This is a genomic window from Streptomyces sp. LHD-70, assembly GCF_031157275.1.
Lineage (GTDB): Bacteria > Actinomycetota > Actinomycetes > Streptomycetales > Streptomycetaceae > Streptomyces.
On record NZ_JAVIFW010000001.1, the window covers coordinates 57,672 to 173,014 of the forward strand.

At 70.8% G+C, this 115,343-nt stretch carries 91 protein-coding genes, 4 tRNA genes and 1 pseudogene (1 of these 96 only partly in view); 70 read left to right on the plus strand and 26 right to left on the minus strand.

Annotated features, from left to right (window positions below; translation table 11 throughout):
• Together RCO28_RS00245 and RCO28_RS00250 are read left to right on the plus strand one after the other, a co-directional pair.
• Positions 1-787, plus strand: the 3' end of a protein-coding gene (locus RCO28_RS00245; protein ID WP_308938834.1) for an alpha/beta hydrolase. Its footprint begins 845 nt before the window's first position; 787 of the gene's 1,632 nt are visible here — the last part of the coding sequence; its start codon lies beyond the left edge, outside the window; its stop codon occupies positions 785-787.
• A 99-nt stretch (positions 788-886) separates the two neighbouring features.
• Positions 887-1,399, plus strand: coding sequence for a hypothetical protein (locus RCO28_RS00250; protein WP_308938835.1), 513 nt, complete (start codon positions 887-889; stop codon positions 1,397-1,399).
• A gap of 21 nt (positions 1,400-1,420) precedes the next feature.
• Here the strand turns inward: RCO28_RS00250 and RCO28_RS00255 are convergent, their stop codons facing one another.
• A complete protein-coding gene (locus tag RCO28_RS00255) occupies positions 1,421-2,299 on the minus strand; it encodes a LysR family transcriptional regulator (RefSeq protein ID WP_308938836.1) in 879 nt (292 codons plus the stop codon).
• A 90-nt stretch (positions 2,300-2,389) separates the two neighbouring features.
• On the opposite strand from RCO28_RS00255, the gene RCO28_RS00260 reads away from it, so the two are divergent.
• The gene (locus tag RCO28_RS00260; protein WP_308938837.1) at positions 2,390-3,589 is read left to right on the plus strand and encodes an MFS transporter; all 1,200 of its coding nucleotides are present in this window, start codon (positions 2,390-2,392) and stop codon (positions 3,587-3,589) included.
• Between the two features lie 91 nt (positions 3,590-3,680).
• Here the strand turns inward: RCO28_RS00260 and RCO28_RS00265 are convergent, their stop codons facing one another.
• Positions 3,681-4,697 (minus strand): aspartate-semialdehyde dehydrogenase, encoded by a 1,017-nt coding sequence (locus tag RCO28_RS00265; RefSeq protein WP_308938838.1) that lies wholly within the window; start codon positions 4,695-4,697, stop codon positions 3,681-3,683.
• Positions 4,698-4,891: 194 nt separating this feature from the next.
• On the opposite strand from RCO28_RS00265, the gene RCO28_RS00270 reads away from it, so the two are divergent.
• Positions 4,892-5,425, plus strand: a complete 534-nt coding sequence (locus RCO28_RS00270; protein WP_308938839.1) for a sigma-70 family RNA polymerase sigma factor — start codon at positions 4,892-4,894, stop codon at positions 5,423-5,425.
• A 1-nt stretch (position 5,426) separates the two neighbouring features.
• A complete protein-coding gene (locus RCO28_RS00275; RefSeq protein ID WP_308938840.1) occupies positions 5,427-6,113 on the plus strand; it encodes a hypothetical protein in 687 nt (228 codons plus the stop codon).
• Between the two features lie 98 nt (positions 6,114-6,211).
• Here the strand turns inward: RCO28_RS00275 and RCO28_RS00280 are convergent, their stop codons facing one another.
• Positions 6,212-9,439, minus strand: a complete 3,228-nt coding sequence (locus tag RCO28_RS00280; protein WP_308938841.1) for a S8 family serine peptidase — start codon at positions 9,437-9,439, stop codon at positions 6,212-6,214.
• A gap of 186 nt (positions 9,440-9,625) precedes the next feature.
• Between RCO28_RS00280 and RCO28_RS00285 the strand changes: the two genes are divergently transcribed.
• The 3 genes from RCO28_RS00285 to RCO28_RS00295 all read left to right on the plus strand — a co-directional run bounded on the left by RCO28_RS00285 (position 9,626) and on the right by RCO28_RS00295 (position 13,359).
• Positions 9,626-10,078: an NUDIX hydrolase gene (locus RCO28_RS00285; protein ID WP_308938842.1), complete on the plus strand. Its 453-nt coding sequence runs from the start codon at positions 9,626-9,628 to the stop codon at positions 10,076-10,078.
• A gap of 270 nt (positions 10,079-10,348) precedes the next feature.
• Positions 10,349-12,103: a TIGR03767 family metallophosphoesterase gene (locus RCO28_RS00290; RefSeq protein ID WP_308938843.1), complete on the plus strand. Its 1,755-nt coding sequence runs from the start codon at positions 10,349-10,351 to the stop codon at positions 12,101-12,103.
• A gap of 101 nt (positions 12,104-12,204) precedes the next feature.
• The gene (locus RCO28_RS00295) at positions 12,205-13,359 is read left to right on the plus strand and encodes a serine hydrolase domain-containing protein (protein ID WP_308938844.1); all 1,155 of its coding nucleotides are present in this window, start codon (positions 12,205-12,207) and stop codon (positions 13,357-13,359) included.
• Between the two features lie 141 nt (positions 13,360-13,500).
• Here RCO28_RS00295 and RCO28_RS00300 read toward each other — a convergent pair whose 3' ends face one another.
• Together RCO28_RS00300 and pepN are read right to left on the minus strand one after the other, a co-directional pair.
• The gene (locus RCO28_RS00300; protein ID WP_308938845.1) at positions 13,501-14,436 is read right to left on the minus strand and encodes a hypothetical protein; all 936 of its coding nucleotides are present in this window, start codon (positions 14,434-14,436) and stop codon (positions 13,501-13,503) included.
• Positions 14,437-14,657: 221 nt separating this feature from the next.
• Positions 14,658-17,228: an aminopeptidase N gene (pepN, locus tag RCO28_RS00305; protein WP_308938846.1), complete on the minus strand. Its 2,571-nt coding sequence runs from the start codon at positions 17,226-17,228 to the stop codon at positions 14,658-14,660.
• Positions 17,229-17,390: 162 nt separating this feature from the next.
• On the opposite strand from pepN, the gene RCO28_RS00310 reads away from it, so the two are divergent.
• Positions 17,391-18,044 carry a DsbA family protein gene (locus tag RCO28_RS00310; RefSeq protein WP_308938847.1) on the plus strand — a complete coding sequence of 218 codons (654 nt, stop codon included), beginning with the start codon at positions 17,391-17,393 and terminating at the stop codon, positions 18,042-18,044.
• A 124-nt stretch (positions 18,045-18,168) separates the two neighbouring features.
• On the opposite strand, the gene RCO28_RS00315 is transcribed toward RCO28_RS00310, so the two are convergent.
• The 3 genes and pseudogenes from RCO28_RS00315 to RCO28_RS00325 form a co-directional block, all read right to left on the minus strand.
• Positions 18,169-18,810, minus strand: a complete 642-nt coding sequence (locus RCO28_RS00315) for a superoxide dismutase (protein ID WP_308938848.1) — start codon at positions 18,808-18,810, stop codon at positions 18,169-18,171.
• Positions 18,811-19,356: 546 nt separating this feature from the next.
• Positions 19,357-20,775 (minus strand): annotated as a pseudogene (locus RCO28_RS00320) (amino acid permease); the annotation flags it as partial.
• A gap of 120 nt (positions 20,776-20,895) precedes the next feature.
• Positions 20,896-22,317 carry an amino acid permease gene (locus RCO28_RS00325; protein ID WP_374991090.1) on the minus strand — a complete coding sequence of 474 codons (1,422 nt, stop codon included), beginning with the start codon at positions 22,315-22,317 and terminating at the stop codon, positions 20,896-20,898.
• 263 nt (positions 22,318-22,580) lie between these two features.
• On the opposite strand from RCO28_RS00325, the gene RCO28_RS00330 reads away from it, so the two are divergent.
• Positions 22,581-23,165, plus strand: a complete 585-nt coding sequence (locus RCO28_RS00330) for a biotin transporter BioY (protein ID WP_308938849.1) — start codon at positions 22,581-22,583, stop codon at positions 23,163-23,165.
• Between the two features lie 116 nt (positions 23,166-23,281).
• Here the strand turns inward: RCO28_RS00330 and RCO28_RS00335 are convergent, their stop codons facing one another.
• Together RCO28_RS00335 and RCO28_RS00340 are read right to left on the minus strand one after the other, a co-directional pair.
• Positions 23,282-24,631 (minus strand): FAD-binding oxidoreductase, encoded by a 1,350-nt coding sequence (locus RCO28_RS00335; RefSeq protein WP_308938850.1) that lies wholly within the window; start codon positions 24,629-24,631, stop codon positions 23,282-23,284.
• Positions 24,632-24,778: 147 nt separating this feature from the next.
• Positions 24,779-26,239 (minus strand): amino acid permease, encoded by a 1,461-nt coding sequence (locus tag RCO28_RS00340; protein WP_308938851.1) that lies wholly within the window; start codon positions 26,237-26,239, stop codon positions 24,779-24,781.
• Between the two features lie 163 nt (positions 26,240-26,402).
• Here RCO28_RS00340 and RCO28_RS00345 point away from each other — a divergent pair, with 163 nt between their 5' ends.
• Positions 26,403-26,891: a ribose-5-phosphate isomerase gene (locus tag RCO28_RS00345; RefSeq protein WP_308938852.1), complete on the plus strand. Its 489-nt coding sequence runs from the start codon at positions 26,403-26,405 to the stop codon at positions 26,889-26,891.
• Positions 26,892-27,068: 177 nt separating this feature from the next.
• Complete coding sequence (locus RCO28_RS00350) at positions 27,069-27,890, plus strand: DNA-formamidopyrimidine glycosylase family protein (protein WP_308938853.1); 822 nt, start codon at positions 27,069-27,071, stop codon at positions 27,888-27,890.
• A 62-nt stretch (positions 27,891-27,952) separates the two neighbouring features.
• On the opposite strand, the gene RCO28_RS00355 is transcribed toward RCO28_RS00350, so the two are convergent.
• Positions 27,953-29,185 (minus strand): GNAT family N-acetyltransferase, encoded by a 1,233-nt coding sequence (locus RCO28_RS00355; protein WP_308938854.1) that lies wholly within the window; start codon positions 29,183-29,185, stop codon positions 27,953-27,955.
• Between the two features lie 141 nt (positions 29,186-29,326).
• On the opposite strand from RCO28_RS00355, the gene RCO28_RS00360 reads away from it, so the two are divergent.
• Positions 29,327-30,502: a PP2C family protein-serine/threonine phosphatase gene (locus RCO28_RS00360; protein ID WP_308938855.1), complete on the plus strand. Its 1,176-nt coding sequence runs from the start codon at positions 29,327-29,329 to the stop codon at positions 30,500-30,502.
• Positions 30,503-30,547: 45 nt separating this feature from the next.
• Here the strand turns inward: RCO28_RS00360 and RCO28_RS00365 are convergent, their stop codons facing one another.
• Positions 30,548-31,732 carry a cation:proton antiporter gene (locus RCO28_RS00365; protein WP_308938856.1) on the minus strand — a complete coding sequence of 395 codons (1,185 nt, stop codon included), beginning with the start codon at positions 31,730-31,732 and terminating at the stop codon, positions 30,548-30,550.
• A gap of 237 nt (positions 31,733-31,969) precedes the next feature.
• On the opposite strand from RCO28_RS00365, the gene RCO28_RS00370 reads away from it, so the two are divergent.
• The 3 genes from RCO28_RS00370 to RCO28_RS00380 all read left to right on the plus strand — a co-directional run bounded on the left by RCO28_RS00370 (position 31,970) and on the right by RCO28_RS00380 (position 35,340).
• The gene (locus RCO28_RS00370) at positions 31,970-32,554 is read left to right on the plus strand and encodes an HD domain-containing protein (protein WP_308938857.1); all 585 of its coding nucleotides are present in this window, start codon (positions 31,970-31,972) and stop codon (positions 32,552-32,554) included.
• A 64-nt stretch (positions 32,555-32,618) separates the two neighbouring features.
• On the plus strand, positions 32,619-33,779 hold the full coding sequence (locus RCO28_RS00375; protein ID WP_308938858.1) for a type VII secretion integral membrane protein EccD: 1,161 nt from the start codon (positions 32,619-32,621) through the stop codon (positions 33,777-33,779).
• 22 nt (positions 33,780-33,801) lie between these two features.
• Complete coding sequence (locus tag RCO28_RS00380) at positions 33,802-35,340, plus strand: hypothetical protein (RefSeq protein ID WP_308938859.1); 1,539 nt, start codon at positions 33,802-33,804, stop codon at positions 35,338-35,340.
• 58 nt (positions 35,341-35,398) lie between these two features.
• Here RCO28_RS00380 and RCO28_RS00385 read toward each other — a convergent pair whose 3' ends face one another.
• Positions 35,399-36,580, minus strand: coding sequence for an acyltransferase family protein (locus tag RCO28_RS00385; RefSeq protein ID WP_308938860.1), 1,182 nt, complete (start codon positions 36,578-36,580; stop codon positions 35,399-35,401).
• 821 nt (positions 36,581-37,401) lie between these two features.
• Here RCO28_RS00385 and RCO28_RS00390 point away from each other — a divergent pair.
• Positions 37,402-37,596 (plus strand): hypothetical protein, encoded by a 195-nt coding sequence (locus RCO28_RS00390; protein WP_308938861.1) that lies wholly within the window; start codon positions 37,402-37,404, stop codon positions 37,594-37,596.
• A 225-nt stretch (positions 37,597-37,821) separates the two neighbouring features.
• On the opposite strand, the gene RCO28_RS00395 is transcribed toward RCO28_RS00390, so the two are convergent.
• Positions 37,822-37,892: transfer RNA gene (locus RCO28_RS00395), tRNA-Gly, on the minus strand.
• 205 nt (positions 37,893-38,097) lie between these two features.
• Between RCO28_RS00395 and RCO28_RS00400 the strand changes: the two genes are divergently transcribed.
• The 5 genes from RCO28_RS00400 to clpX all read left to right on the plus strand — a co-directional run bounded on the left by RCO28_RS00400 (position 38,098) and on the right by clpX (position 43,016).
• A tRNA-Pro gene (locus RCO28_RS00400) sits at positions 38,098-38,174 on the plus strand.
• Positions 38,175-38,432: 258 nt separating this feature from the next.
• Positions 38,433-39,833, plus strand: a complete 1,401-nt coding sequence (gene tig / locus RCO28_RS00405; protein ID WP_308938862.1) for a trigger factor — start codon at positions 38,433-38,435, stop codon at positions 39,831-39,833.
• 392 nt (positions 39,834-40,225) lie between these two features.
• Positions 40,226-40,831: an ATP-dependent Clp protease proteolytic subunit gene (locus RCO28_RS00410; RefSeq protein WP_282515113.1), complete on the plus strand. Its 606-nt coding sequence runs from the start codon at positions 40,226-40,228 to the stop codon at positions 40,829-40,831.
• A 49-nt stretch (positions 40,832-40,880) separates the two neighbouring features.
• A complete protein-coding gene (locus RCO28_RS00415; RefSeq protein ID WP_308938863.1) occupies positions 40,881-41,573 on the plus strand; it encodes an ATP-dependent Clp protease proteolytic subunit in 693 nt (230 codons plus the stop codon).
• Positions 41,574-41,732: 159 nt separating this feature from the next.
• A complete protein-coding gene (gene clpX, locus RCO28_RS00420; RefSeq protein WP_308938864.1) occupies positions 41,733-43,016 on the plus strand; it encodes an ATP-dependent Clp protease ATP-binding subunit ClpX in 1,284 nt (427 codons plus the stop codon).
• Positions 43,017-43,093: 77 nt separating this feature from the next.
• Here clpX and RCO28_RS00425 read toward each other — a convergent pair whose 3' ends face one another.
• The gene (locus tag RCO28_RS00425) at positions 43,094-44,038 is read right to left on the minus strand and encodes a hypothetical protein (protein ID WP_308938865.1); all 945 of its coding nucleotides are present in this window, start codon (positions 44,036-44,038) and stop codon (positions 43,094-43,096) included.
• 135 nt (positions 44,039-44,173) lie between these two features.
• Here RCO28_RS00425 and RCO28_RS00430 point away from each other — a divergent pair, with 135 nt between their 5' ends.
• Entirely contained in the window at positions 44,174-46,828 is a 2,655-nt protein-coding gene (locus tag RCO28_RS00430) for a valine--tRNA ligase (RefSeq protein WP_308938866.1), read from the plus strand.
• A gap of 15 nt (positions 46,829-46,843) precedes the next feature.
• Here the strand turns inward: RCO28_RS00430 and RCO28_RS00435 are convergent, their stop codons facing one another.
• Complete coding sequence (locus RCO28_RS00435) at positions 46,844-47,530, minus strand: hypothetical protein (RefSeq protein WP_308938867.1); 687 nt, start codon at positions 47,528-47,530, stop codon at positions 46,844-46,846.
• Positions 47,531-47,704: 174 nt separating this feature from the next.
• Here RCO28_RS00435 and RCO28_RS00440 point away from each other — a divergent pair, with 174 nt between their 5' ends.
• Complete coding sequence (locus tag RCO28_RS00440) at positions 47,705-48,868, plus strand: histidine kinase (RefSeq protein ID WP_308938868.1); 1,164 nt, start codon at positions 47,705-47,707, stop codon at positions 48,866-48,868.
• A gap of 11 nt (positions 48,869-48,879) precedes the next feature.
• Here the strand turns inward: RCO28_RS00440 and RCO28_RS00445 are convergent, their stop codons facing one another.
• Positions 48,880-49,887 (minus strand): rod shape-determining protein, encoded by a 1,008-nt coding sequence (locus tag RCO28_RS00445; protein WP_308938869.1) that lies wholly within the window; start codon positions 49,885-49,887, stop codon positions 48,880-48,882.
• A 101-nt stretch (positions 49,888-49,988) separates the two neighbouring features.
• On the opposite strand from RCO28_RS00445, the gene RCO28_RS00450 reads away from it, so the two are divergent.
• The 19 genes from RCO28_RS00450 to obgE all read left to right on the plus strand — a co-directional run bounded on the left by RCO28_RS00450 (position 49,989) and on the right by obgE (position 73,617).
• A complete protein-coding gene (locus RCO28_RS00450) occupies positions 49,989-51,539 on the plus strand; it encodes a bifunctional folylpolyglutamate synthase/dihydrofolate synthase (RefSeq protein ID WP_374991064.1) in 1,551 nt (516 codons plus the stop codon).
• 3 nt (positions 51,540-51,542) lie between these two features.
• Entirely contained in the window at positions 51,543-51,896 is a 354-nt protein-coding gene (locus RCO28_RS00455; protein ID WP_308938870.1) for a DUF4233 domain-containing protein, read from the plus strand.
• A gap of 203 nt (positions 51,897-52,099) precedes the next feature.
• Positions 52,100-52,513 (plus strand): nucleoside-diphosphate kinase, encoded by a 414-nt coding sequence (gene ndk / locus RCO28_RS00460; protein WP_308938871.1) that lies wholly within the window; start codon positions 52,100-52,102, stop codon positions 52,511-52,513.
• A gap of 314 nt (positions 52,514-52,827) precedes the next feature.
• Positions 52,828-53,847 carry a rod shape-determining protein gene (locus RCO28_RS00465; RefSeq protein WP_282539654.1) on the plus strand — a complete coding sequence of 340 codons (1,020 nt, stop codon included), beginning with the start codon at positions 52,828-52,830 and terminating at the stop codon, positions 53,845-53,847.
• Positions 53,848-54,017: 170 nt separating this feature from the next.
• Positions 54,018-55,067, plus strand: a complete 1,050-nt coding sequence (mreC, locus tag RCO28_RS00470; RefSeq protein WP_308938872.1) for a rod shape-determining protein MreC — start codon at positions 54,018-54,020, stop codon at positions 55,065-55,067.
• Between the two features lie 5 nt (positions 55,068-55,072).
• Positions 55,073-55,747: a rod shape-determining protein MreD gene (mreD, locus tag RCO28_RS00475; RefSeq protein ID WP_308938873.1), complete on the plus strand. Its 675-nt coding sequence runs from the start codon at positions 55,073-55,075 to the stop codon at positions 55,745-55,747.
• Between the two features lie 91 nt (positions 55,748-55,838).
• A complete protein-coding gene (gene mrdA / locus RCO28_RS00480) occupies positions 55,839-58,016 on the plus strand; it encodes a penicillin-binding protein 2 (RefSeq protein ID WP_308938874.1) in 2,178 nt (725 codons plus the stop codon).
• The gene (rodA, locus tag RCO28_RS00485; RefSeq protein ID WP_308938875.1) at positions 58,016-59,206 is read left to right on the plus strand and encodes a rod shape-determining protein RodA; all 1,191 of its coding nucleotides are present in this window, start codon (positions 58,016-58,018) and stop codon (positions 59,204-59,206) included. Before mrdA ends, rodA begins: the two co-directional genes overlap by 1 nt.
• Positions 59,207-59,256: 50 nt before the next feature.
• Positions 59,257-60,813, plus strand: a complete 1,557-nt coding sequence (locus RCO28_RS00490; protein ID WP_308938876.1) for a CYTH and CHAD domain-containing protein — start codon at positions 59,257-59,259, stop codon at positions 60,811-60,813.
• A gap of 70 nt (positions 60,814-60,883) precedes the next feature.
• Positions 60,884-62,806 (plus strand): TIGR03960 family B12-binding radical SAM protein, encoded by a 1,923-nt coding sequence (locus RCO28_RS00495; RefSeq protein ID WP_308938877.1) that lies wholly within the window; start codon positions 60,884-60,886, stop codon positions 62,804-62,806.
• Between the two features lie 332 nt (positions 62,807-63,138).
• Positions 63,139-63,363 (plus strand): hypothetical protein, encoded by a 225-nt coding sequence (locus tag RCO28_RS00500; RefSeq protein WP_308938878.1) that lies wholly within the window; start codon positions 63,139-63,141, stop codon positions 63,361-63,363.
• Entirely contained in the window at positions 63,336-64,502 is a 1,167-nt protein-coding gene (locus RCO28_RS00505) for a hypothetical protein (RefSeq protein WP_308938879.1), read from the plus strand. Before RCO28_RS00500 ends, RCO28_RS00505 begins: the two co-directional genes overlap by 28 nt.
• Positions 64,503-64,550: 48 nt before the next feature.
• Positions 64,551-65,342 (plus strand): TIGR03936 family radical SAM-associated protein, encoded by a 792-nt coding sequence (locus tag RCO28_RS00510; protein WP_308938880.1) that lies wholly within the window; start codon positions 64,551-64,553, stop codon positions 65,340-65,342.
• A gap of 239 nt (positions 65,343-65,581) precedes the next feature.
• On the plus strand, positions 65,582-69,550 hold the full coding sequence (locus RCO28_RS00515) for an Rne/Rng family ribonuclease (RefSeq protein WP_308938881.1): 3,969 nt from the start codon (positions 65,582-65,584) through the stop codon (positions 69,548-69,550).
• A gap of 268 nt (positions 69,551-69,818) precedes the next feature.
• A complete protein-coding gene (locus tag RCO28_RS00520; RefSeq protein WP_308938882.1) occupies positions 69,819-71,042 on the plus strand; it encodes a phospholipase D-like domain-containing protein in 1,224 nt (407 codons plus the stop codon).
• Positions 71,036-71,188, plus strand: coding sequence for a hypothetical protein (locus tag RCO28_RS00525; protein ID WP_308938883.1), 153 nt, complete (start codon positions 71,036-71,038; stop codon positions 71,186-71,188). The genes RCO28_RS00520 and RCO28_RS00525 overlap by 7 nt, the downstream gene beginning before the upstream one ends.
• Before the next feature lie 212 nt (positions 71,189-71,400).
• Positions 71,401-71,721: a 50S ribosomal protein L21 gene (gene rplU, locus RCO28_RS00530; RefSeq protein WP_161693665.1), complete on the plus strand. Its 321-nt coding sequence runs from the start codon at positions 71,401-71,403 to the stop codon at positions 71,719-71,721.
• Between the two features lie 14 nt (positions 71,722-71,735).
• Complete coding sequence (gene rpmA / locus RCO28_RS00535; RefSeq protein ID WP_282515039.1) at positions 71,736-71,990, plus strand: 50S ribosomal protein L27; 255 nt, start codon at positions 71,736-71,738, stop codon at positions 71,988-71,990.
• Between the two features lie 187 nt (positions 71,991-72,177).
• On the plus strand, positions 72,178-73,617 hold the full coding sequence (obgE, locus tag RCO28_RS00540; RefSeq protein WP_308938884.1) for a GTPase ObgE: 1,440 nt from the start codon (positions 72,178-72,180) through the stop codon (positions 73,615-73,617).
• A gap of 106 nt (positions 73,618-73,723) precedes the next feature.
• Here the strand turns inward: obgE and RCO28_RS00545 are convergent, their stop codons facing one another.
• Positions 73,724-75,796, minus strand: a complete 2,073-nt coding sequence (locus RCO28_RS00545) for a hypothetical protein (protein ID WP_308938885.1) — start codon at positions 75,794-75,796, stop codon at positions 73,724-73,726.
• 373 nt (positions 75,797-76,169) lie between these two features.
• On the opposite strand from RCO28_RS00545, the gene proB reads away from it, so the two are divergent.
• From proB to RCO28_RS00570, 5 genes are all read left to right on the plus strand, one after another.
• Positions 76,170-77,276: a glutamate 5-kinase gene (gene proB, locus RCO28_RS00550; RefSeq protein ID WP_308938886.1), complete on the plus strand. Its 1,107-nt coding sequence runs from the start codon at positions 76,170-76,172 to the stop codon at positions 77,274-77,276.
• 286 nt (positions 77,277-77,562) lie between these two features.
• Positions 77,563-78,051 carry a hypothetical protein gene (locus RCO28_RS00555; RefSeq protein WP_308938887.1) on the plus strand — a complete coding sequence of 163 codons (489 nt, stop codon included), beginning with the start codon at positions 77,563-77,565 and terminating at the stop codon, positions 78,049-78,051.
• Between the two features lie 105 nt (positions 78,052-78,156).
• Positions 78,157-79,440 (plus strand): glutamate-5-semialdehyde dehydrogenase, encoded by a 1,284-nt coding sequence (locus RCO28_RS00560; protein WP_308938888.1) that lies wholly within the window; start codon positions 78,157-78,159, stop codon positions 79,438-79,440.
• 79 nt (positions 79,441-79,519) lie between these two features.
• Complete coding sequence (locus RCO28_RS00565; RefSeq protein ID WP_374991065.1) at positions 79,520-80,230, plus strand: hypothetical protein; 711 nt, start codon at positions 79,520-79,522, stop codon at positions 80,228-80,230.
• A gap of 115 nt (positions 80,231-80,345) precedes the next feature.
• The gene (locus RCO28_RS00570) at positions 80,346-81,443 is read left to right on the plus strand and encodes a hypothetical protein (RefSeq protein WP_308938890.1); all 1,098 of its coding nucleotides are present in this window, start codon (positions 80,346-80,348) and stop codon (positions 81,441-81,443) included.
• 101 nt (positions 81,444-81,544) lie between these two features.
• Here the strand turns inward: RCO28_RS00570 and RCO28_RS00575 are convergent, their stop codons facing one another.
• Positions 81,545-82,660, minus strand: a complete 1,116-nt coding sequence (locus RCO28_RS00575) for a M48 family metallopeptidase (RefSeq protein WP_308938891.1) — start codon at positions 82,658-82,660, stop codon at positions 81,545-81,547.
• Positions 82,661-82,805: 145 nt separating this feature from the next.
• On the opposite strand from RCO28_RS00575, the gene RCO28_RS00580 reads away from it, so the two are divergent.
• The 7 genes from RCO28_RS00580 to RCO28_RS00610 all read left to right on the plus strand — a co-directional run bounded on the left by RCO28_RS00580 (position 82,806) and on the right by RCO28_RS00610 (position 87,275).
• The gene (locus RCO28_RS00580) at positions 82,806-83,003 is read left to right on the plus strand and encodes a hypothetical protein (RefSeq protein WP_308938892.1); all 198 of its coding nucleotides are present in this window, start codon (positions 82,806-82,808) and stop codon (positions 83,001-83,003) included.
• 214 nt (positions 83,004-83,217) lie between these two features.
• Positions 83,218-83,382: a hypothetical protein gene (locus RCO28_RS00585; protein ID WP_308938893.1), complete on the plus strand. Its 165-nt coding sequence runs from the start codon at positions 83,218-83,220 to the stop codon at positions 83,380-83,382.
• A gap of 54 nt (positions 83,383-83,436) precedes the next feature.
• Complete coding sequence (nadD, locus tag RCO28_RS00590; RefSeq protein WP_308938894.1) at positions 83,437-84,063, plus strand: nicotinate-nucleotide adenylyltransferase; 627 nt, start codon at positions 83,437-83,439, stop codon at positions 84,061-84,063.
• A gap of 16 nt (positions 84,064-84,079) precedes the next feature.
• Positions 84,080-85,858 carry an LCP family protein gene (locus RCO28_RS00595; RefSeq protein ID WP_308938895.1) on the plus strand — a complete coding sequence of 593 codons (1,779 nt, stop codon included), beginning with the start codon at positions 84,080-84,082 and terminating at the stop codon, positions 85,856-85,858.
• Positions 85,859-85,999: 141 nt separating this feature from the next.
• Entirely contained in the window at positions 86,000-86,440 is a 441-nt protein-coding gene (gene rsfS, locus RCO28_RS00600) for a ribosome silencing factor (protein WP_308938896.1), read from the plus strand.
• Positions 86,437-87,108, plus strand: a complete 672-nt coding sequence (locus tag RCO28_RS00605; RefSeq protein WP_308938897.1) for a histidine phosphatase family protein — start codon at positions 86,437-86,439, stop codon at positions 87,106-87,108. The genes rsfS and RCO28_RS00605 overlap by 4 nt, the downstream gene beginning before the upstream one ends.
• 94 nt (positions 87,109-87,202) lie before the next feature.
• Positions 87,203-87,275: transfer RNA gene (locus RCO28_RS00610), tRNA-Ala, on the plus strand.
• A gap of 23 nt (positions 87,276-87,298) precedes the next feature.
• On the opposite strand, the gene RCO28_RS00615 is transcribed toward RCO28_RS00610, so the two are convergent.
• Positions 87,299-88,207 (minus strand): helix-turn-helix transcriptional regulator, encoded by a 909-nt coding sequence (locus RCO28_RS00615; protein WP_308939645.1) that lies wholly within the window; start codon positions 88,205-88,207, stop codon positions 87,299-87,301.
• A 94-nt stretch (positions 88,208-88,301) separates the two neighbouring features.
• Between RCO28_RS00615 and RCO28_RS00620 the strand changes: the two genes are divergently transcribed.
• From RCO28_RS00620 to RCO28_RS00630, 3 genes are all read left to right on the plus strand, one after another.
• Positions 88,302-89,744: an MFS transporter gene (locus tag RCO28_RS00620; protein ID WP_374991066.1), complete on the plus strand. Its 1,443-nt coding sequence runs from the start codon at positions 88,302-88,304 to the stop codon at positions 89,742-89,744.
• Positions 89,745-89,832: 88 nt separating this feature from the next.
• On the plus strand, positions 89,833-90,066 hold the full coding sequence (locus RCO28_RS00625; RefSeq protein WP_308938898.1) for a hypothetical protein: 234 nt from the start codon (positions 89,833-89,835) through the stop codon (positions 90,064-90,066).
• 3 nt (positions 90,067-90,069) lie between these two features.
• The gene (locus RCO28_RS00630; protein ID WP_282536901.1) at positions 90,070-90,303 is read left to right on the plus strand and encodes a hypothetical protein; all 234 of its coding nucleotides are present in this window, start codon (positions 90,070-90,072) and stop codon (positions 90,301-90,303) included.
• Here the strand turns inward: RCO28_RS00630 and RCO28_RS00635 are convergent.
• Positions 90,282-91,574: a glycosyltransferase 87 family protein gene (locus RCO28_RS00635; protein ID WP_308939647.1), complete on the minus strand. Its 1,293-nt coding sequence runs from the start codon at positions 91,572-91,574 to the stop codon at positions 90,282-90,284. The two genes, RCO28_RS00630 and RCO28_RS00635, sit on opposite strands and share 22 nt — an antisense overlap.
• 217 nt (positions 91,575-91,791) lie before the next feature.
• Here RCO28_RS00635 and RCO28_RS00640 point away from each other — a divergent pair.
• Positions 91,792-91,864, plus strand: a tRNA-Ala gene (locus tag RCO28_RS00640).
• Positions 91,865-91,929: 65 nt separating this feature from the next.
• Here RCO28_RS00640 and RCO28_RS00645 read toward each other — a convergent pair.
• Both RCO28_RS00645 and RCO28_RS00650 read right to left on the minus strand, forming a co-directional pair.
• The gene (locus RCO28_RS00645; protein ID WP_308938899.1) at positions 91,930-93,507 is read right to left on the minus strand and encodes an NADH-ubiquinone oxidoreductase-F iron-sulfur binding region domain-containing protein; all 1,578 of its coding nucleotides are present in this window, start codon (positions 93,505-93,507) and stop codon (positions 91,930-91,932) included.
• 43 nt (positions 93,508-93,550) lie between these two features.
• Positions 93,551-94,804 (minus strand): hypothetical protein, encoded by a 1,254-nt coding sequence (locus RCO28_RS00650; protein ID WP_308938900.1) that lies wholly within the window; start codon positions 94,802-94,804, stop codon positions 93,551-93,553.
• 484 nt (positions 94,805-95,288) lie between these two features.
• On the opposite strand from RCO28_RS00650, the gene leuS reads away from it, so the two are divergent.
• The 7 genes from leuS (at position 95,289) to RCO28_RS00685 (ending at position 106,132) form a co-directional block, all read left to right on the plus strand.
• Positions 95,289-98,168: a leucine--tRNA ligase gene (gene leuS, locus RCO28_RS00655; RefSeq protein WP_308938901.1), complete on the plus strand. Its 2,880-nt coding sequence runs from the start codon at positions 95,289-95,291 to the stop codon at positions 98,166-98,168.
• Positions 98,169-98,310: 142 nt separating this feature from the next.
• On the plus strand, positions 98,311-99,153 hold the full coding sequence (locus RCO28_RS00660) for a hypothetical protein (protein WP_308938902.1): 843 nt from the start codon (positions 98,311-98,313) through the stop codon (positions 99,151-99,153).
• Between the two features lie 285 nt (positions 99,154-99,438).
• Positions 99,439-100,284, plus strand: coding sequence for a DegV family protein (locus RCO28_RS00665; protein ID WP_308938903.1), 846 nt, complete (start codon positions 99,439-99,441; stop codon positions 100,282-100,284).
• A gap of 780 nt (positions 100,285-101,064) precedes the next feature.
• A complete protein-coding gene (locus tag RCO28_RS39280; protein ID WP_374991067.1) occupies positions 101,065-101,844 on the plus strand; it encodes a helix-hairpin-helix domain-containing protein in 780 nt (259 codons plus the stop codon).
• Positions 101,841-104,588: a ComEC/Rec2 family competence protein gene (locus tag RCO28_RS00675; protein ID WP_308938905.1), complete on the plus strand. Its 2,748-nt coding sequence runs from the start codon at positions 101,841-101,843 to the stop codon at positions 104,586-104,588. Before RCO28_RS39280 ends, RCO28_RS00675 begins: the two co-directional genes overlap by 4 nt.
• Positions 104,589-104,911: 323 nt before the next feature.
• A complete protein-coding gene (locus RCO28_RS00680; RefSeq protein WP_308938906.1) occupies positions 104,912-105,817 on the plus strand; it encodes a YceI family protein in 906 nt (301 codons plus the stop codon).
• A gap of 69 nt (positions 105,818-105,886) precedes the next feature.
• A complete protein-coding gene (locus RCO28_RS00685; protein ID WP_308938907.1) occupies positions 105,887-106,132 on the plus strand; it encodes a hypothetical protein in 246 nt (81 codons plus the stop codon).
• 347 nt (positions 106,133-106,479) lie between these two features.
• Here the strand turns inward: RCO28_RS00685 and RCO28_RS00690 are convergent, their stop codons facing one another.
• Together RCO28_RS00690 and RCO28_RS00695 are read right to left on the minus strand one after the other, a co-directional pair.
• On the minus strand, positions 106,480-107,622 hold the full coding sequence (locus tag RCO28_RS00690; RefSeq protein ID WP_308938908.1) for a serine hydrolase domain-containing protein: 1,143 nt from the start codon (positions 107,620-107,622) through the stop codon (positions 106,480-106,482).
• Positions 107,623-107,685: 63 nt separating this feature from the next.
• Positions 107,686-108,357, minus strand: coding sequence for a DUF4097 family beta strand repeat-containing protein (locus tag RCO28_RS00695; RefSeq protein ID WP_308938909.1), 672 nt, complete (start codon positions 108,355-108,357; stop codon positions 107,686-107,688).
• Positions 108,358-108,585: 228 nt separating this feature from the next.
• Here RCO28_RS00695 and RCO28_RS00700 point away from each other — a divergent pair, with 228 nt between their 5' ends.
• Both RCO28_RS00700 and holA read left to right on the plus strand, forming a co-directional pair.
• Complete coding sequence (locus tag RCO28_RS00700; protein WP_308938910.1) at positions 108,586-109,320, plus strand: helix-turn-helix domain-containing protein; 735 nt, start codon at positions 108,586-108,588, stop codon at positions 109,318-109,320.
• An 81-nt stretch (positions 109,321-109,401) separates the two neighbouring features.
• Positions 109,402-110,385, plus strand: a complete 984-nt coding sequence (holA, locus tag RCO28_RS00705; RefSeq protein WP_308938911.1) for a DNA polymerase III subunit delta — start codon at positions 109,402-109,404, stop codon at positions 110,383-110,385.
• A 236-nt stretch (positions 110,386-110,621) separates the two neighbouring features.
• Here holA and rpsT read toward each other — a convergent pair whose 3' ends face one another.
• Entirely contained in the window at positions 110,622-110,888 is a 267-nt protein-coding gene (rpsT, locus tag RCO28_RS00710; RefSeq protein WP_308938912.1) for a 30S ribosomal protein S20, read from the minus strand.
• Positions 110,889-111,161: 273 nt separating this feature from the next.
• Here rpsT and lepA point away from each other — a divergent pair, with 273 nt between their 5' ends.
• Entirely contained in the window at positions 111,162-113,027 is a 1,866-nt protein-coding gene (gene lepA / locus RCO28_RS00715; RefSeq protein ID WP_308938913.1) for a translation elongation factor 4, read from the plus strand.
• A 289-nt stretch (positions 113,028-113,316) separates the two neighbouring features.
• Complete coding sequence (locus RCO28_RS00720; RefSeq protein WP_308938914.1) at positions 113,317-115,203, plus strand: long-chain fatty acid--CoA ligase; 1,887 nt, start codon at positions 113,317-113,319, stop codon at positions 115,201-115,203.
• Positions 115,204-115,343: the final 140 nt, after the last annotated feature.

Here is a 115,343-nt window from a genome sequence, read left to right on the forward strand (position 1 = left end):
GGAGACTCTCAAGGCCGAACTCGACAGGCGTGATGGAGCGTCAGCGAATAAGCAACTTTACCTGCTTAACCACGATGCGGGTGGAGACGGCAAATCGGTGATTGCCATGGGTAACCCGGACACCGCTGACAACGTGGGTGTTCAGGTTCCCGGGACTACCAACACGATGGATGACACAAGGGCCAATCTGGCCCGTATCAGTAGATTGCAGAATTCGGCCGATGATGCCGACTCTGACGCGACAACTTCCATGGTGTACTGGCTTGGTTACGACGCCCCTGAAATGCCGGGAGCTGAAGCCGCCAATCTGGATGTGGCTGGTCCAGGTCGAGCCGAAGACGCTGGCCCGGAGCTGAGGGACTTCACCCACGGGCTTCGAGCTTCCCATGAAGGGGAAAGGGCGAACCTCACAGTGCTTGGCCACAGTTACGGAAGCACCGTCGTGGGGGCGGCAGCATCGGAAGGTGGTGGCCTGGATGCTGACAATATCGTCGCCGTCGGCAGCCCAGGAATGTTGGTGGATGAGGCGGAAGACCTCAATGTCGACCCGGATCACGTCTACTACGGCCTTGCTCCTGATGACCTCGTCGCTGGCCCGGTGCAGGGGCTGACGCTAGGGCGCGGCCCAACTCATCCCGACTTTGGCGGGACTCAATTTGAAACAGATACCAGCGGCCATAGCGGTTACTGGGACCTTGACCCAGACACCGGTAAACCCAGTGAGAGTCTCAGCAATCAGGGAAGAATCATCGCCGGTCGCCAGCCAACGGAGCATGAGCGCCCGTAGTCGTACTCGCTTTTGGCCTGCCTGCACTTGATTGTTGAGGCAGCTCGCGCCTTTACGTCATATGTTTTCGTCTGGTAGGTCACAATGTTTCGCAAGCGGATGTCCGTCACTGTTTCGACGCTCTTTGCCGTACTTCTCTCCGGAGCCTGCATGTCTCAGCAATCCGATGATGTCAACGAGCCCCTCCCGCGCAAGAGTCGGGAGAGCTCACTGGCGTGGGCCAGGGAGTACACCTCGGCAATGGCTCGCTATGCAGAGGTGCGGATCACGGACCATCCCGCCTCACGGAAGCACTTCGAGGAATGCGTCGGTAAGAACAATGAGGTGGCCGACGATGGTCGGTACATGCTCACTTACACTGCATACGCCAAAATTCCCGACGAACGGCACATCGGTGCAGTTCGTAAACTCCGCAAGGCACTTGAAGAGCACGGTGTTCGCGTAACCAGCCACACAGAGCGTCCCGAGACACCCGAGGTCATCCTGTACGGCACGAACGACGAGCAGCGGTTCTCTTTGATCGCTGACTCTGTGAATCCTCCAGGAACCCTGCGCCTCTCCGTCTCAACCGCCTGCTTCCTCCCGCCCGGAGTCAAACAGCAGCAGTTCTGAACCGGCGTCGGCCGAGGCGGCTCAGACCGTTTCCGTGACCGCCCGGGCGAACGCCCGGACCCGTTCCGTTTCGCCGTCCCGGTGCCAGATCAGGCCGAGGGTCGAGTCCGGGAGGCCGTTCACCGGGACGTGGACGATGTCCCTGCGGGCGTGGTACTCGGACGTCGGGCCGCACAGGAGCATCGCGCCCCGGTCGGCCGCCACCAAGGTCAGGCCCTCCTGGAGCGTGCGGACCGAGGGGCCGGGCAGGTCCGAAGGGGCCTGCGCCCTGCGCCAGTACGCGGGGGCCGGGGGCGTTGCCATGATGAGCGGGGTCGCGGCGACCTCGGCGGCGGTCAGGGACGTGCGGGACGCGAGGGGGTGCCGGGGCGAGACCGCCACGTTCTGCCGTTGCTCCGCGAAGCGCGGGCCGAGCACCAGGTCCGGTTCCGCCACCGGCAGCAGCACGATGGCCGCGTCCACCGCCCCGGCCCGCACCGCGCCGAATGGGTCGGAGAACGGCAGCTCGACGATCTCCGTCTCGCACCCCGGATGCGCCTGACGGAACGCCGCGATCGCCGCCATCAGCCGGTCGTCCGCCGTGCCCTGGAAGCCGAGCCGCAGCGTGCCCTCGACGCCGCGCGCCGCCGACCGCGCGTCCTCGACGGCGGCGCGCAGCTCCGCGTACGCGGGACGGAGTCGGGTGAGGAAGCGCTCGCCGAGCGGGGTGAGCGCGACGCGGCGGCTGCTGCGGGTGAACAGCCGCGCCCCGACCCGGCGTTCGAGCGCGCGCACCAGCTGGCTCACCCGGCTCTGCGAGACCAGGAGTCGCTCGCCGGTCCGGCCGAAGTGCAACTCCTCGGAGAGGACCAGGAAGCATTCCAGCTCCCGTGCCTCCAGACCGCCGACGTCAGCAGCCACCACGCCCCCGTTCGGATCGATGAGTACCGCTCATACAAGGATGAGAACTTCGGCGTTGTTCCCTGAGCCCGTACGGCGTTGGCTTGGGCCATGCGTACGAATCAGCCGCCGACCCACGGCGCCGAAGCTCAACCCGCCGCCCCCGCAAGGGCGTTGCCCCTGTCCGTCCTGGCCGGCGCGGCCGCCACCTTCACCGTCGTCACCGCGGAACTGCTGCCCGTGGGGCTCCTGACCTCCCTGGCCGCGGGGCTCGGCGTCTCCCCGGGAACGGCCGGGCTCGCCGTCACCCTGCCCGGCCTCGTCGCCGCGCTCGCCGCCCCGCTGCTGCCCGTCGCCGCCCGCACCGCCGACCGGCGCACCGTCCTCGTCGGGCTGCTCGCGCTGCTCGCCGCCGCCAACGTGGCCTCCGCGCTCGCCCCGCACCTCGCGGTCCTGCTCGCCGCGCGCGTCCTGGTCGGCGTGGCCATCGGCGGGGTGTGGGCGATCGTGGCGGGGATCGCCGTACGCCTCGTGCCAGGGTCGGCCGTGGGACGGGCCACCGCGTTCGTCTTCAGCGGCATCGCGGTGGCCTCCGTGGTCGGAGTCCCGGCGGGCACCTTCCTCGGTGAACTCGCGGGCTGGCGCTGGGCGTTCGGCATCGCCGCGCTGCTCGCCGCGGCCGTCGGGCTGCTCCTCGCGCTCGCCCTGCCGCCGCTGCCCGCCGAGCGTGGCACGGCCCTGCGCGCCGTCCTCGGCTCGGCCCGCCTGCCGGGCGTGCGCGCGGGCCTGCTTGTCGTGCTGTTCCTGGTCGCCGGTCACTTCGCGGCGTACACGTACGTACGGCCCATCCTTGAGCGGGTCGACGGACTCGGCGCCGGGCTGATCAGCGGGCTGCTGCTCGCGTACGGGGTCGCGGGGATCGCCGGGAACTTCGTAGGCGGCGCCTTGGCCCCGCGCGACCCGCGCCGCACCCTCCTGGTGATCTCCGTGGTGCTCGCGGCGGTGGTGCTCGCCCTGCTCGCCGCAGGGGGCTCGCTGCTCCTGTCGGCGGTGCTGCTGCTGGCCTGGGGTCTCGCGTACGGCGGGGTCTCGGTCTCCACCCAGAACTGGATGGCGGCCGCCGCACCCGAGGCACGGGAGCCGGTCTCGGGCCTCTACGTGGGCGTCTTCAACGTCGCGATAGCCCTGGGCGCCCTGCTCGGCGGCCGCGCGGCGGACGGGTTCGGGGCGGACGGCGCCCTGTGGCTGGGAGGAGGGCTGGCGGCGGCCGCGCTGCTGGTGGTGGCAGGCAGCAAGCGCCGGACCGGCTGAAAAATCAGCCGGTCCGGCGCTTGAGGACGAGCCCGCAGGGCGATCGACGGTACGCGGGTCGGCCCGCAGCACCCGTCGACGTAAGCCCGGCTCAGCCCTTGAGCTCAGCCGCCACCAGCTCCGCGATCTGCACCGCGTTGAGCGCCGCGCCCTTGCGCAGGTTGTCGTTGGAGAGGAACAGGGAGAGGCCGTTCTCCACCGTCTCGTCGCCGCGGATGCGCCCGACGTACGAGGCGTCCTTGCCCGCGGCCTCCAGCGGCGTCGGGACGTCGGCGAGGACCACGCCCTCCGCGCCCGCGAGGAGCTCCTTGGCGCGCTCGGGGCTGATCGGACGCTCGAAGCGGGCGTTGACCTGCAGCGAGTGGCCGGAGAAGACCGGGACGCGGACGCAGGTGCCGGAGACCTTCAGCTCGGGGATCTCCAGGATCTTGCGGGACTCGTTGCGGAGCTTCTGCTCCTCGTCGGTCTCGTTCAGGCCGTCGTCCACGATGGAACCGGCCATCGGCAGGACGTTGTACGCGATCGGCGCCACGTAGTTGTTCGGCGCGGGGAACTCGACCGCCGAGCCGTCGTGCGTGAGCTTCGGGGCGTCCGCGCCGACCTTCTCGACCTGCGAGTACAGCTCGTCCACACCGGCCAGGCCGGAACCGGACACCGCCTGGTACGTGGCGACGACGAGCGCGGTCAGCCCGGCCTCGGCGTGCAGCGGCCTCAGGACCGGCATCGCGGCCATCGTCGTGCAGTTCGGGTTGGCGATGATGCCCTTGGGGCGGTCGACGATCGCGTGCGGGTTGACCTCGGACACGACGAGCGGGACCTCGGGGTCACGGCGCCAGGCCGAGGAGTTGTCGATCACCACGGCGCCCTGCGAGGCGACCTTCTCGGCGAGCGCCTTGGACGTGGCACCGCCGGCCGAGAACAGCACGATGTCCAGACCGGTGTAGTCGGCCGTGGAGGCGTCCTCGACGGTCACACCGTCGAGCACCGACCCGGCGCTGCGGGCCGAGGCGAACAGGCGCAGCTCGTCGATCGGGAACTTCCGGTCGACGAGGATCTTGCGCATGACCGTGCCGACCTGACCGGTGGCTCCGACGATTCCGACCTTCACAGCGTTCCTCCGCATTTCCGTGCATGACGTCATCCGTACATGCCGTCTGGCATCCATGATGCGTCTGTCCAGGTCCGGCTTGTCCAATCCATTGTCCGACGTGCAAGACGCCACACGGAGCTCCGGCGCGGGACCGAACGTTTCCGGCACACCCGGCGTCGTAGGGGAAACGCACCGCGGCGAAGGGCGGGGGGATGCTGCGCAGAAGATCGCGTCGGAGCGAGGCGGGTGACGAGCGGACCGATCCGCTGAGCGCGGCCCAGGAGGACCGGGTACGGGCTGTCCTCGCGCTCGGCGGGGTGCCGCGCTCCGACCTTCCGGACGGCGTCCAGCAGGTACGGCTCAAGCTCCTGGAGCGGGCGGCCGACGGCCGGGAGGCGCCGCGCGACGTCTCCGCCTGGGCCGCTGTCGTCGCCTCCCACCTCGCGATGGACTGGCACCGGGCCCGGCGCCGCCAGGAGCGCCTCGGTGAACGGCTCGCCGCGCTGCGCCAGGAGCCGGTGGCCGGGTCGGCGGAGGAGTCCAGGGTGTGGTCGCTCACGCTGGCTCAGGGCCTGGACGACCTGACGGCCGTCCAGCGCCAGGTGCTCGTGCTGCGCTTCTACGCGGACCTCCCCGTCCGCGCCATCGCGCACGAGCTCGGTGTCCCCGAGGGCACGGTCAAGAGCCGCCTGCACGCGGCCGTACAGGCCCTGCGCGCGCGGCTGGACGAGGACGAGGTGGTGTGACGTGAGCCCCAGGGACCCGCTGGACCCACTGGCCGATCCGCTGATGGCGGCGATCACGGGAGAGGAGCCGCCGGACGAGCTGCGCGCCGACCCCGCGTACCGGGCCGCTGTGACGGATGTCGCACTCCTGCGCAGCGAACTGCACCGCCTCGGGGACGCGCTCGCCCGACCACCGGAGCCGCTCCCGCCGCCCCGCACCCGCACCCGCCGCACCGCACTCCTCGCCCTCGCCGCGAGCTGCGCGGCGGCCCTCCTCGGCGGCACGCTCTGGCTGTCCGCCTCGCCGGGACGGGAGGGCGCGGAGGGCGGTGAGGGCGGTGCGGGCACCTCGATGACCGCCGAGGGCACCATCGCCTGCGCCCGGCTGATCGTCGAGGGCACCGTCGTACGCGTCGACTCGCTGCCCGGCGCTCTCCAGGACCGCATCACGCTCGACGTCACCCGCTCGTACAAGCCGGAGAAGCGGGGCCGCCACGAGGTGACGTTCGTGATGGACGTGAACGTCGACCCGCGGCTGCGCCCCGGCGACCACGCCCTGGTCCTCGTCCCGCGCGGCGCCGTGGGCCCCAGCCACTGGTCCACCGGCAAGGACGTGGCCCGCGAGCGCGCCTGGATCGAGCGGGCGCTGCCGGGGGCGCGGGAGCTGACCTGCGACTGGCGCCGAGGCGACACTCGCCCCGACACGTGACGGGCGACTGGCGCCGAGGCGACACCCGCCCCGGCACGTGACGGGCCCCGGACGGTCGTGCCGTCCGGGGCCCGCGGCCGCCTGTCGCCCTCAGGACGTCACGGCAGCACCTTCTCGATCCGCACACTCCCCGAACCGGCAACCGTCCCGCGGGAGTTGAGCACCCGCACCTCGCCGAAGAACTGCCGCCCCTCGGGTGCCGCGCCCGCGACCACGATCTCGGCGCCGATCTGCGCGCTCGCCCCGTTGGCCAGCTTCAGCGGTGTGCCGGAGTCGACCTTGACCTCGCCGAGCGACGGCGCGAAGAACACGTCGAGGTAGTCGTAGGCCGTGGACCCGGACGGGACCGAGTAGCCGTCGACGATGACCGTGTACGTGCCCGGCGCGGGCTTGGCCAGGCTGACCGCCTCCTCGGAGTCGCCGTCCGCCGCCGAGCCGACGACCTTGCCGTCCTTGACGAGCGTCAGGTCCAGGTCGGTGGTCTTGTCGGCCGGGTTGCCGATGGCGACGTTCAGCTTCTCGGCGCCCTCCGGCACCACCACGGTGGTCTCCTGCGACTCACCGTGCTTGATCGTCGGGCGGGCCGACTTGGACGAGCCGAGCGGGCCGCCCTTCAGCTTGCCGTCGACCGCCGCGTACCCGTTGGTGACCTTCCACTCGACGGGCGTCGCCTCGCCGACCTTCGCCTCGGGCACGGTCTGCACGGCCGGGTCGAAGGCGACACCGAGCAGCGAGACGTCCAGCTTGTACGGGTTGTCGAGCAGCGGCGACGTACGCCGGGACTCGACCTCCAGCTCCCACACGCCGGGCTGCGGATCCGCGTACGAGCGAAGGTCCGGGCGGCAGGTGTTCGCCGGGTTCTCGTAGTTCGGGTAGCAGTTGACCGTGGAGGACGGGTCGACCGGGACGCCGTACGGGTGCAGCGCGATGAACCGCGTCTGGCTGCCGTTCCTCAGGCCGCCGAGGGCCACTTCGAGGGACTTGGCGCCCTCGGGCACGGTGATGAAGTACGACTCGGTGCTGTTGCGCTGCACCGAGCCGCGCGCCTCGAACGCGTACGACGGCTTCTTCAGGCCGTGCGCGACGACGACGGTCGACATGATCTGCTTGTCGGTGCCCTCGGTGCGCGGGTCGTCCAGCTCGACGATCGCCGAGTGGACCCCGGCGGTGCGCGGCTCGGCGGTGACCTTCACGGTGACGGGCTTGTTCAGCGGCAGCGCGATCCGGCTGGGGCTCGCGAGCCTGAACGTGCCGTCGTTACGGGCCAGTTCGACCTTGTGGGTCAGCGTGCGGTCCGGGCCGCTGGTGCGCGTGACGGTGACGTCGTAGGTCTTCTTCTGGCCCGCCTTCAGGCCGCCCTCGCGGTCGTAGATGCCGGTGCCGGGCTTCTTCAGCTCCTGCTCCAGGGCCGTGTCGACGGGCGCCTGCACGCCGTACGAGTGCGCCTTCGCGCCGTCCTCGATGGCCTCCCAGGCGTCCACGACGTCCATCAGGCCCGCACCCTCCTGGTGCGGCTGGAAGCCGCGGATGTGGTGGGCGGTGGAGGTGAGCGCGGTGCGCAGCGCGTTAGGGGTGAGCTCCATGCCCTTGCGCTTGGCGGCCGAGATCAGCAGCGCCGAGGCGCCCGCGGCCTGCGGCGAGGCCATCGAGGTGCCCTGCAGCATCGAGTACCCGGCGGGCAGTTCGTAGCCCGCCTCGGCGACCGGGCCGCCGGGCAGCCAGGTCTGCGTGGTGTTGATGGCGGCGCCCGGCGCGGCGAGCGTCGGCGTGAACCCGCCGTCCTCGCGCGGGCCGCGGGAGGAGAACGGCAGCATCGAGTAGCGCTGCTCCACCACCGAGCCGTAGTTGGCGGCCCAGGTCTCGCGCGAGATGGAGGCGCCGACGGAGATCACCTTGTCGGCGAGCGACGGGTCGCCGATGGTGTTGACGCCGGGACCGCTGTTGCCCGCGGAGATCACCAGCTGCACGCCGTACGTGTCGATGAGCCGGTTGTAGAGCTCGGTGCGCGCGTTGTTGCCGTCGTTCAGCGCGGGGAGGCCGCCGATGGACATGTTGACGATGTCGACGCCGCGCAGCGTCACGAGGTCGATCATGCCCTCGGTGAGCGCGACGTTGGTGCAGCCGCCGCTCCAGGTGCAGGCCCGCGAGGAGACCAGCTTCGCGCCCGGCGCCGCGCCGTTCATCCGGCCGCCGAACAGGGAGTTGGCGGCGGTGATGCCCGCGACGTGGGTGCCGTGCTCGGACTCGATGATGCCGATGTTGACGTAGTCGGCCGTGGACCCGGCCGCGTCGTACACGACGTCCTTGCGGATCTCAACGACGAACGGCACCCGCTCGACGACGTCGGTCTCCGGCTTGTCCTTGCCGAAGTAGCCGACCTGGAAGCCGTCCTTGTACGGCTTCATCGCCTCGTCGTCGGTGAAGTCCGCGTTGTCGTTCAGATCGACGCGCACGGCCTGGGACTCGGCGTCGTACAGCACACCCCACTTGTCGGTGGTGTCCCCGTCCCGGTTCAGGTCGCCGTTCGCGTCGCCGCCCGTGGAGGCGGACTCACGGAACCAGTTGACCTGGTACGAGCCCTCCGGCGCGGTCCAGCTCCGCCCGTCGAAGGTGAACGTGGGCCCGGCCGCGGGGGTGTTCATCCGGCGCCAGGTGCCGTCGCCGTCGATGACCGGGTCGGTGGCCGTCACCCAGTCGACGATCTTCCGCTCGCCGGTGGTGGTCTTCTGCAGCGCGGGGTGCCCGAGGTCGACCCCGGAGTCCAGGATGCCGATGGTGACGCCCCGCCCGTCCGCCTTCGGGTTCTCCTCGACGAACTCGACGGCACCGGTCTCGAAGGACGGGTTGTACGGGTTCTTCGCCGGGGTCCTCTTGCCGGGTGCCGGGTAACTCGCTTGCGTCGCAGCCGTCTTGGCGTCCTTGGCCCGGTCGGCCGCGGGCGTCGGGTCGTCCAGCTTCACCTCGTGCCGCAGGTCGATGCCGTGCACGGAGGAGAGCTTGGCGGCGCCCTCGATCGCGGCTTGGGCCCGCTTCGTGGGCACCGTGGCGCGTACGTACCCGAGCTTGTCGTAGGTACGTCCCACCGAGCCGCCCTCGACCGAGTCGAGCTGCTCGGCGACCTTCTCGGTGGCGCCGGGCGCGGTGGCGACCATCATCGTGACGGTCTTGTCCCCGTCGGCTTCCGCCTCGTCGAGCAGCCGGGCGTCGGAGGCGCCCAGCTTGTCGCCCGGGGAGGGGTCGGACTTGGCGCCGGGAGCCGGTCCGTCGGCGGCGAAGGCGGGTATGGGCGCGGCCGCGGAAAGGGCGGCCGCGAGAGAGACGGCCATGGCTATCCGAGCCGCACGTCTCGCACCTGGTCTTGAGGTCATCTGCATCCCTGTGCTGAAGGAGCGGTCCGCAATTCGGGACCGGATGACCGCATAGCCTTACGCAACTGACCGGCGTTTGGGGAGAGTTCGCCAAAAAGTGACCATCGAGTGATCGGTATCGCCGCGTGCCCGTAACGTTCGAGGATGCGTGAGGAACTCCGGGTGGCGGCCTACGCCGTGTGCGTACGAGAAGGACAACTGCTCCTGGCCCGCCTGTCCGGCGGCGAGGCCGACAAGCGGTGGACACTGCCCGGCGGCGGCATGGAGCACGGCGAGGACCCCTACGACACGGTGATCCGCGAGGCCGAGGAGGAGACCGGCTACGAGGTCGAGCCCGTCACCCTCCTCGGCGTCGACTCGATCCGCCGCCGCTACCCCCGCAAACTGGGCACGTTCGCCGACTTCCACGGCCTGCGCCTGGTCTACGAGGGCCGGATCACGGGCGGCACCCTCCGCCACGAGGAGTCCGGCTCGACGGACAGGGCGGCGTGGCACGACCTGGGGGCGGTGGGGGAGCTGTCTCGGGTGGGGCTCGTGGATGTTGGGTTGCGGCTGTGGCATTCGAGCGGGGGTAAATCCAGCCCCTCCGGCGTTTGAGGAGCGGGGTCTGGGGCGGAGCCCCAGTTTCGGGAAGGGGCGGGGCGGGGAGAGAAGCCCGCCGCAGGCGCCCCGCGCCCGCACAGATGAACCCCGAGTGACCAACTCCCCACCCCCGGGGCAGCGCCCCATGACCGTACGGCGGACCGGGCCCGCGCGACCCCCGATCGGCCGCCCCCGTTGCACCCGCGTTCACGCACAGGCCACCCCCGGTGCCAAGCATCCAAAGGACCGCAGCCGCGAACGCACCGCACCCGGGGAGACCGCGCCATGCCGCGCATCCGCTCTGTCGCCGCCAGCCTCGACCGCCGTTCCTTCCTCGCCGCCGCGGGCGCCGTCTCGGCCTCCACGGGCATCGGCCTCGCCGTCGGCCTCAGCGGCGGAGAGGCCAACGCCGCCCGCCCGGCCGCCGCCCGCCCGGAAGCCGGCACCGCGCTCACCTCCCGCAAGGCCCCCGCCGCCCCCCTCGCCCCGTACACCAGCGGCACCACCCTGCACAGCACCTCCGCGCCCCGCCCCGCCGGCCAGGGCTACGTCCGCCTCGGCGAAGGCCCCGCCTGGGAGCGCGTCGTCCGCACCGACCTCGCCGCCCCCGAGTCCGGCCGCGCCGACCGGCGTACCGCGCTCGCCGCGTTCGTGCAGTTCACCGACCTGCACATCGTGGACACCCAGCACCCGCTGCGGTACGAGTACGTGCGCGCCGAGACGTCCAGCGCCTGGCGGCCGCAGGAGACCCTGTCGGTGGCGGGCGCGGTCGCACTCGTCGAGCGGGCCAACGCGCTGCGCGGCGCACCCGCCACCGGCGCCCCGCTCAGCTTCGTCATGACGACCGGCGACAACACCGACAACAACTCCCGCGCCGAACTCGACTGGTTCCTGCGGACGATGAGCGGCGGCAGCATCACCCCCAACACCGGCGACCCGCGCCACTACGAAGGCGTCCAGGACAGCGGCCTCAAGCAGTACTGGCACCCGGACCGCGCCGACTTCCGCGACGCCGACAAGCAGCTCGGCTTCCCCGCGATCCCCGGCTTCCTGGAGGCGGCCACCCGCGAGGTGCGCAGCCCCGGCCTGAACCTGCCCTGGTACTCGACGGTCGGCAACCACGACTCCCTGCCCGGCGGCTGCTACGCCTCCGGCGACGACTGGTTCCACGACTTCGCGGTCGGCGGCAAGAAGCTGATGTCGCTGCCCGAGGACCGCGCGGCCGCGTTCTGGAAGAGCGTGAAGAAGGGCCTGGACCCGAAGGGCGAGCAGTTCCGCGAGCTGATGCGGACGGAGAAGAAGAGCCTCCGCTCGATCACCCCGGACGCCTCCCGCGCCCCGTTCACCCCCACCGAGTACGTACGCGCCCACCTCGACCCGGCGTACGCGGGCCCCGGCCCCGTCGGCCACGGCTACACGCAGGAGAACGTGGACGCGGGCACGCAGTACTACGCGTTCCGCATCGCCGACGACGTGCTCGGCATCAGCCTCGACACCACGGACCCGGCGGGCCACTACGAGGGTTCCCTCGGCACCGCCCAACTCGACTGGCTGAAGGGCGAGTTGACCCGGGCCGAGCAGGACGGATCGTACGTCGTCGTCTTCAGCCACCACACCAGCACCAGCATGCGCAACCTGCGGCCCGACCCGGACCGGCCGCGCGAGGCCCGGCACGGCGGCGAGGAGGTCCTCGAACTGCTCGGCCGGCACAGCCGTGTGCTCGCGTGGATCAACGGCCACAGCCACCGCAACAGGATCACCCCGCACGGCTCGTTCTGGGAGATCACCACCGCCTCGCACATCGACCACCCGCAGCTCGCCCGCGTCGTGGAGCTGGTCGACAACCACGACGGCACGCTGTCCGTGCTCACCACGCTCATCGAGTCGTCCGCCCCGCACCGTACGGATCTCGCCGATCTCTCCCAGCCCGGACTCGGCGCGCTCTACCGCGAACTGGCCTTCAACGCCCCTGGCCGCAAGCCGGATCTCGGCGGCGACCGGGACGACCGCAACACCGAACTCGTCCTGCAGAAGGGCTGATTCCGGCCCCTCGCCGAACATTTCGATCAACCTCTCCGCCCTGTCCGGAGTCCTGCCCGCCAAGAGGAGAACCAACAGAACAAAGAAGCAGGGGGACTCTCATGGCAGTACGTACGGTGCGGACCGGGCTGGTGGGACTCGCGACGGTGGCGGCGCTGACGGCGACCGCGTTCACCTCGCCCGCCCAGGCCGACTCCGGAAAGGGGCACCGGGCGACACAGAAGGCGATGGACGCGGCCGTAGCGGCGGGCGTGCCCGGAGTGGCGGGCCAGGCGCGGGACGCGCACGGCACGTGGAAGGGCACCTCGGGTGTCGGCGACCGCGAGTCCGGCGCACCGCGCAGCGCCCACGACCGTTACCGGATCGGCTCGCTCACCAAGACCTTCGTGGCGACGGTGCTGCTCCAGCTCCAGGCGGAGGGCCGGGTCGACCTGGACGACCCGGTGGAGAAGTGGCTGCCGGGCGTTGTCCACGGCAACGGCCACGACGGTTCGAAGATCTCCGTACGCCAACTCCTCAACCACACCAGCGGAATCTTCAACTACACCGCGGACCCGGACATCGCCCGCAAGTCCTTCACCACGGACTTCCTGAAGCACCGCTACGACACGTACGAGCCCGAGCAGGTCGTCGCCGTCGCGATGCGCCACAAGCCGACCTTCGAACCGGGCACGGACTGGAGCTACTCCAACACCAACTACGCCCTCGCCGGAATGATCGTCGAGAAGGTCACCGGGAACTCGTACGCGGACGAGATCGAGGACCGGATCATCGACCGCCTCGACCTCGACGCCACCAGCCTGCCCGGCACCGACCCCACCGTGCCCGAGCCGAGCAGCCGCGCCTACTCCAAGCTGGCGCCGCCGGACCAGGACGTGCCGATCCACGACGTCACCGAGATGAACCCGTCCGTGGCGGGCGCGGCCGGCGCGATGATCTCCGACTCGGCCGACATCAACCGCTTCTACTCCGCCCTGCTGCGCGGAAAGCTGCTGCCCGAGCAGGAGTTGAAGGAGATGAAGGCGACGGTCCCGACCGAGGACGACGCCCCGAACCTGACGTACGGGCTCGGCCTGATGAAGATGGCCGGCCTGTCCTGCGGCAAGGAGATCTGGGGCCACAGCGGCGGCATCAACGGCTCCGGCACCTACGGAGTGACCACCGAGGACGGCCGCCACTCCCTGGCCTTCAACGTCAACGGCGACTGGGCGGGGGAGGCGGGACCGATCATCGAGGGCGAGTTCTGCGGCGCGTAGCGGCTGCGCCGGATCTTTTCCCCTCCCCGCCCCTCAAATCGCCGGAGGGGCTGATTTTTCAGCCCCTCCGGCGATTGAGGAGGCCCGTCCGGCAGGACTTTCGGGAAGGGGCGGGGAGGGGACAAAAACGGCGGGAGCCCACTACCTCGGCAGCACCACCACATACGCCGCCGGATCCCGATCAACCGCCGCCATCAACGCCGTCCGCACCACCGTCGCCTGCTGATCCGGAAACTCCCGCAGCTTCCTCGGCGTCAGATGGACCACCGTGATCCCCAACTGCTCCAGGTGCTCCCGCCTGCGCACATACTCGGACCACTCATCCTCCGGCGCCGCCCGCATGTCCAGCTCCACGGCCACGGACTGGTCGGGCCAGTACGCGTCGACCCCGCCGAGGTGCGGGCCGCCCGGCAGGCGCAGGTCGACGTTCCACACCGGGTCGGGCAGCCCGAACTCCCGCACCAACTGGAACAGCCGGTCCTCCGCGACGGCCCGGCCCTCGGCGAGCAGCGACTCCACGGCGTCCACGACGTGCGGCCGTTCGAGGAGCCCGGCCTGGTCCAACTCCCGGACGATCGCGGCCGGTTCGCAGTGCCCGTCCCGTACGGCCTCGGTGAGCAGCCGACGAACCGTACCGCCGTCGGTGAGCTGCTCGACCGCGTCCGCGAGCGCCCTCGGCACCGGCGCCGCATGCACCCCGGTGATCTGCTGCGGCCGCGGCAGCGCCGCACTGCGCACGATCCGCGCGCAGCCGGTGGAGCGGATACGCCGGGTGCGCGGTACGAGGACGTCGATCCGGTCGAGGGAGCGCAGCGGCGGAGCGGAGGCGAACTGGTGCAGGGCCAGCGCCGCGAGGCCCGTGATCATCGCCTCCTCGTACGGCAGCACCGCGCCGTCCTCCACCGGCCGAGGCGCCTGCTGCGGCACGTGACCGGGGCCCGGTGGCCGTCGCGCGTACAGGAGGACGGCGTGCAGCCGCTCCTCGCTGGTCGGGGGCCCGGGGTGCGGCAGGAAGACTCCGGGCAGCAGCTCCTGCGGGGGTGAAGGGCGGTGCGACACGGGGGAGTTGTGGTTCATGACGGGCAGATTCCCGGGTTTGCCGGGCCCGCTAACCGCTGTTACGAACCCGTCGACGAACCCGGACAAGCTCGCCCTAAAGCTCCAGCTCGGGCGAACCGAAAGGCGCAGGTCCATTCGGGGGTTACGGGTAGGCGTTCACCTGACTTGTCACAAGTTCGCCCCGTCGGACAAACGGGGGTCCGGGGCGCCAGGCCCCGAACCCCCGTTCCGTACGAGGACTACGCCCCCGCGTCACACGCCTGCCCGCGCAGCACCCGCGCGAGGTCGTCCCGAGCCTCCAGGACGAGCCGCCGCAGCGCGGGCGCGGCATCGGCGTGGGACGCCAGCCACGCGTCGGTGTCCGCCAGCGTCTGCGGGGAGTCGAGCAGCGCCGGGAACATCCCCCGCACCACATGCATCGCGATCTGGATCGACCGCTCCTCCCACACCCGCTCAAGGACGGCGAAGTACTTCGGCGCGTACGGCGGGAGCAACTCCCGCTGCGACGGCTGCGCGAACCCGGCGATCGTCGCCTCGACCAGCGCGTTGGACAGCGCGTCCGACTCCACGACCTGCGCCCACGCCTGTGCCTTGACGGCAGCCGAGGGCCGCGCGGCCAGGCACCGCACCTGGTGCCGCTTGCCGGACGCGGTGTCGTCGCGCGCCAACTCCGCGCCAAGCGCGGCCTCGTCGGCCCGGCCGTGCGCGGCGAGCGGTTCGAGGAAGGTCCAGCGCAGCTCCTGGTCGACGTCGAGCCCGTCGATCTTCGCGGTGCCGTCGAGGAGCCCCTGGAGCAACTGCAGATCGACGTCGGCCGACGCGACCGAGGCGAAGAACCGGGCCCAGGTCAGCTGGTGCTCGCTGCCCGGCTCGGCGAGCCGCAGCTCGCGCAGGGCGCCCTGGGCGACGAGCCGCCCGCCCTCCGCGCGCCAGTCGGGGGCGGAATAGTGGGTGAGCGCGGAACGGGCCCAGGCGTGCAGCATCTGCAGCACACCGATGTCGCTCTCCTGCCCGGCGAACCGAAGCACCAGGCCGATGAAGTCCCGCGCCGGCATGAGCGCGTCCCGCGTCAGGTTCCACATGGCCGACCAGCACAGGGCCCGCGCCAACGGGTCGGTCAGATCCCCGAGGTGGGCGCGGAGCGTGTCAAGCGACCCCTCGTCGAAACGGATCTTGCAGTACGTGAGGTCGTCGTCGTTGACCAGGATCAGCGCGGGCCGCTCCTCGCCCGCCAGCTCCGCGACGACGGTGCGCGGCCCGTCCACATCGGTCTCGGCACGCGCGTACCGCACGAGCTCACCGTCCGGGCTCAGCCGGTACAGGCCCACGGCGACGCGGTGCGGCCGCAGTTCGGGGTGAGACTCGACCGCCTCCTGGATCACGGCCAACTCCGTGATCCGGCCCTCGGCGTTGTAAGTGGCCAGCGGCGTGAGGGAGTTGACCCCCGCCGTCTGCAGCCACGACCGGGCCCACCCGCCCATGTCCCGCCCGGAGGTCTCCTCCAACGCGGACAGCAGGTCACCCAGCTCCGTGTTCCCGTACGCGTGCCGCTTGAAGTAGCGCCGCGCGCCCTCCAGGAACGCGTCCTGCCCGACGTACGCGACGAGCTGCTTCAGCACGGAGGCGCCCTTGGCGTACGTGATCCCGTCGAAGTTGAGCTTGGCCGCCTCCAGGTCACGGATATCGGCGGTGATGGGGTGCGTGGAGGGCAACTGGTCGGCGCGGTACGCCCAGGACTTGCGGTTGTTGGCGAAGGTGATCCAGCCGTCGGTGAAACGGGTCGCGCCGACCATCGAGAAGGAGCCCATGAAGTCCGCGAAGGACTCCTTGAGCCACAGGTCGTCCCACCACCGCATGGTGACGAGGTCGCCGAACCACATGTGCGCCATCTCGTGCAGGATGACGTTGGCCCGCCGCTCGTACGACGCCTGCGTCACCTTGCCGCGGAAGATCAACTCCTCGCGGAAGGTGACGAGTCCCGGGTTCTCCATCGCGCCCAGGTTGTACTCGGGCACGAACGCCTGGTCGTACTTCCCGAAGGGGTACGGGTAGTCGAAGTGGTCGTGGAAGAAGTCCAGGCCCTGCTTCGTCACCAGGAACACGTCGTCGGAGTCGAAGTACCGGGCGAGCCCCTTGCGGCACATCGCGCCCAGCGGGACGGTGAGCCGCGTACCGTCCTCGAAGATCCGCTCGTACGTGTCCGTGACGTAGTGGTACGGACCGGCGACGAACGCCGTGATGTACGTGGAGATCGGCTTGGTCTCCGCGAACCGCCAGACGCCGTCCACCAGTTCACCGACCCCGTTGGACCACGCGTTCCAGCCCTCGGGCGCCGTGACCTCCATCCGGTACGGCGCCTTCAGGTCCGGCTGCTCGAAGTTGGCGAAGACCCGGCGGGCGTCGGCGGGCTCGTACTGCGTGTAGAGGTACACCTCGCCGTCCTCGGGGTCGACGAAGCGGTGCATGCCCTCGCCGGTCCGGCTGTAGGCGCACTGCGCGTCGACGACCAGCTCGTTCTCCGCGCGCAGGTCCTCAAGCTCGATGCGGGAGCCGTCGAAGACCTCGGACGGGTCGAGGTCCGTGCCGTTCAGGGAGACGGCGGTGACGGACGGGGCGATCAGGTCGGCGAAGGTCGCGGCGCCCGGCTCGTTGCAGCGGAACCTGATCGTCGTCACCGACCGGAAGGTCCGCGTCCCGGTCTCGCTGCCCCCGATGGCGGACCGCAGGTCGAGTGCGACGTCGTACCCGTCGACGGACAGCAGGGCGGCCCGCTCACGGGCCTCGTCACGGGACAGGTTCTCACCGGGCACAAGCACTCCTCTGGGCTCGTTCGGTTTGTGCTGCGTGTTCGAGTGTTTCCCGATCCTGCCATGTGCGTGCGGGACCGGACATCCGGGAATGCCCGGGCCGCGCCCGCTGTTATGGACCACCGGACGCGCACGACGGCTACTGGATTCCGTACGAGGAGAGACATGACGACCAAGGCGTCGAACGACACGGTCATCGCCGACTTCTGGTTCGACCCGCTGTGCCCCTGGGCCTGGATGACATCGCGCTGGATGCTCGAGGTGGAGAAGGTCCGCCCGGTCTCGGTCCGCTGGCACGTGATGAGCCTCAGCGTCCTGAACGAGAACCGCCTGGACGAACTCCCCGAGCGCTACCGCGAGTTGCTTTCCACTGGCTGGGGCCCGGTCCGCGTGGTGACGGCGGCGCAGCAACTGCACGGCGACGAGGTCGTCGGCGACCTCTACACCGCGATGGGCACGCGGTTCCACAACCGGGGCGAGGGCGCGACCCGCGAGGCGATCGCCGCCGCCCTGAAGGACGTGGGCCTGCCCGACTCGCTCCTCGACTTCGCCGACTCGGACAAGTACGACGAGGAGCTGCGCGCCTCCCACCAGGAGGGCATCGACAAGGTCGGCCAGGAGGTCGGCACGCCCGTCATCGCGGTGCCCGGCGCGGACGGCGAGCAGGTCGCGTTCTTCGGCCCGGTCGTCACTCCGGCCCCGAAGGGCGAGGCGGCCGCGAAGCTCTGGGACGGCACGCTCCTGGTCGCCTCGACCCCGGGCTTCTTCGAGCTGAAGCGCACCCGCACGAAGGAGCCGGACTTCTCCAACCTGGACTGACCCGTTCAAGAACAGAAAGGCCCCCGAGAGTCATGTCCTCTCGGGGGCCTTTCCTCATTCCGCCCGCCCGGTGAAGGTGGAGAAGACGATCACGAGGTGGGGCGTTCTGGGGACTTGCTCGTCCTCAGGGGGCGAGCAGCAGGTTGTACGAGCGCTCCTTGGTGGCGGCGTACCGCTTCGCCACGTCCTGCCAGTTGACGACGGCCCACATGGCGTCGATGAAGTCGACCTTCTGGTTCTTGTACTGCAGGTAGAAGGCGTGCTCCCAGGCGTCGAAGACGAGGATCGGCGTGGAGCCCTGGCCGACGTTGCCCTGGTGGTCGTAGATCTGCTCCACGATCAGCCGCCCGCTCACCGGCTCGTAGGCGAGGACGCCCCAGCCGGAGCCCTGCGTGGTGGCCGCGGCCTTGGTCAGCTGGGCCTTGAACCCGGCGAACGAACCGAAGGACTCCGCGATGGCGTCCGCGAGGTCGCCCACACCGTCGGCGGCCAGCGGCTCGCCGCCGCCGTCACCGGTCATGTTCTGCCAGTAGATGCTGTGCAGGATGTGCCCGGAGAGATGGAAGGCCAGGTTCTTCTCCAGGCCGTTGATCGACCCCCACGACTCCTTGTCGCGCGCCTCCTCCAACTGCTCGAGGGTGTCGTTCGCGCCCTTCACGTACGCCGCGTGGTGCTTGTCGTGGTGCAGCTCGATGATCTGCGGATTGATGACCGGCTCGAGGGCCGCGTAGTCGTACGGGAGTTCAGGAAGTGTGTAGACGGCCATCGGGTTCCCCTCCAACGCTTATTGCAACTGACTTGCAAATGCAGGCTAGCAGCAAGAGATCGTTCCGGTGGGGCGGACCCCCGGACGGACGCGCATGACGAAGGCCCCCGCCCGGGTGTCCGGGAGGGGGCCTTCGGTCGTACGAGACAGGGGGCCGGGTCAGCGCTTGGCGTCGGCCTTCTGCTTGTCGGAGTCGGAGTCGGAGTCGGAGTCGGAGTCGGAGTCGGAATCGGCTTCGGGCTTGGCGTCCTCCGCCTCCTCGGCCTTGGCGTCGTCGCCGGAAGCCTCCGAGGCCTCGGGGGACTCGTCCTCGGCCTTGGCGTCCTCCGCCTTCTTCTCCTCGGACTCGGACTCGGCCTCGACGTCGGCCTGGGGCTCAGCCTCCGCGGCGGCTTCCGCCGGGACCTCCTCCGCGGCCTCCTCCGAAGCCTCGGCCTCGGCCTCGGCGCCCGCGTCACCGCCCGCCGGGGCCGGCGGCAGCTTGCCCGCCTTCAGGTCCTCCAGCTCGGCGGCCAGCGTGTCGACCTTGGCGTGGGCGGCCTTCACGGAGTTGGACTGCTGCAGCACGTAGCCGATCACGGCGAGCACGATCGTCAGGCCGCCCGTGTAGTACAGCTGGATCCGCGTGCCCTCCTCGCGCGCCATGAGCACGAAGACCGCGGCCATGCCGGCCAGGGCGACCCACGTCAGGTACGGGTAGAGCCACATCTTCACGACCAGCTTCTCCGGCGCCTCGCGCTGCAGCTTCTTGCGCATGCGCAGCTGGGCCCAGGCGATGAAGAACCAGACGACGAGGATGATCGCGCCGATGATGTTCAGGAGCCAGGCGAACAGCGTCTCCGGGTACCAGTAGCTGAGCAGCACGCAGACGAAGCCGAAGACGCTGGAGGTCATCACGGCAGCACGGGGGACGCCGCCGGAGATCTTGCCGAGGAGCTTCGGACCCTGACCGCGGGCGACGAGCGAGCCGGCCATGCGGGAGGCACCGTAGATGTTGGCGTTCATCGCGGAGAGCAGGGCGATGAAGACGACCACGTTCATGATCTGGCCCGCGGCCGGCAGGCCGAGCGCCTCCAGGGTCACGACGTACGAACCCTTGTCGGGGTTGGGCAGCGCCGGGTTGTTCCACGGGACGAGGGTGGCGATGACCGCCATCGAGCCGACGTAGAAGATCGCGATGCGCCACATCGCCGTGCGCACGGCCTTCGCCACGCCCTTGACCGGGTGCTCCGACTCGGCCGCCGCGATGGTGACCGTCTCCAGACCGCCGTACGCGAAGACCGAGGCGAGCAGGCCGACGATCAGGCCCTCGCTGCCGTTCGGGAAGAACCCGCCCTCGCCGGTGAGGTTGGACAGGCCCGGCGGCTCGTGGTCCGGCAGGACGCCCGCGATGGCGGCGACGCCGATGCCGAGGAAGAGCACGATCGCGCCGATCTTCAGCGCGGCGAACCAGAACTCGAACTCGCCGAAGTTCCGCACCGAGACCAGGTTCGTGATGCAGAAGAGGAGCATGAACAGCGCCACGAACGCCCACTCGGGCACGCTCGGGACCCAGCCGTGCGCGATCTTCGCGGCGCCGATGCCCTCCAGGCCCACGGCCACGCAGAGCAGGAACCAGAAGGACCAACCGGCGGTGAAGCCCGCCCACGGGCCGATGGCCTTCTCGGCGTGCACCGAGAAGGAGCCGGAGGCCGGGTTGGCGGCGGCCATCTCGCCCAGCATGCGCATGACGAGCATGACGAGGGCGCCGGAGATCGCGTACGCGATGATGATCGACGGTCCGGCCGCGGCGATCGCGGCACCGGAGCCCACGAACAGTCCGGCACCGATCACACCGCCGAGGGCGATCATCGAGAGATGGCGCTGCTTCAGGCCGTTGCCGAGACGTGCGTCCGGACGTGCGTCAGGACGTGCGTCGGCGGAAGTACCCGAATCTTGCTCTTTATCCAGAGTTGTCCGAGACATGGTCGAGGGGAGTCCAGTACGTGAGACGGTAGAAGTCCGGCCAGTGTGAGTGCCGTCTCCGCTCAGCAGAAGATCCAGCTCGCTATCCGGACAATTCTTTGACTTGAAGTGTGCGGTCGGTCACCGCGCGTTGTGCTGCCGTCGCGCTCGCCACTCGCGCAGCCCCGCGATCGCCATCACGGCGGCCGTCGCACCCGTCGACCAGAGCAGCTGCGGCCGCGCCTCCGCGTCGGTCAGCATCAGCCCCACCACCGCGGCGATCGCGGCAAGGGACGCCCGGGTGAGCCAGGGGAAGCCCCACATCTTCAGTACGAGCCGCTCCGGCGCCCGGCGCTCGATCTGCCGCCGCAGCCGCAGCTGGGACACGGCGATCAGCGCCCACACGAACAGCAGGACCGCGCCGACCGAGTTGAGCAGGTACTTGAAGACCGAGTCCGGCCACTTCAGGTTGAGCAGTACGGAGACGAAGCCGAACGCCACCGAGGCGAGCACCGCGAGCCGCGGCACCCCGCCGCCCGACACCTGGAGCAGCGACCTCGGGGCCTCCCCGCGCTCGGCGAGCGAGAAGATCATCCGCGACGAGCCGTACAGGTTGGCGTTGAGCGCCGAGAGTAGCGCCACGAACACCACGATGTTCATGATCTGACCGGCCGAGGGCACCCCGATCGAGTCGAGCACCGTCACGTACGGGCTGAGCCCCGCCTGCTGCGCGGTCCACGGCAGCACGGTCACGATCACCAGCATCGAGCCGACGTAGAAGAACAGGATCCGCCAGACCGCGCTGCGCACCGCGCGGGCCACCGAGCGGGCGGGGTCGGCGGACTCGGCCGCCGCGATCGTCACGACCTCCAGGCCGCCGAAGGCGAAGACGACCGCGAGCACGCCGGAGACCACGCCCTCCCAGCCGTTCGGCAGGAACCCGCCCTCGCCGGTGAGGTTGGTGAGCCCGACCGGATCGGTGTCCGGCAGCAGACCGAAGATCGCGAGTGCGCCGAGGACGAGGAACAGCACGATCGCCACGACCTTGAGCAGGGCGAACCAGAACTCGAACTCGCCGAAGTTCCGCACCGCGGCCAGGTTCGCGCCGGTGAAGAACACCATGAAGACCAGCACCCAGGCCCACTGCGGTACGGACCCGACCCAGCCGTGCGCGATCTGCGCGGCCGCGGTCGCCTCCACGGCGAGCACGACGACGAGCAGCATCCAGTAGAGCCAGCCCACACTGAACCCGGCCCAGCGCCCGATCGCCCGCTCCGCGTGCACCGAGAACGAACCCGAGGCGGGCATCGCCGCGGACATCTCACCGAGCATCCGCATCACGAGCATCGCGAGCGTGCCCGCGATCAGATACGAGAGGACGATGCCGGGTCCGGCGACGGAGATCCCGGCGCCCGAGCCGACGAAGAGCCCGGCGCCGATCACGCCGCCGAGGCCCAGCATGGTCAGATGCCGCTGCTTCAGGGCGTGGGAGAGCGGCTCCGACTCCTCCAGGGGCGGCTTCGGGTCCTGCGGCGCGGCCGCGGGGGCCGGGGAGTCGTGCATGTGGTGGGCGCTCTCAGCGATTTGGTGGGACCCCACAGTCTCTCCCCGGTACCCCGCATTCCGCAAAAGCGGTGCTGCTGCGCTGGCCTGGAGTGATGCGGGTCACGCGGGGTGGAGGTGTGGGACCGCTGCTTTGTGTGGATCACACCAACTCCCCAACGGCCGCTTTGTCAGCGCCTCATGGTGATGTCGCGTAGGGCTGTGGGCTAACGTCGCACCGTCCCGTACCACCACCGCCGCACCACGTCCTGCCAGGGAGTCCCATGGCCACCGCAGCCGTCACCACCCGTCCCGGCCAGGTCCTCGCCGACCTGCTGCCCGCCTCGCGCACCCGCGATGCCGCGCTGGTCGCCGGCGGCGCCGTACTCACCGGGCTCGCCGCCCAGGTGGTCGTCCCGGTGCCGGGCTCCCCGGTCCCGGTCACCGGCCAGACCTTCGCCGCGCTCCTCGTCGGCACCGCACTCGGCGCCCGCCGCGGCTTCGCCGCCCTCGCGGTGTACGTGCTCGCCGGCATCGCGGGCGTCCCGTGGTTCCAGGACGGCACCGCGGGCTGGGGCGGGGCGTCCTTCGGCTACATCCTCGGCATGCTGCTCGCCGCGACGATGGTCGGCGAGCTGGCCCGCCGCGGCGGTGACCGGTCGGCGCTGCGGATGGCGGGCACGATGGCCTTCGGTTCGCTGGTGATCTACGCGGTCGGCGTGCCGTGGCTGATGGCCGCCACGGGTCTTTCCTTCACTGCCGCCCTCGCAGCGGGAGTCGTCCCCTTCCTCATCGGCGACGCCCTGAAGGCTGCGCTGGCGATGGGCGTGCTGCCGTCGGCGTGGAAGCTGGCGGGTCGTCGGGGCTGAGGCTTCTTCCCCTCCCCGCTCCTCAAACGCCGGAGGGGCTGACAATTCAGCCCCTCCGGCGTTTGAGGAGCGGGGTCTGGGGCGGAGCCCCAGTTCGGGAAGGGGCTGGGAGGGGATCAGCACGACCCCGCGGCGAACATCCCCGCCGGGTCGCAGGCCGCCCGCACCGCCCCCAACTTCCGCAGCGCGGATGGCTCGTACGCGTCCCGTACGGCCAACTCCTCGTGCTCCCCGAACAGATGGTTGAGGTTCCGCCCGAGCCGGACCTCCGCGAGCGGCGCCAGCACCTGGGCGTGGAGGGCCCGAGCCCCCGAGCGGTCCAGCTCGAACAGCGCCGACAGCACCGTCACCAGATACCGCGCCCCCCGGAACCCCACCGCGTTCGGCACCTCCGGTTCCCGCCCGAGCGCCCCGCCCAAATGCTTGATCTGCACCACCGCCCCGGCCCGCGCCGACTCCCCGGTCAGCGCGCCGAGCGCCGCCCCCGGCACCGACGTGACGAGCGCGTTGTCCCCGTCGTACGGGTGCGGATACGGCGGATCGCTGTGGATCGTGTGGCTCTCGGCGTACGGCATGACCCGCAGGTCGTCGGCCATCGGCCCCAACTCCCGTAGCGGAGCGACCAGTCGGGCGCCCTCCGACGCGCTCCCCGTGTACGCGACCCGCACCGCCAGCACGTACCGCCCGCGATACGCCTCCGGCGCGAACGGCGCGTCCGGCCAGGTCATCAGGGCCACCGAAGACGTCAGCTCCTCGGGCAGGCCCTCCGTCCACGTCAGGTACGCGGCCAGCGCCCCCGGCACCTGCTCGTCGGCGAAGGCCAGGACACCGCCGTACACCTCGGCGAGCGGCACGAGGTCGAACTCCACCGCCGTGACGACCCCGAGCCCGCCGCCGCCCCCGCGCAGCGCCCAGAACAGCTCGGGCCCGGTGTCGGCCGTGACGTGCCGCAGCGCGCCGTCGGCGGTCACGAGGTCGAAGGAGCGCACGTGGTCGGCCGCGTAGCCGAACCGCCGCCCCAGGATGCCGAGTCCGCCGCCCGTGAGGTAGCCGACGACGCCGACGCCGGGCGCCGAGCCGTTCAGCGGCGCGAGCCCGTGCCCGGCGGCCGCCGCGATCACCTCGGCCCAGGTCACCCCGGCCTCGGCGCGGGCGGTACGGGCCGCCGGGTCGATCCGCAGGCCCTTCATCCGGCCGGTGGCGACGAGCAGCGCGTCGTCGCCCGCCGCCGCGGCGAGCCCGTGTCCCGTGGACTGCACGGCGACTCGGAGCCCGTGCGCGCCCGCATACCGCACCGCGGCCCGTACGTCGTCGGCGTTCTCGGCGCCCACAGTGAGCGCGGGCCGATGGGCGTAGGCGGTCTGGAAGCCCTGCCGCGCCTCGTCGTACCCGGAGTCGCCGGGACGGAGGACGGGGCCGCGGGTGTCGGGGAGGGGGAGTGCTGAGGAGGTCCGGTTCTCGGTCATGCGGCCACTCTCACCGCGTTACCTGACAACTTCCGTCAACTTTTTCTCCGTACGAGAGCCGTATTGGAGCCCTACGGCAGGCGTACGACAGCGCCCCCTTCGGTGGTGGTCACCGAGGGGGGCGCTGAAACGGGGGTGTGGGGTGGGTCAGGCGTCGAGTTCGGTGTTCAGGTCGGTGCCGGTGGTGGCGCGGGTGCGGCCGCGTTCGCGCAGGACGGCGATGGTGATGACGAGGGCGGCGACGAGGAGGGAGAGGAGGACCTGTTCGCGGCCGGTGTCGTCGAAGAGCATGTAGACCAGGACGAAGGAGATCATGCCGATGGTCGCCCAGGTCAGATAGGGGAAGGCCCACATCTTGACGACGAGGCGTTCGGGCATCTCGCGCAGGATGATGCCGCGCATCTTGAGCTGGGTGAAGCAGATCACCAGCCAGACGAACAGGGCGACGGCGCCGGAGGAGTTGAGCAGGAACGCGAAGACGGTGTCGGGCCACTTGTAGTTGAAGAACACCGCGACGAAGCCGAAGACGACCGAGCCGAGGATCGCGGCCCGCGGCACCCCGCTGGACGTGGTCTTGGCGAAGGCCTTGGGGGCGTCGCCGCGCTTGCCGAGGGAGAAGGCCATGCGGGAGGCGGTGTAGAGGCCGGAGTTGAGGCAGGACAGCACCGCGGTCAGCACGATGACGTTCATGACCTGGCCGGCGTGCGGGATGCCGATGGAGTTCAGGGCGGCGACGTAGGAGCCGTCCTTCACGATCGCCGAGGCGTTCCACGGCAGCAGGGTGATGACGACGAAGATCGAGCCGAGGTAGAAGACCGCGATGCGCCAGATCACGCTGTTGGTCGCCTTGGTCACCGCGCGCTGCGGGTTCTCCGACTCACCGGCGGCCAGCGTGACGATCTCGCTGCCCATGAAGGAGAAGACCACCATCAGCACACCGGTCAGGATCGCGCCCGCTCCCTTGGGGAAGAATCCGCCCGCGTCGGTGAGGTGCGCGAATCCCGCGCCGGGGTTGTCCGAGCCGGGCAGCACACCGAACACGGCCAGCATGCCGATCGCGACGAACGCGCCGATCGCGACGACCTTGATCCCGGCGAACCAGAACTCGAACTCACCGTAGGAGCCCACAGAGACGAGGTTGGTGGCGGTCAGCACCACCATCACGATCAGCGCCCAGGCCCACTGCGGCACGGACGGTATCCAGCCCTCCAGGATCACCGCGCCCGCGGTCGCCTCGACCGCGAGGACGACGACCCAGAAGAACCAGTACAGCCAGCCGATGGAGAACCCGGCCCACCGGCCCAGCGCCCGGTCGGCGTACTCGGAGAACGAGCCCGACGTCGGATTCGCCGCGGCCATCTCGCCCAGCATCCGCATCACGAGCACGACCATCACGCCGACGAGCGCGTACGAGATGAGGATGGCGGGACCGGCCGCCGCGATACCGGCACTGGAACCGACGAAGAGGCCGGCTCCGATCACACCACCGATAGCGATCATGGAAAGGTGGCGGTTCTTGAGCCCCGCCTTCAGGCCGTCACCGGACGGAGCCTCTTCCGGGGGTGCGGAAGGGCTGTCTTGCTTCGCAAGGGACGGTTGCGAGGTCATGGACGAATCCTTAAGTTCTCGGGTTACGAGCCCATGCATTCAATCCTCTGACTCGGATATACGGAAGACCTGACTCCGGATCGTTGCAAGGGCCACTCCGGGCCCGAGGCCGGTTCCCGACCCGGGGCGGCCCCACCCTCCCCGCCGTGCCACACTCAGACGCATGCGCGTGTACCTCGGCTCGGATCATGCCGGCTATGAACTCAAGAACCACCTCGTCGAGTGGCTCAAGGCCCATGGGCACGAGCCCGTGGACTGCGGCCCCCACATCTACGACGCCCTGGACGACTACCCGCCGTTCTGCCTCCGCGCCGCCGAGCGGACGGCCGCGGACCCGGACTCCCTCGGCATCGTGATCGGCGGCTCCGGCAACGGCGAGCAGATCGCCGCGAACAAGGTCAAGGGCGTCCGCTGCGCCCTCGCCTGGAGCGAGCAGACCGCCGCGCTCGGCCGCGAGCACAACAACGCCAACGTGGTGTCGATCGGCGGCCGCATGCACACCCTCGACGAGGCGACGAAGTTCGTGGAGATCTTCCTGTCGACCCCGTACTCCGACGAGGAGCGCCACACGCGCCGCATCGAGATGCTGTCGGCCTACGAGACCACGGGCGAGCTGCCTCCTGTACCGGCGCACCACCCGCAGCAGCCGTAAGTCCGAGGTCGCCTCACTCGCGGGAGGGGCTGGAAAATCAGGCCCCTCCGGCGTTTGAGGAGCGGGGGTCCGGGGGCAGCGCCCCCGAAGCGCCGCAGGCTTTCGGGAAGGGGCGGGGAGGGGCTCGAACCCGTGCCACCGGGCCGCACCCGTACACGAACGTGTAAGGAGACCGCCGTGCCCGAGGGGCACACCATCCACCGCCTGGCGGCCGACCACCGCGACCGCTTCCAGGACCGGAAGGTCAGAGCGACCAGCCCCCAGGGCAAGTTCAGCGACGCCGCGGCCCTCCTCGACCACCAGCTCATGGACACCGCTGACGCCCACGGCAAACACCTCTTCCTCGGCTTCGGCCCGGTCGGCCACGTCCACATCCACCTCGGCCTCTTCGGCAAGCTGAACTTCGGCGACGTACCCGCCCCGCCGCCCACGGACACCGTCCGCCTCCGCCTCGTCGGCCCCACCGCGTACGCGGACCTGCGCGGGCCCACGACCTGCGCGCTGATCACGGACGCCGAGAAGCAGGCGATACACGAGCGCCTCGGCCCCGACCCGCTGCGCCCCGTCGACGGCACCACCAACGACCCGGACAAGGCGTGGCAGCGGATCTCCCGCTCCCGCACCACCGTCGCCGCGCTGCTCATGGACCAGAGGGTCATCGCGGGCGTCGGCAACGTCTACCGCGCGGAGGTCCTCTTCCGGCACGGCATCGACCCGTACCGCCTCGGCAGGGACCTCGCGTACGACGAGTGGACCGCGATCTGGGATGATCTGGTCGGGCTCATGCGGGAGGGCGTGCGCCACAACCGCATCGACACCGTCCGGCCCGAGCACACCCCGGAGGCGATGGGCCGCCCGCCGAGGGTCGACGACCACGGCGGTGAGGTGTACGTCTACCGCAGGGCGAACCAGCCCTGCCACATCTGTGGCGGCGAGATCCGCACCGCCGATCTCGCCGCCCGCAATCTGTTCTGGTGCCCGGACTGCCAGCGACGCTAGGGCCCGTCTCACCGTCTCGGGGAGACGGGCCCCAGGGCAACTCCCGTACGGGGCAGGCCCGTTCAGAACCCGTGCGGCAGCCACGGCGCCGCCGTGCCGGAGAACGCGAGCGAGGCCGCCGCGAGCGCGCCGCGCCGCTCCTCCCGCACCCGGCCCGCCGCCGCGAGAGCGGCCAGGGAGAACCCGCCGAGGTAGACGGTCCCCAACTCCCGTACGGACAAGGTGAGATCGGCCGGGTCGTCGGTGCGCGCGCAGACCGCGCCCTTCGGCCCGCCGGACAGCCGCCAACGGCCGGTGTTCCAGGGGCAGAACGGGTCGGAGACGTCCAGGACGACATCCACGTCCGTGGCGTACGTCCGTGCCTCCAGGGCCGCGCCCACCTCCACCGGCCGCAGGAACAGGCCGTCCCGCAGCGCCACCGAGCAGCGGCGGATGTCGGAGACGAGGTGCTGCCAGGCGTCGTCGGAGGGGCGGTTGCGCATCGCCACCGTCGACATCAGGTCCAGGTCGAAGAGGTACCGGCACAGCGCCGCGTACGCGCCGGGCTCCGACGCCTCCAGGTCCTCCACCGTGACCACCCCGGCCGGAACGCCCGCGCCCTCCCACTCCGGCTTCAGGCGATACCGGGCATACCCCGCCACCTCGCCGCCGCGCTCGGCGAGCACGCACTGCAGCGCCGAGGCGCCCGCCCGCTCCTGCGCCGGGTCGATCACCCCCTGCCGCTCCCAGCCGGGCCGCCGCACGAGCATCCCGGGGCGCGCCGCCGCCTGCCGGGCGTACACCGCCTCGCACGAGTCGAGGACGTCCGCCGGTTCCGCGAGCCGGAGCGTGAACTCCTCGGTGCCGGGCGGGAGTTGGAGGCGTACGTGATCGGTCCGGATGCGGGCGCCGAGGCGCTGCGTCGCGACGCCGTACCCGAACCGGCCATAGATCGCGGGCTCGGACGCGGTGAGCACGGCGAGGGGTTCACCCAGGGCGCGTACGTCGTCGAGCTGGCGCCGCATCATCGACGTCAGGATGCCGCGCCGCCGGTGCGTGGGCGCGACACTGACCATCGTGACGCCCGCCGTGGCCACGGCCGCGCCGCCCGGCACGGTCATCCGGAACGAGAACGCGCCCGCCGTTCCGACGGTCCCGTCCCCGTCCCAGACGCCCAGGGAGCGCTCGAACTCGGTGACGTCCCGGAAGAAGGCGCGCGCCTCATCGGGCTCCCGCACGCCCCCGAAGGCGAGCTCCAGACCGCTGAACCAGCGCTCCCAGTCGTCGGGCTGCAGTACCCGTACATCCGTCGTCATGGGCCCATCCCTATCAACCCCCGTCGAGCGGGGGCGAGGGGATTTCTGCCGTCACGTCCGGGCCGTTCGTCCCGCTCGACTGAGGGACAACCGGGACCTCCCGTGCGCATCTCAAGGAAGCGTGTATAGAGTCCGCGAGCAATGGCGGTACGACATAGGAGCCGCCGCGACCCCGAGCGGCGCGCGGCAGCGGAGACGTTCCCGGCCCGGTTGCGCAAGCGTCTGCACCGGGCCCGCATCGCGCTGCGCAAATCCGGCGTCGACTACTTCCGCGGCGACGGCTCCGACTGGATCGCCCTGGCCGGACTTCTCCTCACCATCCCGGTGATCGCCCTCGGCACGCTCGCGATGCCGGTCTGGTTCTCGCCCGCCCTGCTCGTCCTGCCGATCGTCGCGGGCGGCCTGCTGCTCCGCCCGGCCAGCCTGCTCGGCCTGTACGCGGCGGCCGCCGGAGCCCTGATCGTCGAGTCGGTGCAGCTCGGCCCGTACACCGAGGGGGCCTCGCGGGTCACGCCCGGCATCGTCCTGACCGTGGCGGCCTGCGGCTTCTTCGGCCTGGTCATCGCGCAGTTCCGCAGCCGGGTCGGGGTGCCGTGGCGGCGCGGCGGCACGATGCTGTTCGACCTGCGCGAGCGCATCAAGACCCAGAGCAAGCTGCCGGGGCTCCCGCCCGGCTGGCACCGCGAGATGGCGCTGCGGCCCGCGGGCGGCCAGTCGTTCTCCGGTGACTTCGTGGTCGCCGCGCGCACCAGCGGTGGGCGCACCCTTGAGGTCGTCCTCACCGACGTCTCCGGCAAGGGCATGGACGCGGGCTCCCGTGCGCTGCTGCTCTCCGGCGCCTTCGGCGGACTGCTCGGCTCGCTGCCGCCGCACGCGTTCCTGCCCGCCGCCAACGGCTATCTGCTCCGCCAGGACTGGGACGAGGGCTTCGCCACGTCCATCCACCTCGCCCTCGACCTGGACTCCGGGGACTACGAACTCCTCTCCGCTGGCCACCCGCCCGCCGTCCAGCTGCACGCCGGCACCGGCCGCTGGGAGGAGAAGTCCGCCGAGGGCCCGCTGCTCGGGGTGTACGACGGGGCGCAGTTCGACCCGGCGAAGGGGTGCCTGCGCCCCGGCGACGTGCTGATGCTCTTCACCGACGGCCTGGTCGAGACGGCCGAGCGCGACCTCTCCGAGGGCATCGACCGCCTGACCGGAGAGGCCGACCGCTACGTTGCCGGGGGCTTTCACGGGGCCGCGTGGCACTTGATCGAGGCCGTGGCGAAGGACGTCAACGATGACCGGGCGTTGCTGTTGATCTGTCGGGACGCGTAGCGGGTCACGTCTGCGGGGTCCTGTCTCGTCGCCGGGCGAACAGCCCTACACCCCCGCGCCGACCCGCTCCTCCGTCGACCCCGAGGGAACCCCCCGTACGCCCGGCAGAACCCGTGCCAGCAGTTGCGACCGCCCGGCAGCAAGAGGCCCGAGAACCGCAAGCAGCAGCACGTACCCCGCGATGAACGGCGACAGCCGCTCGTCCAGGCCCGCGGCAGCGGCCATCGTGGCGAGGATCAGCGCGAACTCCCCCCGCGCAAGCAGCGTCGTCGAAATGTTCGCCGCGGGCCCGGCCCCGAAGTCGTACACCTTCGCCGCCGCGAGTCCCGCGAGCACGTTCATCAGCAGCGTCAGCGCGACAGCGGCGAGCACCGGCCACAGCACCACCGGCAGGTCACCGGGGTCGATGGAGAGGCCGAAGGCGAAGAAGAAGATCGCGCCGAACGCGTCCCGCAGCGGGTGGACCAGCTTCCGGATGCGCTCGCCGGAGCTGGTGGAGCCGAGCATCAGGCCGACCATGAACGCGCCGATCGCGTCCGCGACCCCGAACCACTCGGAGACACCGGCGAGGAAGACGGCCGCGCCGAGGAAGGAGATGACGAGCAGCTCGTCGTCCGGGGTGTTGATGAGCCGGCCGACCAGCTTCGTACCGAACCGCGCGGCCAGCGCGAGCAGCAGCAGGAAGCCGAAGGCCTTGCCGCCGTCCATCAGGGCCGAGGAGAGGCTGTCGGCGCCGGACAGGATGGGCTGGAGCGCGGCCAGGTAGAGGGCGAGGAAGACGTCCTCGACCACGATGATCCCGAGGATCGGCTTGGTCTCGGGGTTGCCCAGCCGACCCGTGTCCACCAGGACCTTGGTGACGATCGCCGAGGACGAGATGCCGAGCACCCCGGCGAGAACCAGCGCCTCGGAGGTGCCCCAGCCGAGGGCGAAGCCGAAGCCCAGGCCCGCGCCGACGTTCAGCACCAGATACGCCCCGCCGGCGAGGGCCATCTTGCGGCCGCCCGCCTTGAGGTCGTCCATGTGGAATTCAAGGCCGAGGTAGAAGAGCAGCAGCACCAGGCCGAGCGCCGAGAGCATCTCCAGGTCGTGCGGGTCGGAGAGCAGCACCCAGCCGGGGGTGTGCGGGCCGAGGAGGATCCCGGCCAGGATGAAGAGGGGAATGGTGGGCAGTCCGATCCGGCCGCCGAGGCGGGCGAGGACTGCGGCGGCGAGGAAGGCGCCGCCCATGGCTATCAGGGTGTCTGCGTGTCCGATGGGCCGTACCTCCGAGTCGGGTCGTGCGCGGTCGGGTGAGCATGCGAGATGCCCCTTCGGCAAGCAAAGGGAGCGTCAAGAAAGCGTCAATAATTAGGTTACCAAACGATTGAGGGGGAAACTGAGGGTCCGGTGCCGGGGCCTCCGCTCGCGTACGGGAGAATGCCGGGCAGGGAGGCGCGGCAGGATCTGCCGCGGGAGGGGGCACGGATGGAGCGGCGGCAACAGCAGCGGCAGCGGAGGCTGAGCCTCACCGAGGTCGAGGCCCTCGCCCGGGACGCCCACGCCACGCAGACCGACAAGGCGGGACGGCCGTACGCCGAACATCTGGCCGCCGTCGCCGAGGGAGTGCGCGCCCGAGGGGGCGACGACGAACAGATCGCCGCGGCCTGGCTGCACGACGCGATCGAGGACGCGGCCCTCACCGAGCAGTGGCTGGCCGACGCCCCGCTCACCGCCCGTACGAAACAGATCGTCCTGGCCCTCACCAAACGCCCCGGCGAGAACCCGCGAGGCTACGCCGACCGCATCCTCGCGACTCCCGGCGCCACCCTCGTCAAAACCGCCGATCTCGCGCACAATGCCGATCCGGCCCGGCTCGCCGCCCTGGACGAGCCGACGCGCGACCGACTGACCCGCAAATACGCGGAGATGCGCGGCCTGCTCGGACTCGAACCCGGACCTGGATCCGGACCTGGATCCGGACCTGGATCCGGACCTGGATCCGGACCTGGATCCGGACCTGGATCCGGACCTGGATCCGGACTTGGATCCGGACTCGGGGGCGACGTATGAGGAACCGCACCAGGGCTCAACTACACAGCAGGGCAAAGAGGTTGGCGATGAGAGGTTCCCGCGCGTGGTGAACGTGGTGGGTGGGGTGGACACGTCGACGGAGCCGCACGAACCGGCCCCCGCAGCAGCGGCGGACCCGGTCGGCGCGGAGCCGGCCGGGCGGCTCGACCTGCGGACCTGGCGCTGGCGGCCCGCCGCGCGCCGCCCCGTCGCGGCCGCCGCCGCACTCCTCCTCGCCGCCGTGACCACGCAGTTCGCCCGCGCCGCCTACCCGGCGGGCCCGGTGGCGTACGGCCTGCTCGGCACCGCACTCGTCATCGCCGCCGTCGGCGCGCTCGCCGCCCGGCCCGGCAGCGGCGGCCCCGCGTCCGTCGCGGGCCGCGGCAACCGCGGGCTCGCGGCCGTACTCCTTGTGATCGCCGCCCTGTTCGCCGTGGCCGGTGCCTGGGCCGTGGCCGACGCGCACGCGCTGCCCGGCGCGGCCCGGCTCGCCGTCACCGCGGCCGCCGTCGCGCTCGGCCTGCTGCTGCTCGGGCTCTGCACGCCGTTCGCCCGTGCCGGGCTCGTCGGCGCGGGCGCCGCCGTGGCGCTCACCGCGCTGTGGGAACTGGCCGCGCTCGTCGTCGACGGCGAACCGGCCCGGCTCGGCGCCCTGCTCGCGCTCGCCTCGCTCGTCCTGCTCGGCCTGCTGCCCCGGATCGCGCTGCGCGCCACCGGCCTGACGGCCATCGACGACCGGCGCGCGGCGGGCAGTTCGGTCAGCCGCCACCATGTCGCCGACGCGCTCGCCGACACCCACCGCGGCCTCGTCACCGCCACCGTCCTCACGGCGGCCTCGACGGCGGCAGCGGGCTGGCTGCTCACCTCGGCCGCGCCCACGCCGTGGACGGTCCTGGCCACCGCGGTCACCGCCGTCGTACTCCTCGCCAGGGCGCGGGCGTTCCCGCTGGCCGTCGAGGTCGTCGCGGTGTTCGCGGCCGCCGCCGTACTCGTCGTACGGCTCGCGGAACTCTGGCTGCGCAGCACGGACGGGCCGGGCCCGCTCCTGCTCCTCGGCCTGGCCGCCGCCCTGCCGCTGCTCGCCCTCGTCCTGCAGCCCGCGCCGCCGCTCGCGCAGCGGCTACGGCGCGCGGCCGACCTGGTCGAATCGATCGGAGTGGTCGGCCTGTTGCCGCTCACGGTCGGAGTCTTCGGTGTGTACGCGCACCTGCTCGGCGGATCCTGAACGGGCAGCAGGGGAGAGGGACATGATGCCGAACGGAGACCAGGACCGGCCCGAGCACCACACGGGCCCGGAGGCGGTACGCGGTGCGGGCTCGCCCGGCCCGTCCCTGGCGAAGCCCACGGACGGTGCGGGTACGGGAGCGGGTGCGGGTACCGGTACCCGCACCGCCGATGCTCCTCCGCTCCTCGACGACTTCACCGAGCCGAACCCCGCGCTGGCCCCTGCGCCGAGTCCCGCACCGGCCGCCGCACCGACTCCCGCACCGACTCCCGCACCGGCCGCCGCGCCGCTTCCCGACGCCGCGACCGCCGTACTCAGGGACGTCGTCCCCGAAGCCCCGGTCTCAGCCCCGGTCTCAGCCCCGGCCTCCGTACCGCTGCCGCCCGCGCAGCCCGCCGGTTCGGTGCCTCCATCGGTTCACCCATCGATGCCGGCTTCGGAAGAGGTGACAGCCGTCATCCCGTCCGTTCCGGTGCCCTCCTCCGCCGCTGACCTCTCCGCCACGCCCCCGCTCGGCCGCCCCACGGCAGTTGACCAGCAGGCCCAACCGCCCGCCGCACCCCCGCAGGTCACGCCGCACCCTGAGGCGCCGACCCCGCCGCAGTCCCCGTACGCCCCGCCCGGTGCGGCCCCCGTGCGCGGCACGTTCAGCTCGCTGCCGGTCGTGGACGACTCGCTCGCCGGGACCCGGCGCAAGCCGCGGCACGGCGAACCGCTCGTCGGCCGCGCCCTGCGGGCCGTGCGCCGCACCGTCTCCTCGTCGGCGGCGCGCGAGGTCGCCGAGGCCTCCCGTACCGCCGAGACGCTGCAGCAGCCGGTGGCCACCGGACGCCAGATCGCCGTCACGTCGATCCGCGGCGGCGCGGGCAAGTCCACCGTCTCGGCGCTGCTCGGCCGGACGTACGCGCACTACCGGCACGATCCGGTGCTGCTCGTCGAGGCCGACCCGGCGCTCGGCACCCTGCCGTTCCGGCTCGGCGCCGAGTCGCTGCGCTGGACGGTGCGCGACCTCGCCGGGATGCTCGAACCGTCCATGTCCCTGCTCGACGTCACCGGCTATCTCGTCCAACTCCCCGACAACGCCTGGCTGTTGCCGGGCAGTAAGGGCGAGGTCGGCGCGATGCTCGACACCAAGGCGTACGAGAAGGCCATGGTGGCGCTGCGCCGCTACTTCGGCGTGACCGTCGTGGACTGCGAGACCCTGCCCGCCGAGGTGGCCCGCACCGCGCTCTCCGCCGCCCAGTCCCGGGTCCTGGTCGCCCCCGCCACGTTCGAGGGCGTGGCCAGCACCCACTCCGTACTGAAGTGGATGTCGGGCCTGCCCCGGCAGGTCGTCGCGGGCACGGTCGTCGTCCTCACGGAGGCCGTGCCGCACGGGGGCCTCGACGTGGACAAGGCGGTCGAGAAGCTGCGCGCCACGGGAGCGGCCGTACATCTCCTGCCGTACGACCGCCACCTCGCGGCCGGCGGCGAGATCAGCACCGAACTCCTCGCCCACTCGACCCGCGAGGCGGTCACGCAGGTTGCGGCGGAGGCACTGGCGCTGTCGCTACGACGCTGACCCTTCAGCCCCCAGGTGGCGAGCCCGGGACAACGGTGCGGGTCGTCCTCCGCAAGACCTACCGACGCGACCGCGCAACCGCCGCCGCATCCCGCTTGAACGCCCACTCCATCTTCGGCTCCATCGCGAAGCGGAACGCCCGCTGCACCGGCGGGGTGCACAGAGCCGTGACGACCGCCGCCGCGACCACGGTCACGAAGATCTCGCCGAGCGGCTTGTGCAGCCACTCGTAGTCGTCGAACCAGCCCCAGAAACGGGAGCCCTTGGCGAGGAAGCCGTGCAGCAGGTAGCCGTACAGCGTGCCCGCGCCAAGAATCGTGAACCACATCTTCCGCTTGGGTACCCAGGCGAAGAAGCAGGCGACGAGGACCAGCGAGCAGCCGAGCAGCGCGAGCGTCATCACGACACCGCTCCACCACGGCGCACCCAACTCCTGTGCGCTGTCGCGGTGGTAGAACCACGCCGACGTCATCCGCGGCCCCGCCCAGTACGCGAGCAGCAGCGCGCACGCGAAGACCGGGATCGAGAGCAGCTTGACCTCACGGCGCCGCACGAGCTGGAAGTGCTCCGGCTTCATGAACAGGCCGATGACGAAGAACGGCAGGAACTGCAGGACGCGCTGCAGATCGAGGTCGTCGCCGATGTCGGGCGAGACCGAGGCGAGCACGGCGACCGCGATCGACAGCGGAATCGGCCAGCGCACCAGCTTCCACAGCGGAGTGGTCATCCGCCAGACGAACAGCGCGGCCAGGAACCAGGTCAGGTACCAGGGGTCGAGCAGGCTGATCGGCTGCGTCGGATCGTCGTCCGCCCACCGCTTGAAGAAGGTGTACGCGACCTCGAAGATCACGAACGGCACGAGCACACCCGTCACCAGGCGCTTGAGCCGGTCCGCGCGCATATCGAAACTGCGCGAGAAATAGCCGGAGATCAGGATGAAGGCCGGCATGTGGAACGTGTAGACGGTCATGTACAGCGCCTCGGCGGCGCGGCTTCCGTCTGTCAGCGGCTCCCATGAGTGCCCCATCGCGACCAGCACGATGGCCAAGTACTTCGCGTTGTCGAAGAAGGCGTCACGCTGTTTCGCGGGCTTCGCGCCGGGCGCGTTCCGCGTGCTCGCGTCAGTGGGAGCGTCCGTTCCGCCCTGCGACGGCCGCGGGTTCGGCACAGCGGATGCCGATTCCCGGGCCGGGGGCAGCGGGTTTCTCTGGTGGCCACCCGGGCGCAGCGAATTCGTCACAGGCCCTCCCGCCGCGTACTCGGGGAGTCGATCCGTGACCGCACTGCGCCTTCGGGGGTGGGGGAGGCAGCGTGGAACATCTGAGGCACCCTAGCGGCGGATGAGTGTTTTCGTAAAACCTCTGCGGACTACCGGCGCGATATCCGCTTATGCCTGTCCGAGTACCCTCACATGCCGCCCCCATGCCCCCACTCATAGGGACTTCACAGGCTTCACAGGGAGATCCATCTCACCAATGCGGCCTGAATGCACACCCGTTGTGTCCCTCTTCATCCGTATTGATCGGTGCATATCGTCCGCAGGCGACTCCGGTGAAATGTCCCCCTTCAATTACGCGATTCCCTCAACCGCCGGACCACCGCGAGAACTTGCCCACGCCGTCGCGGCGCCCGGGGATCATTCGAGACGCTGTGGCGGCACCGACAATTCGAATTCCCTGCGAACGCGCAGAACAACTCCCGTAAGTGGGATACGTGCGCGCCGTCACAGTCGACGTACGTCCAGGGGCGCGACGGCTGCCGCACGGGGAGCACAGGGAGCACAGGGAAACGATCAAGCCGAAATCCACGGCCTTCGCCAACGCCGAATTCCGGCCACGCCGCGGGCTTCCGGCGCCCGGCGCCCCAGGTGCCACAGCTGCGCGCGTGCGCCCCGGTGGTGCGCCGGTGCCGCGCGGGGCCGTACGGACGTGCTCGTCATTGGCCAACGATGTCTCACCCGCCGCATAGCCAGGGCCCGTTGGTGGCACGATGGTTCTGGCGGGGGCGTGCGGGGTGCGTGCCTCCGAGCGGGAGTGCGGACCGACCTAGGGTGTGATCAGTGTGGCGATTTCGCTGTCTGTGGTGCTGCTGTTGGCGATCATTCTTGTGGTGCTGATCCGCGGGGGCTCACTCAAGGCGGGGCCTGCGGTCGTCGCCATACTCTTCGGCTTCTTCCTGGCCTCGACCGGCATGGCCGACGACATCCAACGCTTCCTGAACTCGATAGCGGAGACCCTCAACTCCATCCAGTTCTGACGCCCGGACCTCCTGCTCTGCTGCCCGAGCACCGAGTCCGGCGCCTGCGCATCCGGTCCGATGCCCGAGCACCCAGTCCGACGCCTGAGCATCCGGTCCGACGCCTGAGCATCCGGTCCGCGCCCGAGCCCGCCGGCCGCGGTGTCCGCCTGCGCACGCAAAAAGCCTCCGGCCCGATCCGTGTCCCGCGCTCTCGCGCGAAACGGACCGGGCCGGAGGCCACAGAGCGGGCGACGGGAATCGAACCCGCGTAGCTAGTTTGGAAGACTAGGGCTCTACCATTGAGCTACGCCCGCAAGCACCGCACCGCAGGTCACGCCGACCGCGGCACGAACAGCATCGTAGCGGGTCGGCCCCCCGCGGTGCACACCCCATCCTTCCGAGGCCCCCGCGAAACCCTTCCCACACCCCCGCGAATCCCCTCCGAAGCCCCCTCCGTACCCCCATGAACAATGCGGGAGCCGCATGCTCGGCGGGCATGTACCCTACGTGTCGCACCGACGGGGTGTGGCGCAGCTTGGTAGCGCGTCCGCTTTGGGAGCGGAAGGCCGTGGGTTCAAATCCCGCCACCCCGACCACCAGTGACCTTCAGTGGTCCCACCAGGCGCTCTCTTCTTTATGGAGCCGGGCGCGGGACCCGTCGGAGTGGTCCTCCAAGATCGCCTTTTGGGGCGCGTACCCGCTGCGGTTACTATGCAGGTTGCGTGCCCGTGTGTCTCCGTCTGTCGACGTTCTCCCGGGCGACCCAATCCGCTGAAGCCCTCCCCACCGCCCAGTCGCGGCGGGGGTGTGCTGAAGCAGAACCCCCAGAAGTCAGCCACCAAGGAGACCGAACCGTGAAGAGCGCCGTGGAGACCCTGAACCCGACCCGGGTTCGGCTCACTGTCGAGGTGCCCTTCGAGGAGCTCAAGGACAGCCTCGACGCGGCGTACAAGAAGATCAACCAGCAGGTCACGGTGAAGGGCTTCCGTAAGGGCAAGATCCCGGCCCGCGTCATCGACCAGCGCTTCGGGCGCGGTGCGGTCCTCGAAGAGGCCGTCAACGACGCGCTGCCGAAGTTCTACACCGAGGCGGTCAACGAGGCCGAGCTCAACGTCCTCGGCCAGCCCGAGGTCGACATCACGGAGCTGAAGGACGGCGAGACGCTGAACTTCACCGCCGAGGTCGACATCCGCCCCGAGATCGAGATCCCGGACTACTCCGGCATCGAGGTCGAGGTCGACGCGGTCGAGGTCACCGACGAGGACGTCGAGAAGTCCGTGGAGCAGCTCCGCGAGCGCTTCGCGTCCACGTCCCCGGTCGAGCGCGCCGCCGCCGAGGGTGACGTGCTGACCATCGACCTGGAGGCCAAGGTCGACGGCGAGGTCCTCGAGGACGGCGTCGCCAGCGGTGTCTCGTACACCATCGGCTCCGGCGAGCTGCTCGACGGCATCGACGAGGCCGTCACCGGCCTGGAGGCCGACGGCGAGGCCACCTTCACCTCGCAGCTCAAGGGCGGCTCCGCCGAGGGCCAGGACGCCGAGGTCACCGTCAAGGTCACGCAGGTCGCCGCGCGCGAACTGCCGGAGCTGGACGACGAGTTCGCGCAGCTGGCCTCCGAGTTCGACACCCTGGACGAGCTCAAGGCGGACAGCCGCAAGCGCCTCGCGAACATGAAGCAGTACGACCAGGCCACGCAGGCCCAGGAGCGCGTCCTGGAGAAGCTGCTCGAGCTGGTCGAGGTGCCCGTCCCCGAGAAGCTGCTCGAGGACGAGGTCCACACCCGCAAGCACAACCTCGAGAACCACCAGCTCGCGCAGATGGGCCTCGACCTCGCCAAGTACCTGGAGATCCAGGGCAAGTCGGCCGAGGACTTCGACGCCGAGACCCGTGAGCAGGCCGTCAAGGGCATCAAGACCCAGTTCGTCCTCGACGAGCTGGTCAACAAGGAGAAGCTGAACGTCAGCCAGGAGGAGCTCACCGAGCACCTCATGCGCCGCGCCCAGTCCTCCGGCATGTCCCCCGACCAGTTCGCCCAGGCCGTCGTCGAGGGCGGCCAGGTCCCGATGCTGGTCGGCGAGGTCGCCCGCGGCAAGGCCCTCGCGGTCGTCGTCGAGGCCGCCACGGTCAAGGACACGAACGGCGAGGTCGTCGACCTCTCGGACGAGGACGAGACCGAGGCTGCCGCCGAGACGGTCGAGGCTGCCGTCGAGGGCGCCGAGGCCGAGGGCACGGACGAGACCAAGTCCGAGGCCTGATCCACCCGTACTGAGCCCCCGGAGACCTTTGGGTCTCCGGGGGCTCAGTCGTGCCCCGAAAGGGGCGCGGGGAACTGCGCGAGCAACCCGCGACGGGCCGCAGCCGCCGTGGGACAGACCGTGGCAGACGCGTCTGCGGGCTCGTGGGGGCTGAGCGCGCAGTTCCCCGCGCCCCTGGACAGGGCACCCGGCACATACCACCTGACCGCCCCCGCGAGGAACCTGCGCTCACAGCGAACAGTTCCCTCTCCGGGATTCCCCGAAGGGACCCGCGCGTTAGGGTCCATAACTACGAGGGCAGGGGAGTCCCCGAAAGAGGCTCCTGGCCCACAGAAGACGTGAGACGGCCCGGCGCCGTCGCAAGACGAGCAGGTGGATACGTGACGAATCTGATGCCCTCCGCCGCCGGCGAGCCTTCCATCGGTGGTGGCCTCGGCGACCAGGTCTACAACCGGCTGCTCAACGAGCGGATCATCTTCCTCGGTCAGCCGGTCGACGACGACATTGCCAACAAGATCACCGCGCAGCTGCTGCTCCTGGCCGCCGACCCGGAAAAGGACATCTTCCTTTACATCAACAGCCCCGGCGGCTCGATCACGGCCGGCATGGCGATCTACGACACCATGCAGTACATCAAGAACGACGTGGTGACGATCGCCATGGGCATGGCCGCTTCCATGGGTCAGTTCCTGCTCAGCGCGGGCACCCCCGGCAAGCGCTTCGCCCTGCCGAACGCCGAGATCCTGATCCACCAGCCGTCCGCGGGCCTCGCGGGCTCCGCGTCGGACATCAAGATCCACGCCGAGCGGCTGCTGCTGACCAAGAAGAAGATGGCCGAGCTGACGGCCTTCCACACCGGCCAGACCGTGGAGCAGGTCACCCGCGACTCGGACCGCGACCGCTGGTTCGACCCGCAGGAGGCCAAGGAGTACGGCCTCATCGACGACATCATGCCCACGGCCGCCGGAATGCCGGGCGGCGGCGGCACCGGGGCCTGAGCGCCCCGACAAGCCTCCAGCCGACCCAGCTCACTCCAGGAGAACCCCAGTGAACGTATTCCCCGGCAGCGGCCTCTACGACCGCGTGCGCGCCGAGCAGGCCGCCGGCCAGTACACCGGCCCGAGCGCCGAGTCCCGGTACGTCATCCCGCGCTTCGTCGAGCGCACCTCGCAGGGCGTGCGTGAGTACGACCCGTACGCGAAGCTCTTCGAGGAGCGCGTGATCTTCCTCGGCGTGCAGATCGACGACGCCTCCGCCAACGACGTCATGGCGCAGCTCCTGTGCCTGGAGTCGATGGACCCGGACCGGGACATCTCGGTCTACATCAACAGCCCCGGCGGCTCCTTCACGGCGCTCACCGCGATCTACGACACGATGCAGTTCGTGAAGCCGGACATCCAGACGGTCTGCATGGGCCAGGCCGCCTCGGCCGCCGCGGTCCTGCTCGCCGCCGGTACGCCCGGCAAGCGCATGGCCCTGCCGAACGCGCGCGTGCTGATCCACCAGCCGTACAGCGAGACCGGCCGCGGTCAGGTCTCCGACCTGGAGATCGCCGCGAACGAGATCCTCCGCATGCGTGCGCAGCTGGAGGAGATGCTGGCCAAGCACTCGACGACGCCGATCGACAAGATCCGCGACGACATCGAGCGCGACAAGATCCTCACTGCCGAGGACGCGCTGTCGTACGGCCTGATCGACCAGATCATCTCGACGCGCAAGATGAACGCGTCGGTCGCCTGACCCGAGCACAGCAGTATCTGCAGCCCCTTGGCGCGGTTGGCGGAAGAAGCGAACCGCGCCAAGGGGGGCCCGAACGGGGGGCCCGGCAAGGTACCGTCGGATATGAGGCACCAGGAGCCGTCTTTCACGGGCGTCTCCCAGGCGAAGGGGAAGCACCTCGTGGCACGCATCGGTGACGGCGGCGATCTGCTCAAGTGCTCGTTCTGCGGAAAGAGTCAGAAGCAGGTCAAGAAGCTCATCGCAGGCCCCGGTGTGTACATCTGCGACGAGTGCATCGACCTCTGCAACGAGATCATCGAGGAAGAGCTGGCGGAGACCAGTGAGGTCCGGTGGGAGGAACTCCCCAAGCCTCGCGAGATCTACGAGTTCCTCGAGGGTTACGTCGTAGGTCAGGAATCGGCCAAGAAGGCCCTCTCGGTCGCGGTGTACAACCACTACAAGCGGGTCCAGGCCGGTGAGAACGGCGGGGCCCAAGGGCGCGACGACGCCATCGAGTTGGCGAAGTCCAACATCCTGCTGCTCGGCCCCACGGGTTCGGGCAAGACCCTCCTCGCCCAGACCCTGGCCCGGATGCTGAACGTCCCGTTCGCCATCGCGGACGCCACGGCGCTGACGGAGGCGGGCTATGTCGGCGAGGACGTCGAGAACATCCTCCTGAAGCTGATCCAGGCCGCGGACTACGACGTCAAGAAGGCCGAGACCGGCATCATCTACATCGACGAGATCGACAAGGTGGCTCGCAAGTCCGAGAACCCGTCGATCACGCGCGATGTCAGCGGCGAAGGCGTCCAGCAGGCCCTCCTCAAGATCCTTGAGGGCACGACGGCCTCGGTCCCGCCGCAGGGCGGCCGTAAGCACCCGCACCAGGAGTTCATCCAGATCGACACGACGAACGTGCTGTTCATCGTGGGCGGAGCCTTCGCCGGTCTGGAGAAGATCATCGAGGGTCGGGCGGGCGCCAAGGGCATCGGCTTCGGTGCGACGATCCACTCCAAGCGGGAGCTGGAGGAGAAGGACCAGTTCGAGGACGTCATGCCCGAGGACCTGGTGAAGTTCGGGATGATCCCCGAGTTCATCGGCCGCCTCCCGGTCCTCACGTCGGTCCACAACCTCGACCGCGAGGCCCTGCTGCAGATCCTGGTCGAGCCGCGCAACGCCCTGGTGAAGCAGTACCAGCGCCTCTTCGAACTCGACGGCGTGGAGCTGGAGTTCGAGCACGAGGCCCTGGAGGCCATCGCCGACCAGGCGATCCTGCGCCAGACCGGCGCCCGCGGCCTGCGCGCCATCATGGAGGAAGTCCTCCAGTCGGTGATGTACGAAGTCCCGTCCCGCAAGGACGTGGCCCGCGTCGTCATCACCCCGGACGTCGTCCACTCCAATGTCAACCCGACGCTGGTGCCGCGCATCGTGAAGAACGACGGGCGGCACGAGAAGAGCGCGTAGCGGCACGCTTCTCCGTACGCGAAGGGGCCCCACCGATGCGGTGGGGCCCCTTCGTGTGAATCAGTGCGCTACGAGCGTCACTTGGCCTCGACGCGGACCTCGTCGCGGACCTTGGCGGTGGTGGCGGCCGCCTCTTCGAGGGAGGCGCTCTCGCCCTTCAGCATGGCGGCCGTCTCCTGGGGGATGACGACGGCGAAGGTGCTGTTGTCGGCCCACAGGCACATCGGCATCTTCATCGGCTTGCCGCTGGACTCGCCGCCCAGGCTCGCGCCGAGGTCGACCTCCATCTCCTGGCACCGCATGACGCCGTCCTCGAACCCGCTCGGGCTCATGTCCTGCGGCTCGCCGACCGGCTGGCCGCCCCCGGACGGATTGTTCTCCGCCTGCTGCTTCATGCCGGCGAAGGCGGCGTCCAGAAGGGCCTCGGGGTCGTCGATCTCGCCGTAGCCGCCCATGAACTGGATGAGCTTCTGCGACATCCCGGTGCCGGCGAGGTACTGCGCGCTGACCTCCTTGCCGTTCTTCAGGCCCCACTTCTCCGCGTCGCGGATCTGGGCGCCGGAGGACTCGGAGCCCGGCTTCTTCTTGTACTCGCCGAGCAGCGTCTCCGGAGTCGTCAGCTCGTACGTCTTGCCGTCACCGGCGACCGAACCGCCGCCGCCACCGCCGCCGCTGCTGTCGCTCGTGAAGAACCACACGCCGCCCGCGACGAGCGCGACCGCCACGACCGCGGCGATGATGATGCCCGCCTTCTTGCCGCCGCCACCGCCCTGCGGCGGGGGCGGGACCTGGCCGTAAGGGGCCTGCTGCTGCCCGTACGGGCCGGGCGCCTGCTGCTGCGGGTGGCCGTAGCCCTGCTGCGGCGGGACACCCTGGGGGGCCTGCTGCGGGTAGCCGTAGCCGGGCTGCGGCGCCTGCGGCTGCTGGCCGTAAGGGCCCGGCTGCTGCGGCTGACCCGGCTGACCGTACGGTCCGGGCTGCTGGGGCTGGCCGCCGTACGGGCCCGGCTGGTTGTAGCTCATTCCTTAGTCCCCTCCAGAACTTATTCGTTCCGAACATCCTGACCGAAGCCGTGGCGGCGCGGGGCGTCGGGGGTCACACCGTTACCAACGAATCTGGTTTCGGTACGGGACCGTGACGGCTCTAAACTGTGCGTCGTGACCGAGAACACTCAGCATCAGAACAGCAGCGTCCCCGAGCCCGAACTGCCGAAGACCTACGCTCCGGCCGAGGTAGAGGGGCCGTTGTACGAGCGCTGGGTAGACCGCGGTTACTTCGCCGCCGACGCCAAGAGCGAGAAGTCGCCGTACACCGTCGTCATCCCCCCGCCGAACGTCACGGGCAGCCTGCACCTGGGCCACGCCTTCGAGCACACGCTCATCGACGCGTTGACGCGCCGCAAGCGCATGCAGGGCTTCGAGACGCTGTGGCAGCCCGGCATGGACCACGCCGGCATCGCCACGCAGAACGTCGTGGAGCGCGAGCTCGCCAAGGAGGGCAAGTCCCGCCACGACCTGGGCCGCGAGGCGTTCGTCGAGCGCGTCTGGCAGTGGAAGAACGAGTCCGGCGGCCAGATCTCCGGCCAGATGCGCCGCCTCGGCGACGGCGTCGACTGGGACCGTGAGCGCTTCACCATGGACGAGGGCCTGTCCCAGGCGGTCAAGACCCTCTTCAAGAAGCTGTACGACGACGAGTTGATCTACCGCGCCGAGCGCATCATCAACTGGTGCCCGCGCTGCCTGACGGCCATCTCGGACATCGAGGTGGAGTACCAGGACGACGAGGGCGAGCTCGTCTCGATCAAGTACGGCGAGGGTGACGAGACCCTCGTCGTCGCCACCACGCGCGCCGAGACGATGCTCGGTGACACCGCCGTCGCGGTCCACCCGGACGACGAGCGGTACGCGCACCTCATCGGCAAGCTGATCAAGCTGCCGCTGACCGACCGCTCCATCCCGGTCGTCGCGGACACGCACGTCGACCCGGAGTTCGGCACGGGCGCCGTCAAGGTCACCCCGGCCCACGACCCGAACGACTTCGAGATCGGCCAGCGTCACGACCTGCCCAACATCGCGGTCATGGACGAGCACGCCGTCATCACCGCGCACGGCCCGTTCCAGGGCCTCGACCGCCTGGAGGCCCGCTCCGCGATCGTCGGCGCGCTGCGCGCCGAGGGCCGGATCGTCGCCGAGAAGCGGCCGTACACGCACTCCGTGGGCCACTGCTCGCGCTGCAAGACCACCGTCGAGCCGCGCCTGTCGATGCAGTGGTGGGTCAAGGTCGGCCCGCTCGCGAAGGCCGCCGGTGACGCGGTCCGCGACGGCAAGGTCAAGGTCCACCCGCAGGAGATGGAGAAGCGGTACTTCGACTGGGTCGACAACCTCCACGACTGGTGCATCTCGCGGCAGTTGTGGTGGGGCCACCGCATCCCCGTCTGGTACGGGCCGAACGGCGAGGTCGTCTGCCTCGGCCCGGACGACGAGGAGCCGACGGGCGAGGGCTGGACGCAGGACACCGACGTCCTGGACACCTGGTTCTCGTCGGGCCTGTGGCCGTTCTCCACACTCGGCTGGCCCGAACAGACCGAGAGCCTCGAGAAGTTCTATCCGAACTCCGTCCTGGTCACCGGGTACGACATCCTGTTCTTCTGGGTCGCCCGGATGATGATGTTCGGCCTGTACGCGATGGACGGCACCCCGCCGTTCCACACGATCGTGCTGCACGGCATGGTCCGCGACCAGTTCGGCAAGAAGATGTCGAAGTCCTTCGGCAACGCGGTCAACCCGCTCGACTGGATGGACAAGTACGGCTCGGACGCCCTCCGGTTCACCCTGGCCCGCGGCGCCAACCCCGGTACGGACGTCCCGATCGGCGAGGACTGGGTCCAGGGCTCGCGGAACTTCGCCAACAAGATCTGGAACGCCACGCGCTTCGCGCTGATGAACGGCGCCACGGTCGAGGGTGAACTCCCGCCCGCCGAGCGCCTGTCGGCGACCGACCGGTGGATCCTGTCGCGGCTCAACTCGGTCGTCGCCGAGGTGGACGCGTACTACGAGGACTACCAGTTCGCGAAGCTCTCGGACGCGCTGTTCCACTTCGCCTGGGACGAAGTCTTCGACTGGTACGTCGAGTTGACGAAGACCACGTTCCAGGAGGGCGGCCAGGCCGCCGAGGACACCAAGCGCGTCCTCGGTGAGGTCCTCGACGTCACGCTGAAGCTGCTGCACCCGGTCGTCCCGTTCGTCACGGAGACGCTGTGGACGACGCTCACGGGCAACGAGTCCCTGGTCATCGCCGACTGGCCGGCCGCTGTGTCCGTTCCTGGGGCTGACGCCCCGGGTGGCTTCCAGGACGAGGCCGCCGAGCGGGAGATCGAGACGCTCCAGCAGGTCATCACCGAGGTCCGCCGGTTCCGTTCGGACCAGGGCCTGCAGCCCGGCCAGAAGGTCCCGGCCCGGCTCACCCTGGACGGCACGGCGCTCGCGCCGCACGAGGCGGCCATCCGCCAGCTCCTTCGCCTGCAGCCGGAGGGCGAGAGCTTCGCCGCCACGGCGACGCTGCCGGTCTCCGGTGCCACGGTCGCGCTCGACCTCTCCGGCACGATCGACGTCGCCGCCGAGCGCAAGCGCCTCGCCAAGGACCTGGCGGCGGCCGAGAAGGAGATCACCGCCGCCAACGCCAAGCTCACCAACGAGGCGTTCCTGGCCAAGGCCCCCGACCACGTCGTGGACAAGATCCGCGGTCGCCTCACCAAGGCCGAGGCCGACATCGAGCGCATCAAGGGCCAGCTGGACGCGCTGCCCGCCGCGTAACGCGTACCCCGGCCGTCACGGCCGTACGAAGGCCCCGGAACCGTCACCACACGGTTCCGGGGCCTTCGCGCGTACGGGCCTCCCGGCGGCCCCCCAGGCGGTCCGCAGGCCGAGGCGGACCAACTCCGCGTCCGCGAGGGCGTCCAGGGTCTCCGGATCGCCCTCGCGCCAGCCCTCGGCGAGGCTGCCCGGGGTCGCGTCCTCCAGGGTCTTCGCCGTACGGGACAGCTCGTCGAGGGGGCGCATCAGGGCGCGCAGGGCGAGGAGTTCGCGGCCGTCCTCGGAGGCGGCGAGCTCGTACGCGGCGGCCGCCTGCCTGATCCAGCGCAGCCGGCGCGGCAGCCACAGCGCGAGGACGAGCCCGACGGGGACCAGGAAGACGAGGACGGCGGCGCCCGCGGCGAGCCCCTGGGCGGCCGCCTGCCCGCCGTCGAAGCGGTCGCCGGCGCCCGCCACCCCGCGCAGCGCGGCATCCAACCGCCCGCCGACCAGGGGCACTTCGGCGGCGGACCGGCCGAAGCGGCCGAGGCCGGAGCCCGAGCCGTGGCCGTGCGCCGAGGGGGTCGTCACGGGGCGCGCGACGAGCTGCGCGAGCCGATACGCGATCATCGCGGCCGCGGCCCACGCCGCGGTCCACAGCAGGACCGCGGCATCGCCGAGCAGCTGCCGCATTCTGCGGCCGGAGTTCTGGGCGTACCACATGGACCCGATTGCACCCCCGCCGCGCGGCGGCTCCGGCAAACCGCGCCGTGGCCCGTGCGGCCGGTCCCCGGAACGGGCCAGTGGGGCTCAGGAGGCCACTGTGGTGCCGTACATCACGTGATTCAGGACGTAAGTCCCGTGGATCGGGCCGAAGGACCCCGGATGATGGAATACATGCACATACGGTCCGCCCTCGAGGCGCTCAGCGGATGGGCGGCCCCCGGGAGCCGCCTCGTCCGGCGCTTGGCGGGCCGGCCGCGTGCGCTCGACGTGCTGACCGCGCTCAGCTGCCTGGCCGTGATGGCGCTCGACGTGCCGGGCCTCGCCGCCGCCGACAACTCCCTCGACACGCGCCTGGAGGCCGGGCTCGTCCTGACCGCGAGCGCGTCGACGCTGCTCGTGCGGCGCCGGGCGCCGTGGCTCGCGTACGCCGTGGGGCTCGGGCTGCTCGGGTGGCTGCACGAGCTGACCCTCGTCCAGTTCGCGCTGTACTCCGTCGCCAGGTTCTGGGGCAGGCGAGCCGGGGTGGCGGCGGGAGTGCTGTACGTCGTGGTCGCGTACGCGCTGTTCAACCTGCCGGGGTGGCCGGTGAGCCGGGCAGCGACGGTCGCCGAGTTCCTGTCCCTGGTCGTGCCGATCGGGGCGCTCGCCGTCGGCGTCGGCATCGCGGCGAACCGGCAGGACCTGGTGCGCGCCCTGGAGAAGCAGCGCGCCACGACCGCGGCGCTCGAAGCGGTGCAGAGCGAACGGGCGCGGGTCGCGGGGGACGTGCACGACTTCGTGGGGCGGGAGTTGACGCTGCTCACGGTGCGCTCGGAGGTGCTGGCCCGCAGGGCGCGCGGCGAGGCGTACGCGCAGGACTTCGAGGAGCTGTCGGAGACCGCGCGCCGGGCCCACCGGGTGCTCAACGAGATCATCGTGCAGCGCGGCGCCGACGGCGCTCCCACGCCCGGACTCGACGGCCTGACCGCGCTCGCGGAGCAGAGCGCACGGGCGGGCAGCGCGGTCGACCTCGACGTGGACGACGCGGCGCTCCGGCTCTCGCCGCTGCGCCAGGCGGCCGTCTACCGCGTCGTCCAGGAGTGCCTGACCAACGCCGCCAAGCACGCGCCGGGCGAGCCCGTCCGCGTCCGCGTCGGCGTCGGCGAGGGCCTGGCCCGCATCGCCGTCAGCAACGTCCTGCCCGCCTCGGCGCCCGGCCGCGCCCCGGTGTCGGCGGGGACGGGCACGGCCGGGATGGCGGAGCGGGTGCGGAGCGTCGGCGGGACCTTCGAGGCGGGGCGCGGGGACGGCACGTACGAGGTGCTTGCGGAGCTGCCGGCGGGCCCCGGGCTCTGAGGCGGCCGGGCTCAGGCGGCCGTCATCAGCCGCTGCAGCGCGTCGAAGTCCTCCACGCACGTGCCGCAGCCCAGGGCCACCGAGTCCAGCGGGTCGTCGGCCACGACGACCGGGATGCCGGTGGCCGACGCCAGGCGCAGGTCGAGGCCGGGCAGCAGGGCGCCGCCGCCGGTCAGCACGATGCCGTGCTCCATGACGTCGCCGGACAGCTCGGGCGGGCAGTCCTCGAGCGTGGCCCGTACGGCCGTGATGACCGCCTCGACCGGCTCGTCCAGGGCGGCCCGCACCTCCTTCACCGTCAGGTCGACGGTCTTCGGAAGGCCGCGGATCTTCTCCCGCCCGCGGACCGGATACGACCGCATCTCGAAGGCGTCCTCGCCGGGCACCGGCCAGGCCGAGCCGATGGCGACCTTGATGTCCTCGGCGGTCCGCTCGCCGATGAGCAGCCCGTGCTCCTTGCGTACGTAGTCGGTGATCGCGGCGTCAAGGCGGTGGCCGCCGACCCGCAGGGACTGGGCGGTGACGATCCCGCCGAGGGAGATCACGGCGACCTCGGCGGTGCCGCCGCCGATGTCCACGACCATCGAGCCGCGCGGCTCGGACACCGGCAGGCCCGCCCCGATCGCCGCGGCCATCGGCTCCTCGATCAGATGCACGGCCCGCGCCCCGGCCCGCTGCGCGGCGTGCACGATCGCGCGCCGCTCGACCGGCGTGACCCCGCTGGGCACGCAGACGACCATGCGGATGCGGGGGCGTCGGCCCGGCACGGCCTTGCGGACGAAGTGCCGGATCATCTCCTCGGCGGCCTCGAAGTCGCTGATCACGCCGTCCTGCAGCGGACGGATCGCGGTGATCGACCCCGGCGTGCGGCCGATGGTCTCCTTGGCCTCCGCGCCGACCGCGAGCGCGGAGCGGCTGCCCTCGCGGACGGCCACGACGGAGGGTTCGTTGAGCACGATGCCCTGGCCGCGGGCGTAGAGCAGGGTGTTGGCGGTGCCGAGGTCGATGCCTATGTCCATGATCGCCAAGTCTGCCCGGCGAATCCGTGTACGGGCGGGCCGAACGTCCCGAACCGGGCGGGTCGAACGTCCTGTCACACCCGCTCCGTAGACTGGACGGCGTGAGTGACCTCCCCCCGGCCGGCGGCCCGAGCGACGACAGCGAACCCGACTCCTTCGACGACCAGGAGCGCGAGCCCGACGCCTTCGACGGCATCGTCGAGGAAGAGACCAACCGAGACCCCGACCTCGCGGTGATCGAGGCCGGCAGCCGTACCCTGCGCGCCCAGACGGCCCCGCCGCAGGCCGAGGTCCCGGCGCGCCCCGAGGACCCCGAAGTGGACCGGGCGCTGCGGGAGGTGGAGGCCGACCTCGCCACCCGCTGGGGCGAGACCAAGCTGGACCCGTCGGTGCGCCGCATCAAGGCCCTGATGGACGTCCTCGGCGACCCGCAGCGGGCGTACCCGTCGATCCACCTGACCGGCACCAACGGCAAGACGTCCACGGCCCGCATGATCGAGGCCCTGCTCGGCGCCTTCGAGCTCCGCACGGGTCGGTACACCTCGCCCCACGTCCAGTCGATCACCGAGCGGATCAGCCTGGACGGCTCCCCGATGTCGGCCGAGCGCTTCATCGAGACGTACCAGGACATCAAGCCGTACGTCGAGATGGTCGACGCCCAGGAGGACTACCGCCTCTCGTTCTTCGAGGTGCTGACGGGCATGGCGTACGCCGCGTTCGCGGACGCCCCGGTGGACGTCGCGGTGGTCGAGGTCGGCATGGGCGGCACCTGGGACGCGACGAACGTCATCGACGCCGACGTCGCCGTGATCACCCCCATCGACCTGGACCATACGGACCGCCTGGGCGAGACGCCCGGCGAGATCGCCGCGGAGAAGTCCGGCGTCATCAAGCAGGACGCCACGGTGATCCTCGCCCAGCAGCCGGTGGACGCCGCGCAGGTGCTCCTGAAGAAGGCCGTCGAGGTCAACGCCACGGTGGCCCGCGAGGGTATGGAGTTCGGCGTCGTCTCCCGGCAGATCGCCGTCGGCGGCCAGCTGGTGACGCTGCGCGGACTCGGCGGTGAGTACGACGAGATCTTCCTGCCCCTGCACGGCGCGTACCAGGCGCACAACGCCGCGGTGGCGCTCGCCGCGGTCGAGGCGTTCTTCGGCGTCGGCGCGCAGCGCGTCGACCCGCTGGACAACGAGGTGGTGCGCCGCGCCTTCGCCTCGGTCGTCTCGCCGGGCCGCCTGGAGGTGGTCCGCAAGTCGCCGACGGTCATCCTGGACGCCGCGCACAACCCGGCCGGCGCCCGCGCCACGTCCGAGGCGATCAGCGAGGCCTTCGGCCTCAGCCGCCTGGTCGGCGTGGTCGGCGCGAGCGGCGACAAGGACGTACGCGGACTGCTCGAGGCCTTCGAGCCGATCTTCGCGGAGATCGTCGTCACGCAGAACTCCAGCCACCGCGCGATGGACACGGACGCCCTGGCCGCGGTCGCCGTCGAGGTCTTCGGCGACGAGCGCGTGCAGGTCGAGCCGCGCCTGGACGACGCCATCGAGGCCGCGATCACCCTCGCCGAGGAGGAGGGGGAGTACGCCGGTGGCGGTGTCCTCGTCACCGGTTCCGTCATCACCGTCGGCGAGGCCCGACTGCTCCTGGGGAGGGGCTGACCCATGCGCACGCTCTGTTCGTCCACGCTGATCGGCGAGTTCTTCATCATCGGCTTCGCCGGTCTCGTGGCGATGAAGGACCCGGACCTGACGATGGGCACGGTCTGGACGGTCTGCGGCATCGCCATGGCTCTGTCGGTGCTGCTGTGCGGCATGGTCACGCGGCCCGGCGGGGTGCAGCTCGGCTGGGCCCTGCAGATCGGCCTGATCCTCGCCGGCTTCATCGTGCCCACGATGTTCTTCCTCGGCGCCTGCTTCGCGGCCCTGTGGTGGTGCTCGGTGCACTTCGGCCGCAAGGTCGACGAGGCCAAGGCCCGCTTCGCCGCGCAGCAGGAGGCGGGCGCGGGCCCGGCGTAGGGCCTGTCCGGCGGATCATGCCGGGGGCGCGGCTCGACCGGCAGGTCACCGTCGACCGGGTCCGGCCTGATCCGCCGGACAGGCCCTAGCCCGACCGGGGACGGGCCCTGCGGCGGGCTTGACGCTGAGTAACCGCCGCTGCTCGTGGCCCTGTAGCCTCTGCGTACCGCTCTCCCGTATTTGCACTTGAAGGAGCCGACACCGTGAGCCAGCGCACCCTCGTCCTGCTCAAGCCCGACGCCGTACGCCGTGGTCTGATCGGCGAGATCATCGGCCGCATCGAGCGCAAGGCGAACTGGACCATCAGTGCGCTGGAGCTGCGCACCCTCGGCCAGGACATCCTGGAGCAGCACTACGGCGAGCACCAGGGCAAGCCCTTCTACGAGCCGCTGGTCGCGTTCATGTCGTCCGGTCCCGTCGTCGCCCTGGTCGTCGAGGGTGAGCGGGTCATCGAGGGCGTGCGCGCGCTCGCCGGTCCGACCGACCCGATCGCCGCCGCGCCCGGTTCGATCCGCGGTGACTTCGGCACGATCGTGCGCGAGAACCTCATCCACGCCTCGGACTCGGAGGAGTCCGCGGAGCGCGAGCTGAAGATCTTCTTCCCCTCGCTGGTCTGAGTTTCGGTACGAGTTTCTGACGTACCGTTTGCTGACTCGGCGTCAGTATCTTGGCTGGAACCAAGGGGCGGCCGCGAATTGCGCGCCGCCTCTTGGCATATGCAAGCCAATCGGGGGAACGCATCCTTCCGTCGGCTCGTCCCCATTAGCGGGGCGGCGAGTGTTCTGCTGACAATGGCGGAGACCCTCGCGCCGTGTCCGTGCAGGCGAGACTACGATGTAAGCCTCCACGTCACAGCACCCACCTCGCCGACCTGACAAAGCCATTGGCGCACGACTTTGGGAAGGCCAGACGCATCCTGATGGGAACCAACATGTCGTTCATCGGCCGTGACATGGCTGTCGACCTCGGGACCGCCAACACGCTGGTGTACGTCAGGGGCCGCGGCATCGTACTCAACGAACCGTCCGTCGTTGCCATCAACACGAATACGGGTGGCATCCTCGCGGTCGGCGCTGAGGCGAAGAAAATGATCGGCCGCACCCCTGGCAACATCGTCGCGGTCCGCCCTCTGAAGGACGGCGTCATCGCCGACTTCGAGATCACCGAGCGGATGCTCCGCTACTTCATCCTCAAGATCCACAAGCGTCGTTATCTGGCCCGGCCGCGCGTCGTGGTCTGTGTCCCCTCCGGCATCACCGGCGTCGAGCGCCGCGCGGTCATCGAGGCCTCCACGCAGGCCGGTGCCCGTCAGGTGCACATCATCGAGGAGCCGATGGCCGCGGCGATCGGCTCGGGCCTCCCGGTCCACGAGGCCACGGGCAACATGGTGGTGGACATCGGCGGCGGCACCACCGAGGTCGCCGTGATCTCCCTCGGAGGAATCGTCACAGCGCAGTCGATCCGCGTCGCGGGGGACGAGCTGGACAACGCGATCATCCAGCACATCAAGAAGGAGTACAGCCTCCTCCTCGGCGAGCGCACCGCCGAGCAGATCAAGATCACCATCGGTTCGGCGTATGACATGGACGCCGACGAGCACACCGAGATCCGCGGCCGCGACCTGGTCAGCGGCCTGCCCAAGACCGTGGTGATCTCCGCGGCCGAGGTCCGCAAGGCCATCGAGGAGCCGGTCAACGCGATCGTGGACGCGGTCAAGACCACCCTCGACAAGTGCCCGCCGGAGCTCTCCGGAGACGTCATGGACCGCGGCATCGTCCTCACCGGCGGCGGCGCCCTGCTCCGCGGCCTCGACGAGCGGCTGCGCCGCGAGACCGGCATGCCGATCCACATCGCCGAGGACCCGCTGGACTCCGTGGTGCTCGGATCCGGCAAGTGCGTGGACGAGTTCGAGGCCCTGCAGCAGGTCCTCGATGCCTCACCGCGCAGGTGAAGCAGTTCGACGATCCGCCGTACAGAGTTTCGTTTCGTACGGCGGATCGTTGGTATAGAGGCATAAACCTGACCCGTTGGGCGGGTTCGGCCGACAACAAGCGCGCCCCCGCAGGCGTCACATAAGCAAGAGGCACAACCATTCCGACGAGGAAGGCACGGCCGCCGCACGTGAGGGACACACGAGAGAGCCGGCTGCTCCTGGTGCTGCTGATCGCCATCGCGTTCGCTTTGATCACGGTGGACATCCGCGGCGGGGAGGACTCCCCGGTCGACGGTGCCCGGCAGGCCGCCGCGACGGTCTTCGGCCCGGTGGAGAACGGCGTATCGGCCGCGGTGAGCCCACTCGGCAACGCGATTGCAGCGGTCCGCGACTCCGACGACCGGCACAACCGCATCAGCGAGCTGGAGCGGGAGAACGCCGCGCTCAAGGCGAAGCTGGGCAGCGACGACCGCAACCGCAGCCGCGTCCGCCAGCTCGACCAGATGCTGAAGAAGGCCGGCGCCGGCCAGTACGGCATCAAAGGCGCCGAGGTCATCGCCATAGGGGCCGCGCAGGGCTTCTCCTGGACCGTCACCATCGACGCCGGCGCCAACGACGGACTCCGGCGCGACATGACGGTCCTCAACGGCGAAGGACTCGTCGGCCGCGTCACCACCGTCGGCCCCAACACCGCGTCCGTACTGCTCGCCAACGACCCGGACTTCACCGTCGGCACCCGCATGGAGAAGACCGACGAGCTGGGCTTCGCCACCGGCCGCGGCGACCGGAATCTCGCCGTGCAGATGCTCAACGGCAAGGCCAAGGTCAAGAAGGGCGACCGGATGGTCACGTTCGGCTCGCAGGCCGACAAGCCGTTCGTGCCCGGCGTCCCGATCGGCGAGGTCGTCAAGGTCGACCCCTCCGGCGGCGACCTGACCCGCACGGTCCATGTGAAGCCGTACGTCAGCTTCACCAAGCTCGACATCGTCGGCGTCGTCGTCGAGGCCCCCCGCACCGACCCGCGCGACAAGGTGCTGCCCGAGCCCGTGAAGCCCAAGCCCACGCCGACCGTCACGGTCACCGTCACCCCGCCGGGGCCCGGCGAGGAGGGCGAACAGGGCCAGGGCGAGGACGGCCAGGCGCCGCCCGCCGACGGAGCGGAACAAGACGGAGTAGCGCAGGACGGCGCCGATCCAGGCGCAGGTGACGGCCAGCAGCCCCAGAACGACCAGGAGTAAGGCCCATGCGTGTCAACCGGATGCTCCTGTCCACCACCCTGGTGGTCGTCGCCCTCGTCGTCCAGGTCAGCGTGCTCGCCCGGCTTCATCTGCCCGGCGCCGTACCGGACTTGATGCTCCTGACCGTCCTCGGCCTCGCCCTCGTCTACGGACACGTCGGCGGCGCCCTCATCGGCTTCGGCGCGGGTCTCCTCGCCGACCTCGCGCCGCCCGCCGACCACGCGGTCGGCCGGTACGCCCTGGTGCTCTGCGTCATCGGCTACCTCGCGGGCCTCGTGAAGCCCGAGTCCGGCCAACTGCGCTCCGCCACCGGCCCGATGGCCGTCGTGGTCGGCGCCGCCATCGGCTCCACGCTCCTGTACGCGGGAGTCGGCACCCTCGTCGGCGACACCGCCGCCGCCCATGTCGGCCTCGGCAGCCTGCTGTTCACCGCCACGCTCTACGACCTGCTGCTCGCGCCCTTCGTCGTACCCGCGATCATGGCGCTCGCCAGACGCGCCGAGCACGATCCGCTCGCCGAGAACAGCGGCGGAGGCAAGAGCAGCGAAGTCTCCACCGGCTGGCTCTCCGCGGGCACCGGGATGCGCATCGGCAGCCAGCGCGCCGGCGGGCTGCGCATCAAGTCGGCCAAGGCGCGCGTCGCCCGAGCGGGACGTCTCAAGGGGGTCAAGAGGCTGTGAGCAATGCCCACCCTTCCCCAAGCTCTCGGCTCCGCTCGAGCAGGGGATGCCCCAACCCCGCCACCACCCTTCCAACGGATGGGCTGCGCCCATGAGCAACATCCCTGAGACCGGCCGGACGCCGCGGGTCCGGATCCGGCTCGTCATCATCCAGGTCCTCGTCTTCTCCCTCTTCCTCACCCTCGGCGGCCGCCTCTGGTACCTCCAGGTGCGCAACGGCGACGAGTACGCCGACGAGGCCAACGGCAACCATGTGCAGCGCGTCGTCGACCCCGCCGTACGCGGATCGATTCTCGACGCCCGGGGCGTGCCGCTCGCCGACAACCAGACGCGGCTCGTGGTCTCCGCGTCCCGCACCGAGCTGATGAAGATGAAGGACGACGGGGACGCCGTCCTGACCCGGCTCGCCGGTGTGCTGGGCATGACGCCCAAGGAAGTCGGCAACAAGGTCCGGCTCTGCAACGACGAGACCCCGCAGCCCTGCTGGAACGGCTCGCCCTACCAGCCCATCCCGATCACCGACGAGGCCACGCCCCGGCAGGCCCTGCAGATCCGGGAGCGCGCCGAGGATTTCCCCGGCATCACCGCCGAGCCCACCGCCGTCCGCCGCTACGCCGCACCCGGCGGCGCCCGGACCTCGCAGGTCCTCGGCTATCTCTCGCCGGTCACGGACGAGGAGATCAAGGCCGCCGAGAACACCTCCTCGCCGTTCCTGCGCTCCGACCAGGTGGGCCGCTCCGGCCTTGAGCGGACGTACGACAAGTACCTGCGCGGCAAGGCCGGCGTCACGTCGTACGAGGTGGACAAGCTCGGCCGGGTGATGGGCAAGACGCAGGCCGACCCGGGGACGCCCGGCTCCAACGTCGTCACCAGCATCGACGCGCGCGTGCAGCGCGTCGCCGAGTACGAGCTCAACCAGGCGATGAAGACCGCCCGCCAGCAGACCGACAAGATCACCGGTCGCAAGTACGAGGCCGACTCGGGTGCCGTGGTCGTCCTGGAGTCGAAGACCGGCCGCGTCGTCTCCATGGCCTCCCAGCCGGACTACGACCCGAACGCCTGGGTCGGCGGCATCTCCGGCAAGGACTACGCCAGGCTCACCAGCAAGAAGTCCAACTACCCGCTGCTCAACCGGGCCACCCAGGGCCAGGCCCCGCCCGGCTCCATCTTCAAGGTGATCTCCGCGAGCGCCGCCGTCCGGGCCGGGCATTCCTTCGACGACAAGTACAACTGCTCCAGCTCCTACAGCCTCGGCAACCGCAGCTTCGCCAACTTCGAGTCGAAGGGGTACGGACCGATCACCCTCGGCCGCGCCCTCGAAGTCTCCTGCAACACCGTCTTCTACGCCCTCGGCCACAGCGAGTGGAAGCGCGACGGCGGCAACAAGCCGAAGAACCCCGACGACTGGTTCTACCGGACCGCCAAGGACTACGGCCTCGGCAAGGAGACCGGCATCGACCTCCCCAACGAGGTCTCCGGCCGCATCCCCGACCGCCAGTGGAAGAAGGACTTCTGGAAGGCCAACAAGGACGCCTGGTGCAAGCAGGGCAAGAAGAACGGCGACTACGCCGAGAGGATCGCCTTCGAGAACTGCCTGGAGGGCAATCGCCTGAAGGCCGGTGACAGCGTCAACTACGCCATCGGACAGGGCGACATCCTCGTCACCCCCATCCAGATGGCCACCGTCTACTCCGCCATCTCCAACGGCGGAACCCTCTACGACCCCAGCGTCGGCAAGGCGATCGTCAGCCCCGACGGCAAGCAGGTCGAGGAGATCAAGCCCAAGTCGCACGGCAAGCTGCCGGTGGACGACAAGACCATCGCAGACCTGAACGAGGCCCTGGCCGGTGTCGCCACCCGCGGTACCGCCTCCTGGCGGTTCGGCGGCTGGCCGCAGGACAAGATCCCCATGCACGCGAAGACCGGTACCGCACAGGTCTACGGCAAGCAGACCACCGGCTGGCTGGCGACGTACACCGACGACTACACGATCGTGATGACCATCTCCCAGGGTGGTACCGGATCCGGCTCCGCCGGGCCCGCCGTACGCAACATCTACAACGCGATCTACGGCCTCGACGCCAAGGGCCAGCAGGACCCCAAGAAGGCCCTGCTGCCCAAGCCGCATTCCGAGCTGCCCAAGATCGAGCCCGACGGCTCGATCGACGCACCCGAGATCAAGCCGTACGAGCCGCAGCAGGAGGAGCCGCCCGCCGAGCAGGAACTCGCGGCCGCACTCGCCGGAACGGCACCTTGGAGGCGTGACTGATGGCAGGCGGCTTCTCCGTCTCCGGCTACGGACCCGAACGGGGCTCCTGGTCCAAGCTGTTCGCCCGTGACTCCGTCACCCGACGGCTCGACTGGCCGCTGCTCCTGGCCGCGATCGCGCTGTCCCTGATCGGCTCGGCGCTCGTCTACTCGGCGACCCGCAACCGCACCGAACTCGTCGGCGACGACCCGTACTCGTACCTCTTCAAGCACGTCCTCAACGTCGGCATCGGGCTCACCCTGATGATCGGGACGATCTGGCTCGGGCACCGCACGCTGCGCACGGCCGTGCCGATCCTGTACGGCGTCTCGGTCTTCCTCGTGCTGCTCGTGCTGACGCCGCTCGGCGCGACCATCAACGGCGCGCACGCGTGGATCAACGTCGGCGGACTCTCCCTGCAGCCCTCCGAGTTCGTGAAGATCACGATCATCCTCGGCATGGCGATGCTGCTCGCGGCGCGCGTCGACGCGGGCGACCGGGACCACCCCGACCACCGCACCGTCGTCCAGGCCCTCGGCCTCGCCGCCGTCCCGATACTGATCACGATGCTGATGCCGGACCTCGGCTCGGTCATGGTGATGGCGATGATCGTCCTCGGCGTGCTGCTCGCCTCCGGCGCCTCCAACCGCTGGGTCTTCGGCCTGCTCGGCACGGGCGCCGCCGGTGCCGTCGCGGTCTGGCAGCTCGGCCTGCTCGACGACTACCAGATCGCCCGCTTCGCGGCCTTCGCCAACCCGGCCCTCGACCCGGCGGGCGTCGGCTACAACACCAACCAGGCCCGTATCGCCATCGGCTCCGGCGGTCTCACCGGCGCCGGACTCGGCAACGGCTCGCAGACCACCGGCCAGTTCGTGCCCGAGCAGCAGACCGACTTCATCTTCACCGTCGCCGGTGAGGAGCTGGGCTTCATCGGCGCCGGACTGATCCTGTTCCTGCTGGGCGTCGTGCTCTGGCGCGCCTGCCGGATCGCCCGCGAGACGACCGAGCTGTACGGCACGATCGTCGCCTCCGGCATCATCGCCTGGTTCGCCTTCCAGTCCTTCGAGAACGTCGGCATGACCCTCGGCATCATGCCGGTCGCCGGTCTGCCGCTGCCGTTCGTGAGTTACGGCGGTACGTCGATGTTCGCGGTCTGGATCGCCATCGGACTGCTCCAGTCGATCCGGGTGCAGCGGCCCATGTCGGCGTAAGCGGGGTCGCGGGGCTGCCGAGCGGCGGGTCGCGCGACTAAATTCGTTTTATGGCGGAGACGAAGCGCGAGATCGAGCGGAAGTACGAAGCCACCGGACCCAACGGATCCACCGGAACCGACGGCGCCTCTGACGGCCCCGGGCTGCCCGACCTGACGCGGGTGCCTGGGGTCGCCGCCGTCCTGGACCGCGGTACCGTCGACCTCGACGCCACCTACTACGACACCGCCGACCTCCGCCTCGCCGCGTCCGCCCGCACCCTGCGCCGCCGCACCGGCGGGGACGACGCGGGCTGGCACCTCAAACTCCCCGTCTCCGCAGGGGTGCGCGACGAGGTCCAGGCACCGCTCTCCGACCAGGTGCCGCGCGCCCTCGCCGACCTCGTCCGCTCCCGGGTGCGCCACGCCGACCTCGTCCCCGTGATCCGGCTCCGCTCCGCCCGCGCCGTACGCCACCTCATGGACGCCGACGGGGCGCTGCTCGCCGAGGTCAGCGTGGACTCCGTACGGGCCGACCGGCTCGCCGGCGGCGACGGCAGCGCCGAGTGGACCGAGATCGAGGTGGAGCTGGCCGAGGGCGGGGACCCCGCGTTCCTCGACAAGGTGGAGAAGCGGCTGCGCAAGGCGGGCGTCGTCCCGGCGGGCTCGGCGTCCAAGCTGGCCCGCGCGCTCGCCGAGACGGGCACGGAGCCGCGCGTCCGGTCGGCGAAGCCCGCGCCGCCCGTCACCTCGGGCGATCACGTCCTCGCGTATCTGCGCACCCAGCGCGACGCCCTTGTCGAGCTCGACCCGGACGTGCGCCGCGATCTGCCCGACGCGGTGCACCAGATGCGCGTCGCCACCCGCCGGATGCGCAGCGCGCTGCGCTCGTACCGCAAGGTCCTGGACCGGTCCGTCACCGACCCGGTCGGCGACGAGCTGAAGTGGCTCGCCGGTGAGCTGGGTGTCGACCGGGACCGCGAAGTGCTGACCGAACGCCTCCGGGAGGCCGTCGCGGAGCTGCCGCGGACGCTGATCGACGGGCCCGTACGGGGACGGCTGCGCACCTGGTCGGCGGCGCGCCGCGGCGGCTCGCGGCGCCGGCTGACCACCGTGCTCGACGGCCGGCGCTACCTCGCGCTGCTCGACACCGTCGACGGGCTGCTCGCCGACCCGCCGCTGCGCCCGGCCGCCGCGAAGCCGCCGCAGGCCGTCCTCACGAAGGCCGTGCTGCGCGAGTTCGAGCGGTTGACCGACGCCGTCGACGCGGCGCTCGCCGCCGACCCGGGCACCGAACGGGACCAGGCCCTGCACGAGGCCCGCAAGAAGGCCAAGCGCACCCGGTACGCGGCGGAGGCCGCGAAGCCCGCGCTCGGCAAGCCCGCGAAGCGCCTCGCCAAGCGCGCGAAGAAGCTGCAGAGCGGGCTCGGCGAGCACCAGGACAGCGTGATGGCGCGGGCCACGCTGCGCGATCTGGCCGGGCAGGCGCACGCGGCGGGGGAGAGTTCCTTCACGTACGGACTGCTCTACGGCCGGGAGGAAAGGACCGCCGAGCTGTCCGAGGCCGGGCTGCCCGGGTGGTGGGAGCGCGCGGTGGAGGCTGCGGAAGCGTTGCGCCGGACGCGTTAGTCTTGAGGGTCACCCTTCCCCCTCGCCATTGGCCGGGGGTGCCCCAAGCCAGCTCACGAAGGTCGTAGTGATGCCTGCCGAGTCCGTCTTCCCCCAGCTCGAGGCGCTGCTCCCGCACGTGCAGAAGCCCATTCAGTACGTCGGTGGCGAGCTGAATTCCACCGTCAAGCCGTGGGACGAGTGCGACGTCCGCTGGGCGCTGATGTACCCGGACGCGTACGAGGTCGGTCTGCCCAACCAGGGCGTCATGATCCTGTACGAGGTACTGAACGAGCGCGAGGGCGTCCTCGCCGAGCGCACGTACAGCGTGTGGCCGGACCTGGAAGAGCTGATGCGCGAGCACAAGGTGCCGCAGTTCACGGTCGACAGCCACCGCCCGGTGAAGGCGTTCGACGTCTTCGGGCTGAGCTTCTCCACCGAGCTCGGCTACACCAACATGCTCGCGGCCCTGGAGCTCGCGGACATCCCGCTGGAGTCCAAGGACCGCACGCTCGACGACCCGATCGTGCTCGCGGGCGGCCACGCGGCGTTCAACCCGGAGCCGATCGCCGACTTCATCGACGCCGCGATCATCGGTGACGGCGAGCAGGCCGTGCTCGACATGACGGAGATCATCCGCGCCTGGAAGGCCGAGGGCCGGCCGGGCGGCCGCGAGGAAGTTCTGTTCCGCCTCGCGAAGACCGGCAACGTCTACATCCCGCGGTTCTACGACGTGGAGTACCTGCCGGACGGCCGCATCGGCCGCGTCGTACCCAACAAGTCGGGCGTCCCGTGGCGGGTGTCCAAGCACACGGTCATGGACCTCGACGAGTGGCCGTACCCGAAGCAGCCGCTCGTCCCGCTCGCGGAGACCGTCCACGAGCGGATGTCGGTAGAGATCTTCCGAGGCTGCACGCGCGGCTGCCGTTTCTGCCAGGCGGGCATGATCACGCGCCCGGTGCGTGAGCGGTCGATCACCGGCATCGGCGAGATGGTCGACAAGGGCCTCAAGGCGACCGGCTTCGAGGAGGTCGGCCTGCTGTCCCTCTCCTCCGCGGACCACTCGGAGATCGGCGACATCGCGAAGGGCCTCGCGGACCGGTACGAAGAGGACAAGATCGGCCTCTCGCTCCCGTCCACCCGCGTCGACGCCTTCAACGTCGACCTGGCCAACGAGCTGACCCGCAACGGCCGGCGCTCGGGCCTGACCTTCGCGCCCGAGGGCGGCTCCGAGCGCATGCGCAAGGTCATCAACAAGATGGTCTCGGAAGAGGACCTGATCCGGACGGTCGCCACCGCGTACGGCAACGGCTGGCGCCAGGTGAAGCTGTACTTCATGTGCGGCCTGCCCACGGAGACGGACGACGACGTCCTGCAGATCGCCGACATGGCAACTTCCGTGATCGCCAAGGGCCGTGAGGTCTCCGGCAAGGGCGACATCCGCGCGACGGTCTCCATCGGCGGTTTCGTGCCCAAGCCGCACACACCGTTCCAGTGGGCCCCGCAGCTGTCGGCGGAGGACACGGACGCGCGTCTCGAAAAGCTCAGGGACAAGATCCGCGGAGACAAGAAGTACGGCCGCTCCATCGGCTTCCGCTACCACGACGGCAAGCCCGGCATCGTGGAAGGCCTGTTGTCGCGGGGCGACCGCCGCATCGGCTCGGTCATCCGCGCGGTCTACGAGGACGGCGGCCGCTTCGACGGCTGGCGCGAGCACTTCTCGTACGACCGCTGGATGGCCTGCGCCGAGAAGACGCTCCCGGCGTACGGCGTGGACGTCGACTGGTACACGACCCGCGAGCGCACCTACGAAGAGGTCCTGCCCTGGGACCACCTGGACTCCGGCCTCGACAAGGACTGGCTCTGGGAGGACTGGCAGGACGCCCTCGACGAGACCGAGGTCGAGGACTGCCGCTGGACACCGTGCTTCGACTGCGGCGTCTGCCCCCAGATGGACACCCAGATCCAGGTCGGCCCCACGGGGAAGAAGCTGCTCCCGCTCACGGTGAAGTGACATACCGTTGCCGCGGCGACCGTCATGCTCCCCGCCGACGCGGGGATGTTCCGCTGCTCCGGCTCACGGTCGTCAAGTAGCCCGTCCCGCCGGGGCGTTCCGACGCCCCGGCGGCACAATGGCGCGATGCCTCAGCTCATCGCTCCCGACGTTCGCTTCCACGCCTCGTTCCTGGAGGCGATGCACGAGTTCGCCGCCGAGGCGTTCCTCGGCCGGACACTCGCTCGGGAACCTGCCGAACACGCCCGGACCTGGCACGACCCGGCCGGCTTCGCCCGCTACGTCGGCACCGTCCTGGCCGACGACTCCGCCGACACCCACACGCGACCGGGATGCTGCGGGCCGTCCTGCCCCACGCCTTCGATCTCGGGATCGACCCCGTGCTCGTCACCTGCGACACCGTCAACACCGGCTCCCGCAAGGTGATCGAGGCCGTCGGGGGTGTGCTGGAGGGGGAGCGGGGCGGGAAGTTGCGGTTCTGGGTGGCCGGTGGTGGATCCAAATCGGGTGGTGGTGCGTCGTCGATGGCATGGAAGAACCGGAGAAGCGCCCCGTGATCCCCGCCCCGCCGTCGGCCCCCGCGTCGTCCGAGGGGTGTCTGGTCACGGCGATCCGGCTGCCGGTGCGGATCGTGGTGCTCGTGCTGGTCGTGCCGGTGCGGATGGTCTGGGACGCGCTGGTCGTCTGCGGGCGGTTCCTCGACCGCGCCCTGTTGCGTCCCCTCGGCCGTGCGCTCGCCTGGCTCGGGCGGGCGCTGTTCGTCGTGCCGTGGGTGTGGGCGTACCGGAATCTCCTCACCCCCTTCGGCCACGGCCTTGTGTGGACGCTGCGCACCCTGGTCGCACGGCCCGCGCAGTGGCTGTGCGCGCACGTGCTCACGCCGCTCGGTCAACTCCTCGTCGTCGTCACCAAGTTCATCGGCGACGTGCTCGGCTGGACCCTGCTCGCGGTGTGCGTGTGGCCGTGGGTGGGGCTGTGGCGGTACGTGCTCGTACCGGTCGGGCGCGGGCTCGCCTGGCTGGGGCGGGTGCTGTGCGTGGTGCCCGCGGTGTGGCTGTACCGGCGGCTGCTCACTCCGCTCGGGCACGGCGTCGCCTGGGTCGTACGCGGGATCGGCGCCGGCATCGCCTGGACCCTGCGGGCGCTCGGCACGGCGCTCGCGTTCCTGTGGCGGTGGGGTGTCGTCGTGCCGGTCGGGTTCGTATGGCGGTGGGTCGTCGTCGTACCCGTCGTGTTCGTGTGGCGGTGGCTGATCGTCGTGCCCGTCCGCTTCCTGTGGACCTGGCTCGTCGTCGTGCCCGCGGGGTTTCTGTGGCGGCGGGTGCTCGTGCCCGTCGGGCTGGAGGTCGGGGCCGCGTTCGGGCACGCGTGGCGGATCGCCGGGTACGTGTCGCGTGCCGTCGGCCGCTTCCTCGGCGGACTCCTGCGGTGGACGTACCGGCACGTCCTCACGCCCGTCGGACACCTGCTGCGCGACGGCCTGTGGCGGCCCGTCGCGCGTACCGTGCGACAGGCGGTCGGCGCCGCCCGCAGCACCGCCCGCCAGGTACGGGCCGACCTCCGCCGAGCCCTGTTCGGAGCGCCGCGCCCCGCCCCCGAGGCAGTCGTGCCCGCGCCCCACGGGGAACCGACCGAGCGCGAGCCACGTACTCTAGGTAGCAGTACGACCGCATACACGAAGCTCACGAAGGACTGAACGACACTGGGCAAGCGACAGCCCGAAGGCCCGCCGCCCGCACCGGCGGTGCAGCGCATCCGACTGCGCTACACCAAGCGCGGCCGCCTCCGGTTCACCAGCCACCGCGACTTCCAGCGCGCGTTCGAGCGCGCCCTGCGTCGCGCCGAGGTCCCCATGGCCTACTCGGCGGGCTTCACCCCGCACCCCAAGGTGTCGTACGCCAACGCCGCACCCACCGGCACCGGCAGCGAAGCCGAGTACCTGGAGATCGCCCTCACCGAGCACCGCGACCCCGCGAAGCTCAAGGACCTGCTCGACGAGTCGCTGCCCGACGGGCTCGACGTCACCGACGTGGTCGAGGCCCGCACCTCCGGCCTCGCCGACCGGCTGCAGGCCTCCGTGTGGGAGCTCAGGCTCGACGGCGTGCCCGTCGAGGACGCCGAGCGCGCCGCCGAGGCCTTCCTCGCCGCCGAGTCGGTCGAGGTGCAGCGGCGTACGAAGAACGGCATGCGCAGCTTCGACGCGCGTGCCGCCGTAGCGGAGCTACAGGCCTCCCGTCCATCAGCTGATAGGCCGGTGGACAACCCCTGTGCGATACTGCGGCTGGTTGTTCGGCACGTGACGCCTGCCGTTCGACCCGACGACGTCCTGTCCGGTCTCCGAGCTGTGGCCGACCTGGCGCCGCCGGTCCCCGTCGCGGTGACCAGGCTGGCGCAGGGGCCATTCGATGAAGAGACCGGCACGGTGACCGACCCGCTCGCGCCCGACCGCGAGGCAGTCCCGGCCGCCCCGGCCGATCGCTCAGGGGCCGCCGGATCGCCCGCCGCGGCAGCGCAGGTGCCGGAAGGCTCCGCGTAGGGACGTCCGTCGTAGCGCAGCCCTCGTACTCGGGAGCCACCTGGGTCGGGCCGCGCGCCACCGACCAAGACTTTCGCCAGGCCGTACGTACATCGCGTACGGAACCGGCGAGACAGACAAAGAGAGCTCCCGTGCGGCGCCCGCGCCTACCGGACGGCGGCCCCGCGCATCGCGCGCCGGCCGCGGACGTCACCGGTGCAAGGCGCGGCGCCCGGGAGCCTGACGGGAGAACCGCCCGCATGCTTGAGCCGAACGAATCCGGTGTGACCGGAGAGGCCGAAGAGACCAATAACGCTCCTGGCGACAAGCTGCCGCCGCGCCGTCGGCGCCGCGCCGCTTCCCGCCCGGCCGGACCGCCCACGGCTGCCGCCGAGACGACCCCGGTCGTGGCTGTGACCGCGTCCGCCGTGGACCCCGCGGACCCTGAGGACGGCGCCGAGGAGACCGAAGAGGTCGAGGCCGCTGCCGCCCAGCCCGAGCCGGCCGAGAGCGCCGCCCCGCCGCGCGCCCGCCGCCGTGCCACCCGCCGCGCCTCCGCGCCCGCAGGTGCGCCGAAGGGCGCCGAGAGCGCCCCGGCCGCTGCGGAGCCGGTCGCCGCCGAGGCCCCGGCCGCCGCCGAGACGCCCGCCGCTGAAGCGCCCGCCGAGGACGCCGCCGTCGAGGAGGCCCCGCGCCGCACCCGGCGCCGCGCCACCCGCAAGGCGACCGCGCCGGCCGGTGCCCCCCACCCCCAGACCACTGACGAGGGCGAGACGGCCGTCGCCGCGGAGCCCGCGCAGGCCGCTGAGCCCGTCGAGGCCGCTGTCGTCGAGGCCCCGGCCGAGGCGCCCGCCCAGGACGAGGCCGCCGAGGCCGCGCCCCGCCGTACCCGTCGCCGTGCCACCCGCAAGGTGAGCGCGCCCGCCGCCGAGGCCGAGACCGCCGCCGCTGCCGACGTGCCGGTCGAGGCCGCGTCCGCCGAGTCGGGCGACTCCGTGGCCGGGCCCGCCGCCGAGGTGCCCGCCGAGGCAGCCGCCGAAGCGCCGAAGCGTGGCCGTCGCCGTGCCGCCCGTAAGGCGTCGTCGATCTTCTCCGAGCCGCGCGCCGGTCGCGCCGCCGCCGAGCAGGAGGGCGAGGAGTCCGGCTCGCGCAAGCCGAAGCGGCCCTCGGTCGCCGTGTTCCAGCAGCCGGTGTTCACCGAGCCGATGTTCCAGACGCCCGAGCGCGCCGCCGCCGCGGCTGCCGCCGAAGCGGCCGAGGAGGTCGTCGAGGCGCCCGCCCCGGTCGAGGAGGAGCCCGCCGCCGGTGGCCGCCGTCGGCGCCGTCGCCGTGGCGAGCCCGCCGAGGTGACGCCGGCCGCCGAGCCGGTCGAGACGCCCGCCCAGCCCGCCGAGCCCGCCGCGCCCGCCGCCGAGGAGGAGCCGGCCGAGGCCGAGGAGTCCGCCGAGGGCGACGAGGGCGACGAGCAGGGCGGCCGCCAGGGCCGTCGCCGCCGCCGCGGTGGCCGTCGCCGTCGCCGCGGCGAGGCCCAGGAGCACGACGACGAGGCCGGAGAGGAAGGCGCCGAGGACGCCGCCGCCGAGCAGGCGGAGCAGGACGCCGAGGACACGGCCGAGCAGGCCGAGGAGGACGCCGAGGACGAGCGCGCGGAGCGCGAGTCCGGTGGCTCCTCCAGCAGCCGTCGCCGCCGTCGCCGTCGCCGTCGCGCCGGTGACTCGGGCACGGACAGCGAGCCGGGCGACGGCGACCCGGAGCGTACGGTCGTCAAGGTCCGCGAGCCGCGGCCCAAGAAGGAGACCGAGCCGTCCGACGAGGTGCAGTCCATCAAGGGCTCGACCCGTCTGGAGGCCAAGAAGCAGCGCCGCCGCGAGGGTCGCGAGCAGGGCCGCCGCCGTGTGCCGATCATCACCGAGGCCGAGTTCCTGGCCCGCCGCGAGGCGGTCAACCGGGAGATGATCGTCCGGCAGTACGGCGACCGCACCCAGATCGGTGTGCTCGAGGACAACATCCTCGTCGAGCACTACGTCAACAAGGAGCAGTCGACCTCGTACGTCGGCAACGTCTACTTGGGCAAGGTGCAGAACGTCCTGCCGTCGATGGAGGCCGCCTTCATCGACATCGGCAAGGGCCGCAACGCCGTGCTCTACGCGGGCGAGGTCAACTTCGAGGCGCTCGGCATGGCCAACGGGCCGCGCCGCATCGAGACCGCCCTCAAGTCCGGCCAGTCCGTGCTCGTCCAGGTCACCAAGGACCCGATCGGCCACAAGGGCGCCCGCCTGACCAGCCAGGTCTCGCTGCCCGGCCGGTACCTGGTGTACGTGCCCGAGGGCTCGATGACCGGCATCAGCCGCAAGCTGCCCGACACCGAGCGGGCGCGCCTGAAGACCATCCTCAAGAAGATCGTCCCCGAGGACGCGGGCGTCATCGTGCGCACCGCCGCCGAGGGCGCGAGCGAGGACGAGCTGCGCCGTGACGTCGAGCGTCTGCAGGCGCAGTGGGAAGAGATCCAGAAGAAGTCGAAGCAGGCCTCGACGAGCTCGCCGAGCCTCCTGTACGGCGAGCCGGACATGACCGTCCGCGTCGTCCGCGACATCTTCAACGAGGACTTCTCGAAGGTCGTCGTCAGCGGTGACGAGGCCTGGGAGACCATCCACGGATACGTCAACCACGTCGCGCCCGACCTCGCGGACCGGCTGCAGAGGTGGACCTCCGAGGTCGACGTCTTCGCCACGTACCGGATCGACGAGCAGCTCGCCAAGGCGCTCGACCGCAAGGTGTGGCTGCCGTCCGGCGGCTCCCTGGTGATCGACAAGACCGAAGCCATGATCGTCGTCGACGTCAACACCGGTAAGTTCACCGGTCAGGGCGGCAACCTCGAAGAGACCGTGACCAGGAACAACCTGGAGGCGGCCGAGGAGATCGTGCGCCAGCTGCGCCTTCGCGACCTGGGCGGCATCGTCGTCGTCGACTTCATCGACATGGTCCTGGAGTCCAACCGGGACCTGGTGATGCGGCGCCTGCTCGAATGCCTGGGCCGGGACCGTACGAAGCACCAGGTCGCCGAGGTGACCTCGCTCGGCCTCGTGCAGATGACCCGCAAGCGGGTCGGGCAGGGGCTCCTGGAGTCCTTCTCCGAGACCTGCGTGCACTGCAACGGCCGTGGCGTGATCGTGCACATGGAGCAGCCGACTTCCGCCGGTGGCGGCGGCAAGCGCGCCAAGAAGCGTGGCCGCAAGGACGGGCAGGAGCACGTCCACGAGGCGCCCGCCGCCGAGACCGAGACGGAGGCGGAGGTCGCCGCCGAGGTCGCGGCCCCGGAGAAGCTCGCCGAGCCTGAGTTCAAGCCCGACGAGGAGCTGTACAGCAGCGCCGCCGAGGCCGAGGAGGCCGCGTCCCGTGGCCGTTCGCGGCGCCGGGCCACGCGCAAGGCGACGGCACCGGCCGGTGCGCCGAAGTCGGCGGAGCAGCCCGAGCAGGCCGAGGCACCGTCCGCGAAGGGCGAGAAGGCCGCGAAGGCCGAGAAGCCGAAGAAGGGCGAGCGCAAGGCGGCCGAGGCCCAGGTCCAGGCCGAGCCCGCGCAGGCCGTGGAGGCGGCGGCTCCGGTCGCCGAGCCCGCTCCGGCCGCCGTCGAGGAGGCCGCACCGAAGGGCCGTACGCGGCGCCGGGCCACGCGGAAGGCGACGGCACCCGCCGGCTCGCCGAAGCCGGCCGAGGACGTGGCCGTGGTCGAGCCCGCGGTGGTCGAGCCCGTCGTGGTGGAGCCTGCCGTGGTCGAGGCCCCGGCAGCCCAGCCGGAGCCCGAGCAGGCCGAGGCCGCCGCTCCCGTCGAGGCCGCCCCCGCGCGGCCGCGGCGCCGTGCGGTGCGCAAGGTGTCGGCGCCGACCGCTTCGGCGGAGGCCGCCGTCCTGGTCGTCCCCGCGGAGCAGCCGGCCGAGCAGGCCGAGGCCGCGCCGACCGAGGACAAGGCGCAGGCCGAGCCCGCGCCGGAGCCCGAGGCGGAAGCCGCACCGGCCAAGAAGGCGGCGAAGAAGACCACCGCCAAGAAGGCCGCGGCCAAGAAGGCACCCGCCAAGAAGGCCGCCGCGAAGAAGACGACCGCGAAGAAGACCGCGGCCAAGAAGACGACGGCCAAGAAGACGGCCGCCAAGAAGACGGCGAAGAAGACCGCCGCGGCGGAGCAGCAGGCGCTGCCCTCCGTCTCGGCCGCCGCTTCGAACGACGAAGGCTGACCGGACGGCAGTACCGCCCGGCACCCGCCACGACGACGCCCCCGCACCCGGTGAACCCGGGGCGGGGGCGCCGCCTTGTCCGGACCAGTACCCGGGCCCGTTCCCGTACCTGTTCCCGGGCCCGTTCCCGGAACCGGAACCACCGGCTCATTTTCGGCACGGCAACCCTCTACAACCGACCGGACACTGTGTGTAAGACTCAAGAGTCACGGAGTCACACATATGAGCCCACGGTCAGGTGTTCGGGAGCGGTGCCAGGGTGGGGCGCGTGACCGGGGCAGGGGAGGGGATCGTCGTGCCCGCGCGCCCGAGAGTCGTGCCCGTCCGCCCGAGAGCCGGGGCGCGACGCCTCGCCGTACTCGCCACCGTGCTCTCCGCGGCAGCGGCCCAACTGGCGGGCGCGGCAGGCGCGGCGGGCGCCTCCGCGGCCGAGCCGCAGGCCCTGGCGGAAGGCCCGGTCTTCAACGACCCGCTGGGTGGCACGGCCGAGCAGTACGCGATACGCACGCGGCTCGTGCAGCTCACCGACTCCGCCCTGCCCGGCTCCACGATCAAGGTGGCCGTCTACCACGTGTGGGAGACCACGATCGTCAACGCCCTGCTGCGTGCCCAGGCCCGTGGCGTGCACATTCAGGTGCTGCTCGACGAGACCAGCGTCAGCGACAACCCGACGAACCCCTCGTACGCCACCTTGAAGGCCGCGCTCGGCACGGACCGTACGAAACCGTCGTTCGCGCTGCTCTGCCCGGCCGGGAAGTCATGCCTCGGCGATCCGAAGTTCGGGAAGTCGATCATGCACAACAAGTTCTGGCTGTTCTCGGCGGTCGCGGGCGGGCGGGACGTGGTCGTGCAGACGACGACCAACTCGACGCCGTCGGCCAACACCAAGTTCTTCAACGACGCGCTGCAACTGCCGGACAACCCGAGGCTGTACGCCGCGTACTCCTCCTACTTCGCCGACATGACCGGCAAGAACTGGCGCGGCTGGCGCTACCGCACGGTGACCGAGGGGCCCTACAAGACGTACTACTTCCCGAGAGCGGGCACGACGACCGAGACCGACACCGTCCACAACGTCCTCTCCAACATCACCTGCACGTACCGGGACTCCGCCGGCGTCACCCAGCGCACCAAGGTCCGCGTCGCCGTCTTCAAGCTGACCCGGCAGGTCATCGCCGACAAGCTGGTGGCTCTGAGGAAGGCGGGCTGCTCGGTGTATGTGACGTACGCGCAGACCGACAGCGCCGCGAGCCAGGGCGGTACGAAGGGCACCTGGGAGGCGCTGCACACCTCCGGCGGCCCTTCCCTGCGCTGCTACAACGACGACCGGGACCCGCAGAACCCCGGCGAGCCGCTCGTCACGCCGTACATCGTGCACAACAAGTACCTGCTCATCGACGGGATGTACGTCGGCAAGCGGAACAAGGTCTCCTTCACCGGCTCCGGCAACCACACGGCGCCGGCGCTGCGGGAGAACGACGAGGCGTGGTGAAGGTCGACGACGACTCCGTGCACGACGCGTACCGGGCGCACTTCAACCGGCTGCGTGCCGTCGCCTGGCCGGGCAGCGCCGACTCCACCGACCTGTGCAAGGGCGTGCAGCCGCTGCCGCAGGACGGTGAGCGGCGGTTCGCGTGAGAGGGTGTCAAGGGGCCGGTTTGACCCTTCCGGGTGGGCCCCGTAACCTTGACCGTCGGCGTGTCCATAGGCGCGCCGCACCCCTGTAAACCTTTCTCCTCCTGGATCTCTGTCCGGGAGCCCCTCGCGCCTCGTGCCGGGGGAGGCCGATCGTCTTCGCGAGCGGCTGGACTGCGGGGGTCCCGTTTCGAGTCGTAGAGAGTGAGATCCGCGTGTACGCCATCGTGCGCAGCGGTGGCCGCCAGCACAAGGTTGCTGTCGGTGACATCGTTGAGGTTGACAAGATTTCCACTGCCAATGTTGGCGACACGGTCGAGCTCTCGACCCTGCTGCTCGTCGACGGCGAGGCTGTGACCAGCGACCCGTGGGTTCTGGCCGGCATCAAGGTCCAGGCCGAGGTCGTGGACCACCACAAGGGCGCGAAGATCGACATCCTTCGCTACAAGAACAAGACCGGCTACCGCCGTCGTCAGGGCCACCGCCAGCAGTACACGGCGATCAAGGTCACTGAGATCCCCACGGCTGCGAAGTAAGGGACTGAGGAGAGATGGCACACAAGAAGGGCGCATCGTCCACTCGGAACGGTCGCGATTCCAATGCTCAGCGGCTCGGCGTGAAGCGCTTCGGCGGTCAGGTCGTCAACGCCGGTGAGATCCTGGTCCGCCAGCGCGGCACCCACTTCCACCCGGGCAACGGCGTGGGCCGCGGCAAGGACGACACCCTGTTCGCGCTCGACGCGGGCTCGGTGGAGTTCGGTACGCACCGTGGCCGCAAGGTCGTGAACATCGTTCCGGTCGCCTGAACCAAGGCACCGTAGAGCGAGTTCTCTCGCGGTTTTTCCGAGGGCGGACCTCACTTTCCGTACGGCTTTCGTACGGGAAGCGGGTCCGCCCTCGGCGTGTTACTAGATAGACAGACCCGGACAGACGGACAGACAGGCCCGTCAGCTGGGCAGTACCCCCGCAGCACCCCCCTGGAGGCACCGAACCATGACCACCTTCGTGGACCGCGTCGAGCTGCACATCGCCGCGGGTAACGGAGGTCACGGCTGTGCCTCCGTACACCGGGAGAAGTTCAAGCCGCTCGGCGGCCCCGACGGCGGCAACGGCGGGCGGGGCGGCGACATCACGCTCGTCGTCGACCAGTCCGTGACCACCCTGCTCGACTACCACCACAGCCCGCACCGCAAGGCCACCAACGGCAAGCCCGGCGAGGGCGGCAACCGCTCCGGCAAGGACGGCCAGGACCTGGTCCTGCCTGTGCCGGACGGCACCGTGATCCTCGACAAGCAGGGCAACGTCCTCGCGGACCTCGTCGGCCAGGGCACCTCGTACGTCGCCGCGCAGGGCGGCCGGGGCGGGCTCGGCAACGCGGCCCTCGCCTCGGCCCGGCGCAAGGCGCCCGGCTTCGCGCTGCTCGGTGAGCCCGGCCGGACCGGTGACATCGTCCTCGAGCTGAAGACCGTCGCGGACGTGGCGCTCGTCGGCTACCCGAGTGCCGGCAAGTCCTCGCTGATCTCCGTGCTGTCCGCCGCGAAGCCGAAGATCGCGGACTACCCGTTCACGACGCTCGTGCCCAACCTCGGTGTGGTGACGGCCGGTTCGACCGTCTACACCATCGCGGACGTGCCCGGACTCATCCCCGGCGCCAGCCAGGGCAAGGGCCTCGGCCTGGAGTTCCTGCGGCACGTCGAGCGCTGCTCGGTCCTCGTGCACGTCCTCGACACGGCCACGCTGGAGTCCGAGCGCGACCCGGTCTCCGACCTGGACGTCATCGAGGCGGAGCTGAAGGAGTACGGCGCGGGCCTGGAGAACCGTCCCCGTCTCGTCGTCCTCAACAAGATCGACGTGCCCGACGGCAAGGACCTCGCCGAGATGGTCCGGCCCGACCTGGAGGAGCGCGGCTACCGCGTCTTCGAGGTGTCCGCCGTCGCGCACACCGGGCTGAAGGAACTGTCGTTCGCGCTCGCCGAGTTGGTCGGCGCCGCGCGTGCCGCCAAGCCGAAGGAGGAGGCGACCCGGATCGTCATCCGCCCGCAGGCCGTGGACGACAGCGGCTTCAGCGTCGTACAGGAGGAGGACGGTCTCTTCCGGGTGCGGGGCGAGAAGCCGGAGCGCTGGGTGCGGCAGACCGACTTCAACAACGACGAGGCCGTGGGCTACCTCGCCGATCGCCTCGAACGCCTCGGTGTCGAGGCCGAGTTGATGAAGGCGGGCGCGCGCACCGGTGACGGGGTCGCGATCGGGTCCGAGGAGGACGCCGTCGTCTTCGACTGGGAGCCGACGATGGCCTCCGGCGCGGAGATGCTCGGCCGTCGTGGCGAGGACCACCGCTTCGAGGCGCCGCGTCCGGCCGCGATCCGCCGCCGCGACAAGCAGGCCGAGCGGGACGAGGCGGACGAGGAGTTCGACGAGTTCAAGCCGTTCTAGTCCCTTGAGTACGTAAGAGGGCGGCACCGGAGTTGTTCCGGTGCCGCCCTCTTGGCGTGCCGTAGGTCGTCGTTCAGCGCACTCGGCGCGTGGGCACGACGAAGGTCTACGCGGAGACCTCTTCTGCGTCCGCGTCCTCCTCCGCCGCCACGTCGTCCGTCGTCGTGCGCTGGGCCGGGATCTCCGAGACCAGGCGGGCCTCCGCGCGGGTGCGGCGGGCGTCGGACTCGGCGCACAGGGCGCGGATCGCGGCGTTGAAGCGGTCGATGGACGGCGGGTCCGACGGGCCGAGCAGGTGCTCCTTGAGCTCGGCGCGGGACTCGGCGTACGGGTCCTGCTCCGGCCGGCGGACCGACTCCATGAGCGCGGGCACACCGTCCGCCTCGGGGGAGAGGATCGTGGCCGCGCGGACCGTCGGGAAGCCCGAGCGGAACTCCGCCTCGGACAGGCCCGAGGTGTTGGCGACCGCGTACGGCTTCTCGCTGCTCAGCCAGTCCGAGACCACCGAGGAGACATCGCTGATCAGCACGTCGGCCTGGTTGAAGCAGGAGAAGATCGCCGGGCGGGCCGTGGTGATGATCTGGTGCTCCCACTCGGGGAACGAGCCCCAGTACGCCGCCTCCCAGGCCGCCGTCGCCGCGACCACGGCCGCCTCGCGGTCCTCGGCGGGCGCCGTCTGCAGCATCATGCGCTCCATCTCATCGGTTCCGGTACGGAACGACGACGAGGTCAGCGCGTCCAACTCGGCGGTGCGCAGGGCGAGTTCGCGGTCGGCCTCGGGGCCGGGGCGGGCACCGGCGCGCTGGGCGTTGGCCTCCTGGACCATCGCCTTGATGCGCTCGTTGGCGGCGCCGGCGCGCGGGTCCTGCGAGCCCGTCATGGGGTGCGGCTTGTAGAGGAGCCGGACCTTCGGGTCGGCGAGCAGCTCGCGGACGATGTTCTCACCGGCGAGGACCACCGAGGTGTTGCCGGGGTTGCCGTCCCAGCCCTCCCACGTGGGGGCGTAGAGGACGGTGGTGAACTCGCCGGTGGGGGCGCCCGCGTACGGGCGGATGGGGGAGAGCTGCGGGCGGCCGACCTCCACGACGTCCTTGTCGTCGACGCCGATGTCCGCGAGCTGGTAGCGGTCGCGGGCGGCCGGCCCGGCGACCCAGACCTCGTCGTAGGCCTTCGCGTACGGGTTGCAGGAGGAGAGCTTGTCGCTCTCGCCGTGGTTGATGAACGCGTGCTTCAGCGTGGGGATGCGCAGGACCTGCGAGGTCTTCGCGGCGTTCGCCGGGTGCAGCATCATCTTCAGCGTCGAGTCCTCCAGGGCGAACATGTTCGCGACCTTGGGGACGCACAGGATCGGCACGTCGGTGGCGTCGATCTTCTGCACCATGAAGCGCTCACGCAGCACGATCAGCGGCTTGCCGTCGACCTTGGCGAGCGTGGAGAGCCACATGTTCGCCTGGTACGCGGAGGTGGTGCCGCCGGAGAAGTACATGGCGACGGTCGGCTTGTACGCGTCGAGCCAGGCGGAGAGCCACTCCATGACCTTGGCGTCGTCCACGGCGCGCTTCTTCGGCAGCATCCAGGTGGCCAGGTACACGGTGCCGCCGGCCATCAGGGCGAGCGAGACGCCGACGCCGATCGCGCCCGCGTACACGGTCTTGGTGAGCGCCGAGACCATCAGGCCGACCGTCGCGGGGGCCGAGAAGACGAGCAGGCGGTGGGCCTGGCGGCGGGCCAGGATGCGCGGCGGGGCGGCGCTCAGGTGCAGCGTCGACGCGTCGATGTTGCGCGTGACGATCGGCAGCTGGCGGCTGCGCCGGACCAGTACGGCCAGGGCCTGGCAGACGAAGTGCGCCAGGTAGAAGGCGAGCAGCGCGATGGTGAGCGGCGCCTGCTCGGCGAGCGGGTTGATGCCGGGCAGCCGGAGCAGGCCGACCACGATCAGCATGTCGCGAAGGAGCTGGCGCACCGTGACGTCGAACCGGATCTTGCCGAGCAGGGCGAGCAGACCCGGACGCTTGTACTGCAGATAGGTGTCGAGGGCCAGACCGCCGGCGCTCGCGACGATGAAGACGGGCAGATTCGGCAGCAGAGCGCTGGCGAGTTGCGCCGTGAAGAGCGCGAACATCGTGAACAGCGTGAGCAGCTGCACGACGCGGCGGGGGGCGAGTCCGGCGGAGGGCACGGGCTGGGCTCCTGGCAAAGTTCGGATGGGGGGATGCGGCAAAAACGGCCCGTGGGGGAGGGCCGCGTGAGGAAGGCTGACCCCTGACCGTATGACCATCCGTGCTGCCCGGGCAATCTTCCGTGACAACTATCACCGGATACCGGGGCAAAGCGACCGAACCCCGAGCCGCCGCCCACCGTCCGGCCGGAACCCCCGCTTCCGCCCGCGCCGACCACGGGTCGGAATGCGCAGGCGGCCCTCGCCCCGTCTCACGTAGATTGCGGGAGCAGGGATCGTCACCGGCCGTGGGCAGTGGTTTCGGCACTGGCCGTCGAACGTCGCCGGTAGGGCAGCAGGGGAACGCAGGGTGTCAGGCGTAGCAAGGAAGAGTGTGGCCGAGGCCCGTCGCATCGTGGTGAAGGTGGGCTCCTCGTCGCTCACCACCGCGTCCGGCGGTCTGGACGCGGACCGGGTGGACGCCCTCGTCGACGTCCTCGCCAAGTCCCGCAGCGGCGGTGAGAAGGAGATCGTCCTGGTCTCCTCGGGTGCCATCGCCGCCGGGCTCGCCCCGCTCGGCCTGCGCCGCCGACCGCGCGACCTCGCCCGGCAGCAGGCCGCGGCCAGCGTCGGCCAGGGTTTGCTCGTCGCCCGCTACACCGCCTCGTTCGCGCGCTACGGCGTACGCGTCGGCCAGGTCCTGCTCACCAGCGACGACATGGCCCGCCGCGCCCACCACCGCAACGCCTCGCGCACCCTCGACCAGCTCCTCGCCATGGGCGCGCTGCCGGTCGTCAACGAGAACGACACGGTGGCGACGGACGAGATCCGCTTCGGCGACAACGACCGCCTCGCCGCCCTCGTCGCCCACCTGGTCCGCGCGGACCTGCTCGTCCTGCTGTCCGACGTGGACGGTCTGTACGACGGGGACCCGGCCAGGCCCGAGAGCTCGCGGATAGCGGAGGTGCGCGGGCCGGACGACATCGCGCACGTCCAGATCGGCAGCACGGGCAAGGCGGGCGTCGGCACCGGCGGCATGGTCACCAAGGTCGAGGCGGCCCGGATCGCGGCCGCCGCCGGCATCCCCGTCGTCCTCACCTCCGCGGTGCACGCGGCCGACGCGCTCGCCGGGCGCGCCACCGGCACCCACTTCCACAGCACGGGCCGCCGCTCCGCCGACCGCCTGCTCTGGCTGCAGCACGCCTCGACCCCGCAGGGCGCGCTCACCCTCGACGACGGTGCGGTGCGGGCGGTCACCGAGCGGCGTACGTCACTGCTGCCCGCCGGGATCCAGGCCGTCGAGGGCGAGTTCAGCGCGGGCGACCCGGTCGAGCTGCGGGACGCCGAGGGCCGCGCCGTCGCCCGCGGCCTGGTCAACTTCGACGCCAAGGAGATCCCCCAGCTCATCGGCCGCTCCACCCGCGAGCTGGCCAAGGAGCTCGGTCCGGCGTACGAGCGGGAGGTCGTCCACCGGGACGACCTGGTACTCCTGCACGAGTGAGCGCCCGCGCGCAGGTTCCCTCCGTCCCTGCGTCCCTGCGTCCCTCCGTCCCTGGGCCCGTCTCCCCGGTCCTTGCGGGCCCTGGGTCCCGTACGTGCCGTACGCGCGGTACGCACAGTTCGCGCGCTGATCCGGCCGAAATGGCGCCCTCTGGGCGGGGACCTTCCGTAAAAACGCCACGCGAAGCGTCCCGGCCTGTTCAACTTTGCTGTGGGGCAATTGTTTGCGGGGCAGTGAGGCGGGCGGGGCAGGTCCGCACGACGAAGGCAGAGCAGGAGGCCGCCAGGTGAGACGAGCGCGCCCTGGGGCGGCGTCCCGAGGCGGGGAGCGGGCCCTGACCAGCGTCAGGACGGGCGACCGCCCCGCGGACCCGGTCGAGCGGACCGAGCCGACGACTCAGCGGGCGGAGCAGGAGCGGCCGGCGTCCGCCGACGAGCCACGCCTGTGGCACGTGACCCTGAGCGTCTCGGGCCCCGCGACCCCGCTCCCGGACATCAGGCGGGCCCTCGAACAGCTGGCCCACGACCACCCCTTCCTGCTGACCAGCCGGTACGCGAACGACCACGCCGAGATCCGGTACTGGGAAGAGGCCCGCGACCTGCACGACGCCGCCGCGGTCGCCCTGCGCCTCTGGGGCGAGCACCGGCAGAGTGCGCAGCTGCCGCCGTGGGAGATCGTCGGCCTGGAGGTCATCGACCGGGACACGTACCACCAACGCATCGCGGAGGGGTACGGTCCGCCGCCCGCGGCCCCGGTGGGCGTCCACCCCTTCTGACGCCTTGGTGAGAGGGGCACGGCACGGCTCACGGCAGGTTCCGGCCACGTCTCGGAGTGCGGGACACCGTCTGGACGCCGCGAGCGCCCCCGTTACGCTGCGGGCATGACCTCGCTCTCCCCGTATGCCGACATGTCCCCGGTCGCCCAGGCCGCCTACCGCGCCCGCGCCGCGGCCGCCGACATCGCGCCGCTGCCACGGGCCGCCAAGGACGACGCGCTGCTGGCCATCGCGGACGCCCTCGAAGTGCGGACCAAGGAGATCGTCGAGGCCAACGCCGAGGACATCGCCAAGGCCCGCGCCGCCGGCACCAGCGAGTCGATCGTCGACCGCCTCACCCTCACCCCGGAGCGCGTCCGCGCCATCGCCTCCGACGTACGGGACGTGGTGGCCCTGCCCGACCCGGTCGGCGAAGTCGTGCGCGGCTCGACCCTGCCCAACGGCATCGACCTGCGCCAGGTCCGCGTCCCCCTCGGCGTCGTCGGGATCATCTACGAGGCCCGCCCCAACGTCACCGTCGACGCCGCCGCCCTCTGCCTCAAGTCCGGCAACGCGGTGCTGCTCCGCGGCTCGTCCTCCGCGTACCACTCCAACACCGCGCTCGTCCGCGTCCTGCGCGACGCCGTCGGCGGCGCGGGTCTGCCGGCCGACGCCGTGCAGCTCGTACCGGGTGAATCCCGGGACTCCGTACGGGAGTTGATGCGCGCCCGCGGCCTCGTCGACGTGCTCATCCCGCGCGGCGGCGCCTCCCTCATCAAGACCGTCGTCGAGGAGTCCACGGTCCCCGTCATCGAGACCGGCACCGGCAACTGCCACGTCTACGTGGACGCCCACGCCGACCTCGACATGGCCGTCGACATCCTGATCAACTCCAAGGCGCAGCGCCCCAGCGTCTGCAACGCCGCCGAGACCCTCCTCGTCCACCAGGACATCGCCGACGCCTTCGTGCCGCGCGCCCTCGACGCGCTCGCCGAGGCCGGCGTCACTGTGCACGCCGACGAGCGAGTCCTTGAGCACGCGGAGAAGTCCAACGCCACCGTCGTGCCCGCGACGCCCGAGGACTGGGAGGCCGAGTACCTCTCGTACGACATCGCCGCCGCCGTCGTCGACTCCCTCGACAAGGCCGTCGAGCACATCCGGCTCTGGACCTCCGGGCACACCGAGGCCATCGTCACCACCTCGCAGCAGGCCGCCCGCCGCTTCACCCAGCTGGTCGACTCCACCACGGTCGCCGTGAACGCCTCGACGCGGTTCACCGACGGCGGCCAGTTCGGCTTCGGCGCCGAGATCGGCATCTCCACGCAGAAGCTGCACGCCCGCGGCCCGATGGGCCTGCCCGAGCTGACCTCGACGAAGTACATCGTCACCGGCGACGGCCACACCCGCTGAGCCGTACGGCGTACGCGTACGAAGCGGCGAATTCCCTTACGCCCTGCCCAAATTGACCCCCCAGGTCTACTCTGGACCCGTGCCGGAGGACGTGGGGGGCACGCCGTCTTCGGACGGCCGGGAGCCCGACGACGACCGCGACCACGGACGTGCGGACGACGAGTTCGCCGCCGTGGTCTTCGACGAGGACTTCGTCCGCTCCGCCGCCTTCCACGAGCCCAGCGCCGTCGAGCGCCTGCTCGCCGCGGCCGAGGCGCGGGCCGAGGCCGAACACCGCCGCCGCGGCCGCACCCGCCGCGAACACGACCCGGACGATCCGGACGACCCGGACGACCCGGACGGCCCGTACGACGACGACCGGGACGAGTACGAGCGTCTCGCCTTCGGAGACGGGTACGCGGACGAATTCGGTCACGATCCGGAGGGGGACGATCCGTACGCCCCCTATGGGCATGCCCGCCGGCGGGGGCGGCGCGGGCACGCCGGGTGCGCCGAGCACGGGATCACCGGGTTCTGCGCGGACTGCGACGCGGACGGTTTCTTTGCCGGGCGCCGCGCTCCGGGCCGCTGGCACCGGCCCGTCGCCTGGGTGCTCGCCCTCGTCATGGGCATCGGCATGGTCGCTCTCGCCTTCACCGCCGTCTACCGCGGCAACGCGTCCCCCCGCCAGGACCCGGTTCCGTCGCCCGCCACGAGCGGCGTCGACAGCAGCCCCTCCATGCCGGTCGGCCCGTCCGTCCCGGCCGATCGCTCCGCGCCCGCCCTGCCGGTGCAGCCGCGGATGCCCTGACGTGCGTCTCGGCGTACGCCCTGCGTAAGCCCATGCCGGTAAGTTCTCTGGCCCTGCCGGAAGTTGACGCGTACCAGCGCGTTTACCCGAGGCGCCGGAGACCTACCCTGAAAGTATGGCCGGGCCTGGAGACCCACCTGAGGGCACACCCGAAGGCACACCAGAAGGCGTCCCCGGTGGAGGCGAGGAAGAGTACCGATCCGTCGTCTTCGACGAGTCGTTCGTACGCGCTGCCCGCCTCCAGGAGTTCTCCGCGCGCGAGCGCGTCGGCGAGCACGCGCCCGCCGTGCGCCGCCGCCCCGCCGCTGCCGCCACCGGATCCGGCTCGCTGTCCCGGCAGGCGCTGATCCTCGTCCTGCTGATCGCGGTCGCCTTCGCCACGGCGATCTTCATGGGCGTACGCAACCCGGCCCCGCCCCCTCGCCACCGGCCCGCCGACCCGCTGCGGACGACCGTCGTCCCCCTCGCGCCGCGCGGGCCCGTGCCCGGCGCGCAGGACGTCTCCGAGCTGCTGTCCCGCAGTCCCGCCAAGCAGTTCAAGGCCGGGGCCGCCGGGATCGGGTTGCCCGCGGAGCAGCGCACCGAGCACTTCTCCGACAGCCAGGTCCTCACCGCCCTGACCACAGCCAAGGACTACCTCGTGGCGTCCTCCCTCGACCCCGACGCGCTCACCGGGGGCGAGGTGCGCTCCGTGCGGATCCTGCTCGACCCGGACCAGCTGGACCAGTTCGACCGCAGCTTCGAGAGGCCCGCCGCCGACGGCCGCCATGCCGCCACCGGCTGGCTCGTCCGGTTCGACCCGGCCCGCACCGAGCTGGCCGACCCGCGCGTCCGCGTCCAGGGCCGGATGCGCGCCACCGAGGTGAACTCCGAGCTCATCGACGTGACCTCCGAGCACACCTTCGTCTACGCCGTACGGCCCGTGGGCGGGGACGACGAGCGGGCCAGCCTCTTCACCGTCCGCCGCGAACTGCACTTCCGCTTCGACCGCGAGGACCTCCAGCGCCAGCGCACCGAACTGCTCGCCTCGCACGTCCAGGCCGGGCCGCTCTCCTGCTCCACCGGTTCGGCCGACCGGCTGCGGCCCCTGCACGCCGGAGAGACGGCGAAGCCGGGCGGCCCCGCGGGCACCGATCCGTACGCGAGCGGGGCGCAGGACGCGGCGCTGTGCGGGACGCTGGCGGGGTCGGCTCAGCCTTCGCCGCGTCCGTAAGCAGGTAGGTCCGTAAGCAGGTAAGTCCGTAAGCAGGTAAGTCCGTAAGCAGGTAGGTCCGTAGGCAGGCAGGTCCGTACGCGTGCGGGCGGTGCCTCGGGTCAGCGGGTGTCGTCGCCGTCGGGGCCGTCGTGCCCCTGGCGGTCGTCCCGGTCGTCCTCGCCGCTGGGCGCGCCGCTCGTACCGGAGCCCGCCGCCGTGAACTTGTCCCGCAGCTTGCCGCCCAGGTCGCCCGCGCCGCCCGCGATGTCCGAGACCAGCTTCATCAGCGGGTCCTTGGACGTACGGACATCGCTGGCGTAGCTCGACGCGGACTGGCGGAAGGAGTCGGAGACCGAGGTGTCCTTGTCCTCGTCACGCCTCGGGTAGTGGCCGTCCATGATCCGCTGGTAGTCACGGGACTCGGACCAGAGCTTCAGCTCGGCCGCGCGGACCGTGGTGAAGGGGTGCGAGCGGGGCAGGACGTTCAGGATCTTCAGGACCGAGTCGCGCAGGTCGCCGCCCGCTTCGTACTCCTCGGCCTGGGCCAGGAACGCGTCCACGTTCATCTCGTGCAGGTGGTTGCCGCCCGCGATCTTCATCAGGCCGCGCATGGATGCCTGCAGGTCCTGGCCGACGAGCAGGCCCGCGCGGTCCGCGGACAGCTCCGACTTGCGGAACCACTCGCGCAGCGCCGTCACGATCGCCATGATCGCGACGTTGCCCAGCGGGATCCACGCCACCTTCAGAGCGAGGTTGGTGAGGAACAGCAGGATCGTGCGGTACACCGAGTGGCCGGAGAGGGCGTGCCCCACCTCGTGACCGACGACGGCGCGCATCTCCTCCTCGTCGAGCAGCTCCACCAGGCCGGTCGTGACGACGATGATCGGCTCGTCCAGACCGATGCACATCGCGTTCGGCTTGGGGTCCTGCGTGACGTACATCGGCGGGACCTTCTCCAGGTCCAGGATGTAACAGGCGTCGCGCAGCATGGTGTTGAGGTGCGTGAACTGGGCGTCGCTCACCCGCACCGAGTCCGACAGGAACAGCAGCCGCAGGCTGCGCTCCGGCAGCAGGCCGCTGAGCGCCTTGAAGACGGTGTCGAAACCGCTGAGCCGGCGCAGGGCCACCAGCGCCGAACGGTCCGCCGGGTGTTCGTACGCCCGCGAGGAGATCCCGGGGAAGCGTCGGCGCTGCCGGCCCGGGAGGTTCTCGTGGCGTCCGGAGTTCTCGGTCATGTGGCCCCCAATTTTTCTGCGGCTGGTCCCGCCCCCCAAGAACGTCCAGCCTATGCGCTTCGGTTCCGCCGCGACGGGGTCACATCGATCCGTTTTTCCCGCGCGGGCTACGGTGGCTTGGCAGCACACCGAAGGAGTACGAGTCATGGAGTACGGCCACAGTGCCCTGCTGGCCGCCGCCGAGTTCGCCGAGCTCGCCGCGAAGGACCAGGGGCCGGGCAACACCCTGCGGATCGTCCTCGTCGCCTCCCTCGTCGGCGCCGTCCTGCTCGCCTGGCTGCTGCTCCGCGGCTACCGCAGGGACGCGGACGACGACCGCGAGGACCCGCACGACGACGCCTGAGCCGACCTTCGCGAGCCCGGTTGCAACGGCCCTGAGTCGACCCGCGCGAGCCCGTGCGACGACCCTGAGCCGACCCGCGCGAGCCCGTGCGACGACCCTGAGGTGGGCCCGGAACGTCCGCCGGGGCGGAGTCGGCGTGAGCGCCCGCGAGGTGCCCGCATACGATGTGCGGGAAGTCTCAAGCCCGCTCCCACCCGGATAGGTCCTGCCGACGATGAGCCTCCACACCACCACCGCCCAGCTGGTCACCCTCGCCTCCGGCGGCGGTGAGCACGTAGACGAGCACGCGAGCATCAGCCCTTACGTCACCGGTATCGGTGCGTTCGTCGGTCTGATGCTGCTCCTCTGGATCACCACCCGCTTCAACCGCGACCGCTGATCCGCACACCGCCGCCGACGGGCCACTTGCCCAAGGCCGGTAGGGTCTGCACGCATGGGAGAGCAGGACATGCCTACCGGCCCGTCGATCTCGGGCAAGCGCCGTCTCGGCGTCATGGGCGGAACGTTTGACCCGATCCACCACGGGCACTTGGTGGCCGCCAGCGAGGTGGCCGCTCAGTTCCACCTGGACGAGGTCGTGTTCGTGCCGACCGGGCAGCCGTGGCAGAAGAGCCACAAGGTCGTCTCCCCGGCCGAGGACCGCTACCTCATGACGGTCATCGCGACTGCGGAGAACCCGCAGTTCTCGGTCAGCCGCATCGACATCGACCGCGCCGGACCGACGTACACGATCGACACTCTGCGCGATCTGCGCGCGCTCAACCCCGAGACGGATCTGTTCTTCATCACCGGTGCCGACGCACTCGGCCAGATCCTCACCTGGCGGGACGCGGAGGAACTCTTCTCCCTCGCGCACTTCATCGGCTGCACCCGGCCGGGCCACCACCTGTCGGACGACGGTCTTCCGGAAGGCGGGGTCTCGCTGGTCGAGGTGCCCGCCCTCGCGATCTCCTCGACGGACTGCCGTGTGCGGGTCGCCAAGGGGGACCCGGTCTGGTATCTGGTGCCGGACGGCGTGGTGCGCTACATCGACAAGCGCGAGCTGTACCGCGGCGAGTGAGCCGAGAGGGGCACCGGTGAACGACCGACAGTACGAGCCTTACGACCCGTACGCAGAGGGCCGCTACGAGATCGTCGGCTACGACGAGTACGGGCAGCCGGTGTACCAGCAGGTTCCCCCGCAGCAGCAACCCCAGCAGCCCCCGCAGCAGCCCCCGGGCTACGAGCCGTACGGGAACCAGCAGCAGCCCCAGGGCTACGGCTACGACCCGTACGCCGAGCAGCCCGGATACGACAATCGCGGCTACGACACCACGGCCTACGGCAACACCGCCTACGACAACGGCGGCCACGGCCAGGGCGGATACGGCGATCCGGGGTACGGCGGCCCTGCGTACGGCCAGGGCCGCGACACCGCGTACGACCCGTACGGGCAGGCGGCCGGCACCGGACAGCAGCAGCGTGTCGACGAGCAGACCGCGTGGGTGCCCCAGCAGCCGCACCCCGGGCAGCCGCACCCCGAGCAGCAGCGCCCTCAGCCGCAGCCGCAGACCCCTCCGCAGCGGAACCAGCCCCCGGCGCCCGGGCTGTCACGCGCGGAGGACGAGTACCGCACCGAGCAGTTCCAGTTCGTCGAGGAGCCGGACGACGAGTCCGAGGACGTCATCGACTGGCTGAAGTTCACCGAGTCCCGCACGGAGCGCCGCGAAGAGGCCAAGCGCCGCGGCCGCAACCGCCTGATCGCCCTCGTCGTCGTGCTCGTGCTCGCGCTGACCGGAGGCGTCGGCTACCTCTGGCACGCGGGCAAGCTGCCCGGACTGTCCGGTTCGGAGGGCGGCGGCGCCGCGGCGAGTGGGCCCCAGAAGCGCGACGTGATCGTGCTCCACCTGCACAACACCAAGAAGCGCGGCACGTCCACCGCCCTGCTCGTCGACAACACCACCACCGGGCAGGGCTCCACCGTGCTGCTGCCCAACTCGCTCTCCGTGACCGACGAGGACGGCGCCGCCACGACCCTAGGCAAGTCCGTCGACGAGGACGGCGCCGGCGGCACCCGTGAGGCCATCGACTCGCTCCTCGGCACCCGCATCGAGGGCACCTGGCGCCTCGACACCCCGTACCTCAACAACCTCGTCGAACTCGTCGGCAACATCGAGATCGACACCGATGCGAACGTGCCGGACCCCGAGGCGAAGAAGAAGGGCGAGGCGCCGCTCGTCAAGAAGGGCGAGAAGCAGACCCTGAGCGGCCCGATGGCCGTCGCGTACGCCACCTACAGGGCACCGGGCGAGAGCGAGACGGCGCAGCTGCAGCGGTTCGGCGCGGTGATGCACGGCGTCCTGCGGAAGATCTCCAGCGACCCGGACGCCGCCACCACCACCGTCAAAACCCTCACCCAGATCCTCGATCCGTCTCTCAAGGAGAACGATCTGGGCGCCTCGCTCGCGAAGCTCGCCGAGCACGCGAAAACCGGCGCTTATAAGACGTCGGTTCTGCCCGTGCAGCAGGACGGCACCCTCACCGAGCAGGCCACGCGGGCCGTGGTCAAGGACGTGCTCGGCGGCAAGGTCAAGAGCCCCGACCAGGGCGACGCGGTGCGCATCAGCGTCTCCGGCGCCGCCCAGTCGGTGCAGAGCGCCCGCGTCGACCTCGTCAACGGCGGCTGGGCCGTGGTCCGGGGCAGCGCACGGGCGGGCACGGCGTCGCAGGTCACGTACGCCGATGCCGCCCAGAAGGCGGAGGCGGAGGAGGTCGCCAAGACCCTCGACCTGCCGAGCAGCGCCGTCAGGAAGGGCAAGGTCGCCGCGAACGCCGACGTCGGAGTCGTCCTCGGCGCCGACTATCGGGCGGGCTGAGCCGCCCGCAGCGGCGCCCCGTACCGCCTCGGGCCCCGGCCGCACGCGCGTGTGCAGCCGGGGCCCGAGTAATTGTTGGAGGTGCTGTCCGTGGTCCGTGAGACCCTTGACGGGTACTGACCGCCTAAAGAAAGCCTCGTAGTGACCGCGACGGACCGCTCCATCGAGCTCATCAACGTTGCCGCACAGGCGGCCGCCGACAAGCTCGCGCACGACATCATCGCCTACGACGTCAGCGACGTCCTCTCCATCACGGACGCCTTCCTGCTGGCCTCCGCGCCCAACGACCGCCAAGTCAAGTCGATCGTCGACGAGATCGAGGAGAAGCTCAACAAGGAGCTCGGCGCCAAGCCCGTGCGCCGCGAGGGCGACCGCGACGCCCGCTGGATCCTCCTCGACTACGTGGACATCGTGGTGCACGTCCAGCACAGCGAGGAGCGCGTCTTCTACGCCCTCGAGCGCCTGTGGAAGGACTGCCCCGAGCTCGACCTGCCCGAGGACGCCAAGGCCACCCGAGGCAAGGGCGCCAAGCACGCCGAGCAGCAGGAGGCGGACGCCGACAGCGCCGGAGACCTCCGGTGAGCTCCAAGAGCTCGTTCCTGAACGCCTCCGGCGGCCGCGGCCGCCGCCTCGTCCTGTGGCGGCACGGCCAGACGGCCTGGAACCTGGAGCGCCGCTTCCAGGGCAGCACGGACATCGAGCTGACCGACGAGGGCGTGGCCCAGGCCCGCCGCTCGGCCCGGCTGCTCGCCTCCCTGAAGCCGGACGCCATCGTCGCGTCTGACCTCAAGCGCGCCGCCGCCACCGCGACCGAACTGGCCGCCCTGACCGGCCTCGACGTCGCGCACGACGACGCCCTGCGGGAGACCTACGCCGGCCACTGGCAGGGCCTCACGCACGACGAGATCATCGCGCAGTACGGCGAGCAGTACGCCGCGTGGAAGCGCGGCGAGCCCGTGCGCAGGGGCGGCGGCGAGCTGGAGACCGAGGTCGCCGAGCGGGCCGCGCCCGTCGTCCTCGGGCACGCGGACAAGCTGCCCGACGGCGGCACGCTCGTCGTGGTCAGCCACGGCGGCACGATCCGCACCACGATCGGCAGGCTCCTCGGCCTCGATCCGCACCACTGGGAGGGCCTCGGCGGCCTCTCCAACTGCTGCTGGTCGGTGCTCGGTGAGGGCGCCCGCGGCTGGCGGCTGCTCGAGCACAACGCGGGCACACTGCCGGAACCGGTCCTCGGCGACGACGACTGATCCCGCTGCCGGAGGCCAGGAACCCGGATTTCACTTTCCGGCAGGTCGCAGGCTAAAGTTCTTCTTGTTCGCCCGCCGAGCGGGAAGAACACCAGGGGCTATAGCTCAGTTGGTAGAGCGCTTGCATGGCATGCAAGAGGTCAGGAGTTCAATTCTCCTTAGCTCCACAGTCACCAGAATCCCGTCCCCATCAGGGGGCGGGATTTCGCGTTGTACGCGGCCTTTCGCGACCCGTCCGACTCCGGTGTGCGCCCAGCGCGGCCGTGCGGGACCTGCTCTCCTCGTCGGCCGGGGTGTACGTCACGATCCGGCACTCGGGCATGCCGTTGATCGACAGGGACACCGACGTCATGCGTATCTCGCCGACCTTTCTGTGCCGGAAGGTCTTCACGCGCGGGCCGGGCGTCACCACGTTCCCACTGCGCCACAGCTCCGCGAAGTACGGGCTCGCGGTGGACAGATCGCGCACGAAGTCCTCCCAGGCGGACTCGCCCACATGGGAGCCGTACGCCTGGCGCAACTGGGCCACCATCATCGGGAGCTCCGTGTCCCGGAACACCACCGGGCACTCCGTCTCGTCGAGCGTGAACAGCGCCCACAGCGTGTTGTAGACACCCACCGAGCGGATCGCCGGGGTGTCGAAGAGGTCCAGATAGGCGGGGTTGGTGGCGAGGACGTCGTACCGCGCGTTGTAGACCACCGCAGGGTGGGGGTCCAGGGCGTCGAGGATGCCCTGGATCTCTGAGCCGACGCAGTCCGTGGCGGGGCCGCGCGGTGGGACGTACGCCACCTCCGCCAGTTGGTAGAGGTGCTCGCGCTCGGCCTCGTCCAGGCGGAGTGTGCGCGCCACGGCGTCCAGGACCTGCGGTGAGGCGTTGATGGGGCGGCCCTGCTCCAACCACGTGTACCAGGTCACGCCCACGCCGGAGAGCTGGGCGACCTCCTCGCGGCGCAGGCCGGGGGTACGGCGGCGCAGGCCCGGTGGCATGCCCACGTCGGCGGGGGTCACCCGGGCCCGGCGGCTGCGCAGGAACGCGGCCAGCTCGGGCCTGCGGCCCCTGGCACCCACTGTCTCCGTCACGGTCGTCACATCCCCCAGGGTCGATCGGATCGGGTGCTGTTGCCAGGTGGTGTCAGTACCCGTATCAGCGGGCTCTCGTGAGGCGCGGGCGTGGGCGGTCACGCTCGCTCCCATGACGACAACCGCTGTGCCCAGTAAAGACCTTGGCACTGACAACGCGACTCCCGTGCAGCCTCGCAGGCTCCTCGCCGTGGTGCTCGCCGCCCAGTTCATGGCACTTCTCGACGTCTTCATCGTGAATGTCGCGGCGCCCAGCATCCGCGCCGGACTCGCCGCGTCCGGCGCGGGCCTGCAGCTCGTGGTGGCCGGCTACACCGTCTCGTACGCGGTGCTCCTGATCACCGGCGCGCGGCTCGGGGACCGGTTCGGGAACCGCCGCGTCATGCTCCTGGGGCTCGCGTTCTTCACGGCCGCCTCGCTGGCCTGTGGACTCGCCCAGAACACGGGCCAGTTGATCGCCTTCCGGCTCGGCCAGGGCGCTGGAGCGGCGGTGATGATTCCGCAGGTGCTCAGCCTGATCCAGCGGAACTTCACCGGCCACGCGCGCGTGCGGGCCCTCGGCGCCTACGCGGCGGTCCTCGCCGTCGGCGCCGCGGCGGGACAGGTCGTCGGCGGGGTCCTGGTCGCGGCCGACCTCTTCGGCAGCGGCTGGCGGCCCGTGTTCCTCGTCAACGTCCCGATCGGCCTCGCCCTGCTCGCCGCAGGAGCCCGGGTGCTGCCCCGCGACACCCGCGCGCGGGCCGCCCGTGCCTTCGACCTGCCGGGCCTGCTGCTGCTCGCCGCGGCCGTCTCGCTGTTCACGGTCCCGCTCGTGCTCGGCCAGGAACAGGACTGGCCGCTGTGGTCCTGGCTCTCCCTCGCCTCAAGTGCCGTGTTTCTGGCCATATTCGTGGCGTACGAGCATCGCCTCTCCGCGCGGGGCGGGGCGCCGCTCATCGCACCGCGCGTGCTGCGGATTCCCGGGATCGGTGCGGCCGCCGTCCGGATCCTGCTCGTCATGGCGGTGAACGCGGGCTTCCTGTTCGTCCTGACCCTGCACTTCCAGGCAGGTCTCGGACACAGTGCGCTCCGGACGGGGCTCACGTTCGCGCCGACGGCCCTGGTGTTCGGCGTGGTCGGATTGACCTGGGCGCGCTGGCCGCGCCCGCTCCAACGGGCCCTGGTCCCGGCCGGGTTCACCGTGGCCGCGGTGTCCGGTGCGGCGGTCGGCCTGCTGCTGCGCGACGGCTCCTCCGGAGGTCCGTGGCTGTACGTGGCGTTCGCGGCCGTCGGCCTGGGCCTCGCGCTGGGCTACAGCCCGTCCCTGACCGGTGCCCTTGCCGGCGTACGCCAGGAGGACGCGGCGGATGCCAGCGGGCTGCTCGCGACCGTCACACAACTCGGTCAGCTCGTCGGCGTGGCCATGTTCGGCAGCCTCTTCCTCGGGCGCCTAGCGGACACGGCGGCCGTCCCGGCCGGGCAGCGCTCCGCCGACGCCCTTCTGGTGTGCTGCCTGGCACTTGCGGTGACGGCCGTCCTGGGCGCCGTGTCCGGACCGGTACGCACGCGTCGCTGACCCATCTGGCGGTCCGTGGCAGAATCGGCCGGGCCGGAAGGGGGGCTGCACAACCGGCGAAGGGCGCCCGACGGGAGGGAGAAGCGCGATGCCTGCGAGCATCCTCGAGGAGGTCAACGACCTGCTCGACGTGGCCGAGGCGCAGGGCTACGACTGGCTGCCGGAGTACGCGCTCCGTTTCACCTGCCCCCCGTGCGATTGCCCCGCGATCCGCACCTCTCTCAACTGCCCGTCCTGCGGTTCCGCCCACGTCGCCCAGGTCCTCGGCGACAACGGCGGGATCTCCTACGTGTGCACGGCCTGCGGCCACAGCTGGAGCTGATCGATGGGTGCACACAGGCGGAAGTGCGACTGGTGTGGCAGTGGTACGCCGATCGTCCGCGACATGGAGCCGGTCAACTCCGAGTACCAGTACTGGTGCGAGGAATGCGCGCGGGCGCTGATCATAAAAGGCGACCCCATCGAGACGTACCGCGAGCTCGAGGGCGAGCCGATCTACGGCAGGCTCCTGGACGAGCACTGCACGCTCAAGCGCTTCTACTCGTTCGCGACGGCCTGAGCCCTGCCGGCCTGAGGCTGCCTCGGCACGGGCACGCGCGCGTGGTGCCGGTTTTCGCGCAGTCGCCGGGCGGCCACGGCGAGGAACGCGAGACCGGCCAGCGTGTAGCCCGCGGAGAGCATGAACTGCCAGGCGTTCTGGTCGAGTTCGGGGCGTGACGTGGCACTCCCTCCGGCGTGCGGCACCCACCACAGCGCGAACGAGAAGAACAGCACCGCCATCCCGGCCGTCCCTGCCCTGAACCACGCACCGCGCGTACGCCTTGCCTCGGCACCGAGCAGAATCAGTACGGGCACGATCCACACCCAGTGGTGCGACCACGAGATCGGGCTGATCAGCAACGCGGTCACCGCGCAGCAGGTGACCGCCCAGGCGTCGCGCGCGCGAAGCAGCGAAACGACCGCCACGGTGAGCCCGGCCACGGCGACGAGAGCCGCCACCACTGTGTAGGCGGCGCCCGGGTCGGCGGTGTGCAGCAGCCGCGCCAGAACACCGCGCAAGGACTGGTTCGCCGTGTCCTCGGCCTGGCCCGGACGGCTCGCGGCGAACACCATCTCCGTCCAGAACCGCTTCGAGTCGTACGGCAGGACCAGCCAGGACGCCGCGGTGACGGCGAGGAACGTGACCGTGGCGAGCACCGAGCGGCGCAGCCACGGGTTCCACCACTGCTGCCCGGCACGCGCGAGGCGCACCGCCTGCACGAGTCCCGCGAGCGCCAGCATGACGGCGAACAGCGCGGGGGTGAGCTTGATCGCGGCCGCGATGCCGATGCCGATCCCGGCCCAGCGGTTGCCGGGGCGGCGGGTCAGGTCCCACAGCACGAGCACGGCGAGGAGCAGGTTGATCTGCCCGTACCGCAGGGTCGTCCAGACCGGCTCGCACCACACGAGGAGCGCGGCCACCCACAGCGCGACCACGAGCCGCTGCGAGCGCCGCTCGACGCCGACCAGGCGCAGCGACAGGTGGACGACGGCCAGGACGAGCACCAGGTTGAAGCCGGTCGCGAAGGTGCGCATCTCCGGGACGCCGAGCAGCGTCAGCGGTGTGAACAGCAGGGCGGCGAACGGCGGGTACGTCGTCGGCAGCTTGTGGATGGTCGCTTCCAGGGCGTAGAGATCGCCGCCGTTGCGGACGGTCCAGCCCTCGGCGCGGTAGACCATCACATCGAGGAGCGTGACGCCGGCGAGGCGCTGGGCGACCCAGAAGGCGCTGAACGACGCCAGGCAGACCAGGAGGGCGATCAGGAGCCGACGCCGGCCGGGGGCTGCCACGCCGCCGTCCGGCGGGGTCTGCGCATCGTGTCCGGCCCGGTCCTGCTCGAGCCTTTCGTCGGTGTTCGCGGCCGCTCGTCCCTGTGTGGTCACGCGTGCTGACAGTACCGGGTGGGATGTCGTCGCCGGTGGGGCGGACAAACGATTTGGAGGAGCGGCGGGGGACCGGTAATGTTGTCGACGTCGCCGCGGGGAAAACCCGGGCGGTACACCGCAAGGGGCTATAGCTCAGTTGGTAGAGCGCTTGCATGGCATGCAAGAGGTCAGGAGTTCAATTCTCCTTAGCTCCACAGAAGTTGGAGAGCGGGTCGTCCGAATCGGACGACCCGCTCTTCTTTGTGTGTGCCTGCTTTGTTCAACTCCGGCCGCTGTCCAGGGCCTTGCGGCCGACTGGCCCGGGCAGTGCGGGGCGCGCCTCAGGGGCGCTCCGCTCCAGACGCAGGGCGAGCGCGGGACAGCGCCGTACGGCCCGCTGGGCGCGTCCGCGCAGCTGCAGCGGCACCGAGGCGTCCGCGACCGCGGGGAAGCCGTCGGGGCCGAGCCTGATCAGCTCGGGCACGACGTCCGCGCAGAGGCCGTGCCCCTCGCAGAGGGTCCAGTCGACGGCGAGCCGCTCCCCGCTCGTCGCCCCCGGATCGGGCGCTCCGGCGGCGGTGGGCAACGGCAGCAGGCCTCTGGTACGACGGCCGCAGCCACCGCTCAGCACATGCGCTGCGACGTCGTCCGCGAACGCCGCCAGCGTCGACTCCACGAAGCTCGCCGTACCGTCCGGGTGCTTGCAGGCCCCACGCCCGCGGACCGCCGAGACCACTTCGCGCAGCGCTTCGAGGGCCGTGGGGCCGCCGTCCGTGAGGAGGTCGGCGAGGCCGCCTGCCGCGGCGGGCAGGCCGAGGCGGCAGGGGCCGCACTGGCCGGTGCTCTCCGCGGCCAGCCAGTTCGCCACCCGCAGAGCCTCGCCGAGCGGGCACGTCTCGGGGCCGATCGGCAGCACCGCGCCCGCGCCCAGGGCGCCGCCTATCGCCTCGAGGGCGGCGCGGGACACGATGGCGTCGCGTGCGGCTGTCGCGTCCAGCCAGCGGCCGTGATAGCCGCCCGTCAGCACGCCCTGGGGGAGCGGCGGGGCGCCGGCCAGCTGAAGGACGTACCGCAGCGGCACGCCCGTGGGCACCTCGATGACCATGGGGCGGGCCACCGAGCCGGAGAGGGTCAGCAGGACGGTGCCGGGTTCGTCGCGCAGGCCGGTGTTGCGGTAGCGGGCCGGTCCGATCCGTGCGGCGACGGCGAGTTGGGCGAACGTCTCCGCGTTGGACAGCAGCGTGGGCGCGCCACCGACACCGGTGTCGGATGCGCGGACCTTGCGCCCCGGCGGCAGTGCGGGGCCGCCCTCAGCGGAGCGCACCAGGGCGGACGCCTCGCCGGTCACCATGCGGTGCGGGTTTCGCTGGACACGCGCGCGTAGTGCCGCGTTTCGCCGGTTGGTGAGGCCTCTTTCGGCGAGGGCCGCTGTCATCGCCGCCTCGGTCGAGTCGCGCGTGACACCGATCACCAGGGTCCGTGCGCCCAGTGCCTCGGCGGCAAGGAGCGCGCCGTCGAGGACGAGGTGCGGCGCGCGGTTGAGGAGCACGGTGTCCTTGCGGCAGGCGGGCTCGTCCTCGCTTCCGTTGACCACCACGACCGGGCGGATGCCACGGCCGATCGCCGTGCGGGCGACGGCCCGCAGCTTTCTCGCGAAGGGAAAACCGGCGCCGCCGCGGCCGCGCAGCAGTACCTCGTCGGCCAGCGCGGCGAGCCGCTCACCGGCCACCGGCTCCAGCGGACCGTGCACCTTGAGGTGCAGGGCCAGGTCGAGCCGCTCGACCAGGTCGAAGCCCGAGGTGAGTTGGGGGAGGCCGACGACACGCACTTCGGGGACGTCGGGGAGCGGAGCGTTCAAGGACGGCCTCCTGGAGAGGTACGGCTCCCTGGAGAGCGGGATTTCAAGGACAGCCTCCTGTGGAGCCGGATGCGCTCCAGGGCTCACCGGACGTGGGCTGCCCGTAGAGCCTGTGCTGTTGCGCGGGGACGTGAGGGGAAGGGCGGGCGCTGTCGGGTTCCTCGCTCCCCGCAAAGGGGCGAGGCGTGACCGTCGGCGTCTCACCGGAGTCGTACGGGTCGTACGCGCGCGGTGTGTACGCGGGCGGCTCCTGGCCCGTGTACACCGGCTCCTGGCCCGTGTGCGGGGCGCGCGTCGGCCGGGGTGGCAGTGGGGCGGGCTGGTGGGCGTAGGGCGCGGACAGGGCGCGGTAGGCGGCCGTCATGTCGGTCCTTGCCGCCGGTCCGACGGACGGCCAGGGTGGGGCTTCGCCGAGCGGGGGAGCGGGCGGCGCGTAGCGGTGTTCGGGGGCGGGCGCATCGAAGCGGTGCTCCTGCCCGTAGGGAGCGAAATCGTGCTCCTGTCCGCGCGGTGGCGTGTGCGGTGCCCAGTCGGGTCGGGTGGGGATGTCGGTGGCCGTCTGCGGCGTGGTCGAGGTGGGCTCCATTCCGGGCAGTGGGGTCTGCCTGCGGGGCGGCTGCCGGTGGGCGGATCGGCGGCCGCGCGGTGCCTGATCGAGCAGTTCCAGGAGGCGGCGGGCCACCTGGCGCTTGATCGGCGGTGGTGCGGAGCGCAGGGCCAGGGCACCGCCGACGGCGACCAGGCACAGGCAGTACAGGGCGACGACCCAGCCACTGGGCTCTCGGCCCGCGTACAGGCCGTGCACCAGCGCCGCGCACCAGGCCGGGTAGGCCAGGGTGTGCAGCGCGCGCCAGCGGCCGGCGACCCGGGCGGGGGAGGCGAAGGCGCTGCGCAGGGCGCCCGTGACGCCGGTGACCACCATGAGCAGCCCGGCCAGGGCGCCCAGGCCGATCAGCACGCCCGTGCCGCTCGGGCCGAGCGAGAACGGCACCAGAGCGCCGACGAGCGACACGTGGTCGAGGACCACCTTCACCGTGCCGTGCAGCAGCAGGAAGCCGATAGCGGCGATCGCCGTGGCCCGGTGCACTGCCTGGGCGAGCAGTCTGTGGCGGGTGCTGAGGAAGATCCGGTCGGAGGCGACCAGGCCCCAGACGATCGAGCAGGTCAGGGCGACGAGGGCGAGCACCCCTGTGGTGAAGTCGAGGGCGCCCCGCAGCCCGTCGCCTCCGGTGAGGACGACGAGGGGGATCAGGAGGAGCAGCGCGGCGATCAGACCGCCGCGAGCGGTGCGGCTCAACTCCGGTGCGGGACCGGAGCGTTGATGTGGATCTCGAACGTGCACGGAAGTTTGTGGAGGGTTCATGGGGTCACTCCGAATGGTTCGGCAAAGCGCGTCCCGGGCCGCATGCTAAGTGGCTCCATACCGGCCAGTAAGGGGTTTGAGTTATTGCGTTGTTATCCAGTGGCGATCGGTCTGTTGTGTTGCCCCGATAGGCGCCGGTACGCCGAGTAACCCTTGGGCTGAAACCCGGAAGGAAATCCGGAACTCGGGCGGTCCTGGAAGCTCGGTGCGACCCCCGTGGGCGCTGCGGTACCCTGACGCCATGCGTGCCGTACGCCTTCTGCTTAGCGAGCCGCGCTGATCAGTACCGACCACGGCCTTCCAGCGAAGGCGGTCGGAGTCAGCGCGGCGTCCCCTCCTGTGTGAGGGGATTTTTCATTTCGGCTGTACGTCGCAGCCGAAAACGCCGGCAGAGACGATCGATGGAGCCTTAAGGATCATGAGCGAGACGAATTCTGCTGCCGAAGTGGCAGCACCGCACCGCTACACGGCCACCCTGGCCGCGAACATCGAGGCACGCTGGCAGGACTTCTGGGACGAGAACGGCACCTATGAGGCGCCGAATCCGAGCGGAGACATGGCCGGTGACCCGTCGCTCGCCGGCCGGCCCAAGAAGTTCATCATGGACATGTTCCCGTACCCCTCCGGCGCGGGCCTGCACGTCGGCCACCCGCTGGGATACATCGCGACCGACGCCTTCGCGCGCTTCCAGCGCATGACCGGGCACAACGTCCTGCACACCCTGGGCTTCGACGCCTTCGGCCTGCCCGCCGAGCAGTACGCCGTGCAGACGGGCACCCACCCCCGGGTCTCCACCGAGGCCAACATCGTCAACATGAAGGCGCAGCTGCGCCGCCTGGGCCTGGGCCACGACAAGCGCCGCTCCTTCGCGACGATCGACCCGGACTACTACAAGTGGACCCAGTGGATCTTCGTCCAGATCTTCAACTCCTGGTACGACAAGGACGCGAAGAAGGCCCGGCCGATCACTGAGCTGGTCGCCCAGTTCGAGAGCGGCGAGCGCCCTGTGCCCGCCGACGAAACCGGCACCACGCGCGCGTGGTCCGAGCTGAGCCCGGCCGACCGCGCCGAGGTCCTGGGCCACTACCGCCTGGCGTACGCCTCCGACGCCCCCGTCAACTGGTGCCCCGGCCTGGGCACCGTACTGGCGAACGAAGAGGTCACCGCCGACGGCCGCTCCGAGCGCGGCAACTTCCCGGTCTTCAAGTCCAAGCTGCGCCAGTGGAACATGCGCATCACCGCCTACGCGGACCGCCTGATCGACGACCTGGACGGCGTGGACTGGCCCGAGGCGATCAAGCTGCAGCAGCGCAACTGGATCGGCCGCTCCGAGGGCGCCCGCGTCGACTTCCCGATCGACGGCGAGCGCATCACGGTCTTCACGACCCGCCCGGACACCCTGTTCGGCGCCACTTACATGGTCCTGGCGCCCGAGCACCCGCTGGTCGAGAAGTTCACCCCGAACGCCTGGCCCGAGGGCACGCACGACGTCTGGACCGGCGGCCACGCGACGCCCGCCGAGGCCGTCGCCGCGTACCGCAAGCAGGCCGCGACCAAGTCCGACGTCGAGCGCCAGGCCGAGGCCAAGGACAAGACCGGCGTCTTCATCGGCGCGTACGCGACCAACCCGGTCAACGGCGAGCAGGTCCCGGTCTTCATCGCCGACTACGTCCTGATGGGGTACGGCACCGGCGCGATCATGGCCGTCCCCGCGGGTGACCAGCGCGACTTCGAGTTCGCGCGGGCCTTCGAGCTGCCGATCCACTGCATCGTCGAGCCGACCGACGGCCGCGGCACGGACACCTCCACCTGGGAGGACGCCTTCGGCTCGTACGACGCGAAGATCATCAACTCGTCGAACGACGACATCTCCCTGGACGGCCTGGGCGTCGCCGAGGCCAAGGCGCGCATCACCGAGTGGATGGAGCGGCGGAGCGTCGGCGAGGGCACCGTCAACTTCCGGCTGCGTGACTGGCTGTTCAGCCGCCAGCGCTACTGGGGCGAGCCCTTCCCGATCGTCTACGACGAGGACGGCATCGCGCACTCGCTGCCCGAGTCGATGCTGCCCCTGGAGCTGCCGGAGGTCGAGGACTACTCCCCGCGCACCTTCGACCCGGACGACGCGGACACCTCCCCGGAGACCCCGCTGTCGCGCAACGAGGACTGGGTCAACGTCCAGCTGGACCTGGGCGACGGCGTCAAGACGTACCGCCGCGAGACCAACACCATGCCCAACTGGGCCGGTTCTTGCTGGTACGAGCTGCGCTACCTGGACCCGCACAACGACGACAAGCTGGTCGACCCGGAAATCGAGCGCTATTGGATGGGCCCGCGTGAGGGCCAGCCGCACGGCGGCGTCGACCTGTACGTGGGCGGCCAGGAGCACGCCGTACTGCACCTGCTGTACGCGCGTTTCTGGTCCAAGGTGCTGTTCGACCTGGGCTGCATCGCGTCCTCCGAGCCGTTCCACAAGCTGTACAACCAGGGCATGATCCAGGCGTACGTCTACCGCGACAGCCGTGGCTTCCCGGTGCCGGCCGACGAGGTCGAGGAGCGCGACGGCAAGTACTTCTTCGAGGGCGAGCCGGTCAAGCGCGAGCTGGGCAAGATGGGCAAGTCCCTGAAGAACGCGGTCACTCCGGACGAGATCTGCGCCGAGTACGGTGCGGACACCCTGCGCCTCTACGAGATGGCGATGGGCCCCCTGGACGTCTCCCGGCCGTGGGACACGCGCGCGGTGGTGGGCCAGTTCCGGCTGCTGCAGCGGCTGTGGCGCAACGTCGTCGACGAGGCGACCGGCGCGGTCACCGTGTCCGACGCCGAGCCCGACGAGGACACGCTGCGCGCCCTGCACAAGGCGATCGACGGCGTCCGCCAGGACCTGGACGGCATGCGGTTCAACACCGCCATCGCCAAGATCACCGAGCTGAACAACCACCTGACCAAGTCAGGTGGCCCGGTGCAGCGTTCGGTCGCCGAGCGTCTGGTGCTGCTGATCGCGCCGCTGGCCCCGCACATCGGCGAGGAGCTGTGGCGCAAGCTGGGCCACGACTCGTCGGTCGTCCACGAGGAGTTCCCGGTCGCCGACCCGGCGTACGTCGTCGACGAGGCCGTGACCTGCGTCGTGCAGATCAAGGGCAAGGTCAAGGCGCGCCTGGAGGTGTCCCCGTCGATCTCGGACGAGGAGCTGGAGAAGGCGGCCCTGGCCGACGAGAAGGTGGTGGCGGCGCTGGCCGGCGCGGGCATCCGCAAGGTGATCGTGCGGGCGCCGAAGCTGGTCAACATCGTTCCGGCCTGATGCGTCACCTGCCGAGCGTCGGTGCCTGACGCGGTGGCAGGGATGTCCCCTACGGGCAGGTTGGGGGTTCGAAGGAACCCTCGGCCTGCCTGTCTGCGTTTACCGTGGAAGAGACCGTCGTCAAGACCCCCGGAGGCCCGTCATGGGTGAAGCGATCGCCGTACTGGCGGTGCTTTTCGCGCTCTTCGTGGTGCTGGGGGTGTTCGTCACGATCAAGGTCGCGAAGGCCGCCGCGCGCGGAGTGGACCGAACCATCGAGCAGGCCCGCCGCACGGTCGAGGACACCACCCTGAAGGCGAAGACGTACGCCCAGCCCGGCCCCGTGGGCGAGCTGGCGCGGCTGCGCGTGCAACTGCGGTCGACGATGAAGGCCACCCAGGAGGCCCTCGGCAGCGGCGCCCAGGAGGATGCCTCGCTGCAGGAGGCGCTGCGTCTCTTCGACCGCCTGAGCGCGCATGGGCACGAGCTGGACCGTGAGCTGAAGCGCCTGGAGCGCGACCCGGACAAGGCCCGCCTCGCACAGCGGCTGCCCGACCTCAAGGAGCGTACGGACCAGATCACTCAGGCCGCGGACTCTCTGCGCTGGGCCGCCCACGACCGCGCCCGCAACTTCGCCGACGGCGACCTGGCGGAGCTGGGGCGGCAGATCGACATGGAGTCCGGCGCGCTGCGGCACTGGACCCCGGCCGGGCCGGCCGAGACGGGTTCGGAGGGGGACGTGGAGGGGAAGGCGGCTGCTCCTTCGCGGCCGGCCGCTCCTTCGTGGCCCGAGCCGACGCTCGTCGACGGCCCTGCGGCGCCCACGGAGCAGACGTGGCCCGATGGGCGGTCGGAGCGGTCGGAGCGGTCGGAGCGGTCGGAGCGGTCGGATCGTTCGGATCGCTCTGCGGCGGATGCCGAGCGTGGGCCTGAGGCGATCGAGCCGAGCAGACCGGCGCCCACATACCCGTGGCAGAAGGACGTGAAGCCGGAGAGCACGACCTGAAGTGGTCTACGTGAGGCGGTTTGCGTGAGGCGGTTTACCTGAAGAGATCTACCTGAAGCGGATCGCGTGAGCCCGTTTATGGGCGGCGGACTTGAGCAGGATCCCGGGCGGGCGTTCTGAGCTGGGTTTTCGCGAACCCGGAGAACGGTCAGGCACGTCTCGGGATACGGACAGGCACAGTTTGGCGACTGTGCCGCACCGCAGGTGCGCCTGCTGATCCACCCTGATGACCACCCGCAGGCCCCGGGCTGCCGGACGCGGGGCCAGACAGGTAATCTCCAGCTCATGTCCCGCCATGTCGCGATCGTCACGGATTCAACGGCCTACCTGCCGCAGCGGGCGATGGAGCGGCACAGCATCACCGCGGTCCCGCTGACCGTGGTCCTGGGCGCCCAGGCGCTGGAAGAGGGCACCGAGATCTCGGCCCGCTCGCTCGCCACCGCACTGCAGAAGCGCCAGCCGGTGACCACCTCCCGGCCGAGCCCCGAGCTGTTCGCCGAGACCTACCGTCGCGTTGCCGAATCGGGAGCGACGGGCATCGTGTCGCTCCACCTCTCGGCGGAGTTCTCCGGTACGTACGACGCGGCGGTGCTTGCGGCCAAGGACGCCCCCGTTCCCGTACGCGTGGTGGACACCGGCATGGTCGCGATGGCCCTCGGGTTCTGCGCGCTGTCCGCAGCGGAGGCGGTCGACGCCGGCGGTACGGCGGACGACGCGGTGGCCGCGGCCGAGAAGCGCGCGGCCTCCACCTCCGCCTACTTCTACGTCGACACGTTGGACTACCTGCGCCGCGGCGGCCGGATCGGGGCCGCACAGGCGCTCCTCGGCTCGGCGCTCGCGGTCAAGCCGCTGCTCCAACTGGACAACGGGCGGATCGAGTTGCTGGAGAAGGTGCGCACCGCCTCCAAGGCCATCGCCCGGCTCGAGGAGATCGTGACGGAGCGGGCCGGTGTCAGCGAGGTGGACATCGCAGTGCACCACCTGGCGTCGCCGGAGCGCGCGAGCGCACTCGCGGACCGCCTCAGGGAGCGGGTGCCGGGGCTGGCCGAGCTGCATGTCAGCGAGGTGGGCGCGGTGATCGGGGCGCACACGGGGCCGGGGCTGCTGGGGGCGGTTGTCTCGCCGCGGTAGGGCTGTCATGCCGGGCGCCGCTGTCGGTACTTGTGACTCGTGTGGGTGACGGAGTTATCCACAACTCCCGGGTAATCCACAGGAATTGACCAAGATCAGCAAGTTCGTTCGGACCTGCATAGCGTCGCGGGCATGACTCTTCGATCGCCTCGCGCTCCTCGCTCCTCCGGTTCCCCGCGCCGCTCCTTCACCGCCGCTGCGACGAGCGGCCCGGGCCGTGGCCCGTCGTCGGACGGCCGGATGCGGCATCGTCCTGCGGTGCGCCGCGGCCGGGCTCCCTACCGAACGAGCGGCGTACGGGCGGGGGTTCGGCACCGGCGTGCTGCGGCCGAGCACGTACGGATGCGTGCGCAGGTGCTGTTCGACCCGGGCGGAGGGGGTGACCGTACGGCTCCGTCTTTTCTGTTGTCCTCTCCGTCTTCCCCGTCTTCCCCGTCTCCTCGGTCTTCTCGGGCTTCTTCTCGGCAGTCGTCTCTGCCGTCGTCCCTTCCGGCCTCTCTGCCGTCCGAGCTGCGGCCTGTCCCGCCGGGCGGGTTGCGGGCGGCGATCGTTGAGGATCAGGCGGATGCGGCGGATGCGGCGGATGCGGCTGGAGGTGCGGGCAGGCGTGGGCCGAGGACGCGCGTGGAGGAGGCGCGGGGTGGACCGGATCAGCCGGAGCCGGGTGGACCGGATCAGCCGGACGGGCCAGTTCCGTCGGGCGGGCTGGTTCAGCCGGACTGGCCGGAGGCTGAGTCGGATGCCCGGGAGCAGCCCCGGCGAGAGCGTCTGCGGCTCGCCGTGCGTGAACGTCTGCCGCTGTGGCTGCAGTTGAGGTGTGGCGTCGAACGCCGGAGTCTGATCGCCCTTGCCGTGGTGCTGGTGGTCGCAGTCGGTTTTGCCGTGCACCACTTCTGGTCCGGCGAGCCGCGATCGGTACGCGCACCGGAGGCGGTGGGCGAGGCGACGGTGCCCGCCCCGTCGCCGGGTGCGTCCGTGACGGAGCCCGGGGCGGTCGGGGCGGTCGGAGCAGGGGGACAGGAGACCGCAGGTGCCGCAGGTGCCACAGGTGGGCCGGGAGCCTCCGGAGGCCGGATCGTCGTGGATGTCAGCGGCAAGGTGCGCAGCCCGGGGATCCACCGCTTGCCGGCGGGCGCCAGGGTCGCCGACGCGCTGAAGGCCGCCGGCGGGGTACGCCGGGGAGTGGACGTCGCCGGTCTCAACCGGGCGCGGCTCCTGATGGACGGCGAACAGGTCGTCGTCGGTGTGCCGGCGGCACCCGGCGCGGCTGGGGGAGGGGGATCGGCATCCACCGGAGCCACGTCATCGGGCTCCTCGGGCTCGGGCAGCGGGGCCGCAGGTGCCGGTCCTGGGGCAGGGGCGGGAACAGCTCCGGTCAGCCTCAACACGGCCACGGTCGAACAGCTGGACACGCTTCCGGGAGTGGGCCCGGTGCTGGCCCAGCACATCGTCGATTACCGCACTCAGCACGGCGGCTTCCGCTCCATCGACGAACTCCGTGAGGTGAACGGCATCGGCGAGCGACGCTTCGCGGACCTGAAGAACGCCGTACGGCCATGATTCGCGCGGCAGTTCGCGCCGCGTCCGAGCCCAACGGGGAGCAGGAGGCGGTGCGCGGCAGCGAGCCCCGCCAGGTGGATGCGACAGGCCGCCGGGTGCAGGCCTCGGGGCGACGGCCGGAAGGCCCGGCGGACCTGCGTCTCGTCCCGCCTGCGCTGGCGGCATGGGCGGCGGCGGGAGTGGCGCTCGGTGACTCCGGCGGGTGGACGGTCCTGGCGCTCACGCTGTGTGCGGTGACGGCGGTGGGCGTGCTGTGCGCGGAAGTGCTCAGGGTGCGGCGGCCGAGGCGCTCACCCCGGTCGGGGAGCGGGCGGCGGCGTTCGGACACCGCGCGGGCGTCGGGTGCGATGGGGCCGGGGCGGTCCGGTCTGATCCGGCCGGGGCCGTCCGGTGTGATGCGGTCGGGCCGCGTCGCCGTGGCCATGACGCTCCTCTGCGCCGCCGCGGCCCTCGGCTCGACCGCGCTGCACACCGCAGACCTGTATCGCGGTCCCGTCCCCGCGCTGGCGCGCGAATACGCCCACGCCACGGTCGAGTTGGAGGTGACGGCGGATCCACGCCCGATCCGGGCGCGCGCGGCGGGTGCCAGGACTCTGCCGCCTGGTACGGCGGTCGAGGCAGACGTCATCGAGGTCACCACGTCGGCCGGGCAGGTCACGGAGACCCGTACGCCGGTCCTGCTCCTCGCCCGAGAGGCCGACGCAGGGCGAGCGGGGAAGGGGGAGGTCGACGCGGAGCAGGAGGAGAAGGGCGTACGCGAGAGCTCCCCCTGGCGTGCCCTCCTGCCCTCCACGAGGCTGCGTGTGGACGCCCGGCTCGCGCCGCCGATGCGGGACGGGGACCGGATCGCGGCGGTCGTACGGGTGCCGGGCGGCCAGGCGCCGCGAGCCGTCCAGGGGCCGAGTGCCCTGCAGCGCACCGCCGGAAAGCTGCGGGCGGGGCTGCGGGCGGCGACCGAAGGCCTCACGCCGGACGCCCGCGCCCTGCTGCCGGGCCTGGTCGTCGGGGACACCGGACGCGTCACCGAGGAGTTGGACGAGGCCTTCCGGGCCACCGATCTCACCCATCTCCTCGCGGTGTCGGGGAGCAACCTGACCATCGTCCTCATCCTGCTCACCGGCCCACCCGGCCGAGCGATGAGGGCGGAGCGTGGGGGGCTGGCGCCACGCCTGGGCATCTCGCTCAGAGGCACGGCTCTGCTCGGCGGAGCGCTCACGCTGGCGTTCGTCGTGGTGTGCAGACCCGATCCGAGCGTGCTGCGAGCAGCGGCCTGCGGGTTCATCGTGCTGGTCGCCGTCGGCACGGGGCGCCGCCGCTCGCTGATCCCGGCCCTCGCGGCAGCCGTACTGCTCCTGGTGCTCTACGACCCGTGGCTGGCGCGGAGTTACGGCTTCGTGTTGTCGGTGCTCGCCACCGGCGCGCTGCTGACGCTGGCGCCACGGTGGGGTGCCGCACTACGGCGCAGACGGGTTCCGGGCAGGGTGGCCGATGCGCTGGCCGCGGCGCTCGCGGCGCAGGCAGTCTGCGCGCCCGTCGTGGCTGTGCTGGCGGCTCGCGTCAGCCTGGTGGCGGTGCCGTGCAATCTGCTCGCCGAGCTGGCGGTGGCGCCGGCGACCGTGCTCGGATTCGCCGCGCTCGCCCTGGCACCGGTCTCGCTGCCGCTCGCCAAAGGACTGTGCTGGGTGGCTAGTTGGCCGGTGGAGTGGATCGCCGAAGTGGCGAGGAGGGGTGCGGCGCTGCCGGGGGCGGGTGTCGACTGGCCCGGCGGGTGGCGCGGCGGGGCGTTGCTCGCGGGGGTCACGGTGTGCGCGGTGGTGCTGGCCGGTCGGCTGGCACGGGGGTCGGGGCGGAGGGTGCTCGGGCATCCGGCGACGGTCGGGGTGTTCGCTCTGCTGTTCCTGCTCGCCGTGGTCCGTCCGGCGCCGCTCACCCGGGTGATCTCGGGCTGGCCGCCGTCGGGTTGGAGGCTGGTGATGTGCGACGTGGGGCAGGGCGATGCCACGGTGCTGGCGACCGGGCCGGGGGAGGCGGTCCTGGTCGACGCGGGGCCGGACCCCGCCCTTGTGGACAGGTGCCTGAGCGCACTCGGCGTGACGCGAATCCCGTTGGTGCTGCTCACGCACTTCCACGCGGACCATGTGACGGGCCTGCCGGGGGCACTCCGCGGACGGGAGGTGGGGCTGATCCAGACGACACCGCTCGAAGTGCCGCAGGAGCGGGCGGAGTTCGTGAAGGCGGAGGCCGCCGCGCGGGACGTTCCGGTGGTGCGGGCGGTGGCGGGTGAGCGTCGTCGTGCGGGGCCGTTGCGCTGGAGGGTGGTGTGGCCGCCGATCGGCCCGGGTCCGCGTCCCGAGCCCGAGGGGCCCAACGACGCGAGTGTGACGCTGCTCGTGGAGGTGGCCGGTCTGAAGCTGCTGCTGCCCGGTGACCTGGAACCGCCCGCCCAGCAGGCCCTGTTGCGCACCCTGCCGCGACTGCCGCCGGTAGACGTGCTGAAGGTCGCCCACCACGGCTCGGCCTACCAGGACCCGGAGTTGATGCGCCGGCTCGACCCGCGCCTGGCCCTGATCTCGGCAGGCAGGGACAACGGGTACGGGCATCCGGCACCCGGCACGCTCGCCGCACTGAGATCGAGGGGCGCGCTCGTACTCCGTACCGACGTGCATGGCTCGGTCGCCGTGACGGGCACCGGCCCCGATCTAAGGGCCACGCCGTCGAAGGAGGACGGCAGGCCGGGACATTGAAGGAGAACTGCCCGACTGAACCGAACGGGCGCCCGACTGAACGGGAGTGTGTGGTGAGGGATGAGGCCGTGTTGCCCCGAAAGCCGCAGTAATGGTCGAATGGACCTTCGATGGGGGGAGTTATCCAGCCCTACGGAACGATCGCGCGCTCGACCGCCCCGAACGGTCACCGTGTGATCACCATGAGTCCGCGGGCTCGCGATACGTGTGCCGCGTCGAAGCCCGCGCAGGCCGTCTGCAGGACGTCGTACGGCACCCATCGCACGTCAACCGGTGCGTCCGCTCCGCACCGCAGGTCCATAGCGCAATCAGAGCTGCTGTCCATGTTCGGCCGCTGGCTGGAGAACCGTAAGAACCGGGCGAGCGGCGGTGGTTCCGCGGGTTCCGCGTCGTGGTTGCCGGTGCCGCCCAGCGGGGGGATGGTCAGCTGCCGGGTCCTCGACCCGGTCGACGAGCCGTTGCGGCAGGCGGAGTTCACGATCTCGGACGCGCAGGGCAGGAAGGTCGTGGCGGGAGGGGCGGACCCGTACGGCTCGTTCGTGGCGACGGTGCCCGCGGGGGAGTACCGCATCGCGGTGTCGGCCGAGGTGTATACGCCGTACCGCGGCAGCGCGACCGTGACCGAGGGCCGGCACGCGGCGATCGGCGACCTGACGCTGCAGCTCGCGGCACCGGCGCCGCTGCCGCAGCCCGGCGAGTGGGAGATGGAGCCCAGGCACTCCTCGATCGCGTTCACGGCCCGGCACATCGGACTGGCGCGCATCCACGGCCGGTTCAACAACTTCGCGGGTGCGATACGGATAGCGGAGCGCATGGAGCAGTCCGCCATGCACATCGTGATCGACACGGCCTCCATCGACACGGCCTCCATCGACACGAACGCCAAGATGCGTGACGACCATCTGCGGTCCGGCGACTTCCTGGACGTCGCGCAGTTCCCGACGCTGGAGTTCTACAGCGACCGCTTCGTGCACCGCGGCGGCAACCGTTGGGCCGTGACGGGCGCGCTCACGCTGCACGGGGTGACGCGCACGGTCACACTCGACACCGAGTACCTGGGCACCGGCAGCGGCATGGAGGGCGAGACCCGCGCCGCCTGCCGCGCCACGACCGAGCTGCACCGCGACGACTTCACGGTGAGTTGGCAGACGATGCTGGCCAAGGGCATCGCGGTGGTCGGCCCGAGCATCAAGATCGACCTCGACGTGCAGAACGTCCCCCAGGGCTGAGCCGCTCCGGTCCGGCCGGTCCGCAGGGGCGGGAACGGGGCACGGCGGCGGACCAGGACAATGTTGCTCGTGAGCGATGTGAGACATGTGCTGGTCCTGCCCGACCGTGACGCCGCCGAGGAAGCGGCCGAGGCGCTGGCCGAACGCTTCCCGGTCACCAAGGAGCCCCAGCTCGTACGGGACGCCCTGGCCGGTGAGGACGATGCCGAGGACGCACAGTGGCTGCTGGTCCTGGAGGACACCCGGGAGCGCCTGGACCCGGCGGCGCTGGACGAGTTCGCGGCCGAGTGGGAGGGCTGGCGCGAAGAGCCCTAGGCCGGGTGACCACCAACCGGATCCGGCTCGACCCGCCCTGGCCCGGCCCGACCCGGCCCGATCCGCCCAGCCCGGCCCGACCCGACCCGGCCCGATCCGCCCAGCCCAGCCCAGCCCGACCCGGCCCAGCCCAGCCCAGCCCGACCCGACCCGATCCGCCCAGCCAGACCCGGCCCGACCCGACCCGACCCGAACGCCCCCCCTCCGCCCAGCCCGGCCCGACCCGAAGCAACGCCCAAGCCGCCCTCCTCCCCCCCCCGACGGGAGTCGCAGGGGCGGGCGGCGGCCAAGGGGAATCGAGCCGGGTTGGCCTGGGCGGGTCCGCGACGCCGACTCGGTCACCCTGTCTACGGAGTCGGCTCGGCCGGGAGAGCTGCCGCGTCGCCCGCTCCGGCCTGCCCGCCGCCGAACACCTCCCCGACCAGCCGCTGCGTCGCCTGGTGGAACGCCGCCGCCATGGACAGTGCGGCGTCGTCGACGTAGTTCAGCGCGGCGGTCAGGGTCTTGCTGCCGTCGGGCGTGCTGTACATCAGCGCCGCGTGGCCCGCCATGCCGCCGTTGTGGGTGATGACGGTGGCGCCGTTGTCGCCCGCGCTCTGCACGAACACCCCCAGTCCGTAGCCGACTTTGGGATGCGGCTTGCACATCTCGGCCAGGAGCGGGGGAGGCAGGAGCCTGCCGCCCATCAGCGCGGAGATGAACGTGTGGAGGTCCCGGGTCGTGGAGATCATGTCGCCGCCGGTGGAGATCCAGGAGGGGTTCTGGCGGGTGACGTCGACCGTCTGCTCCCGGCCGCCGTCCTCGTACCGGTAGTAGGCGTGGATGTGCGGTTCGGGGATCTCCGGGTCGGTCTCCGGCATCAGGGTGTCCGACATCCCGAGCGGCCCCAGGATCAGCCGCTGCATCTCCGCGGCGAGCGAGCGGCCGGTGACCTTCTCGATCAGCAGCCTGGCCAGTACGTAGTTGGTGTTGGAGTAGCTCCAGTCCGTTCCCGGCTCGAACCGTGCCGGCTTGGACAGCGCCAGCCGTACCAGCTCTTCCGGCCGGTAGGTCTTGAACCGGTCGTCCACCCACTCCTGGCCCGCGGTCGTGGCGGGGATGCCCGGCGCGACCGTCCCGTCGTCGTAGTACTCGCCGGTGAAGTTGAACACCCCGCTGGTGTGCTGCAGGAGCATCCGCACCGTGATCCGCGGGTCGAGGCCGAACTCGGGCAGATGGTCGGCCACTTGGGCGTCCAGCTCGATCGAGCCCTCGGACACCAGTTGCAGCACCACGGTCGCGGTGAAGGTCTTGGTGTTGCTGCCGATCCGGACGTGCCCGTCGGCCGAGGGCTTCGCGGTCTCGCCCAGCTTGCGCACCCCGGCGCTGCCGACCCACTCGCCTTGCTCGTCGTGCACGCGCATCGTCACCCCGGTGAAACCGGACTCGGCCATGTCCTCGATGACCTTCTGCAGCTCCGGGCGGTCCTGGTCGGTAAGGGAGTTCGACATGGTGGTGTGCTCCTTCGGAACGGTGACGGGACTCAACTGACGGGACAGGATCGCCGCGGACTCTCAGAGGCTGCGGGCGCTGATGTCGCCGTGGGCGGTGGTCGCGTGGATGGTCAGGGCGGCGTCGGCGCCGTCGGCGTTCTTGAGCGCGTTGTGGATGCGGCCGTAGGAAGTGCCGGCGTCCAGGGAGGCGGAGACTCCGCGGGCGGCGCCGACCGAGATCTCGCCGGACTCGGTGCGCAGCGTGACCGCGCCGAGTACGGCCTCGGTGATGTGGAGGTCGCCCTTCTGGGTGCTGATCTGTGCGGGGCCGCCGAGGCGGCCGACCGAGATGTCGCCGGACTGGAGGGTCAGGCGGGCACTCGCGGCCTCGTCGAGCTTGACCGAGCCCTGGGCGCTCTCGAGGGAGACGTCGCCGAGCCGTCCGACGCCCCGGAACTCGGCGGCCGCCGCCGTCGCTTCGACGCGGGAGCCGCTGGGCAGTTGGACGGTCACCTCGATGGACCCGGAAGCGCCGAAGATCTGGTTCTTCGCCTCGGGGGCCTTGATCCGCAGGACGCCGTCGCCGTAGGTGACCTCGGTCTGCTCCGCCGCCTTCACGTCGCGGCTCTTGGCGGCGTTGGCGGGGAGCACCTCGACCGCGGTGTCGGTCCGGTCGGCGGCGATGAACTGGATGCGGCCGACGGGGATGTCGAGGACGGCGGCCACGGGGGCGGGGGTGTCGAACTTCTGCATCGTAGTTTCCTTCGCTCGCTGTTTCCGATGATGGAAAAGCTACGTTGCATTTATGGATGCGGCAATCAGCTCGTTGCGCAAAATCGCAGTCATTGCAGGCAGTTGCGCTGTAATCGTTGCAATGGTTTTGGAATCTAATGCAACAACCGCGACTCGCGTCGTTGCAATGAATTGAAAGTGAACGCTAATCTGGAGGCTCCACGGATCCGGATCACGAAGGAGACCGCGATGCCAGGAGGCAGGCTCACGCAGCAGGAACGCCGGCAGATCGCCCTGGGGCTGGCCGACGGGCTCGCCTACGCGGAGATCGGCAGGCGTCTCGACCGTCCGACCTCGACGGTCACGCGTGAGGTGATGCGCAACGGCGGCCCGACCGCCTACCGCGCCGACCTCGCCCACCGCGCCACCGAACACCGCGCGCACCGCCGCAGAAAGGCCGCCCCCCGGGACCCGGACACGCGCCCGCAGGCGCACGGGCGCGATGCCGAAGCGGTACGCGAGTACGAGGAGACGTTCACCACCGTCTTCATGCAGTCGGGCCTGCCCAGGATGACGGCCAGGGTGCTGGCCTGCCTCTACACCACCGACGCCGGCAGCCTCACCGCCTCCGAGCTCGCGGGGCGCCTGCAGATCAGCCCGGCATCCGTCTCGAAGGCGGTCACGTTCCTTGAAAGCCAGGGCCTCATCCGCCGGGAACGCGACGAACGCCGCCGCGAACGCTACGTCGTCGACGACGACGTCATGTACCAGTCCACGATGGCCAGTGCCCGTGCCGCCGCCCACCTCGGCGAGGTGGCCCGGCAGGGCGTCGGCATCCTCGGCCCCGACACCCCGGCCGCCGCCCGCCTGGAGAACATCGCCCGCTTCATCGACTTCGTCTCCGAGAGCATCTCCCGCGCCGCTGACCAGGCCCGCGAGATCCTCCACACGAAACCCGAAACGACTTCGGACACCACTGCCTGAGCCGCCTTCAGGTCATGGCGTCCACCCCCGGCGGGGCCGCTCGTCCGGCGTTGTCAGTGGCGCGTGGGATCCTTGACCGCGATGGCCACGAAACCCGCAAACGACAATCCGCTCGCCCCCGTCACGATCGCCGTGGGCCAGGAGGACCTGCTGCTCGACCGCGCCGTGCAGCAGGTGGTGGCCGCCGCCCGGGCCGCCGACTCCGACACGGACGTGCGTGACCTCGCGCCCGACCAGCTCCAGCCGGGCACGCTCGCCGAGTTGACCAGCCCGTCGCTGTTCGCCGAGCGCAAGGTCGTGGTCGTACGCAATGCGCAGGACCTCTCGGCGGACACGATCAAGGACGTGAAGGCGTACTTCGGGGCGCCGGTCGAGGAGATCACCCTCGTCCTGCTGCACGCCGGAGCGGCGAAGGGCAAGGGCCTCCTCGACGCCGCGCGCAAGGCGGGCGCCCGCGAGGTGGCCTGCCCCAAGATGACGAAGCCGGCGGACCGACTCGCGTTCGTACGGGCCGAGTTCCGGACGCTCGGCCGGTCCGCGACGCCGGAGGCGTGCCAGGCCCTGGTGGACGCGATCGGCAGCGATCTGCGGGAGCTGGCCTCCGCGGTGACGCAGCTGACGGCGGACGTCGAGGGGACGATCGACGAGGCGGTGGTCGGCCGGTACTACACAGGCCGGGCCGAGGCCTCCAGCTTCACCGTCGCCGACCGGGCCGTGGAGGGCAGGGCGGCCGAGGCGCTCGAAGCGCTGCGCTGGTCCCTCGCGACCGGGGTCGCGCCCGTGCTGATCACCAGTGCGCTGGCCCAAGGGGTGCGCGCCATCGGCAAGTTGTCCTCCGCGCGCGGCGGCCGTCCCGCGGACCTGGCCCGTGAACTCGGTATGCCGCCCTGGAAGATCGACCGCGTGCGGCAGCAGATGCGCGGCTGGACGCCGGACGGCGTCGCGGTGGCGCTGCAGGCGGTCGCGGAGGCGGACGCGGGGGTGAAGGGGGGCGGGGACGATCCGGAGTACGCGCTGGAGAAGGCGGTCGTCACGATTGCTCGGGCGGCGCGGTCGCGGCGCTGAGGCGGGGGTTTGTGTGTGGGGGCTGAAAGGTGAAGCTGTGGGGCGGGCTGAAGGTGAAGCCAAGAACCCAAAAACCCCGCCAACCGCCCTGGGGAAGGGCGATCAACGGGGTCTCCGGTTGAAGCTTCTGGATCCGCACCCGCGTGGCGAACGCAGGCCGCGTGCGGATCCGGGGTGCCGGGCGGGAGCGGATGAGAGGGCCCGCTCGGGGTCCGTCCCGGCGATCAAATCAAGTGTCAGCCCTGGAGGGCGGCGACCTTGGTGGCAAGCGCCGACTTCTTGTTGGCGGCGTTGTTCTTGTGGAGGACGCCCTTCGAGACGGCCTTGTCCAGCTTGCGGTTGGCGTCGCGCAGGGCCGCAGTGGCCTTCTCGACGTCACCCGCGGCGGCAGCCTCACGGGTCTTACGGATCGCGGTCTTGAGCGAGGACTTGACGGCCTTGTTGCGCAGGCGCGCCTTCTCGTTCGTCTTGTTCCGCTTGATCTGGGACTTGATGTTCGCCACGAAAGAGCCTTTTCAGGTTCGATGATTCTTACGGCGGCCACCCGGCGACAGCCACACCCGCAAGCCGAAGACCGCGGGCAGGACGAGCCAGGAGACCGAGGGAGTGCCTCACACGCTGAGAGGGCACGCGAGACACAGCTGACCAGGCTACCAGCGCCCCTCCCGGCGGCCCAAACCGAGCCTTCTTCGCCGCTCATGGGACGATGGAGGCTACGTAACGATCCGACCCGTGGCTGCAGAGAGCTGCAGACGTCTCAAGAATCAGGACCCTGCGTGCCCGCGACCCCTACGAATGTGCCTCAGCCGAGCCGTACCGACCCGGCGTTGATCCGCAATTTCTGCATCATCGCGCACATCGACCACGGCAAGTCCACGCTCGCCGACCGGATGCTCCAGCTGACCGGTGTGGTCGAGCAGCGGCAGATGCGCGCTCAGTACCTCGACCGGATGGACATCGAGCGCGAGCGCGGCATCACCATCAAGTCCCAGGCGGTCCGCCTGCCCTGGGCGCCCACCGAGGGTGAGGGTCAGGACAAGACCCACATCCTCAACATGATCGACACTCCCGGCCACGTGGACTTCACCTACGAGGTCTCGCGCTCGCTCGCCGCCTGTGAGGGGACGATCCTCCTCGTCGACGCGGCCCAGGGCATCGAGGCGCAGACCCTCGCCAACCTCTACCTGGCGATGGAGAACGACCTCAAGATCATCCCGGTGCTCAACAAGATCGACCTGCCGGCCGCGCAGCCGGAGAAGTTCGCCGAGGAGCTCGCGAACCTGGTCGGCTGCGAGCCCGACGACGTCCTGAAGGTGTCCGCCAAGACCGGCCTCGGCGTCGAGGCGCTGCTCGACCGCGTGGTCAACGACGTCCCGGCCCCGGTCGGCGTCCAGGACGCCCCCGCCCGCGCGATGATCTTCGACTCGGTCTACGACTCGTACCGCGGTGTGGTCACGTACGTCAGGGTCATCGACGGCCAGCTCAACAAGCGTGAGCGGATCCGGATGATGTCCACCGGCGCCACCCACGAGCTGCTCGAGATCGGCACGAACTCCCCGGAGATGCTGCCCGCCGACGGCCTCGCGGTCGGTGAGGTGGGCTACCTGATCACCGGTGTGAAGGACGTCCGCCAGTCCAAGGTCGGTGACACGATCACCACCCTGCACAAGGGCGCCACCGAGGCGCTCGGCGGGTACAAGGACCCGAAGCCGATGGTGTTCTCGGGGCTCTACCCGCTGGACGGCTCGGAGTACCCGGACCTGCGCGAGGCCCTCGACAAGCTGCAGCTCAACGACGCCGCCCTCGTCTACGAGCCGGAGACCTCGGCCGCGCTCGGCTTCGGCTTCCGCGTCGGCTTCCTCGGCCTGCTGCACCTGGACGTGATCCGGGAGCGCCTGGAGCGCGAGTTCGGCCTCGACCTGATCGCCACCGCCCCCAACGTGGTCTACCGCGTGATCATGGAGGACGGCGTCGAGCACACGGTCACCAACCCGAGCGAGTTCCCCGAGGGCAAGATCGACCAGGTCTTCGAGCCGGTCGTACGCGCCACGATCCTCGCGCCGTCCGAGTTCATCGGCTCGATCATGGAGCTGTGCCAGAACCGGCGCGGTGTGCTGCTCGGCATGGACTACCTCTCCGAGGACCGCGTCGAGATCCGCTACACCCTGCCGCTCGCGGAGATCGTCTTCGACTTCTTCGACCAGCTGAAGTCCAAGACCCGTGGCTACGCCTCCCTGGACTACGAGCCCACCGGCGAGCAGTCCGCGCAGCTCGTCAAGGTCGACATCCTGCTGCACGGCGACAAGGTCGACGCCTTCTCCGCCGTGACGCACAAGGACCAGGCGTACGCGTACGGAGTGCGGCTCGTCGCCAAGCTGCGGGAGCTCATCCCGAGGCAGGCGTTCGAGGTGCCCGTGCAGGCCGCCATCGGTTCGCGGGTCATCGCCCGCGAGACCATCCGCGCCATCCGCAAGGACGTCCTCGCCAAGTGCTACGGCGGTGACATCTCCCGTAAGCGGAAGCTGCTCGAGAAGCAGAAGGAAGGCAAGAAGCGGATGAAGATGGTCGGCTCCGTCGAGGTGCCGCAGGAGGCCTTCATCGCCGTGCTCTCCAGCGACGAGGGCCCGTCGAAGAAGAAGTAGGCCGGAAGGAACCCGGAAGCAGCCCGGAAGCGGAATCTCCGGGGAGGCTGGGCACAGGCCCGTCGCGCGGCTCGCGCGGCGGGCCTTTGTCATGCGCGTGAGTCTCGCCCCGTCACCCCCGTGCGCCCTGCCGCGTTCTGTTGAAAGTGAGAGGTCGTAGCCCCTTACGTGGCGGGCGCGGGCGCTCTACTCTGATCACTGCTCGAAGGTTACTCGCTAGTTAAACAACCGCCCCCCAAGCAGACGCACGCCAACAGACGCAAGCACTGTCGCGGGCCCGGAGGATGTCGTGAGCGACACACAGACACAGATCGAGAACCGTCCGCCCTCCGTGGCGAGCCTCTTCCTTGAGCGCGTTGCGGCCACGCCGGACGCCGAGGCCTACCGCTATCCGGTGCCGTCGGCCTCCGGCAGCGGCCCCGACGACTGGAAGTCCCTGAGCTGGGGCCAGGCCGCCGAGCGGGTGTTCGCGATCGCGGCCGGCCTGATCGACCTCGGCATCGAGCCCGAGGAGCGGGTGGCGCTCGCCTCCGACACCCGGGTCGAGTGGATCCTCGCCGACCTCGCGATCCTCTGCGCGGGCGCGGCCACGACGACGGTGTACTCGTCGACGAACGCCGACGAATCCGCGTACATCCTGTCCGACTCCGCCAGCAAGGTGCTGATCGCCGAGAACGAGGCGCAGCTGGCGAAGGCGCGGGAGCGGCGCTCGGAACTGCCGGAGCTCAAGCACGTCGTCGTCATCGACGGCGACCACGGGCTCGCGACCGGTGAGGGCGACGGCTGGGTGCTCTCGCTCGCCGACCTGGAGGCGCGCGGCGCCGCGTACCTGGAGAAGAACCCCGAGGCCGTCAAGGAGCGGATCGGGAACATCACCAAGGACCAGCTCGCGACGCTGATCTACACCTCCGGCACCACCGGCCGCCCCAAGGGTGTGCGGCTTCCGCACGACAACTGGTCGTACATGGCGAAGGCCATCGCGGCGACCGGGCTCGTCGGGCCCGACGACGTGCAGTACCTGTGGCTGCCGCTCGCGCACGTCTTCGGCAAGGTGCTGACCAGCGGGCAGATCGAGGTCGGGCACGTGACCGCCGTCGACGGCCGGGTCGACAAGATCATCGAGAATCTGCCGATCGTGCAGCCGACGTACATGGCCGCCGTGCCGCGGATCTTCGAGAAGGTCTACAACGGGGTCGCCGCCAAGGCCCGCGCCAGGGGCGGCGCCACGTACAAGATCTTCCAGTGGGCGGCCGGCGTGGCCCGCGAGTACGCCAAGGTCACGCAGGACAACTTCCGCAGGACCGGCAACGCCTCGGCGCCGTTCCCGCTCTCCGCCAAGCACGCCGTCGCCGACAAGCTGGTCTACGGCAAGCTGCGCGACGCCTTCGGCGGTCGCCTGCGCGCCTGCGTCTCCGGCTCGGCGGCGCTCGCGCCCGAGATCGGCTACTTCTTCTCCGGCGCCGGCATCCACATCCTGGAGGGGTACGGGCTCACCGAGTCCAGCGCCGCCTCCTTCGTGAACCCCGGCGAGGCGTACCGCACGGGCACCGTCGGCAAGCCGCTGCCCGGCACCGAGGTGCGGATCGCGGACGACGGCGAGATCCTGCTGCGCGGCCCCGGCATCATGGAGGGCTACCACGGCCTCCCCGAGAAGACCGGTGAAGTCCTGGAGAGCGACGGCTGGTTCCACACCGGCGACATCGGCGAGCTCTCGGCCGACGGCTATCTGCGGATCACCGACCGCAAGAAGGACCTGATCAAGACCTCCGGCGGCAAGTACATCTCGCCCGCCGAGGTCGAGGGCCAGTTCAAGGCGGTCTGCCCGTACGTCTCCAACATCCTGGTGCACGGCGCCGACCGGAACTTCTGCACCGCCCTGGTCGCCCTCGACGAGCCGTCGATCCTCGCCTGGGCCGAGGAGCAGGGCCTGGGCGGGAAGTCGTACGCGGAGGTCGTGGCGGACCAGCGGACGGTCACGCTCGTCGACGGCTATGTGCGGGAGCTCAACCAGGGCCTGCAGAAGTGGCAGACCATCAAGAAGTTCCGGCTGCTGCCGCGCGATCTCGACGTGGAGCACGGCGAGTTGACGCCCAGCCTGAAGCTGAAGCGGCCGGTCGTGGAGCGCGAGTACAAGGGGCTCATCGACGAGATGTACGCGGGGACCATGGAGAAGTAGGCACGCGCGGCCCTGAGGGGTGCGAGAGCGGGCGCGGCCCTGAGGAGTGCGAGAGCGGGCGCGGCCCACGGATGCGATCCGGGGGCCGCGCCCACGCGTGTCGGCGGCGTTTTCCGGAATGATCTCCTCCGCGCTGTGCC

What these genes read in the sequence shown, in the direction of transcription:
- RCO28_RS00680 (WP_308938906.1), top strand. Translation starts at nt 104,912, where the DNA reads ATGTTCGGCCGCTGGCTGGAGAACCGTAAGAACCGGGCGAGCGGCGGT.
- rpmA (WP_282515039.1), top strand. Translation starts at nt 71,736, where the DNA reads ATGGCACACAAGAAGGGCGCATCGTCCACTCGGAACGGTCGCGATTCC.
- RCO28_RS00370 (WP_308938857.1), top strand. Translation starts at nt 31,970, where the DNA reads ATGGAGCGGCGGCAACAGCAGCGGCAGCGGAGGCTGAGCCTCACCGAG.
- RCO28_RS00295 (WP_308938844.1), top strand. Translation starts at nt 12,205, where the DNA reads ATGGCAGTACGTACGGTGCGGACCGGGCTGGTGGGACTCGCGACGGTG.
- RCO28_RS00505 (WP_308938879.1), top strand. Translation starts at nt 63,336, where the DNA reads ATGGAAGAACCGGAGAAGCGCCCCGTGATCCCCGCCCCGCCGTCGGCC.
- RCO28_RS00660 (WP_308938902.1), top strand. Translation starts at nt 98,311, where the DNA reads ATGGGTGAAGCGATCGCCGTACTGGCGGTGCTTTTCGCGCTCTTCGTG.
- RCO28_RS00310 (WP_308938847.1), top strand. Translation starts at nt 17,391, where the DNA reads ATGACGACCAAGGCGTCGAACGACACGGTCATCGCCGACTTCTGGTTC.
- RCO28_RS00345 (WP_308938852.1), top strand. Translation starts at nt 26,403, where the DNA reads ATGCGCGTGTACCTCGGCTCGGATCATGCCGGCTATGAACTCAAGAAC.
- RCO28_RS00290 (WP_308938843.1), top strand. Translation starts at nt 10,349, where the DNA reads ATGCCGCGCATCCGCTCTGTCGCCGCCAGCCTCGACCGCCGTTCCTTC.
- RCO28_RS00260 (WP_308938837.1), top strand. Translation starts at nt 2,390, where the DNA reads ATGCGTACGAATCAGCCGCCGACCCACGGCGCCGAAGCTCAACCCGCC.
- RCO28_RS00700 (WP_308938910.1), top strand. Translation starts at nt 108,586, where the DNA reads ATGCCAGGAGGCAGGCTCACGCAGCAGGAACGCCGGCAGATCGCCCTG.
- RCO28_RS00270 (WP_308938839.1), top strand. Translation starts at nt 4,892, where the DNA reads ATGCTGCGCAGAAGATCGCGTCGGAGCGAGGCGGGTGACGAGCGGACC.
- RCO28_RS00515 (WP_308938881.1), top strand. Translation starts at nt 65,582, where the DNA reads ATGCTTGAGCCGAACGAATCCGGTGTGACCGGAGAGGCCGAAGAGACC.
- RCO28_RS00340 (WP_308938851.1), bottom strand. Translation starts at nt 26,239, where the DNA reads ATGACCTCGCAACCGTCCCTTGCGAAGCAAGACAGCCCTTCCGCACCC.
- RCO28_RS00690 (WP_308938908.1), bottom strand. Translation starts at nt 107,622, where the DNA reads ATGTCGAACTCCCTTACCGACCAGGACCGCCCGGAGCTGCAGAAGGTC.
- RCO28_RS00490 (WP_308938876.1), top strand. Translation starts at nt 59,257, where the DNA reads ATGGCGGAGACGAAGCGCGAGATCGAGCGGAAGTACGAAGCCACCGGA.
- RCO28_RS00675 (WP_308938905.1), top strand. Translation starts at nt 101,841, where the DNA reads ATGATTCGCGCGGCAGTTCGCGCCGCGTCCGAGCCCAACGGGGAGCAG.
- RCO28_RS00300 (WP_308938845.1), bottom strand. Translation starts at nt 14,436, where the DNA reads ATGAACCACAACTCCCCCGTGTCGCACCGCCCTTCACCCCCGCAGGAG.
- RCO28_RS00380 (WP_308938859.1), top strand. Translation starts at nt 33,802, where the DNA reads ATGATGCCGAACGGAGACCAGGACCGGCCCGAGCACCACACGGGCCCG.
- nadD (WP_308938894.1), top strand. Translation starts at nt 83,437, where the DNA reads ATGGGAGAGCAGGACATGCCTACCGGCCCGTCGATCTCGGGCAAGCGC.
- RCO28_RS00625 (WP_308938898.1), top strand. Translation starts at nt 89,833, where the DNA reads ATGCCTGCGAGCATCCTCGAGGAGGTCAACGACCTGCTCGACGTGGCC.
- RCO28_RS00445 (WP_308938869.1), bottom strand. Translation starts at nt 49,887, where the DNA reads ATGGACATAGGCATCGACCTCGGCACCGCCAACACCCTGCTCTACGCC.
- RCO28_RS00585 (WP_308938893.1), top strand. Translation starts at nt 83,218, where the DNA reads ATGAGCCTCCACACCACCACCGCCCAGCTGGTCACCCTCGCCTCCGGC.
- RCO28_RS00330 (WP_308938849.1), top strand. Translation starts at nt 22,581, where the DNA reads ATGGCCACCGCAGCCGTCACCACCCGTCCCGGCCAGGTCCTCGCCGAC.
- RCO28_RS00425 (WP_308938865.1), bottom strand. Translation starts at nt 44,038, where the DNA reads ATGAGCTACAACCAGCCGGGCCCGTACGGCGGCCAGCCCCAGCAGCCC.
- RCO28_RS00630 (WP_282536901.1), top strand. Translation starts at nt 90,070, where the DNA reads ATGGGTGCACACAGGCGGAAGTGCGACTGGTGTGGCAGTGGTACGCCG.
- RCO28_RS00500 (WP_308938878.1), top strand. Translation starts at nt 63,139, where the DNA reads ATGCTGCGGGCCGTCCTGCCCCACGCCTTCGATCTCGGGATCGACCCC.
- RCO28_RS00355 (WP_308938854.1), bottom strand. Translation starts at nt 29,185, where the DNA reads ATGACGACGGATGTACGGGTACTGCAGCCCGACGACTGGGAGCGCTGG.
- mrdA (WP_308938874.1), top strand. Translation starts at nt 55,839, where the DNA reads ATGAGCAACATCCCTGAGACCGGCCGGACGCCGCGGGTCCGGATCCGG.
- RCO28_RS00695 (WP_308938909.1), bottom strand. Translation starts at nt 108,357, where the DNA reads ATGCAGAAGTTCGACACCCCCGCCCCCGTGGCCGCCGTCCTCGACATC.
- RCO28_RS00250 (WP_308938835.1), top strand. Translation starts at nt 887, where the DNA reads ATGTCCGTCACTGTTTCGACGCTCTTTGCCGTACTTCTCTCCGGAGCC.
- RCO28_RS00435 (WP_308938867.1), bottom strand. Translation starts at nt 47,530, where the DNA reads ATGTGGTACGCCCAGAACTCCGGCCGCAGAATGCGGCAGCTGCTCGGC.
- RCO28_RS00570 (WP_308938890.1), top strand. Translation starts at nt 80,346, where the DNA reads ATGGCCGGGCCTGGAGACCCACCTGAGGGCACACCCGAAGGCACACCA.
- obgE (WP_308938884.1), top strand. Translation starts at nt 72,178, where the DNA reads ATGACCACCTTCGTGGACCGCGTCGAGCTGCACATCGCCGCGGGTAAC.
- RCO28_RS00455 (WP_308938870.1), top strand. Translation starts at nt 51,543, where the DNA reads ATGCGCACGCTCTGTTCGTCCACGCTGATCGGCGAGTTCTTCATCATC.
- RCO28_RS00365 (WP_308938856.1), bottom strand. Translation starts at nt 31,732, where the DNA reads ATGGGCGGCGCCTTCCTCGCCGCCGCAGTCCTCGCCCGCCTCGGCGGC.
- RCO28_RS00315 (WP_308938848.1), bottom strand. Translation starts at nt 18,810, where the DNA reads ATGGCCGTCTACACACTTCCTGAACTCCCGTACGACTACGCGGCCCTC.
- leuS (WP_308938901.1), top strand. Translation starts at nt 95,289, where the DNA reads ATGAGCGAGACGAATTCTGCTGCCGAAGTGGCAGCACCGCACCGCTAC.
- mreD (WP_308938873.1), top strand. Translation starts at nt 55,073, where the DNA reads ATGCGTGTCAACCGGATGCTCCTGTCCACCACCCTGGTGGTCGTCGCC.
- RCO28_RS00560 (WP_308938888.1), top strand. Translation starts at nt 78,157, where the DNA reads ATGACCTCGCTCTCCCCGTATGCCGACATGTCCCCGGTCGCCCAGGCC.
- RCO28_RS00280 (WP_308938841.1), bottom strand. Translation starts at nt 9,439, where the DNA reads ATGGCCGTCTCTCTCGCGGCCGCCCTTTCCGCGGCCGCGCCCATACCC.
- holA (WP_308938911.1), top strand. Translation starts at nt 109,402, where the DNA reads ATGGCCACGAAACCCGCAAACGACAATCCGCTCGCCCCCGTCACGATC.
- RCO28_RS00575 (WP_308938891.1), bottom strand. Translation starts at nt 82,660, where the DNA reads ATGACCGAGAACTCCGGACGCCACGAGAACCTCCCGGGCCGGCAGCGC.
- RCO28_RS00285 (WP_308938842.1), top strand. Translation starts at nt 9,626, where the DNA reads ATGCGTGAGGAACTCCGGGTGGCGGCCTACGCCGTGTGCGTACGAGAA.
- RCO28_RS00440 (WP_308938868.1), top strand. Translation starts at nt 47,705, where the DNA reads ATGCACATACGGTCCGCCCTCGAGGCGCTCAGCGGATGGGCGGCCCCC.
- RCO28_RS00620 (WP_374991066.1), top strand. Translation starts at nt 88,302, where the DNA reads ATGACGACAACCGCTGTGCCCAGTAAAGACCTTGGCACTGACAACGCG.
- RCO28_RS00410 (WP_282515113.1), top strand. Translation starts at nt 40,226, where the DNA reads ATGCCCTCCGCCGCCGGCGAGCCTTCCATCGGTGGTGGCCTCGGCGAC.
- RCO28_RS00360 (WP_308938855.1), top strand. Translation starts at nt 29,327, where the DNA reads ATGGCGGTACGACATAGGAGCCGCCGCGACCCCGAGCGGCGCGCGGCA.
- rodA (WP_308938875.1), top strand. Translation starts at nt 58,016, where the DNA reads ATGGCAGGCGGCTTCTCCGTCTCCGGCTACGGACCCGAACGGGGCTCC.
- RCO28_RS00465 (WP_282539654.1), top strand. Translation starts at nt 52,828, where the DNA reads ATGTCGTTCATCGGCCGTGACATGGCTGTCGACCTCGGGACCGCCAAC.
- RCO28_RS00325 (WP_374991090.1), bottom strand. Translation starts at nt 22,317, where the DNA reads ATGCACGACTCCCCGGCCCCCGCGGCCGCGCCGCAGGACCCGAAGCCG.
- RCO28_RS00335 (WP_308938850.1), bottom strand. Translation starts at nt 24,631, where the DNA reads ATGACCGAGAACCGGACCTCCTCAGCACTCCCCCTCCCCGACACCCGC.
- RCO28_RS00580 (WP_308938892.1), top strand. Translation starts at nt 82,806, where the DNA reads ATGGAGTACGGCCACAGTGCCCTGCTGGCCGCCGCCGAGTTCGCCGAG.
- RCO28_RS00495 (WP_308938877.1), top strand. Translation starts at nt 60,884, where the DNA reads ATGCCTGCCGAGTCCGTCTTCCCCCAGCTCGAGGCGCTGCTCCCGCAC.
- RCO28_RS00665 (WP_308938903.1), top strand. Translation starts at nt 99,439, where the DNA reads ATGTCCCGCCATGTCGCGATCGTCACGGATTCAACGGCCTACCTGCCG.